This window comes from Bacillus sp. SD088 (assembly GCF_017355205.1).
GTDB lineage: Bacteria > Bacillota > Bacilli > Bacillales > Bacillaceae_C > Lederbergia.
In genome coordinates this window covers 1-92,103 of record NZ_JADIJK010000023.1, presented here as the reverse complement: position 1 = coordinate 92,103, position 92,103 = coordinate 1, and the positions used below count along the sequence as shown (strand labels likewise).

Annotated in this window: 81 protein-coding genes, 8 pseudogenes and 1 riboswitch; of the genes and pseudogenes, 73 read left to right on the top strand and 16 right to left on the bottom strand. The window is 36.8% G+C overall.

The features are described 5' to 3' along the window. Positions 1 to 239: 239 nt before the first annotated feature. The 31 genes and pseudogenes from IPU53_RS18590 to IPU53_RS18440 all read left to right on the top strand — a co-directional run bounded on the left by IPU53_RS18590 (position 240) and on the right by IPU53_RS18440 (position 30,777). Positions 240 to 830: an HAD hydrolase-like protein gene (locus IPU53_RS18590; RefSeq protein ID WP_207452489.1), complete on the top strand. Its 591-nt coding sequence runs from the start codon at positions 240 to 242 to the stop codon at positions 828 to 830. Next, on the top strand, positions 827 to 1,387 hold the full coding sequence (locus IPU53_RS18585) for a cysteine hydrolase family protein (protein WP_207452488.1): 561 nt from the start codon (positions 827 to 829) through the stop codon (positions 1,385 to 1,387). Before IPU53_RS18590 ends, IPU53_RS18585 begins: the two co-directional genes overlap by 4 nt. Positions 1,388 to 1,598: 211 nt before the next feature. Next, the gene (locus IPU53_RS18580) at positions 1,599 to 3,080 is read left to right on the top strand and encodes a nicotinate phosphoribosyltransferase (RefSeq protein WP_207452487.1); all 1,482 of its coding nucleotides are present in this window, start codon (positions 1,599 to 1,601) and stop codon (positions 3,078 to 3,080) included. Positions 3,081 to 3,098: 18 nt separating this feature from the next. Beyond that, on the top strand, positions 3,099 to 3,926 hold the full coding sequence (gene nadE, locus IPU53_RS18575; RefSeq protein WP_207452486.1) for an ammonia-dependent NAD(+) synthetase: 828 nt from the start codon (positions 3,099 to 3,101) through the stop codon (positions 3,924 to 3,926). Positions 3,927 to 4,607: 681 nt separating this feature from the next. Next, a complete protein-coding gene (locus IPU53_RS18570; RefSeq protein ID WP_207452485.1) occupies positions 4,608 to 5,561 on the top strand; it encodes an AAA family ATPase in 954 nt (317 codons plus the stop codon). A 2-nt stretch (positions 5,562 to 5,563) separates the two neighbouring features. Continuing rightward, positions 5,564 to 6,778, top strand: a complete 1,215-nt coding sequence (locus IPU53_RS18565) for a DUF58 domain-containing protein (RefSeq protein ID WP_207452484.1) — start codon at positions 5,564 to 5,566, stop codon at positions 6,776 to 6,778. Then, on the top strand, positions 6,775 to 8,970 hold the full coding sequence (locus IPU53_RS18560) for a transglutaminase-like domain-containing protein (RefSeq protein WP_207452483.1): 2,196 nt from the start codon (positions 6,775 to 6,777) through the stop codon (positions 8,968 to 8,970). Before IPU53_RS18565 ends, IPU53_RS18560 begins: the two co-directional genes overlap by 4 nt. 289 nt (positions 8,971 to 9,259) lie before the next feature. Next, on the top strand, positions 9,260 to 10,813 hold the full coding sequence (gene guaA, locus IPU53_RS18555) for a glutamine-hydrolyzing GMP synthase (protein ID WP_207452482.1): 1,554 nt from the start codon (positions 9,260 to 9,262) through the stop codon (positions 10,811 to 10,813). A gap of 440 nt (positions 10,814 to 11,253) precedes the next feature. Then, positions 11,254 to 11,444 (top strand): annotated as a pseudogene (locus tag IPU53_RS18550) (helix-turn-helix transcriptional regulator). Then, complete coding sequence (gene def, locus IPU53_RS18545) at positions 11,437 to 12,012, top strand: peptide deformylase (RefSeq protein WP_095260126.1); 576 nt, start codon at positions 11,437 to 11,439, stop codon at positions 12,010 to 12,012. Before IPU53_RS18550 ends, def begins: the two are co-directional and overlap by 8 nt. A 107-nt stretch (positions 12,013 to 12,119) precedes the next feature. After that, positions 12,120 to 12,923 carry a sulfite exporter TauE/SafE family protein gene (locus IPU53_RS18540; RefSeq protein WP_176463763.1) on the top strand — a complete coding sequence of 268 codons (804 nt, stop codon included), beginning with the start codon at positions 12,120 to 12,122 and terminating at the stop codon, positions 12,921 to 12,923. Between the two features lie 246 nt (positions 12,924 to 13,169). Further along, positions 13,170 to 13,655: a DNA cytosine methyltransferase gene (locus IPU53_RS18535; protein WP_242698413.1), complete on the top strand. Its 486-nt coding sequence runs from the start codon at positions 13,170 to 13,172 to the stop codon at positions 13,653 to 13,655. Between the two features lie 69 nt (positions 13,656 to 13,724). After that, entirely contained in the window at positions 13,725 to 13,904 is a 180-nt protein-coding gene (locus IPU53_RS18530; RefSeq protein ID WP_176463762.1) for a hypothetical protein, read from the top strand. Positions 13,905 to 14,276: 372 nt separating this feature from the next. After that, a complete protein-coding gene (locus IPU53_RS18525; RefSeq protein ID WP_207452481.1) occupies positions 14,277 to 15,182 on the top strand; it encodes a LysR family transcriptional regulator in 906 nt (301 codons plus the stop codon). A 142-nt stretch (positions 15,183 to 15,324) separates the two neighbouring features. Then, entirely contained in the window at positions 15,325 to 15,912 is a 588-nt protein-coding gene (locus IPU53_RS18520; RefSeq protein ID WP_207452480.1) for a LysE family transporter, read from the top strand. 34 nt (positions 15,913 to 15,946) lie between these two features. Further along, positions 15,947 to 16,021: pseudogene (locus tag IPU53_RS18515) on the top strand (MarR family transcriptional regulator); the annotation flags it as partial. Positions 16,022 to 16,047: 26 nt separating this feature from the next. Then, entirely contained in the window at positions 16,048 to 16,563 is a 516-nt protein-coding gene (locus tag IPU53_RS18510) for a GNAT family N-acetyltransferase (protein WP_207452479.1), read from the top strand. Between the two features lie 25 nt (positions 16,564 to 16,588). Further along, positions 16,589 to 17,200, top strand: coding sequence for an FMN-binding negative transcriptional regulator (locus IPU53_RS18505; protein WP_207452478.1), 612 nt, complete (start codon positions 16,589 to 16,591; stop codon positions 17,198 to 17,200). Positions 17,201 to 17,342: 142 nt separating this feature from the next. After that, positions 17,343 to 18,167: a dihydrodipicolinate synthase family protein gene (locus tag IPU53_RS18500; RefSeq protein WP_207452477.1), complete on the top strand. Its 825-nt coding sequence runs from the start codon at positions 17,343 to 17,345 to the stop codon at positions 18,165 to 18,167. A gap of 284 nt (positions 18,168 to 18,451) precedes the next feature. Further along, complete coding sequence (locus IPU53_RS18495) at positions 18,452 to 18,964, top strand: GNAT family N-acetyltransferase (RefSeq protein WP_207452476.1); 513 nt, start codon at positions 18,452 to 18,454, stop codon at positions 18,962 to 18,964. 407 nt (positions 18,965 to 19,371) lie between these two features. Continuing rightward, entirely contained in the window at positions 19,372 to 19,686 is a 315-nt protein-coding gene (locus IPU53_RS18490; protein ID WP_095260124.1) for a YdcP family protein, read from the top strand. 12 nt (positions 19,687 to 19,698) lie between these two features. Next, on the top strand, positions 19,699 to 20,079 hold the full coding sequence (locus tag IPU53_RS18485) for a YdcP family protein (RefSeq protein ID WP_095260123.1): 381 nt from the start codon (positions 19,699 to 19,701) through the stop codon (positions 20,077 to 20,079). Further along, positions 20,079 to 21,419 (top strand): FtsK/SpoIIIE domain-containing protein, encoded by a 1,341-nt coding sequence (locus IPU53_RS18480; protein ID WP_095260122.1) that lies wholly within the window; start codon positions 20,079 to 20,081, stop codon positions 21,417 to 21,419. Before IPU53_RS18485 ends, IPU53_RS18480 begins: the two co-directional genes overlap by 1 nt. A 226-nt stretch (positions 21,420 to 21,645) precedes the next feature. After that, positions 21,646 to 22,848 (top strand): MobT family relaxase, encoded by a 1,203-nt coding sequence (mobT, locus tag IPU53_RS18475; RefSeq protein WP_188733402.1) that lies wholly within the window; start codon positions 21,646 to 21,648, stop codon positions 22,846 to 22,848. Between the two features lie 25 nt (positions 22,849 to 22,873). Further along, positions 22,874 to 23,095 carry a hypothetical protein gene (locus tag IPU53_RS18470; RefSeq protein ID WP_077702580.1) on the top strand — a complete coding sequence of 74 codons (222 nt, stop codon included), beginning with the start codon at positions 22,874 to 22,876 and terminating at the stop codon, positions 23,093 to 23,095. A gap of 165 nt (positions 23,096 to 23,260) precedes the next feature. After that, positions 23,261 to 23,761, top strand: a complete 501-nt coding sequence (locus IPU53_RS18465; RefSeq protein WP_077702581.1) for an antirestriction protein ArdA — start codon at positions 23,261 to 23,263, stop codon at positions 23,759 to 23,761. A gap of 61 nt (positions 23,762 to 23,822) precedes the next feature. Next, positions 23,823 to 24,215: a conjugal transfer protein gene (locus tag IPU53_RS18460; RefSeq protein ID WP_207452475.1), complete on the top strand. Its 393-nt coding sequence runs from the start codon at positions 23,823 to 23,825 to the stop codon at positions 24,213 to 24,215. After that, the gene (locus IPU53_RS18455; protein ID WP_207452474.1) at positions 24,199 to 26,655 is read left to right on the top strand and encodes an ATP-binding protein; all 2,457 of its coding nucleotides are present in this window, start codon (positions 24,199 to 24,201) and stop codon (positions 26,653 to 26,655) included. The genes IPU53_RS18460 and IPU53_RS18455 overlap by 17 nt, the downstream gene beginning before the upstream one ends. Then, positions 26,606 to 28,831, top strand: coding sequence for an MFS transporter (locus tag IPU53_RS18450; RefSeq protein WP_242698411.1), 2,226 nt, complete (start codon positions 26,606 to 26,608; stop codon positions 28,829 to 28,831). Before IPU53_RS18455 ends, IPU53_RS18450 begins: the two co-directional genes overlap by 50 nt. 8 nt (positions 28,832 to 28,839) lie before the next feature. After that, positions 28,840 to 29,850, top strand: coding sequence for a bifunctional lytic transglycosylase/C40 family peptidase (locus IPU53_RS18445; protein WP_077706829.1), 1,011 nt, complete (start codon positions 28,840 to 28,842; stop codon positions 29,848 to 29,850). Positions 29,851 to 29,865: 15 nt separating this feature from the next. Then, the gene (locus tag IPU53_RS18440) at positions 29,866 to 30,777 is read left to right on the top strand and encodes a conjugal transfer protein (protein WP_207452472.1); all 912 of its coding nucleotides are present in this window, start codon (positions 29,866 to 29,868) and stop codon (positions 30,775 to 30,777) included. Between the two features lie 54 nt (positions 30,778 to 30,831). Here the strand turns inward: IPU53_RS18440 and IPU53_RS18435 are convergent, their stop codons facing one another. The 4 genes from IPU53_RS18435 to IPU53_RS18420 all read right to left on the bottom strand — a co-directional run bounded on the left by IPU53_RS18435 (position 30,832) and on the right by IPU53_RS18420 (position 34,633). Continuing rightward, positions 30,832 to 31,902 (bottom strand): ISL3 family transposase, encoded by a 1,071-nt coding sequence (locus IPU53_RS18435; RefSeq protein ID WP_242698410.1) that lies wholly within the window; start codon positions 31,900 to 31,902, stop codon positions 30,832 to 30,834. Between the two features lie 85 nt (positions 31,903 to 31,987). Continuing rightward, positions 31,988 to 33,409, bottom strand: a complete 1,422-nt coding sequence (locus IPU53_RS18430) for an MDR family MFS transporter (protein WP_207452471.1) — start codon at positions 33,407 to 33,409, stop codon at positions 31,988 to 31,990. Between the two features lie 36 nt (positions 33,410 to 33,445). Then, a complete protein-coding gene (locus IPU53_RS18425) occupies positions 33,446 to 33,997 on the bottom strand; it encodes a GNAT family N-acetyltransferase (RefSeq protein ID WP_207452470.1) in 552 nt (183 codons plus the stop codon). Between the two features lie 12 nt (positions 33,998 to 34,009). After that, positions 34,010 to 34,633, bottom strand: coding sequence for a TetR family transcriptional regulator (locus IPU53_RS18420; RefSeq protein WP_207452469.1), 624 nt, complete (start codon positions 34,631 to 34,633; stop codon positions 34,010 to 34,012). A gap of 1,057 nt (positions 34,634 to 35,690) precedes the next feature. Here IPU53_RS18420 and IPU53_RS18415 point away from each other — a divergent pair. From IPU53_RS18415 to IPU53_RS18335, 17 genes and pseudogenes are all read left to right on the top strand, one after another. Beyond that, positions 35,691 to 36,440: an alpha/beta fold hydrolase gene (locus IPU53_RS18415; RefSeq protein ID WP_207452468.1), complete on the top strand. Its 750-nt coding sequence runs from the start codon at positions 35,691 to 35,693 to the stop codon at positions 36,438 to 36,440. Between the two features lie 7 nt (positions 36,441 to 36,447). After that, on the top strand, positions 36,448 to 37,044 hold the full coding sequence (locus tag IPU53_RS18410; RefSeq protein WP_207452467.1) for a TetR/AcrR family transcriptional regulator: 597 nt from the start codon (positions 36,448 to 36,450) through the stop codon (positions 37,042 to 37,044). Positions 37,045 to 37,234: 190 nt separating this feature from the next. Beyond that, positions 37,235 to 37,570, top strand: a complete 336-nt coding sequence (locus tag IPU53_RS25325) for an ATP-binding cassette domain-containing protein (protein WP_207452466.1) — start codon at positions 37,235 to 37,237, stop codon at positions 37,568 to 37,570. Continuing rightward, positions 37,558 to 37,683 (top strand): annotated as a pseudogene (locus IPU53_RS18400) (VOC family protein); the annotation flags it as partial. The gene IPU53_RS25325 and the pseudogene IPU53_RS18400, both read left to right, overlap by 13 nt. A gap of 79 nt (positions 37,684 to 37,762) precedes the next feature. Further along, positions 37,763 to 38,647: an ABC transporter ATP-binding protein gene (locus tag IPU53_RS18395; protein WP_207452465.1), complete on the top strand. Its 885-nt coding sequence runs from the start codon at positions 37,763 to 37,765 to the stop codon at positions 38,645 to 38,647. A gap of 1 nt (position 38,648) precedes the next feature. Then, a complete protein-coding gene (locus IPU53_RS18390; protein ID WP_207452464.1) occupies positions 38,649 to 39,860 on the top strand; it encodes an ABC transporter permease in 1,212 nt (403 codons plus the stop codon). Between the two features lie 4 nt (positions 39,861 to 39,864). Then, positions 39,865 to 40,128: pseudogene (locus IPU53_RS18385) on the top strand (transposase); the annotation flags it as partial. A 434-nt stretch (positions 40,129 to 40,562) separates the two neighbouring features. Beyond that, positions 40,563 to 41,066, top strand: coding sequence for a GNAT family N-acetyltransferase (locus IPU53_RS18380; protein WP_207452462.1), 504 nt, complete (start codon positions 40,563 to 40,565; stop codon positions 41,064 to 41,066). A gap of 128 nt (positions 41,067 to 41,194) precedes the next feature. Next, complete coding sequence (locus IPU53_RS18375; protein WP_242698409.1) at positions 41,195 to 42,418, top strand: MFS transporter; 1,224 nt, start codon at positions 41,195 to 41,197, stop codon at positions 42,416 to 42,418. Positions 42,419 to 42,661: 243 nt separating this feature from the next. Next, entirely contained in the window at positions 42,662 to 43,129 is a 468-nt protein-coding gene (locus tag IPU53_RS18370) for an AAA family ATPase (RefSeq protein ID WP_207452493.1), read from the top strand. A gap of 72 nt (positions 43,130 to 43,201) precedes the next feature. Beyond that, on the top strand, positions 43,202 to 43,744 hold the full coding sequence (locus IPU53_RS18365) for a helix-turn-helix domain-containing protein (RefSeq protein ID WP_207452461.1): 543 nt from the start codon (positions 43,202 to 43,204) through the stop codon (positions 43,742 to 43,744). Positions 43,745 to 43,756: 12 nt separating this feature from the next. Further along, positions 43,757 to 44,029, top strand: a complete 273-nt coding sequence (locus IPU53_RS25480; RefSeq protein WP_313886522.1) for a PLD nuclease N-terminal domain-containing protein — start codon at positions 43,757 to 43,759, stop codon at positions 44,027 to 44,029. Continuing rightward, complete coding sequence (locus IPU53_RS18355; RefSeq protein ID WP_207452460.1) at positions 43,980 to 44,885, top strand: ABC transporter ATP-binding protein; 906 nt, start codon at positions 43,980 to 43,982, stop codon at positions 44,883 to 44,885. Before IPU53_RS25480 ends, IPU53_RS18355 begins: the two co-directional genes overlap by 50 nt. Further along, positions 44,882 to 45,667 carry an ABC transporter permease gene (locus tag IPU53_RS18350; RefSeq protein ID WP_207452459.1) on the top strand — a complete coding sequence of 262 codons (786 nt, stop codon included), beginning with the start codon at positions 44,882 to 44,884 and terminating at the stop codon, positions 45,665 to 45,667. The genes IPU53_RS18355 and IPU53_RS18350 overlap by 4 nt, the downstream gene beginning before the upstream one ends. A 69-nt stretch (positions 45,668 to 45,736) precedes the next feature. Next, positions 45,737 to 46,129: a hypothetical protein gene (locus tag IPU53_RS18345; RefSeq protein WP_207452458.1), complete on the top strand. Its 393-nt coding sequence runs from the start codon at positions 45,737 to 45,739 to the stop codon at positions 46,127 to 46,129. Beyond that, positions 46,126 to 46,611, top strand: coding sequence for an anthrone oxygenase family protein (locus IPU53_RS18340; RefSeq protein ID WP_207452457.1), 486 nt, complete (start codon positions 46,126 to 46,128; stop codon positions 46,609 to 46,611). The genes IPU53_RS18345 and IPU53_RS18340 overlap by 4 nt, the downstream gene beginning before the upstream one ends. A 138-nt stretch (positions 46,612 to 46,749) precedes the next feature. Further along, entirely contained in the window at positions 46,750 to 47,376 is a 627-nt protein-coding gene (locus IPU53_RS18335) for a LysE family translocator (protein WP_077604222.1), read from the top strand. 541 nt (positions 47,377 to 47,917) lie between these two features. Here IPU53_RS18335 and IPU53_RS18330 read toward each other — a convergent pair. Further along, the gene (locus IPU53_RS18330) at positions 47,918 to 49,726 is read right to left on the bottom strand and encodes a hybrid sensor histidine kinase/response regulator transcription factor (protein ID WP_207452456.1); all 1,809 of its coding nucleotides are present in this window, start codon (positions 49,724 to 49,726) and stop codon (positions 47,918 to 47,920) included. A 189-nt stretch (positions 49,727 to 49,915) separates the two neighbouring features. Here IPU53_RS18330 and IPU53_RS18325 point away from each other — a divergent pair, with 189 nt between their 5' ends. From IPU53_RS18325 to IPU53_RS18305, 5 genes are all read left to right on the top strand, one after another. Continuing rightward, positions 49,916 to 50,491: a sensor domain-containing protein gene (locus IPU53_RS18325; RefSeq protein ID WP_077604219.1), complete on the top strand. Its 576-nt coding sequence runs from the start codon at positions 49,916 to 49,918 to the stop codon at positions 50,489 to 50,491. A 387-nt stretch (positions 50,492 to 50,878) separates the two neighbouring features. Next, a complete protein-coding gene (locus IPU53_RS18320; RefSeq protein WP_077604218.1) occupies positions 50,879 to 51,316 on the top strand; it encodes an RNA polymerase sigma factor in 438 nt (145 codons plus the stop codon). Continuing rightward, the gene (locus tag IPU53_RS18315) at positions 51,300 to 51,554 is read left to right on the top strand and encodes a helix-turn-helix domain-containing protein (RefSeq protein ID WP_077604217.1); all 255 of its coding nucleotides are present in this window, start codon (positions 51,300 to 51,302) and stop codon (positions 51,552 to 51,554) included. The genes IPU53_RS18320 and IPU53_RS18315 overlap by 17 nt, the downstream gene beginning before the upstream one ends. Positions 51,555 to 51,964: 410 nt before the next feature. After that, positions 51,965 to 52,171: a DUF3173 domain-containing protein gene (locus IPU53_RS18310; RefSeq protein ID WP_077604216.1), complete on the top strand. Its 207-nt coding sequence runs from the start codon at positions 51,965 to 51,967 to the stop codon at positions 52,169 to 52,171. Beyond that, entirely contained in the window at positions 52,164 to 53,372 is a 1,209-nt protein-coding gene (locus tag IPU53_RS18305) for a tyrosine-type recombinase/integrase (protein WP_095260033.1), read from the top strand. The genes IPU53_RS18310 and IPU53_RS18305 overlap by 8 nt, the downstream gene beginning before the upstream one ends. Positions 53,373 to 53,523: 151 nt before the next feature. Here IPU53_RS18305 and IPU53_RS18300 read toward each other — a convergent pair. The 5 genes and pseudogenes from IPU53_RS18300 to gpmA all read right to left on the bottom strand — a co-directional run bounded on the left by IPU53_RS18300 (position 53,524) and on the right by gpmA (position 57,332). Next, a pseudogene (locus IPU53_RS18300) lies at positions 53,524 to 54,736 on the bottom strand (tyrosine-type recombinase/integrase). Between the two features lie 38 nt (positions 54,737 to 54,774). Further along, positions 54,775 to 54,960 carry a DUF3173 domain-containing protein gene (locus IPU53_RS18295; protein ID WP_207452455.1) on the bottom strand — a complete coding sequence of 62 codons (186 nt, stop codon included), beginning with the start codon at positions 54,958 to 54,960 and terminating at the stop codon, positions 54,775 to 54,777. 512 nt (positions 54,961 to 55,472) lie between these two features. Next, on the bottom strand, positions 55,473 to 55,727 hold the full coding sequence (locus IPU53_RS18290) for a helix-turn-helix domain-containing protein (protein WP_207452454.1): 255 nt from the start codon (positions 55,725 to 55,727) through the stop codon (positions 55,473 to 55,475). Between the two features lie 24 nt (positions 55,728 to 55,751). Then, entirely contained in the window at positions 55,752 to 55,919 is a 168-nt protein-coding gene (locus IPU53_RS25735) for an RNA polymerase sigma factor (RefSeq protein WP_441297449.1), read from the bottom strand. Positions 55,920 to 56,624: 705 nt separating this feature from the next. Then, entirely contained in the window at positions 56,625 to 57,332 is a 708-nt protein-coding gene (gene gpmA, locus IPU53_RS18280; protein WP_207452453.1) for a 2,3-diphosphoglycerate-dependent phosphoglycerate mutase, read from the bottom strand. Positions 57,333 to 57,706: 374 nt separating this feature from the next. On the opposite strand from gpmA, the gene IPU53_RS18275 reads away from it, so the two are divergent. After that, positions 57,707 to 58,015, top strand: a complete 309-nt coding sequence (locus IPU53_RS18275; protein ID WP_207452452.1) for an ArsR/SmtB family transcription factor — start codon at positions 57,707 to 57,709, stop codon at positions 58,013 to 58,015. 63 nt (positions 58,016 to 58,078) lie between these two features. On the opposite strand, the pseudogene IPU53_RS18270 reads toward IPU53_RS18275, so the two are convergent. Then, positions 58,079 to 60,345, bottom strand: a pseudogene (locus IPU53_RS18270) (heavy metal translocating P-type ATPase). A gap of 300 nt (positions 60,346 to 60,645) precedes the next feature. Here IPU53_RS18270 and IPU53_RS18260 point away from each other — a divergent pair. Then, positions 60,646 to 61,599 (top strand): helix-turn-helix domain-containing protein, encoded by a 954-nt coding sequence (locus IPU53_RS18260; RefSeq protein ID WP_207452449.1) that lies wholly within the window; start codon positions 60,646 to 60,648, stop codon positions 61,597 to 61,599. 625 nt (positions 61,600 to 62,224) lie between these two features. Here the strand turns inward: IPU53_RS18260 and IPU53_RS18255 are convergent. Continuing rightward, on the bottom strand, positions 62,225 to 62,725 hold the full coding sequence (locus IPU53_RS18255; protein ID WP_207452448.1) for a MarR family transcriptional regulator: 501 nt from the start codon (positions 62,723 to 62,725) through the stop codon (positions 62,225 to 62,227). Positions 62,726 to 63,371: 646 nt separating this feature from the next. On the opposite strand from IPU53_RS18255, the gene IPU53_RS18250 reads away from it, so the two are divergent. The 4 genes and pseudogenes from IPU53_RS18250 to mgtE all read left to right on the top strand — a co-directional run. Continuing rightward, entirely contained in the window at positions 63,372 to 64,739 is a 1,368-nt protein-coding gene (locus tag IPU53_RS18250; RefSeq protein WP_207452447.1) for an MFS transporter, read from the top strand. A gap of 244 nt (positions 64,740 to 64,983) precedes the next feature. Next, positions 64,984 to 66,051, top strand: coding sequence for a nitroreductase family protein (locus IPU53_RS18245; protein ID WP_242698408.1), 1,068 nt, complete (start codon positions 64,984 to 64,986; stop codon positions 66,049 to 66,051). 241 nt (positions 66,052 to 66,292) lie between these two features. Continuing rightward, complete coding sequence (locus IPU53_RS18240; RefSeq protein WP_207452446.1) at positions 66,293 to 66,658, top strand: DUF1516 family protein; 366 nt, start codon at positions 66,293 to 66,295, stop codon at positions 66,656 to 66,658. A gap of 111 nt (positions 66,659 to 66,769) precedes the next feature. Continuing rightward, positions 66,770 to 66,935: riboswitch (M-box (ykoK) riboswitch) on the top strand. A gap of 249 nt (positions 66,936 to 67,184) precedes the next feature. Then, a pseudogene (mgtE, locus tag IPU53_RS18235) lies at positions 67,185 to 68,153 on the top strand (magnesium transporter); the annotation flags it as partial. 1,216 nt (positions 68,154 to 69,369) lie between these two features. On the opposite strand, the gene IPU53_RS18230 reads toward mgtE, so the two are convergent. Further along, entirely contained in the window at positions 69,370 to 70,254 is an 885-nt protein-coding gene (locus tag IPU53_RS18230; RefSeq protein WP_207452444.1) for a LysR family transcriptional regulator, read from the bottom strand. Between the two features lie 464 nt (positions 70,255 to 70,718). Here IPU53_RS18230 and IPU53_RS18225 point away from each other — a divergent pair, with 464 nt between their 5' ends. The 3 genes from IPU53_RS18225 (at position 70,719) to IPU53_RS18220 (ending at position 74,886) form a co-directional block, all read left to right on the top strand. Further along, positions 70,719 to 71,906: an MFS transporter gene (locus IPU53_RS18225; RefSeq protein ID WP_207452443.1), complete on the top strand. Its 1,188-nt coding sequence runs from the start codon at positions 70,719 to 70,721 to the stop codon at positions 71,904 to 71,906. Between the two features lie 332 nt (positions 71,907 to 72,238). Continuing rightward, positions 72,239 to 72,370 carry a hypothetical protein gene (locus IPU53_RS25320; protein WP_278253310.1) on the top strand — a complete coding sequence of 44 codons (132 nt, stop codon included), beginning with the start codon at positions 72,239 to 72,241 and terminating at the stop codon, positions 72,368 to 72,370. A 1,322-nt stretch (positions 72,371 to 73,692) separates the two neighbouring features. Beyond that, complete coding sequence (locus tag IPU53_RS18220) at positions 73,693 to 74,886, top strand: MFS transporter (protein ID WP_207452442.1); 1,194 nt, start codon at positions 73,693 to 73,695, stop codon at positions 74,884 to 74,886. 605 nt (positions 74,887 to 75,491) lie between these two features. Here the strand turns inward: IPU53_RS18220 and IPU53_RS18215 are convergent. Then, the gene (locus IPU53_RS18215; protein ID WP_207452441.1) at positions 75,492 to 75,875 is read right to left on the bottom strand and encodes a MerR family transcriptional regulator; all 384 of its coding nucleotides are present in this window, start codon (positions 75,873 to 75,875) and stop codon (positions 75,492 to 75,494) included. Positions 75,876 to 76,106: 231 nt separating this feature from the next. Here IPU53_RS18215 and IPU53_RS18210 point away from each other — a divergent pair, with 231 nt between their 5' ends. The 3 genes from IPU53_RS18210 to IPU53_RS18200 all read left to right on the top strand — a co-directional run bounded on the left by IPU53_RS18210 (position 76,107) and on the right by IPU53_RS18200 (position 78,647). Then, positions 76,107 to 76,862 carry an SDR family NAD(P)-dependent oxidoreductase gene (locus IPU53_RS18210; RefSeq protein ID WP_207452440.1) on the top strand — a complete coding sequence of 252 codons (756 nt, stop codon included), beginning with the start codon at positions 76,107 to 76,109 and terminating at the stop codon, positions 76,860 to 76,862. Positions 76,863 to 77,258: 396 nt separating this feature from the next. Then, positions 77,259 to 77,669: a GNAT family N-acetyltransferase gene (locus IPU53_RS18205; protein WP_207452439.1), complete on the top strand. Its 411-nt coding sequence runs from the start codon at positions 77,259 to 77,261 to the stop codon at positions 77,667 to 77,669. 414 nt (positions 77,670 to 78,083) lie between these two features. After that, positions 78,084 to 78,647 carry a hypothetical protein gene (locus tag IPU53_RS18200; RefSeq protein WP_207452438.1) on the top strand — a complete coding sequence of 188 codons (564 nt, stop codon included), beginning with the start codon at positions 78,084 to 78,086 and terminating at the stop codon, positions 78,645 to 78,647. A 190-nt stretch (positions 78,648 to 78,837) separates the two neighbouring features. Here the strand turns inward: IPU53_RS18200 and IPU53_RS18195 are convergent. Next, a protein-coding gene (locus IPU53_RS18195; RefSeq protein WP_396019961.1) for an IS3 family transposase occupies positions 78,838 to 79,991 on the bottom strand; the annotation gives its coding sequence in 2 pieces (ribosomal slippage) (positions 78,838 to 79,739 and positions 79,739 to 79,991; 1,155 coding nt in all). A gap of 358 nt (positions 79,992 to 80,349) precedes the next feature. Here IPU53_RS18195 and IPU53_RS18190 point away from each other — a divergent pair. From IPU53_RS18190 to IPU53_RS18155, 8 genes are all read left to right on the top strand, one after another. Continuing rightward, complete coding sequence (locus tag IPU53_RS18190; RefSeq protein WP_207452436.1) at positions 80,350 to 81,321, top strand: LacI family DNA-binding transcriptional regulator; 972 nt, start codon at positions 80,350 to 80,352, stop codon at positions 81,319 to 81,321. A 415-nt stretch (positions 81,322 to 81,736) separates the two neighbouring features. Then, positions 81,737 to 82,660, top strand: a complete 924-nt coding sequence (locus IPU53_RS18185) for an ABC transporter permease (RefSeq protein WP_313886525.1) — start codon at positions 81,737 to 81,739, stop codon at positions 82,658 to 82,660. A gap of 12 nt (positions 82,661 to 82,672) precedes the next feature. Continuing rightward, complete coding sequence (locus IPU53_RS18180) at positions 82,673 to 83,587, top strand: carbohydrate ABC transporter permease (RefSeq protein ID WP_207452435.1); 915 nt, start codon at positions 82,673 to 82,675, stop codon at positions 83,585 to 83,587. Between the two features lie 27 nt (positions 83,588 to 83,614). Next, positions 83,615 to 85,249: an extracellular solute-binding protein gene (locus tag IPU53_RS18175; RefSeq protein ID WP_207452434.1), complete on the top strand. Its 1,635-nt coding sequence runs from the start codon at positions 83,615 to 83,617 to the stop codon at positions 85,247 to 85,249. Between the two features lie 141 nt (positions 85,250 to 85,390). Then, positions 85,391 to 86,818 (top strand): glycoside hydrolase family 32 protein, encoded by a 1,428-nt coding sequence (locus IPU53_RS18170; protein WP_207452433.1) that lies wholly within the window; start codon positions 85,391 to 85,393, stop codon positions 86,816 to 86,818. Positions 86,819 to 86,923: 105 nt separating this feature from the next. Next, positions 86,924 to 88,387, top strand: coding sequence for a glycoside hydrolase family 32 protein (locus tag IPU53_RS18165; protein ID WP_207452432.1), 1,464 nt, complete (start codon positions 86,924 to 86,926; stop codon positions 88,385 to 88,387). 273 nt (positions 88,388 to 88,660) lie between these two features. Then, positions 88,661 to 90,295, top strand: coding sequence for a glycoside hydrolase family 172 protein (locus IPU53_RS18160; RefSeq protein ID WP_207452431.1), 1,635 nt, complete (start codon positions 88,661 to 88,663; stop codon positions 90,293 to 90,295). A gap of 77 nt (positions 90,296 to 90,372) precedes the next feature. Beyond that, entirely contained in the window at positions 90,373 to 91,248 is an 876-nt protein-coding gene (locus IPU53_RS18155) for an ROK family protein (protein WP_207452430.1), read from the top strand. Positions 91,249 to 91,489: 241 nt separating this feature from the next. Here IPU53_RS18155 and IPU53_RS18150 read toward each other — a convergent pair. After that, positions 91,490 to 91,737, bottom strand: a pseudogene (locus IPU53_RS18150) (IS3 family transposase); the annotation flags it as partial. Positions 91,738 to 92,103 lie beyond the last annotated feature (366 nt).

The window sequence follows — 92,103 nt, the reverse complement described above, 5'->3', positions numbered from 1 at the left end:
TTCGTATATTTCCTACGCTAATGTATTGCAATGTTCGTCTTTGGAATTTAGCATTTTTTTGTCCCAGCTTTCTTTTGAAAATGAAAAAACATTAATCCCGAATGAATCGGCTGTATGCCTCCAGCAAAAGAAATTTCACTTTACTTTTCTCATATTTTTAGTAAAATGCCAACATTAAAATATATTTTTGGCTGAAATATGGTAATCTAAGATTACAGAATGGAAATAGGTGGGGTAAGATGAGGTTACTGTGGGATTTAGATGGAACAATTTTTAATACATATCCGGCGATTCTCGAGAGTTTTTGTACGGTGCATGAAGAGTATCATGGGAAGGTAGCGGATGAAGCGGAGGCCCTTCGATGGCTGAAACGAACGTCAAAGGAAGCTTTTGCTCATTTCGGTATTCCCGAACAATACCGCGATCGCTTTAAGGAGTTGGATCACGCACGTTCGGAGACAGGCAGTGAGCCTTTTGCTGGCGTGGAGAAAGTTTTATCAGCTGCAGAGATCAATGTGATTGTGACACATCGAACGCGCGAGTCGACAAAAGAGCTGTTGGAGAAATGGGGACTTGCACAGTACTTTGATGAGATTGTTAGCCCAGATGATGATGGATTCCCTCGTAAACCTGAAGTGGATGCTTATCGATACATACATAATAAATATCAATTAGATTGGGCAATTGGGGATCGGGCGCTTGATTTAATTCCCGCGAAGCAGGTAGGCTTAAGAACATGCGCCTTTCAAAATTCTGATATTGAAGCAGATCTTAAAATTGAAGAATATACGGATGAAGTTGTCGATCTTCTAAGGAGGCCGTTGGTATGAAAAAACGTGCTTTACTAAATGTAGATTATACGTATGATTTTGTTGCACCAGACGGAAAACTAACTTGTGGGAAGCCGGGACAAGATATTGAAGCGGCGATTGTTCAGGTGACGGAAAATTTTTTCGATGCAAATGAATATATAGTCTTAGCGATTGATAAACATGAGCAAGGAGATTCTCATCACCCAGAAACAAAACTTTTCCCCAAGCATAATGTGAGCGGAACAGCGGGAAGAGAGCTCTATGGTTCTCTACAAGACTGGTATAAGAAGAATAAACAAGCCACAAATGTTTACTATATGGATAAAACGAGATATAGTGCATTTGCAGGGACGAATTTAGAAATAAAGCTGCGGGAACGTGGAATTGAAGAAGTACATATTGTCGGTGTCTGCACAGATATTTGTGTGCTACACACGGCGATTGATGCTTATAATAATGGTTTCGATATCGTTCTTTACTCTGACGCTGTGGCAAGCTTTAACGAAGCAGGACATAAGTGGGCTCTTACTCATTTTACGAATACACTTGGAGCCAAAGTAACAACGGTTACTTAGAAAAGCGGAAGACGGTTGGTAAGGGACGACAAGCAAATGTTCCTGAACCTAAGAAGGGCGTTTTTTCCTTCAGAGATTCAGGGTTATTTGACCTCGAGCCCCTACTGCTTGGAGCTGGACACGAAAGAGTGAGTCGATGTTAACCTTATGTAAGCAGGTACTAAAAGTTTGCTAGTTGGGTGCTAGACCTAAATAAAGGGAGCTAATGAATATGAATAATCATTACGATGATGACAGTTTGACATTACATACAGATCTATACCAGATTAATATGGCGGAAACGTACTTCCGGGATGGAATCCATAACCGCAAAGCCGTATTTGATCTGTATTTTCGAAAATTACCCTTTGCGAATGGCTATGCGATTTTTGCCGGCTTGGAGAAAATCGTTCAATATATTGAGAATTTCAGATTTAGTGATACCGATATTGCCTATTTACGAAATGAATTACAATATAAAGAAGATTTTATCCAATTTTTACAAGGATTAAGATTCACAGGCACCATTCGTTCCATGAAAGAAGGGGAAGTGGTCTTTCAGAATGAACCGATACTACAAGTAGAAGCTCCGTTGGTGCAGGCTCAATTAGTGGAGACAGCGTTACTTAACATTGTGAATTACCAAACATTGATCGCCACGAAAGCCTCAAGGATCCGTCAAGTAGTTAATGATGAGTTGGCTTTGGAATTCGGAACAAGAAGAGCTCAGGAGACAGAGGCTGCCATATGGGGAACGAGAGCGGCGTTTATTGGCGGCTTTAATGGCACAAGTAATGTAAGGGCAGGAAAAATCTTTGGATTGCCTGTTTCCGGTACACATGCTCATGCGATGGTGCAGGCCTATCATGATGATTATACGGCGTTTAAAAAATATGCTGAGACCCATCAAGAATGTATTTTTCTCGTTGATACGTATGATACTTTACGGTCAGGAGTACCTGCAGCGATTAAAGTAGCAAAAGAATTCGGCGATAAAATTAATTTCAAGGGGATCCGTTTAGATAGTGGTGATATGGCCTTTCTATCAAAAGAAGCAAGAAGAATGTTAGATGAGGCAGGCCTGAAAGATGCGAAAATCTTTGCATCCAGTGATCTCGATGAATACACGATTTTGCATTTGAAGGCCCAAGGAGCCAAAATTGACTCTTGGGGAGTAGGGACAAAGCTGATTACCGCATATGACCAGCCTGCGCTGGGTGCTGTGTACAAATTAGTCGCCATCGAAAATGATCAGGGAGAAATGGAAGATACGATAAAAATTTCCAGCAATGCTGACAAAGTGTCCACACCAGGGAGAAAAAAGGTTTATCGGATTATAAATCGGTTAAATCATAAATCGGAGGGGGATTATATTACACTTTGGGATGAACAGCCTGCTGAGGAAGAGCGATTAAAAATGTTTCATCCAATTCATACGTATATTAGCAAGTATGTAACTGATTTCGAGGCCGTTCATTTACATCATGTTATTTTTGAAAACGGGGAACGGGTTTATCAACTGCCGGAACTTATGGAGATTCAAGCATATGCGAAGCAGGCTTTGCAGGTCTTATGGGATGAATATAAAAGGTCTTTAAACCCTGAAGAATATCCAGTTGATCTTAGTCAAAAATGTTGGGATAACAAAATGGATAATATTAAGAAAGTAAAAGAGGAAGTAAGGCGATTTAAACATTCTGCAGATAGTCAGTGAAGATAGGGAGGTTTTTTCATGGACACACTCCAGAAAAAAATTATTGAAGAATTAAAAGTGAGCCCAAACATTGATCCAAATGAAGAAATTCGCAAGAGCATTGATTTTATGAAAGCCTATTTGAATAAATATGGATTCTTTAATGGCTTTGTATTAGGTATTTCTGGCGGGCAAGACTCTACGCTTGTTGGTAAGCTTGCGCAAATGGCAGTGGATGAATTGAATCAGGAGCGTCAGGATAATAAATATCAATTTATTGCTTTAAAATTACCTTATGGGGCACAAGCGGATATGCAGGATGTAGAGGATGCCCTGACATTTATTCAACCGAGTCAAGTGTATGAGATAAATATTCAGGCTGCTGTGAATGCGAGTGTAAAAGCGATTCAGGATGCAGGAATTTCCATAAGTGATTTTACGAAAGGGAATGAGAAAGCCCGTGAGCGAATGAAAGCACAGTATAGTGTAGCTGCTCATTTTAATGCGATTGTGTTGGGAACAGATCATTCCGCTGAAGCCCTAACAGGCTTCTACACGAAATTCGGCGATGGAGGATCTGATTTAGTGCCCATTTATCGTTTGAATAAACGCCAAGGCCGTAAAATTCTTATGGAACTTGGATGCCCAGAGCATTTGTATCTGAAAATCCCTACCGCAGATCTTGAAGATGACCGCCCTTTAATTCCAGACGAGGTTGCACTAGGTGTTTCATATGAAGAAATCGATGATTACCTCGAAGGAAAGAAGGTACCAGAAACGGCCAAAAATACAATCGAAGCACTCTATCGCAAATCGGCTCATAAGCGCCACCTACCGATTAACATATTTGATGACTTTTGGCATTAATCGTTAACAAATTATACACAAAACCATAAAGGCAGAGTAAAAAGTGAGGAAAATTCAAAACTTTTTACCTGCCTTTTTTGTTATAATAAAGAAAAGCGAAAGCGCCTGTTCAACGGCGTACAAATTTAAAGACTTCTGACGAGATAAAGGAAACACGGCGAAGGATGAGCCGATGTTGACTTATCGTAGGAAGAAGGCGTAAATTTGCTAGTCGTTAGGCGCTGAAGCTAGCCAAAGAAAAGCGAAAGCGCCTGTTCATAAAGGAGGAACGGCTAAAGTCGCGCCGTCCTGGCGCAACGCCGTTCTGACCCACATCTTGTGGGCCTAAATTTAAAGACTTCTGACGAGATAAAGGAAACGTGAAATGCGAAAGACGGCTGATTAGGAGCGACAGGCAATTGTTCCGGAATCAAAGAAGGGTGAATTTTCCCTTCGGCGGTTCAGGGTTATTTTGCGGAACATCGGTTAAAGGCTCGACGTCCTGTCGAAACACCGATGGACTCGCATCCTGCGAGTCTCTCGCTCCTGCCGTCTGTAGCTAGACAACACGGCGAAGTGCGCAATCAGAAGTTGTAAGTTTGCTAGGAGCCAGAGCTAGCCATAGAAAGGTGTAAGCTTGCTATAAGTAGATGAGAAAATGGCCAGTGATTTAATATAATAGAGAGATGGTGTATGCTGCCGATGAATAGTGAGATGATGCAAAAACAAGTTCAGAAAATTATTGGAAATATTGAAGAGGTTATGATCGGGAAAACCGATATTACCCGTTTGAGTCTTGTAGCTTTATTAGCAGAAGGGCATGTTTTATTAGAGGATGTACCAGGGGTTGGAAAGACGATGATGGTCCGCGCCTTGGCTAAATCCGTAAATGCCACATTCAAACGTATCCAATTTACCCCCGATTTATTGCCATCAGATGTTCTAGGGGTATCCGTCTATAATCAGAAAGATATGGAATTTATTTTCAGGCCAGGCCCGATTATGGGGAATATTATTTTGGCTGATGAGATTAATCGTACTTCACCGAAAACACAATCCGCTCTTTTAGAAGGAATGGAGGAAAAGAGTGTCACAGTAGATGGGACGACTCTGCAATTGAAAAGTCCTTTTTTTGTGATGGCCACACAAAATCCGATTGAATATGAAGGAACCTATCCACTTCCCGAAGCTCAGCTTGATCGTTTCTTATTAAAAATGAGAATGGGGTATCCAGACCATTCGGAGGAAGTGGAAGTGTTGACGAGAGCACAAAGACATACTCCAATTGAAACATTAGACCCCGTTGTATCTCTTGAGACCTTAATCGAAATGCAGAAATATGTGAAAGACGTCTATGTAGAAGAAGGATTAAAATACTATATAGTAGAATTGGCCAGACAGACGAGAGAACATGAGGATGTTTATTTAGGGGCAAGCCCACGTGCTTCTATTGCTTTAATGAAAGCTGCACAAGCACATGCCTTCATTGCCGGGAGAGATTACGTGATACCGGATGATATTCAATATCTAACGCCGTATGTTTTTTCCCATCGTGTAATCTTAAGGCCAGAAGCTAAATACCAAGGAACAGATTCAGAAGATGTATTAGACCAGATTATTAGGAATACTGATGTTCCTATAAAAAGGACTGTTTGACGATGCTCAAAGCTAGATTGAAGCGTCTGCGACGATTTGAGTCCTTCTTCAGACTGGTGTTATTGCTTATTTTGCTAGGAAGCTCCTATGCTTTTGCGATGTTTCAAGGTGGGTTTGTCAGTTGGTTTATCTTTTATAGCTTTCTACCGTTTGCGCTATACTCCTTCCTGCTTTTATGTTATCCCTTGCATGGCTTTAAAATGGAAAGAAGGATGCCAAAGCGCCATTTAAAAGCGGGTGAAACGATTATAATTGAAATCACAGTTAAAAGAAAAATTCCTTTCCCGATTTTGTTTCTAGTGGTCGAGGATATTCTACCCGCCAGCATCCAATCCAAGCAGCATAAGCAATTGATTTTTCCTGGGTTCAAAACGAGGATCCACCTAAAATATCCATTAAAAGTCTCTAGAGGAGAATATAAGTGGGAAGGAATTCGCCTCATCACAGGAGATGTGCTAGGCATATTCAAAAAAGAAAGATGGTTTGATTATCAGCAAAGGGTCTTAGTTTATCCTCGATATGAGGAATTAATCTATAAACCATTGGAAAGTCGCTTTGAACATGGGGGTACCGTGAACCCAATGCAATTTCAAAGGGATACTTCTCTCGTTTCCAGTGTGAGGCAATATCAACCAGGTGACAGAGTCTCTTGGATTGACTGGAAGGCAACGGCGCGTACAAATACAATGATGTCAAAAGAATTCGAGGTAAGGCAAACGAATGACCTGATGATCGTCTTCGATCGGGTGAATACGGAGCACTTTGAGGCGGCGGTTGAATTTGCTGCATCACTAGTGAAAACAATTATTCAACATGGTGGGAAGCTTGGCTTTTTTTCGGTTGGAGAAAAAGTGACCTATATCCCCATTCGTGGAGAAGCTATGCAAGAGAGTGTAATCTTTGATCATCTTGCTCGAGTCCTGCCAAATTGCACGACCCCACTCGTTCAAGTAATGAAGAAAGAATTAGCTCCTTATCAGCCAACTGCTACGCTCGCGATCATTACTTCAACAGTTAATAAAAAGTTAATTGATGGATTAAGTGGGGAGTTAAGAAGAAGTGGTGGTACGATTGTTTATAATATTAAAAAGCGGGATACGCCAGCCAATCAAAATGAAGGAAAATATATTTCGCTTGCCAATCAGAGAGGGATTGTCGTAAAAACCCTCTATGAAGGCCAGTTTCGTGCGGCCTTTCTGGAGGCGTTGCAAGCATGAATCTTAAGCAAAAAAGCGATCTATTTCTCCTATATGGCTTAGGTTTTTTCTTATTATGGGAATGGCTACGGCCAATGGAATATATTACCAACACGGGACATGTTCATTATTTTGTTTATTTTCTTTTGCTTACCCTTTGTTTGTACTTTTTCCAAGTTCGCCCATGGGTTGGCTTTCTATTGAAACTCCTCATTATCTATTGTTTGCTCTTTCTTGTTTTTGGAAAAGGGAGCAGTGGTTTCGGTGGATGGAGTTATATCTTTCTTCAAGATAGTATAGATAACATCAAACTCCTGTTAACAAGACAATTTGATGGTTTATCGGATTTATTCCGTACAGGCCTTCTGTATATTCTTATCTGGATTGTTGCCTATCTGTTTCAATATTGGGTAGAAGTAAAAAGGAATATCTTTGTTTTCTTTATGATGACAATTTTTTATATAAGTGTACTGGATACCTTTACGAAATATGATGCAAAGTGGGCAATTATCCGCATTGTTTCAATCGGTTTTTTCTTGCTTGGGCTCCTCTTTTTCAAAAGGTTGCTTGAAAAGGAAAAGATCCAGATGCCATTCAAAGCAAAATGGAAGTGGACGTTTCCGCTTGTGATACTGGTTGGCATTAGTGTATTTATTGGTTATATGTCACCAAAAGCGGGACCGATTTGGCCTGATCCCGTGCCGTTTATTCAATCACAGGCAGATAATGTTTTGCCAAGAAATAATGAGCTGTCACGGATTGGATATGGGGAAGATGATTCAAGTTTAGGCGGCCCTTTTCTTCCGGATGATCGAGTAGTATTTGAGGCAGAAGCGCCAACACAGCAATATTGGCGGGTGGAAACAAAGGACATCTATACGGGAAAAGGCTGGGAAACATCGAAGGGTCAAAGCTCTCATGAAAATATTCAGCCAGGTGAGTATATCCCTATTGATCCACTTATGAATAATGAGCATAAAGAAATACAAGAAGCCCATATTACGATGAAAATCCCTTATCCGCATATCCTTATTCCATATGGATTTACGACAGTAAAAGGAAATGAAAATGGTTTTTTTCAATATGATGCCAGGTTAAATAAGCTGCGATCTTTTAATGAGCAAAATAAAGCTGTTGAACTGGAGCAATATACAGTCGAATATCAGGACACGGATGTTAGTATGGAACAAATGCGTGAGGTCAGTCATGATACTATTGATTCACAGATGGAAGAATGGATGGAATCCTATATACAATTACCTGATTCACTCCCTGAGCGTGTGAAAGAGCTTGCCCATGAGATTATGGGTGATGAGGATAATTGGTTTGATAAAGCGAAGGCAGTCGAACGGTATTTTAAAAATGGCGAGTTTACGTACAATCAATCAGAGGTTCCTGTCCCAGAAAGGGACCAGGATTATGTTGATCAGTTTCTCTTTGAGACAAAGCTGGGCTATTGTGATAACTTTTCTACGTCCATGGTGACAATGTTACGAGCGGAAGGAATTCCCGCGCGGTGGGCGAAAGGATATTCACATGGGCAATACAAGCCAGAAAACGGAAAATATGAAGTTACAAATAATAATGCACACTCTTGGGTAGAAGTCTTTTTCCCAACAGAAGGCTGGGTTCCATTTGAACCAACCATTGGTTTTCAAAACACCGTGAGCTATGCATATGATGAACAGGATAATGTTACATCACCAGATTCTTCAGATCCACAATCTTCAGAGCCTGAGGAACAAGCAAACGAAGAACCTAAAGAAGATGAGAATGAAGAAGTACAACAAAAGAAACAGGAGAATCCGGGTTCTGCAAAAAAAGAAACCATTTCTTTAAAGGAATATCAAAAGTATTTTATCTATCTACTGATTGCTATGATGATCATCGGGTTCTTATTATATATGACAAGAAGAAAATGGATCCCTTATTATTGGTTATATGTATATAAGCAGAACTTTGATCAAGAGCGATTGATAGAGGCTTATGAAAAACTGTTGAAACAGCTAGCAAGGGTGGGAGTAAAACGAGAAAAGGGCCAAACCCTTCGTGATTTTGCCGCATATGTGGATGCCTATTATGAAACGAAAGATATGGGGATCTTAACAATGAACTATGAAAAGTTAGTTTACCAATCTCCTTCTAGCGAGCAAATCGACCTGAATGCGACCAAGGAATTATGGGAAAATTTAATAAAAAAAGCAACAGGTTGACCATGGGCCGTTTTCAAGTATAAAATGAGATAACACAGATCACGCATCTACTAGTCTGGGCGATGAGCTGAAATGCTCCTTCGAAAATCGAGGGAGCATTTCAATCGTCTTACATATTTCAGAATGGAAGGTCAAAAGATAAAGTGGAACTTCAAATCAGGAGGGTTTCCTTCATCCCTCCATGGAAAAATATGATCAATAGCTTAAGATGCTTTTTCCAGTAATGCTAGTAGCAAGCTCGTAAAACATATAAAAGAATAGGAAAAGGAAAGAATTGGAGGGATTTAACATGGCAGGAAAATCTGAATTACATAATCAGGAAATGATCGTCGTTCTTGATTTTGGCAGTCAATACAATCAATTAATCACAAGACGAATCCGGGAATTTGGGGTGTATAGTGAATTGCATCCCCACACGATTACAGCGGAAGAAATTTCAGCAATGAATCCGAAGGGCATTATCTTATCGGGTGGACCGAATAGTGTGTATGGTGAAAATGCTTTTGGATGTGATGAGCGCTTATTTGAACTCGGGATTCCGATTTTTGGGATCTGTTATGGAATGCAGTTAATGACTGTACAATTTGGCGGCTCTGTAGAAAGAGCAAAGGGAAGAGAGTATGGAAAAGCTACCCTAGAAATAAAAGAAGAAAGTCCTCTATTTAAAGGTTTACCAACAGAGCAGACTGTTTGGATGAGCCATGGAGATCTAGTAAAGGATGTACCGAATGGCTTTTCAATTGTTGGAACAAATCCATCTTGCCCGATCGCGGCGATCAGCCATGAAGGCAAGCAATTCTACGGTGTACAGTTCCATCCAGAAGTTCGTCATTCCGTACATGGCAATGAAATCTTAAAGAACTTTGTATTTGAAATTTGTGGGTGTAAAGGCGACTGGTCCATGGAAAACTTCATCGACGTTGAAATGGAGAAAATTCGCCAAACCGTCGGCGATAAAAAAGTGCTCTGTGCACTAAGTGGTGGTGTTGATTCTTCTGTTGTCGCAGTTTTAATCCATAAAGCGATTGGAGATCAATTAACATGTATCTTTGTCGATCATGGACTTTTACGCAAGGAAGAAGCGGAAAGTGTCATGAAAACATTTAGCGAAGGCTTTCATATGAACGTCATTAAGGTCGATGCAAAAGATCGTTTTCTTGGCAAGCTCGAAGGAGTCACAGACCCTGAGAAAAAGCGGAAAATCATTGGGAATGAATTTATTTATGTCTTTGATGATGAAGCAACAAAACTTGAAGGCATCGAATACCTAGCGCAAGGAACACTTTACACAGATATCATTGAAAGTGGTACAGCAACAGCTCAAACCATTAAATCCCATCATAATGTAGGTGGCTTACCAGAAGATATGCAATTTCAGCTTATCGAGCCATTAAATACGCTCTTTAAGGATGAAGTAAGAAAACTAGGAACAGAATTAGGAATCCCCGACGAAATCGTCTGGAGACAACCATTCCCAGGACCTGGATTGGGCATACGCGTTCTAGGAGAAGTCACAGACGAAAAACTAGAAATTGTCCGAGAATCCGACTATATTTTACGCGAAGAAATCAGCAAGGCCGGATTGGAACAAGAGATTTGGCAATATTTCACCGTCCTTCCGGATATTCGCAGCGTCGGCGTAATGGGCGATGCCAGAACCTATGACCACACCATCGGTATTCGGGCCGTCACTTCTATTGATGGAATGACCTCTGACTGGGCAAGAATCCCTTGGGACGTCCTAGAAGTCATCTCCACCAGAATTGTCAACGAAGTAGACCATGTCAATCGGGTTGTCTATGATATTACGAGTAAGCCACCTGCTACGATTGAGTGGGAATAATTCACTAGAGGCATTTGAAGTGAAAACGTTGATTTGACTGCATTTCAATGGTACGTAAAATGGATGAAATGATTAAAAATGAATAGGTTCTCCGCCAAGATTCCGCCAGAGGAAACGGATAAAGATGAGGGATATTGTGTAAAAGCAGTATCTCTTTTTTATTTTTTATTTTTTTTGAAGTCGCTGTATATTAGGGTTTTTTGGGTATTCGTTTTTTTAGAGAGTGAGATTAATATTTATAATATTAGCAGTACTCCAATACTTTCTTTGAAGGTTATTCTCCGCCAAAAGTTATTTTTAGTTGTGAAACAAACTTAAGGAGTTGAATAAAAACTACTATTTGAATTAGAACAATTAAGTGAATTATTTAAAGGCTATTGACACACTAGGAAAAATTGTTAAAATAGTAATGTCCAATTATTTTGACATAGGTGATACCATTGAAAAATAAAATTAAAGAAATACGAAAAAACTGGGGATAACGCAAGAACAACTTGCCAAGGAGTGTGGAGTTGTTAGGCAAGCAATAAATTGTATAGAAAATGATAAATATGATCCTACACTGGAGTTGGCTTTTAAATTATCAAAAACATTAAAAGTAAAGGTAGATGAATTGTTTATTTATGAGTAAATTTCATTTGAATTATATGCTGACCATGAAAGATATTGTGAGGGAGGGTAATGAAATTCTACATCAACCAACACAAGATGTGATGATCCCTCCTTCAGAAGAAGATAAGGAAATATTAATTTGTATGATGAATTTCTTGAAAAATAGTCAAGACCACGATTTGTCTGAAAAATATAAATTGCGTGCAGGAGTTGGCTTATCAGCAAATCAGATTGGTTTGAATAAGCGGATGTTCGTTGCTTTTTTAACAGATGAAAAAGGTATCCAACATGAATATATGCTTATTAATCCTAAAATAATCAGTCATTCAATTTCTATGATTTACCTACCACCGAGTGAAGGTTGCCTTTCAGTTGATAGGGATATAAAAGGATTTGTCCCTAGATATGAGAGAATTAAAGTGAAAGGATTTAATATAAAGGGAGAAGAGATAGTGTTGAAACTTAAAGGCTATTCTTCTATTGTAATTCAGCATGAAATAGATCATTTAAACGGAATTATGTTTTATGATCGTTTTAATAAGGAAAATCCTTTTAAACTACCAGAAAACTGTAGAAATTTGTATTGAAAATTCCAAATTATTGGTGTAATTAATATAAAATATTGTAAAATTGGAAATATACGACGGAGAATAGACGCCCTAATTCAATTTGTTCAAGAGAGAGAGGATTTTTAGTGGAATTTTCATTTATAATGTATTCGTTAATTGGAATAGTTATCGGTATTCTATCGAGCATGTTTGGTTTTGGAGGTGGATTTGTAGTAGTTCCTATCTTATATGCATTTTTACCGGATTCTATTCCTAGCGATTACTTAATGCATACTGCCATTGGAACCTCATTAGCAGTTATGATTATAAATTCATTTAATTCAACTTATAATCATGCAAAAAAAGGTAATGTAATCTGGTCAGTCTTTAAATTGTTAGTAGGATATATTGCTATAGGATCCTTATTAGGGGGATTGCTAGCAGTCTACATTGAAAGTGATTACCTTAGGATTGCATTTATTGGTTTATTAATTTATGTTTTGCTTTCGAACTTATTTAAAAAATCATTCACAACAGAAATTGAAAAACAAACATTTATTCTCCCTAAACAAAGATCTGCTTCCTTTATCGGAATAGGCATTGGATTTATCTCCACTTTGTTAGGTATTGGTGGAAGTACCATGACAATTCCTTACCTCAGAAACAAAGGAATGCGTATGATTAATGCTGTAGCACTAGCTACTCCATTAGGTCTGCCAATTGCTATTGTGGGGGCTATTACTTATTTAATTATGGGGATGCAGATAGAAGAAATGTCTTCGTCAAATCTAGGGTTTATATACTTACCTGCACTTATTGGATTTACCATCGGAGGATTTATTGGTGTACCTATTGGAAGGTCATGGGCGCAAAAAATACCCGATATAATCTTTTCGAAGATATATCTAATTCTTTTGTTTATTGTGGTTATTATCATGATTATAAGTTAATTATTTATAAACGGATTACAGATAAAAAATCTAGAAAATAAAGAACAATTATTTATTAAAGATTACATGGCTATTTATTTATCTAATAAGGATATATTAGAATGAATTACATCTAATAAATTATTGTATTAAATTCAATTAACGTCATTTGAACGGTTATAAGCCGATAGATGGCGTTTTTTCTGTTTTTTTATAGAAGTAATATTTAACTATGAAACTAACCTTAGGAAGTTTATTTGAAGATATTTGAGTATTGAAATACGTGCCAGAGAAATATTATTTAAAACCCGCAAACTGCAATCATTTTATGTGTCTTGCAGAGAAAGCGGGCCATCCTCTACCGAAGACAGTCTAGGATCTTTTGAAAAAGCAAGGAGGAAAATACCCGTCATCCGTCCCTTTCAAGAAAGACGTATGCGAAGTACCGCAAAAGATAAAAACAAATCAGGATTCATTGGAAGTTTCGGACGGACAAATGACCCTTTCCCAACTTTACTAGCTGGTTCAGTCAATATCTTTTCATTTTGGTATGAGGGGAAAGAACAAGATGGTTATATCCGACAACTTACTCCATTGGAATGTGAACGTTTGATGGGATTACCAGAGGGCTGGACAGCTTTTGGAAATAAGGATGAAGCGATAAGTGATTATGCGAGATACAAAGCGATTGGAAATGCGATTGCTGTACCATGTGCCGAATATATTATGGCTGGTATTGCAGAAGTTTTATAAATATAACCAAACTAACGTGTGACAAATTCTATCTGTCATGCTTTTTAATTGTCTAAAACAAGTAGGAGCGTGATTTCTTTGGAAGAAAATGAAGCAAAAGTAATGGATTGGATTGACAATCACTTTAATTTGAATGAGATAGAGATTGAAGACTTTCTGTTTTTTCCTCATGGTAAATTGGTACATGATAAAAATAGGGAAAACATGGTTGTCTTTTGGTGTGTGAATGATTGTTTACAAGAAGTATAAGTTGTGTAAAATACAATAAATCTTTCCGTTTTGACTTTATTAATATATATAAACTATATGTTAAAAACAACTTAGTACTAATTAACGCTGAATTTCTCAGTAATATTTGCTATACATTTTATTTTATGAAGTATTATTTTTATGTTAAATTATATATGAGTATGATATTCGGTAAACGGGCCATTTAACGGAATAAGACTTCCTGACATTCCTGTAGATTTGAAACAAAGTTTTATTGTTACGAACCTAAACGATAAATAAGATTCTGTTGGAAAGAAAAAAGTGGTGAAACGCTAAAAATATGTAATTAGGGATTCGATTTTTTCTATTGTTAGAGTAATTATTTGGGGCTTTGAAAAGGTGGCGTTCAGTTTGAATTTACAACAATTAAAGTATGCATTAGAAGTAGCAAGTAAGGGATCTATGAATGAAGCAGCAAAAAGTTTATTCATCTCCCAGCCAAGTTTGTCGAATGCGATTAAGGAACTAGAGAAGGAAATTAAAATTACTCTATTCATTAGAACAAATAGAGGGGTTACTATTACTAATGAAGGAGCTGGGTTTCTAGGTTATGCTAGACAGGTATTACAGCAGTTTAACATGCTTGAAGAAAAATACATAAGCGAAAACCCAGCTAAGCAACATTTTTGTATTTCAACCCAGCACTATACTTTTGCAGCCAATGCTTTTGTGGAACTTGTAAAAGAATTTGGGAAGTCTGAATATGAGTTTACCCTTCGTGAAACGAAAACTTATGAAATCATTGAAGATGTAAAGAATTTACGGAGCGAGTTAGGGATTATCTATTTAAGTAATTATAATGAATCCATATTATTAAAACTGTTAAAAGAAAGAAATATAACATTTTCGGAACTATTTACTACAAAACCTTATGTATTTATTCGTAAAAAACATCCATTAGCCAACAATGAATCTATTAATTTGGATGAATTAGATGACTATCCATGCCTTTCTTTTGAGCAAGGTGAATATAATTCTTTTTACTTTTCTGAAGAAGTTTTAAGCACAAGAAGTGTAAAAAAAAGTATTAAAGTAAGTGACAGAGCAGCTATTGTTAATTTCATGATTGGTCTCAATGGTTATACCATTTCTTCAGGGGTTTTCCCTAAATATCTTCATGGAGATGAAATTATTGCAGTTCCTCTTAATGTAGATGAAGTCATACGTGTTGGAACAATTAAGCATAGTGATCTCACATTAACGAGACTTGGTGAAATATATTTAGATGCATTGAAAAGATTTGCGCAAGAATTATAACTAAAAATCTACAAAATAATGATCCTGATATAGTTATTGGCTATATCAGGCTACATCATTTTGGTATTATACTATATCAAAAAGAACCACTATAATTATGAATGATTATAATCATTGATATAAGAGTGGAGTGAATTTTGATATGGGCGTTCAAATAGTATTTTCATTTGTTATATACGTAATAATAAATGCCTTTACACCGGGACCAGGTAATATCCTAGCATTAAATACAATGACGAATTATGGATGGAAAAGAGGAAAACCTTTATTTTTAGGGATCTTTGCAGGTTATTTTTTTGTGCAAGCATTATGTGCCCTGTTTCTTTTTGGATTAGAAAACTTAATAAATCCAATAATTACTGTCCTTACATACGCAGGAGTGATATATATATTGTGGCTCGCATATCAGATTGCCATTAGCAAGCCTGACAATAAAACATCTGAGAAACAGCCTTCTTTTTGGATTGGTTTTGTTCTACAAATTGTTAATGTAAAGATATTTTTATTTGGGGTTACCTCTCTAACAGGATATGTTATGCCTTATTATTCATCGTTGGGTTTGTTTTTGTTTTTTGAAATGATCATTGCTGCAATAGGTTCGCTTGCTACCTTGACTTGGATATTTTTTGGCGGATTATTCCAAAAGACATATTTCAAACATTTTCGAGTAATAAATATTATATTGGCGTTATTACTTATGCAATGTGCAGTTGTACTTTTGTTACAGTAAAAAACTGGAAATTGAAGATGCATTGCTACCTACTCTTCTTGAAAGAGTAAGAAGAAATATAGAAAAAGACTGGGAATTCGTAAAAAAAGGAAACAAGAGAAGTTACTGATTGTAGAGAGGAGCGAAAGGTTTTTTATGAATATAAATATGACAAGATGTACATTGGGAGATTCACGAAAACTTCAAGAAATTGGTTATGAAACATTTAAGGAGACGTTTGAGGATCAGAATTCTCCGGAAAATATGAAGGCTTACTTGGAAGAGGCTTTTAACATAAACCAAGTAGAAAATGAGCTATCCAATCCTTCATCCCATTTCTTTTTGGTTTCTTTTAATGATAAGATCGCTGGATATTTAAAGGTTAATACCGGGGATGCCCAGACTGAAGAAATGGATGATGACGCCCTTGAGATTGAGCGTATTTATATTATTAATAAATTTCAAAAGCTTGGCCTTGGTAAATACCTGTTCAATAAAGCTATGGATATTGCTATGGAACAGAATAAAAAGAAGATCTGGCTGGGCGTATGGGAAAAAAATAAAAATGCCATTTCTTTTTACAAGAGACTGGGTTTTACTCAAACGGGAGCGCACTCTTTTTATATGGGGGATGAAGAACAAACGGACTTAATAATGGTTAAAAAGCTCTAATAATTAAGTGGAGAGGTGAATGAGGATGTATATCCCAAAGCATTTTAGAGTCACAGACTTTGTTGAAATCAAAGACTTTATTCAGAGGAACTCTTTCGGCACGATCGTAACGACAGAAGAAGGAAAACCTATAGCGACTCACTTACCTTTGGAGTTGCATAAACAAGGGGATGACTACTATCTCACTGGACATTTCGCTTATGCGAATCCACAGTGGAAAACTTTCGGGGATGATCCTCTTCTTGTTATGTATCAAGGGCCCCATGCTTATATTTCATCCTCGTGGTACAAGTCTGAAAATGTCCCCACATGGAATTATCAAGCTGTCCATGTATATGGAACGGCTAGTCTGATGAGTGAACAAGAATTGCTGGAAGACCTAAAGTCTCTATTGCAAAAGTATGAACAACACCGTGAAAATGCAGCGTTATGGGAGAACTTCTCTCCAAAAACCAAAAACCAAACTAAAGGTATTGTTGGATTTAAAGTAAAAGTGCAAGAAGTTCAAGCAGCCTTTAAATTGAGTCAAAATCGAAATGAAGAGGACTATATCAATATTATTGATAAACTAAATAAAGAAAAAGATTCAAACTCTCGACAATTAGCCGAAGTGATGAAAGCTAGGAAAACGAAGTGATCAATTCTATCTTATAGTTTAGATGTTTATATCGTGAATTCGATTTTTAAACAATTGCGGGAAAGCAGCCCAGTGGATATCGATTATTCTGCTAACAGGCACTTTAGTACAAGTATATAAAAAGGAAAAGAGGGATAATAAAATGCTAACCGAAAAAGTTCATATTGCCGTACCAACAGCTTTTTTTGAAGATGAGTCTATAAATGTTCAAGGAACAATAAGCCATATAAAAGGCCTGTATAAACAAGGAGTAAAATCTGTTCTTGTCTCGGGAACTACTGGAGAACAGCATAGTCTAAACCTCCAAGAGAAAATTGAAATAATAAACGGATTAGAACTGGAAGAAGAACTTATTAGTAATATGGAAATTATATTTGGTGTAGCTTCAATTAGACAGAAAGAAGCAGAGGAATTAGCCGAAAAGATTTGTCATTCAAAAATCTCAGGTATCATGCTTGGGTATCCCCCTTATGTTATACCGACTCAACAAGAAGCATTTGTTTATACAGAGAGGATTATCCACCTTAGTAATAAACCTACAATTTTATATAACAATCCAAAAAGAACTGGATTTGATCTATCGGAAAAAAATATTATTCAATTAAGTAAGAATAACTTAGTGGTTGGAATAAAAGATGCTGGCAATAAAGAAAAAATTGAACGAATAAAAAAAGGTATGCATAACGTTTTGTCCTTTTATGCTGGTGGAGAAATGGATTTAGAAGAAAAAGTATTACATGGATATGATCGTCTTTCTTCCATTGCTGGGAATGTTTTTCCGACGGAAATTAGTCAATGGTTCAAAAAAATGCTTATGAAGCAAATAGTAAGTAAACAAGAAAGCGAAAAAATAGAAAAAATTATGGAACAAGTTTATCAAGGTAACGCTATTGTGAATCTGAAAAAGCACATTAATCATAAGGGGATTCCAATGGGGGGATGCAGAAGTCCAATAGGAAACATTTAATTATACAGTATATTTTAGACCGATTGCTAAAATGTTTACCTCTACTAGTAATACGGATATTTTACATTATTGATCTATTCCAATATATCTCAAAATCAAGTCTTACATAAACGGAGGCTTTAGTCGAAGAACATACGCAAATTATCTTGGATTCAAGTCTCCGGTAATCGGGCTCTATTCCTTAATAGAGAGCAGCGCCCATCTTGCATATAAGGCCATTATGTTGAGGAAAATCATTAGTTTAGTAAGATTAATTTAGATTGGTATGAAGGGGTAGAGAAGCTTTGATTAATTTTAAAAAATGTAGATTAGAAGATATTGAAATACTTAAGGAAATTTCTATAAAAACGTTTGTGGATACGTATGGGGAAGATAATACAGAGAAAGATATGTCTTTGTATATTCAGAACACATTGACGCATAAAGCATTAACGGAACAAGTGACCAATCCTGATTCGCTTTTCTATCTTATGTTTGATAATGAAAATTTAGTTGGTTATCTTAAATTAAACAAGGAAAAGGAACAAAGTAAGATTTACGATGAGGACAGTGTAGAAATTGAGAGAATTTATGTGTTAGATGAATTCCAACATCGAGGATTCGGACAACAAATGCTTAATAAAGCTATTGAAATAGCAAAACAATTAGATAAAGGATCACTTTGGCTTGCGGTGTGGGAAGAAAATAATGGTGCAATTTCTTTTTATCATAAAAATCATTTTAAACGAGTGGAAACAATCACTTTTGTTTTAGGGGAGACACCGTTTACTGGGTTGGTTATGAAAAAAGTTTTTTAAATATAGGATATCGTGGAGTAATGTAATGTCAAGCAACTGGTGTTTTACTTTAATAAGGTTTTCGAAGCGGTCTTTCCGCAAACGGGCGCGATTGTTGAATAATTATATATTGATTTGATTACACTCAGAAGTTAAACATTCTGAGTGTTTTTTTATGGGAAATGATATTTAAACTACAAATGTCATGATGTATTTGTATCTTTCAAAAGGATCTGTTAAATAAAATCAATATCTTTTATTGATTTTATTTTTTTTCACGTCGCAGTTCATTGAGAATAATTTTATTTGATAATCACTAAGGAGGGTTATTTTGCATGAAACAATTTACAATTCGTTCTCCAACTGCTAGAAGGTAAATAGTAAAGATTTTAATCAAATAAAATAATGTACAGAAAGGAAAATGAATAATGGAACTAAAATATGTTATTCCAAATATGGAAAAAACGTTTGGAAATTTAGAATATGCAGGTGAAGGTAAGGTGGAACAGCGCCGTATAAATGGGCGTATGACAACATTGTCACGTAGTTATAATTTGTATTCTGATATTCAACGTGCAGATGATATTGAGGTGAACTTGCCACAAGAAGCTGGAGAGAAATTCTTTGAACATGAAGAAAAAGTGAAGTTGGTTAATGCTAAAATCACTGCTGAAGGTTATAAAATTGGTGATCGTGGTTTCACAAAATACATTTTACATGCTGACGACATGATTAAAGCATAAGGAGGAAAAAACATGAGATTAGCTGAAGGAATTGTGATTGATAAAGAAAAGACATTTGGATTATTAAAGTTTTCGTCACTACGTCGGGAAGTGTTTTTACAAAATGAAGATGGTACAGTATCATCTGAAGTAAAAGAACGCACCTATGATTTAAAATCTCGTGAACAAGGTCGCATGATTCAAGTGAGTATCCCTGCTTCTGTTCCATTAAAAGATTTTGATTATAATGCGGAAGTGGAACTAATTAATCCTGTCGCAGATACAGTCGCAAATGCAACTTTTCGTGGTGCAGATGTTGATTGGTATATCAAGGCAGATGACTTGATTTTAAAGGGGAAAACAGCGACACCAAGCACTAACAATCAAAAATCTACACCTAACAAAGATAAATAATGAAACTTTATCAAAAAAGAGGGAAGCGAATCCGACCAAGTGACGCATCTCTCTTTTTTCAATTTATCTTCTTTGGATTGTTTGGTGTATGGCTTGTTTACTTTATCCCTTTTCATGTAAAATTTTTACTTTCGACAACGTGGGAACTTGATCCATTTCAAACTCAATTTGTAAGTATATATGGATTAACTTCATTAATCATTAGTTTGATCATAGTGGCAATATGTGCTTTTGTTTATTATCGGTATTGTTATAACCATCTAAAACAATTGATGCATCGACAAAAGCTCGCAAAGATGATTTTAGACAATCAGTGGTATGAAACAAAACAAGTGATGAATGAAGGATTTTTCAAAGATATCCCATCTAGTAAGGCGAAAGAAAAAATTAGTCGTTTTCCAAAGATGTATTATCGGTATGAAAAAGGCATGATTCATATTCAAGTGGAAATAACGCTTGGTAAATATCAAGAACCACTTTTAAATTTAGAAAAGAAGTTGGAAAGTGGCTTGTATTGTGAATTAGTGTCAAAGGAATTACATGATTCCTATGTAGAGTACGTTCTTTTTTATGATATGATTGCGAACCGTATTTCAATTGATGACGTCATTGCGGAAAACGGTAGTTTAAAGCTCATGAAATCGATGGATTGGGAATATGATCAGCTGCCACATATGTTGATTGCTGGCGGAACAGGTGGTGGAAAAACGTATTTTATTCTTACGTTGATTGAAGCACTGTTAAAAACCAATGCGAAGTTATATATTTTAGATCCGAAAAATGCAGATTTAGCCGATCTAAATACGGTCATGCCTGATGTATATTATAAAAAGGAAGACATGATGGCATGTATTGACCATTTTTATGAAGCGATGATGGCTCGAAGTGAAGAAATGAAACAAATGCAAGGATATAAAACAGGAGAAAATTATGCCTATTTGGGCTTAGCTCCCCACTTTTTAGTCTTTGACGAATACGTTGCGTTTATGGAAATGCTTGCTTCTAAAGAAAGTACGGCTGTATTAACGAAACTAAAACAGATTGTCATGTTAGGACGTCAAGCCGGCTTCTTTCTTATTCTCGCCTGTCAGCGACCAGATGCAAAATATTTAGGGGATGGGATTCGTGATCAATTTAATTTTCGGGTTGCTTTAGGAAGAATGTCCGAACTAGGGTATGGCATGATGTTTGGATCGGATGTCCAAAAGCAATTTTTCCTAAAACAAATTAAAGGACGCGGGTATGTCGATAAAGGAGATAATGTGATTACCGAATTTTACACACCACTTGTGCCAAAGAATCATGACTTTTTAAAAGAGATAGAGAAACTAGCTCAATGAAGGCTGCCCAGTGCGGCGGCGTGCGAAGCGTAAGCCGCTGTGCTGGGCAAAGCCTGCGTGGCGACAGCCACGCTTTACCCCCCGTTTCTAACAGGGGGGTAGAAAAACAATAAGAAACTGTTCCAAAAGCCAATAACACCTGATGGCGCAACGGTTTGGAGCATATGGAGAAGATGTCAGCTTTTAACTTTTAGTTGACATCTTTTTTTTGTTTGGAGGAATGCACATGAATCAAGTACCTTGGTATCAACAATTAAAGGAAAAACGACTGGAATACGGTGTATCGCAAAATAAACTGGCTGTTCATATTGGAATTTCAAGACAATATATTAGTGAAATCGAAACTGGAAAAGTAACTCCTTCCGATTCACTGCAAGTTGCCTTGTTCGATATTTTAGAGCAATTTAATCCAGATGCTCCTTTGGAAATCTTATTTGACTATGTACGGATTCGATTTTTAATGACAAATCCGAAGCCTGTCATTGAAGATATTTTAAAACTCAAAATGGAATACATGTTACACGAGGACTATGCGTTTTACTCCTATATGGAACAATACGTTTTTGGTGATATTGTCGTCATGGTTTCTCCTGATGAAGACAAAGGGTGTTTACTCGAACTTAAAGGGAAAGGATGTCGTCAATTTGAAAACTTTTTATTAGCCCAGCAACGAACATGGTTCGATTTTTTTATGGAAGTGTTTCGTGTTGGTGGCGTATTTAAACGAATTGATCTTGCGATAAACGATAAGACAAGCGTATTGGATATTCCGTTTTTAACGAATAAATGCCGTAATGAAGAATGTATCTCTGTTTTTCGTAGTTTTAAAAGTTACCGTTCTGGTGAACTTGTGCAGAGTGAAGACAAGCCTGACATGGGAAATACGTTATATATCGGCTCTTTAAAAAGTGACGTGTACTTTTGTGCGTATGAAAAGGATTATGAACAATACGTGAAGCATGGCACATCTCTCGAAGATACAGATGTGAAAAATCGCTTTGAAATTCGATTAAAGAATGATCGTGCATACCATGCAGTTGTGGATTTAATGATGTATGAAGATGCTGGGCGAACCGCCTTTTCTATTATTAATCGATATATTCGTTTTGTCGATAAAGACGAGGAAAAACGTCGCAGTAGTTGGAAAATGAATAAAGAATGGCAACGATTTTTGGATTTAGGCGTGAATAGAAAAATTTCTTTAACGACAAAACCTGAACCATATACGTTTGATAAGACACTCAGATGGCTAGCTCATCAAGTCGCCCCCACTTGGAAACTAGCGACAAAGATAGATGAACTCAATCAAACGAGTGTAATTAAGGATATGTTGGAACAGACAGAGTTATCCAAGCGCCATCAAAAAATACTCATGCAACAAACCATTCCTTTAGGGAAAGTGATTCAACCACAGTCAGATAACGAATGATTAACTTATGAAGGGAGAAAATCAAATGAACTTTGGCCAGAATTTATACAATTGGTTTTTAAGTAATGCACAATCTTTAGTATTAATGGCGATTGTCGTAATTGGAATTTATTTAGGCTTTAAACGGGAGTTTTCCAAACTAATTGGCTTTTTAATTATTGCTTTGGTTGCAGTAGGATTAGTCTTTAATGCGGCTGGTGTGAAAGACGTGTTGTTAAACCTATTTAATCGAATCATAGGGTCTTAAATTGTACCGTTTTTTTGTGGAAGATAAGTGGTCTTCTTATGTTCTACAAAAAAATGGTGGACCAAACGGTAGTGCGGTAGGATTAACAAGCCTCATTTGTGTATCAGCAGATAATAAGCTACTGCTTTTTTATGGCTATTTTTAATGAAAAGGATGTGAATTTTTATGGAAATGCAAGTTTTTATAACGAATCTTGGTAAATATAATGAAGGGGAAGTTAATGGTGCTTGGTTCTCACCACCTATTGATTTTGAGGAAGTGAAAGAACGTATCGGTTTGAATGGAGAGTATGAAGAATATGCAATCTTCGATTACGAACTTCCCTTTGAAATTGGCGAATATACACCTATTTCAGAAGTGAACCGATTATGTGCAATGGTCGCAGAAATTGAGGGTACGCCTCTTTATGATTCTCTTTCCGAAGTTCAAAGCTATTGGTTTAATAGTATAGAAGAATTGCTGGAGCACCAAGATGATATTATGTATTATCCTGATTGTGAGAATATGGCGGATGTCGCAAGGTATTTCGTAGAGGAAACAGGAGCACTTGGAGAAGTTCCTGCCAATCTACAAAACTATATTGATTATGAAGCTTTTGGACGTGACTTAGAAATCAGCGGTAATTTTCTTGTTACGTCTCATGGTGTGTTTGAATATATCCAATAGATGGAGAAGCAGCTTGTTATCGCACAGGCTGCTTTTTCTATTGATGAAAGGATGATTTCATGTGAAAAAACTAAAAAGTTATACCCGTATTTGGTCAGTCGAAAAAGTGATTTATGCCATTAATGATTTTCGATTACCTTTCCCAGTGACCTTTAACCAAATGTCATGGTTTGTGCTTTCTCTTTTATCTGTCATGCTACTTGGAAACCTCCCTCCCCTCTCCTTGATTGATGGGGCGTTATTAAAATATGTTGGAATTCCAGTTGGTTTGACTTGGTTTATGAGTCAAAAAACATTCGATGGTAAAAAACCGTATAGCTTTTTCAAGTCTGCATTGACATATTGGTTTCGACCTAAAGTTACGTATGCAGGAAAACCTATCAAACTACAACGTGTGAAAGTAAATGAAAATATCACCGCTGTTAGGAGTGAAGTCCATGCGTTATCCGATTAAATACCTTGAAAATAATCTTGTTTTCAATCATGACGGCGAATGTTTCGCGTATTATGAGCTGTTGCCATATAATTATTCTTTTTTATCGGAGGATGAGAAAATACAGGTGCATGACCATTTCCGTCAATTGATTGCCCAAAATCAAGACGGTAAAATTCATGCTTTGCAGATCAGTACCGCAAGCAGTATCCGCTCGGTACAGGAACAAAGCAAGGAGCTAGTGACAGGGCGATTACAAGAAGTTGCTTATGAACGTATTGACGACCAAACGGAAGCCCTTGTCTCCATGATTGGCGAACATCAAGTCGACTACCGCTTCTTTATTGGTTTTAAGTTGTTGTTGAATGAAGAAGAAGTCAGTATGAAATCAATGGGGAAAAACATCAAAAATTCACTTTCTTCATTTGTCCTTGATGTAAACCATCACCTGATGGGAGATTTTGTCTCGATGCCTCATGAAGAAATTAGACGTTTCTCTAAAATGGAATCTTTATTGCAAAACAAAATTTCGAGACGTTTTAAGGTACGCCCTCTAGATAAAAATGACTTTGGCTATCTGATTGAACATCTTCACGGCCAAACTGGAATAGCTTATGACGAGTACGATTATGCCCTACCTCTTAAGAAGTTAAAAAAGGAAACTTTAGTGAAGCGTTATGATCTGATTAAACCGACTCGTTGTTTAATTGAGGAAAATCAACGTTATTTAAAAATTGAACAGGAAGAACAAACCACGTATGTGGCCTACTTTACGATAAATTCCATTGTCGGTGACCTTGAATTTCCGTCAGATGAAATCTTTTATTATCAACAACAACAATTTGATTTTCCAATTGATACTTCCATGAACGTAGAAATTGTAACGAATAAAAAAGCATTATCTACCGTTCGGAACAAGAAAAAGGAACTTAAAGACTTGGATAATCATGCCTGGGAATCCGATAATGAAACTGGCAGCAATGTCATCGACGCGCTGGAACAGGTAAATGAATTAGAAGATGTGCTCGACCAAAGTAAAGAATCGATGTATAAGTTAAGCTACGTGATTCGCGTGTCTGCTCCTAACTTGGACGAACTTAAACAGCGTTGTAATGAGGTAAAAGATTTTTATGATGATTTGAATGTAAAACTTGTTCGTCCATTTGGAGATATAATCGGTTTACACAGTGAATTTATCCCTGCTAGTAAGCGGTATATGAATGATTATATCCAGTACGTGACCTCTGGCTTTTTGGCAGGCCTTGGGTTTGGTGCAACACAAATGCTAGGAGAAACAGAAGGAATATATTTTGGCTACAACTTAGATACGGGAAGAAATGTCTATCTCAACCCTAGCCTTGCTAGTCAAGGCGTCAAAGGTTCGGTCACGAATGCCTTAGCTTCTGCTTTCTTAGGCTCACTTGGTGGAGGTAAATCTTTTTCCAATAATCTACTTGTCTATTATGCGGTTCTCTTTGGTGGTCAAGCCCTCATTGTTGATCCAAAGGCGGAACGAGGGAAATGGAAAGAAACGTTACCTGAAATTGCTCACGAAATAAATATTGTTAATTTAACAAGTGACGATACCAACAAAGGATTACTTGATCCTTTTGTCATTATGAAAAAGAAAAAGGACTCGGAAAGTCTTGCGATTGATATTCTTACTTTCCTCACAGGTATATCCAGTCGGGATGGAGATAAATTCCCTGTATTACGACGAGCGATTCGAGCTGTTGGTCAACAGGAAGAACGTGGTTTGCTTCTTGTGATTCATGAACTTAGAAGTGATCCTAATCCATTAGCTGGTCCAATTGCTGACCATATCGAAAGTTTTACCGACTATGACTTTGCCCACCTTCTCTTTTCGGATGGTACTGTGGAAAATTCGATTAGTTTAGAAAAACAGTTGAATATCATTCAAGTGGCAGATTTAGTGTTACCAGACGCAGAAACAAGTTTTGAGGAATATACGACGATGGAATTATTAAGTGTCGCCATGCTGATTGTCATTTCTACTTTTGCATTAGACTTTATACATTCCGATCGTAGCATTTTTAAAATTGTTGATTTGGACGAAGCTTGGAGCTTTCTACAAGTTGCACAAGGAAAAACACTTTCAAATAAATTAGTTCGTGCAGGGCGTGCAATGAATGCTGGTGTCTACTTTGTTACCCAGAATGCCGACGATTTAACCGATGAAAAATTAAAAAATAACATCGGCGTCAAGTTTGCTTTCCGTTCCAGGGATATGACAGAAATAAAGAAAACCCTTCAATTCTTTGGTGTGGATGCGGAAGATGAATCGAATCAAAGGCGATTACGGGAACTGGAAAACGGCCAATGTTTAATTCAAGACTTATATGGGCGTGTGGGAATTATTCAAGTCCATCCTGTCTTTGAAGAATTATTCCATGCTTTTGACACGCGTCCACCGACACAGGAGAAGAAAGGTGGCGATTAATTTGAATAAACAAAAACTGAAAAAGATTGTCTTGACGGTGGTACTTATTGGTACTGCCGTTTTTCTATGTCTTCTTTTACTTGGAACATTAGCTCAAGCAGCTGGCTTAGTTGATGATACGGTGTCAGAAGATAATCTATATTCTAAATATCCGCTTGATCATTACCAACTCGATTTTTATGTAGACACAGGTTGGGATTGGCTGCCATGGAATTGGAATGATGGTATCGGAAAACAAGTGATGTATGGCCTATACACAATCACGAATTTTATCTGGATTATAAGCTTGTATCTATCTAATGCGACAGGCTATTTAATCCAACAGGCTTATTCACTTGATTTCATTTCACAAACGGCAGATGCCATCGGAAAAAACATGCAAACATTAGCCGGGATTACGGCAAGTGGTTTCAGCAGTTCGGGATTTTATGTGGGTTTCTTGCTTCTTTTCATTTTAGTGATTGGAATTTACGTGTCTTATACAGGTTTGATAAAACGAGAAACGACCAAAGCGATTCGTACGATCCTAAATTTTTTAGTGGTGTTTATTTTGTCTGCTTCCTTTATCGCCTATGCGCCAACGTATATCGCTAAAATTAATGACTTTTCAGCGGACATTAGTGAAGCAAGTCTGGATTTGGGAACCAAAATTATGATGCCAAGCTCAGACAGTCGTGGAAAAGATAGTGTCGATATGATTCGGAATAACCTGTTTTCAATTCAAGTCGAACAGCCATGGATGTTGTTGCAATTTAATGATTCGGATAAAGAAGTGATTGGGGAAGAACGTGTAAATGATTTAATCTCTATCAGCCCTGATACGAATAATGGAAAAGACCGTGAGGATGCCGTCAAAAAAGAAATCGAAGAACACGACAATAAAAACTTAACGATTACGAAGACCACGCCACGCTTAGGAATGGTCTTCTTTTTGTTTCTGTTTAATATCGGAATCTCTATTTTTGTCTTTCTTCTATCAGGGATTATGATCTTCTCGCAAATTCTATTTATCATTTTTGCGATGTTTTTACCGATTAGTTTTTTACTATCGATGATACCAACGTTTGAAAGCATGGGAAAACAAGCGATTATAAAGCTATTTAATGTGATTATGCTTCGAGCTGGTATCACGCTCATTATTACAGTTGCTTTTAGTATTTCATCCATGCTTTACAGTTTAACAACAAGTTTTCCATTTTTCTTGATTGCCTTTTTGCAGATCGTGACGTTTGCAGGGATTTACATGAAACTCGGTGACATTATGAGCATGTTTAAACTGCAAAGTAATGATTCGCAACAAGTCGGACGTCAAGTCATGCGTCGTCCTTATCGAATGTTCAATCGAGGTAGTCGTCGATTACAGCGAACAATCGGACGCACCCTTGCAGGGGCAACTGCTGGAGCAACGGTCGGGGCAATGGTTGGAAAGTCAAAGCAAACAAAAGGTTCGTTCTCTCCCCTACGCCCATTACAACGGTTAACATCGACTACCAAAAATAACAAAGAACAGCCAACTGACCGTACGAAATCATCATCTTTAAGTCAGAAAGTAGGTCAAGTCACAGGAAAAGTGCTTGGTGCGAAAAGTCGATTCCGTGCAAATATAGATCATCGTAAAGAACAACTACATGATTTACCTACTACTGCTCAATATGCGGTGATGCAAGGAAAAGAACAGCTTACAAAACCAGCCCGTGATTTTAAAGAAGGCATGAAGCAAGCAAAGGAAAAGAGACAAAAAACACATGCAGACCGTCAAGCAAAACATCGTCAAACGATTGCAGATAGGCGACAAGCATTGGATAAAAAACGTACCCCTTTTCGAAAGACTGCTAGTTATGAACGACCAGTCACGCATGATATCAATGAATCTGCACATCAAAATAGATTAAAGAACCCAACTGTTCAACAAAAAGAAAAGACAAGACCTGTCGCAAAAAGCGAGCATATGAAGCAATTCAAATTACAACGACAGTTATCGAGTCCAGACAGAAAAGAGCATTTTACTGATAATCCCAAACAACCTGTTAAAAAAGAAAACCGATCTCCCAATGAAGAACTTTCCCGACCAAAAAATAGTCGGACAATCATCAAGCGTCCCTCTAAACCGTTGAAACGTACAAACCAGAAACAAATCACTAAGCGTCCAATCCATGCAACTAGGAGGAAACGCTGATGAAAGTCATGAAATTAAAGGTCATGTTAATTGCTGGGGGATTAGGTTTTCTTGCTTTTTTAGGGCTATTAGCATTTGTAGCTATTTTTATATCAAATGAAGAACATTCATCTGATAGCGGGGATTTCATCCATGATATAGATGATGTATCGGTCTCCAAAGATGTGTTAAAACATCAGCCAATGGTAGAAAAATATGCACAAGAATATGGAATTAGTGAGTATGTCTCTACCTTACTAGCCATTATCCAAGTAGAGAGTGGTGGAAAATTAAAAGATGTGATGCAGAGTAGTGAATCGTTGGGACTTCCACCCAATACTTTAGATACCGAAGCTTCAATTCAACAAGGAACTAAATACTTTTCAGATTTATTACATTCTGCAGAAAGAAGTGATGTTGATGGCAATACAGCTATTCAAGCCTACAACTATGGCGGTGCTTTTATTGATTATGTCGCGAAAAGAGGTTCCCAGTACAACTTTGAACTTGCAGAAAACTTTGCGAAGGAACGTTCAGGTGGCAGCAAAGTCACTTACTCGAATCCGATAGCTGTAAAGAAAAACGGTGGTTGGCGTTACCGTTATGGCAATATGTTTTATGTCGATTTAGTTAGTCAATATTTTATCTCACCGCAATTTGATGATGAATTAGTTCAGATCGTAATGAATGAAGCTTTAAAGTATGAAGGGTTCCCTTATGTCTTTGGTGGTGATAATCCAAAGACTTCATTCGATTGTAGTGGATTGACACAATGGAGTTATCAAAAAGCAGGGATTAACTTGCCTCGAACAGCACAGCAACAGTATGACGCAACCGAGTCGATACCTTTATCGGAAGCAAAGCCTGGGGATTTAGTGTTTTTTCATTCCACATATAATGCAGGAACCTATGTCACCCATGTAGGAATCTACCTTGGAAATAATCAGATGTATAATGCTGGAGATCCGATTGGTTATGCAGATTTAACTTCTTCTTACTGGCAAAAGCACCTGATTGGATCTGGACGTATTAAACAATAGAAAGGATGGGATAGCATGTACCTCCCTTTTAGTAAAAAAGAAAAACAGGAAAAGCCAAAGAAATCGAAAAAGGTAAAAGTGAAAACGGTTGGAAAGCGTAAAAAGTCCGTTCTTTTTTTATGGATTCTATTAATCAGTAGTCTAGCGTTTGGAATCTATAAAAACTTTACCTCCATTGATCAACATACCATTCATGAAAGAGAAATTGTGCAGAACCATATGGTAGATACAACTGCGATTGAAAGCTTTACAAGAAACTTTGTGAAAGACTATTACACGTGGGAAAATGAAGCCGAATCATTGGAAGAACGAACAGAAAAACTTACTGATTATCTGACAGAAGAACTGCAAGCTTTAAATGTAGATACCGTAAGGAACGATATTCCTACCAGTTCTAGTGTAGGTAATATAAACATTTGGTCAGTATCGCAGGAAAACGAGGATACCTATGCTGTTGTTTATTCGGTAGAACAAAAAATTTCAGAGGATAAAAGTAGCCAATGGGTACGCTCTACCTATCGTATTCTACTTCATCAAGATAAGTTAGGAAACTTGGTAATTACTCAAAACCCTACCTTGTGGAGCTTACCGAAAAAATCTGATTATGAACCAAAACAGCCCGAAAGTAATGGGACAGTTGATTCCGATACTGTAAATGAAGTAACAGAGTTTTTGGAAACATTCTTTACGTTTTATCCGACCGCCACTGATAAAGAACTTGCTTATTATGTGAAAGATAATGCCTTACCACCGATTAGGAAAAACTATATATTTTCAGAACTAATCAATCCAGTATTCCAAAAATCAGGACACCAGATACAAGTCTGGGTATCTGTGAAGTATCTGGATGAAACGACGAAGGGAGAGCAAATTTCACAATATGTACTCACTTTAGAGAAAGATATGAACTGGATGATCGTTCAATAAATCAAAAGAAATAAGAAAATATGATATTTATGACTTGAGAAATCATTATAAAATTTATAGTATATAACTCAAGTTTCGGAGTAAAGAAACACGCATAACTCCTTTCCGCACTTGGCTTTGGGTTGAAAAAGTTATCAAGAAAAAATCCCGTTCAAAATCTGATGCAGCAAATTTTTGGTACAGTTTATAGGCTTCATCAATTGATTCAGCTTCATAGATGTCAAAGAAATGCTCTTTAAGTTCGTATGCTTGACCAAGTAATGGGAACTTATCAGTCCATACTTGCAACTTTATTTGATCATCGAAGTCGTTATGGTCTTTTCGTCTTGTAGGAAGCACATAACGATCTCTCATAAGTTGTCTGCGTTCTTTGGCTGAGACATTTTGACGGTTAGCTTTTCGGATTTTCTCTAAGGCTTCATTAGCTAATTTTACAACATGAAACTTGTTAATTACGATTTTGGCATGTGGTATCACTGTATAAACAGCACTTTTATAAGGGTTCCACATATCCATTGCAACAAGTTCGATTTTATCAATGTTTTGAAGTTTTAACAGGTAACTGATAACGATATATTTATTACGTTTTCGTAAAATGCCAATTACTGACTTGTTTTCTACATCTGTGATGACACAACGATAGTTCTTTAGCAGATGGACTTCATCAATACCAAGCGAGTTAGGAGTTCTGAAATCTGTTTGTGCTTCAAGTTCTGCAACGTAGTCATTAAAGATGTTTCGTACAGTCTTTTCATCAATGCCTATATCGTCTGCAATACTGGTGAATTTCTTTTCAAGACTGGCTTCTTGAATCCAATCTATAAGTCTATTAGTAACAGAACGATTGACATCCATATCAGACAAAGTTTCAAAAAACGTTTCATTGCACTCTCGACATTTATAACGCTGTCGTTTTATATAAATTCCAACACGTTTAGCGTGCATTGGTAGGTCGAAAAATAACTGCTTCTTTTTACCGTGCTTATATAAGTTTGCAACAGTACCACATTTTGGGCAGTAGGAGGGAGGCGGTAAAATAGTCTCAACTAAGAATCTATAATCAAATTCACTCTCATCCATATCAATAATTTTAAAATTTGGTAGGTTAAGCATATTAGATGTCATTATTTCATTTTCCTTTTGCAACATATTTTAAGACAATAAACAAAAACAGCATTACTTCTTGATTAGAGTAATGCTGTTTTTGTGTTCAGTCCTCAACTTTTACACGTTTGATAAAGAATGCTAAAACTAATCCAATAATCGACACCACCATTGCAAAAATAAAAGCATTTTGTACTCCTGATGTGAGAGAAACCACTATATTTTCAGGTGTTGTCGGGTCGGTGATGCCAGATAAATAATTTTGTTGTCCCATTGTCATCATTGTTGCAGCTGTAGCCGTTCCAATGGCACCTGCCACTTGCTGCATTGTATTTATTATTGCAGAACCATGTGGATATAGCTCTGTATCCAATTGATTTAATCCATTAGTTTGCACTGGCATCATAACCATTGAGGTTCCAAGCATCAAACACATATACTGTGTGATTATTACTTCAATAGATGTGCTCGATTCAACATTGGAGAAAATCCAAAGTACAACAAAGGCTATGAAAAAACCAGAAATCACTAACCATCTTGGACCAAATCGATCAAATAATCGACCAGTGATAGGTGACATAATCCCATTCAAGATTCCACCAGGAAGTAAAATTAGCCCTGCCACCAAAGCGGTGTAGCCCATACCGTCTTGAAGATAAATAGGTAGAAGAAGATTAGCTGTTAAAATAATAATCATATTAATTACCACAGTCAGAGTACCTAATGCAAACATTGGCTGTTTGAAAGCCTTCAAATTGACAATAGGGGATTTAATAGAGAACTGTCTAATAGAGAATAGTAATAATGATAAAATACCAATGATTATAGTCACTATGGCAATTGATGTACCTTCTGTTTGCCCTACACCACTAAAACCATATACTATTCCCCCAAACCCAACTGTAGATAGAAGAATAGACAATAAATCGATTTTTGGCTTGGTTATTGTAGAAACATTTTGCATATAGAACACACTACACAACAGGGCAATTACATAGAAGGGAATTGCTAACCAAAATAACCAATGATAACTTAGGGTTTCAACCACCAGCCCAGAAATTGCAGGACCAAGTGCAAGGGATGTCATCATTACTAATCCTATTAACCCCATAGCCGTCCCCCTCTTTTTGGGAGGAATAATTACTAAAACAACATTATACATTAATGGAAGGAGTATTCCTGTACCAATAGCTTGAAGCATTCTCCCTATTAATAACAAACTAAAATTTGGAGCAATTGCAGCACTTATTGAACCTAAAATAGAAAATACTACTGAAGTTATAAATAGCTTTCTTGTTGAAAACCATTGGATTAGAAGTGCCGAAATAGGTACTAAAACGCCAATGGTTAAAAGGTAGCCCGTTGTTAACCACTGAACGGTAGATGCATTTATTTGAAACACCTGCATTAAATCACTAAAAGCCATATTTAAGGCTGTTTCGAAAAATAAACCTATAAATCCCGCCAGCAACAAAGATATCATAATAGGAATCACACTAAATTGCTTGTCATTTCTTTGTACTTCCATATAACCCCACCTTACAAAGGATAAAAATAATCATATTTATATATTTCTTACTTGCTTTTCAAGGTATTCATTTTGCAAAAGCCCCATATGAATGATGTCATGCCATTCACCATTTCTAAATAGACTTTGTCTACTATTTCCTTCCTCCTGAAAACCGATTTTAGTGTACAAGCGAATAGCTCTATCATTAAATGAAAATACTTTAAGGGAAACTCGATGGAGGTTCATTTCGTAAAAAACATAATCCAACAGTAATTTCAAACCCTCTGAACCATAGCCTTTTCCCCAATATTCCTTTTCCCCGATATCAATAATACATTCAGCATTTCTATTTTTATAATCAATGTTGATTAATGATACAATGCCAATTGGAATTTCATTTCCTTTTTCAATCATAATGTAGCTTTTGGCTGTATGAGACCCCAAAATAACATTATCTACAAATTCTTCAGTTGCTTCCATCGGATAAACATCTAAAGATGGGTTGGTGGAATGCATAACTTCCATATCATTTCTCCACTTGTGATAAAGTTCTGTATCTTCCTTTGTCATCTTTCTTAATCTCACTCTTGATGATTCAAACAACATAACGATCACTCCTTATTTTGCGGATTTTGGATTAATTAATTTTTCTAAAGAGAAAAGTAAGACGGATAATTGACTCTTTACTTTTGTTTGTTCATGTCCCAATTGATACGTGTCCAACATTAAACCGTTTATAAATGATATGAGATACCTCGCAATAGAACGAATAGGTTGTTGAGGTCTAAATTCTCCTTTACGCATACCTTCGTTTAATACTTCTTCTATAGCTTTAGTAGTTCGATTGTAGCGTTCAGAAACGTAAGGGAAATTATCTTTATTGTTTGCGTAATTAGATGATAAAAAGAATTCCGCCTTTGCATAGAGCAGTGTTTGCTCAATTGCCTCAATATAAAATTGCTGTTCTTTAACCCATTTTTTTAATTGTGGCCATAGTGGACCTTCATCAAATAGTACAAAATATTGAATGTCTTTTTGGTCATCATATTTTAAGACTTCGATAAAAACGTGATCAATATTATCGAAGTAACTATAAAATGCACCTCTGGATATTCTAGCTTTGTCCATAATATCTTGCATAGATGTGCGAACAAATCCTTTCTCGATAAACACCTTCTTGGCTGCTTCTATCAATTCTCTTTTTCTCTCTTTTTTATATTCTTCGCTAACTTTTGGTGCCATAAAGCCACCTCCATAATGATTGACAAAGGGTATACAATAAACTATACACTTATGTCGTTTTATATTATAGATTATACCGACACCAGTGTATAGTTTCAACCCTTTATATTAATATTTTTGTTTTTTAGTTATGTAAATTATCTTGTAAATATGGGACGACCAGTCATAAAAAATCCACATTCTAATGAGAAAGAATGTGGTTAAGTTAGCAATTCATTAGGGTTAATGTAATAATTTCACCAGAAAACCCCGCAAATAATTTCTACTCCCAAAATTATTATGTTTCAGTAAATATATTTTTCTACATGATAATCCGAATTAGTGCTTTATGATCATTAATTAAATAAAAATAACACTACTAGTTCCTTTTATCAATCTTTTCATCCAAAAAAAAGACCACGATTTCCGTCTGTTCCCTGGAAGAAAAACCCCCGGAATAATGGCACACGTGGTACATCCGATTGTTCACCAGAAAGTATAATTGAACACATTGGCCCGTGATGCGACATCGAGCATCGGTCCATGAATTAATTGACTCTGTAAGTTGGCGGCACGCACTGCAGTTCCAAATGCTCCACCTACTTGTTGAGCAATCGCGTGATACTGATGCCATGAGAAACCTGTTTTTCCGGCATATCTTTATAAGTGGCATCTACAACAGGGATAAGCACTGCTCCAAATTCTACTCCTAACCTATGGCTCGCATGAGAAAATAGACGTTTAAATCTGTTTCTTTCCATAAGGTGGATTCGGGACACCAGTACCTGATTTTTTCAATTGAAGTTGATGATCTTGAAAACGCACTAGCTCGCATAAAAGAAACAGGATTTCCAATTGATTATGGATCAGCTCAGGAACCATAGGGTGTTCGGCGATTATGTAAGGGATTCAATCTGAAAGCTCGTCAATATTCTTATCCATTTGTAAATTAATGAAGGGTAATTTGAAATCTTCTAATTCCTAAGTATAGATAGCAAAGTAAATGGTTATTTTTTATTGACTAAATGTTCATTCAAAGATAAAATGTTGATAAACTTAAATTTTATGGGGGATTTTAATGGATTTGTACTATGAGATTAATGGTACTGGACATCCAGTTGTTATGATCCATGGCGGAGGTACTGATTTGCGGGAATGGAATTACTTGGCACCTCTACTGGCTAAGTATTATCAAGTAATTTCTGTTGATGGTCGAGGTGTTGGTCAATCACCAACTCCGAAAGACCAAGTTAACTATGTGGAAGATATGCGGTTTTTTATAGATGAGCTTGAGCTTGATAAGCCAACTATCATCGGTCATTCCATTGGTGGGCAAATTGCAACTGAATTCGCTTTAACTTATCCGGAAAAAGTCACAAACCTTGTTTTAATTGCTCCTGCTTTATCAGGATTTCAAGGTTACACAGAATATGAGCAAATAATGCAAAAGGTGATGGGTGCTGCCCCGGATGTGGAGAAGATGGTAGATTTGATGCTGCATTCTCCAATGTATCAAGTCGTTATCCATAGTCCGCAAAGAAATCTTGCCACGCAAATGCTTCAAGATCAGTTTCAACGAGTGTTGGGTGGACCTGCTTTTGAAATGATATGGCCCAATCCTCCTGCCATCGACCGATTAGAAGAGTTGACTGCCAAAACATTATTTATTATTGGCGAAAAGGATTTACCTGAAAATTTTCTTGCTCTTGAACACTTTAGAAAAATTCCAAATATCAATTTTATTGAAATACCAAATGCTGATCATATCTTGACCCTGACACATTCTGAAGTGTTAAATCAGGCAATCACTGCTTTTATGGAGGAATGAAGTTAAAATGCCACGTACACCAGAAGAGAATAATCGTATTCGCCAAGCATCCAAAGAAAAAATTAGAGCTGCGGCTATGGAGTTATTTATGAAGCAGGGATATTACGCTACTTCTATAAGCGATATAGCTAAACAAGGGGGGATTTCGAAAGGTTTGCTCTATAACTATTACAAAGGAAAAGAAGAGCTGCTTGCTGAAATGGTAGAGACAAGAATCAGAGAAGTGGTTGAAGTCATGGAAGAAGCAACCACTTTAGAGACTGCTAGTGAACAGCTTGAATATATAGTCAATGGCGCCATTGATAACATTTATCAAAATCCGGAAGTTCATCGGTTCTATCTTCATTTGCAAACTCAGCCAGAAGCTGATGAAGAGTTGATAAAATACAGTTATCTCATTATTGAAGAAAATGCCAGGCAATTTGAGTTTCAATGTGAAATATTTGAAAGAATGGGAGTAAATGAGCCGAGGAAACGGTCACTATATTTTTCGTCCGTGCTTCAAGGCAGCATGCTGATGATATCTACCTATCCGCAGAAGTTTCCCATTAAAGAGATAAAAGCACAAATTATTCATGAATTTTGCAGATCATCTAATGTATAAAATAGATAAGGAACCTTAACAGTTCGATTAATGGTCCAATTGATGTTCCTGAGTCAAATGAAATGTGTACACACCATTTCGGTGAATGTCAGTCTGTTTCAATGTGAAAACTGTGGAGGAGAAATGAATCCAACGTACTATAAAGGAATTCATCGGCAGGAAACTTTCAGATGTAAATGGAGGAACAATCATGATAAAAGTCAATAAGGTTCATTACAGTTATGATTCAACCAAAATATTAAATGGCTTGAATTTGTTGGAGAGTGATCCAATCATCCTTGGACTTTGGGGGCGAAAGGGCACGGGGGAAACAACCTTAATGAAGCTGTTAGCTGGACATTTAAAACCTGATCAAGGGGAAATAACTCTATTTGGATTTAATCCATATAATCGTAATCAAACATCTGATCATTTATGTTATATGCAAGAGGAACATCCATTCAGTGTGATTTGGAAGGTAAAAGATGCGTTACGCTTTGGTGATTATTACAATCCAAATTTCGATATGAATTTTACGAACGATTAGTGAAACTTGGAGTGAAGTTTACCATGGAACCGACAGAAATGGGGGAAGTCACAATAGCTGTCTTCGACGATACATGCGGCAATCTTATTCAGATCGCTCAGCAGAACTCATGACGAAAATGTGATGCATGAGAAGTTGGGAAAGCAGCTTTTTATTATCAGAAAAAATATTAATAGAATAGAGGTGCAATGTATGGGGTTAGAAATTTATCAATTAAGTAAGTCATTTGGGGAAACGAAAGCTGTTAAAAATCTTAGCTTCTCTTTGAAAAAGGGGGAGGTACTCGGACTTCTTGGAAGAAACGGAGCGGGCAAGACAACTACAATTAAAATGTTGCTATGCTTATTATCACCGGATCGAGGGGAAATAACGTGGGAAGGAAAAAGGCTTGATCAGGCAAATGTCTCAATCGGCTATCTTCCTGAAGAAAGGGGACTTTATCCGAAAACGAAGATTGTCACACAACTTCGTTATTTTGGTGAGCTTGAAGGTATGAGCCGCAAACAGGTTGATGAGGCAATTGATCATTGGCTTGAAAAACTTGAAATAACCGAATATAAAACAAAAAAAGCAAATGAATTATCAAAAGGAAACCAGCAAAAAATTCAATTAATCGCAACATTGTTACACGATCCGGAATTGATTATTTTAGACGAACCATTCAGTGGCTTAGACCCAGTAAATGCCAATCTGTTATCCTTGATCATTGAAGAGCAAATAAAAGCAGGAAAAACCGTCATTCTGTCGAGTCATCGAATGGAGCAAATTGAAAGCTTTTGCGAGCATATTTGTTTAATGAAAAAAGGAGAAGCGATCGTTAAAGGGAGATTGGATCAAATTAAACAAGATTACGGCTTCCGTAATTTAACGATTTCGAACAGTGAAGCTGTTGAAGCTGCACTTCATGATTGGAACATACCTTTTGAAAAAGGACAAGCGGACATCGTCGTGAAAGTGACGAATGATAAAGAAGCGATTCAACTTCTCAACCGATTCGAGAAACGCTCGATCCCCATTCGCAATTTCAGGATGTTAGAGCCGACATTAAATGAAATCTTTATTGAAAAGGTGGGATAATATGGGGAAATTTATGACCGTTTTTAAGTTTCATTTGAAAGACGGATTGACTTCGAAGTCATTTATCTTCGGTAATCTAATTACAATTGTAATTGTACTTGGGATTTTTGGCTTTAGTCATTTTTCGTCGAACGGGCCAAAGGATGAAGTCGCATTCATTAATCCAACGTCCTACAAAACAAATATCGATCAGCTAAATAAAGGCCTGAATTCGGTAAAACTGTTTTTACAAGAAGAAGGCGATCTGGCGCAATTAAAGAAACAAGTTAGAGACGGGGAGCTCGATGGCATTATCGAAATGAAAGAAAAGAACGGTTTACCCGCATTGACGTACACGTATAAATCTTTTGCTGATCAAGAGCTAGTGGCCATCCTAACTCAAAAAATCCAACAAGTAGGCATCAATAAAACAATTGCGGATTCGAACGTTAACCCGGAGGTTGCGGCTAAACTGGTAACACCCGTTCCAGTAGAAAACAAAGCATTAAAAGATACGACTGGAACAGTGGGGATCGTTTATATTTTCGTTATCCTAATGTATTTGTTAATCCTCGGTCAAGGTCAAATGATTGCAAATACCATTACTGCCGAAAAGGCATCGCGTGTTATGGAAATCATGATACCGAAAGTAAAGCCGATCTATATGATGTATGGAAAAATTCTTGTACAGTTAGTCACGGGACTAGTGCAAATTGTTATCATGCTTCTAGGCTTTCTTGCAAGTTACTCCTTAGGTTGGATTGATGGGAAACAATTTTCATTTTTCGGCTTTGATATTGATCTAAGCAATTTAACCGGAATCGTGGTTGCTTCCTTTATCATTTATTTTATTCTCGGCTATCTATTATATGCGATTGGATATGCAGCAGTCGGTGCTGTCGTAAGCCGAACGGAAGACTTAGGTTCAGTTTCTTTCCCGATTATTATGTGCATCATGGTGGCTTTTTTTATCGGAATAAGCTCCATCTTTAACCCTGCATCAACACTTGTTGTTGTTAGCTCCTATATCCCAATTACATCACCGATTGTGACATTTTCAAGAATCGTATCCGGCGAAGCGGGATATGCGGAGATGGGCATTACCATCGTCATTCTTCTAGCTAGCATTGCAATCATTAACCACTTGGCAAGTAGAATTTACGTGAACGGCGTCATGAATTACAGCGGAAAAGTGAAATTTAAAGATGTTATTCAAATGGCACAAAAACATTAAAATAAGCCATTTTACTAGTCTAAAATATATTAATCTGTTAAATGAAAAGAATATTCAAATCAGCATGGATGAAAAGGGTCGTGCACTGGATAATATCATTATCGAACGTTTTTGGCGAAACATAAAGTACGAGGAGGTGTACTTAAAAGAATACGAGACTCCAAGGGAAACAAGGAAAAATATAAGGGACTATATAGATTTTTACAATCACGAACGTCCCCATCAGTCATTAAACTATAAAACACCAGCATCTATTTATTTCGGGTAGGTGGATCGCCGGTTGTCCACCACCATTGACCTTGCTTTTGTCCGTGTTCATTGAGCCCACGCAGGATACCCAAAAAATAGCCTGAAGGGGCTGATTCTGCTTTAAATTGTAACACGGACAAATCGATTCTAAGCATTCGCTGGTGGGGCCCCGCCCCCCCCTTCCATCGCCTGCTAAGAATCGAGCGCGGCGGTCAATGGCAAGCAGCTGTCACTGAGGCTGGCTCTAACATCGAAAAAGTGGTTCCCATTTTCAGTGAGGCAAGTACTCGCTTTAATCGTGAAAGGGCAAAGACACAATCTATTAACCTACCTTATTTTTTAAAAAAGTATTGTCTTTACATTGGGGTCCACTTTAGTATTTGAAATAGCATCTATGCCAGTTTAAGAAGTAATATGATTATTAAGTGGAGAAAAAGAAATGAGGAGAAGCTAATGACTATTCGAATTTTAAATGAGTCTGATGCTCAGTTATATCAAGAATTACGTTTAAGTGCATTTAAAATCAACCCTGAAGCATTTGGCTCAACTTATGAGAGAGAGGCTAAATTCACTCTTGAAACTGTAGCAGAACGATTAAAACCAAACGATAACAAATTTGTCTTGGGTGCTTTTGAGGATAGAAATTTATTAGTGGGAATTGTGACTTTTATGCGTGAAAGTAGTCTTAAAATTGCTCACAAAGGGAATGTTTTCGGAATGTTTGTGAAGCCAGAAATGCGAGGACAAGGGTTAGGGAAATTGCTCCTGCTTGAACTGATAAAAAAGGCAAAAGATTGCATCGGTTTGGAACAAATTAATTTAACAGTGGTATCCAATAATGAGCCTGCAAAGAATCTATATAGATCCTTTGGATTCAAAATTTATGGAGTAGAAAAGAACGCTTTAAAAGATAACGGGAAGTATTTTGACGAAGATTTAATGGTTTTAAAAATTTAATTTTAATCTAGCGGAGGGTGTTATTTTACAAGAATAATGGGAGCACATATTATGAAGGTTTTCTTTGAATTTTACGCTTTATTAACATTAAAGTTTAATAAAATCTAAAAAAAGAGGTGAATGATGATTTGATATCTAAACCGAGGAAAGTAAAAACTCTTTTTCTTTTAATGGTTTGTGTATTTATCGCAACGGTTGCATTTGGGTTAATTATCCCGATATTGCCCGACTTTATGGATAAATTTAAAACAAACGGACAAATGATGGGGTTACTAGTAGCCACATACGGTATTATTCAGCTTTTTTTATCTCCAATTGCTGGACGTTTTGCTGATCGCTATGGTCGAAAAAGAATTATAGAGATTGGTTTAATTTGTCTCACTTTATCTCAATTAGTCTTTGCTTTTTCAGTTCATTTTTGGTTGCTATTTTTAGGGAGGTTTTTAACAGGTATCGCAGTATCACTTTTAATTCCCAGTGCTATGGCATGTATTATTGATATAACGACAGAAGAAGAACGTGCTAAGGGGTTAAGTTTCCTTAATGCCTCTATATCATTTGGTTTTGTCATAGGACCTGGAATTGGGGGTTTTCTAACAACGTATGGTTTATATGTACCTTTTTATTTTGCGTCTGCTATATCCTTTGTTTCCTTTTTACTGTCATTTTTTTTACTACCTGAGACCTTAGGGAAAAAGACACAGTTGACGGCAGAAGACAGCGTTTCCCCCCAACCAATGGTACAGCAATTATTACGTTCCATTCGAGCACCTTATGTTGTTCCATTGCTTTTGGTATTTCTCTATAGTGTAGCCTTATATATTTTTGAAGCCATTTTTGGGCTGTTTGTTGACAAACAATTTGGCTATACGGCAAAGGATATTGCGCTGGTAATCACAATTTCTGCATTTGTAAGTGTTATAATTCAACTGTCATTAACGAATAAATTTGTTTCCCTTTTTGGTGAATCGAGGGTTATGAATGGAACAATGATAGCGGGTGGCATTAGTTTTTTATTTCTCTTGTTCACCACACGCTTTTGGAGTATCTTATTGCTGACTTGTTTCCTTTATACCGCTACTTCCATCCTGCGTCCAGTTATCAATACAGTGTTATCCAAATTGGCAGTAAATGAGCAAGGATTTATTGCGGGTATGAATAATGCATATGTAAGCCTAGGGAGTGTGGTTGGTCCTATATTAGGGGGGATTTTATTTGATATTAACACTTATTTCCCTTATATAGTAGGAGTATTAGCCTTTTTGTCTGGTACAGTGCTTTTAACATGGAAGCATAATCCCTTATATCAACATGATCTAAAGCGTGAGAACAAACTATTTAATAATAACTAATGGGAGGATTTCAGTAATGTTCATGATAAAGAAGATAAAAAAGAAACAACCTTTTATAGATTAAAAGATGACGGACTTGTGAAAGCATATAGTCATCCGAATATTGATTTTGATCCTTTAGAGGAACAAGAACCCGATTATATAGAAGAAAAGGTGAAATTATTAGGAGTGATAGTATTGTCGAATTTTGAAGAAAATATAAAGGACATATTAAGACAAATAACTTCAAAGCCATTAATTATTATGATGTGTGGTGTAGCGGGTTCAGGGAAGACGACATTCGCACAACGCTTGGAAACAGAAGGGTTTGTACGTCTTTCGATTGATGAAGAGATTTGGAAGGTTAATGGACGTTATGGAATAGACTATCCTGCTGAGAAATATGGCGATTATCAAGTTGAAGCTGAAAGAAGGCTTCAAAATCAATTGATACGTCTGATTCAGGATAAACGAAAGGTTGTGATTGATTTTAGTTTTTGGCAAAAAGCCAAACGAGATGGATACAAACAGCTAATTGAAAAAGCTGGTGGTGAGTGGAGACTTATTTATTTGAAAGTTAGTCCTGAAATTATTCGCAAACGGTTGGATATACGGAGTAAAAGATTTGATGCAAATGCAGCTTTTCCTATCACGGAAGATACTTTAACTTCTTACTTAAACGGATTTGAAGTGCCTTCTTGCGAAGGGGAAGTAGTTATAGAGTCAATATGAAAAGTAGTTGACAATCTTGTTTTGATTCCTTATTATCATTTTATAAAATGATAATAATCCGGAGGTAATCCAATGAAAGGAAATGCCGATTTACTTCTTCATCCTGTGCGAATGCGAATTGTACAGCAATTGTTGCTAAATAAACCACTGACGATAGCTCAACTTGTGGAGATACTTGGAGATGTTCCTCAAGCTACGTTATATCGTCATATCAATCTTTTACTCAAAGCAAACCTTATTGAAGTCATTGAAACGAAAAAGGTGAAAGGAACAGAGGAACGTAAATTCGCAGTCAAAATGGATAACTTGCAAATTCCTGAAAGCGAAATTGAATCGATCTCACAGGAAGATCATATCCGTCATTTTTCCGTATTTCACGGTAATTTACTTCAATTAGCGACATCTTATTTGGCGAATACGTCCTCCGAACAGTATGAGCAAGAAGGGTTTAGCTATGCGTATGTACCTTTGCATCTGTCAGATGAAGAATTTCAGGAGCTTATCCAGTCCATTAATCAGGCGATTGGAAAAGTGATCAACAACGAGTTAACACCTGAACGAAACTCTAGAATTTTTGCAAGTATGTTTATCCCACAAAAACCACCAAAAGAGTAAGGGGGAATACATGTGCATTATGGTTATCATATTGGAATTGACGAAATTGGAGCATGGTTACCAGTAATTTTACCCATCTTAATCTTACATCTGATCTTATTTTCTGTGGCATTATGGGATTTATTAAAAAAAGATCAAAGTACAGATTATAAATGGTTGTGGGGTGCGATTATTATTTTGGTTAACATAATCGGCCCAATTTTGTACTTTGTCTTAGGAAGGAGGCAACGTACAGATGCACCTACTTCAAGTAAGTCAACTTCAAAAAATTTACGGAGATCATGAAGTCGTTAAAAGTATCAATTTTCATATTAATCAAGGAGAATGTGTGGCTCTTCTAGGTCCTAACGGAGCAGGTAAAACAACGATTATTAAAATGATTTTAGATATAAACAAACTAACAAGTGGGCAAATCTTGCTTAACGGAAAACGCCATGATCAAATGCGTAAACTTATTGGGTATTTACCGCAACACCCTACTTTTTATCCATGGATGACGGGAAGAGAATTACTTACATTTATGGGTGGCCTTTCAAATATAGAGAGGGAAATTTTGGAACAAAGAATCAACGAATTGCTGGAGCTGGTTGGACTGGGTAAGGTAGAAAATCAGCTTATTGGCACCTATTCGGGAGGAATGAAACAAAGGTTAGGGATTGCACAAGCACTTATCCATCAACCAAAATTACTGATTATGGATGAACCGGTTTCGGCATTGGATCCACTAGGACGCAGGGATATATTAGAATTGCTTAAAGTGATCAAACAGAAATCGACCATTCTTTTTTCAACACATATTTTGCATGATGCCGAAGAACTTTGCGATAAGATGCTGATCATAAATAAAGGGCAATTACTTGTTAACGGATCCATTCAACAAATTATGGAACAGACTCAAAAGCCAATCTTTAATATTCAGGCGCCTCAGTTAAGCGATTGGGTACACCAGCTTGTGAACGAAGACATAGTTGAATCCATTGAGCTAACAGGAAATGCAGCCAAAATTCGAGTGAAAAACATCGAGCAAGGGAGAAACTGGCTGTTAAGCAATATTTTAAATTTACATCTACCCATTCAAAAGTTTGAATTGGTACAGGAAAGCTTGGAAGAAATCTTTTTAAGGATGGTGAAGTCATTTTGAATCGCTTCACAGTTCTTTTGCAAAAAGAGTGGCTAGATGCAAAAAGAAGTTACAAACTATTATGGTTGCCCGTTGTTTTTATGTTTTTGGGCATCTTGCAACCGTTATCGTCTTTTTATTTACCAGAAATTTTAAAAATGGCTGGTGGGCTGCCTGATGGTATGACGATAACATTACCTGAGCTAACTGCTGGTGAAGTATTAGCTAGTGCCTTAACGGATCAATTTGACCAATTGGGCTTAATCGTGATTGTGATGGCGACGATGGGGATCATCGCAGCAGATAAAAATAATGGCATGTTAGCGTTTATTCTGACGCGCAATACGACACTTGTTGAATATTTGCTAAGTAAGTTATTGGGGCATGCAGTTATGATAGCAGGTTCCATATTCATCGGATTTCTGTCAGCCGTATTTTATACTTTTTATTTATATCAAGCTGTTTCCGTGGTTAGGATTGCAGCAGGGTTGGGAGTTTATTACATTTGGTGTTTATTTATATTGGCCTTTGTAATCACTATAGGAGCTTTATTGTCTAGAACACCGGCTATTGCATTGCTGTCTATTTTTGTTCTAATCTTTTTGAAGACTGTTACTATGCTGGGGGGAGGATTCCAAGTCTTAAATCCAGCGCATTTATCCAATCAAGCTGTTAGCATTATAACGTCAGGGAATGTGTTACCTCATTTTTTCACCACAATGACTGTATCCATATTCCTTATTGTATTCTGCTTATTATTTGCAACATCGTATTTATCCCGAAAGGAATTGCCTTCTATGTGACTTCTTTCATCGAGTCACTGGTTAAATAATCCATGGGTAATTGGTTATATAAATTGGAGGAGATATAAGATGAGTTTTCAAGTTGTGGCGGGGGATCGTGAGTTATTACTGAATATTTCAGGATGGACAGCGGCTTTGACTTTGAGGAAGGAGATTAAAATATCGTACACCTCCATTGAAGAAATTCAGTTGGGCAAATTTCATTTTCCATGGACAGCAGCTATTAAGAAAACAGGCATTACGACATTTGGCTATAAAGCTGGAATATTCATGATTGAAGATAAAAAATACTTTTTAGCCTATCATAACCAAAATGAAGTCGTCATACTTCAATTGAAGTGTTGTGAGTTTGATCATGTTGTATTTGAAAGTGAAAACCCTAGACAATTGGTTCACGAAATGATGAGGAATTGCCCTTCAATCAATCTTAGAGAAAACGCACAAAGGGAAGATGAAATATGATCGAAAACCTCTTTCCTATTCTAATTTTTACTGCATCATTAGGATCTGGGCTGATTGCAGGATTATTCTTTGCATTTTCGGCATTTGTCATGAAGGCTCTCTATCGGCTCCCTCCAGAGCAGGGAATTTCGGCTATGCAGTCCATAAATAGCGTTGTGCTAAATCGGCTATTCTTTACAGTATTTATGGGGACATCTCTTGTTTGTTTCCTACTTGTGATTATTTCATTATTAAATTGGCAAGAACCGATTGCCATTTATATATTTGTTGGTAGTTTGTTTTATCTTCTGGGAAGCTTGCTGGTTACGGCGGTATATAATGTTCCACTAAATGATGCATTAACCAATGTAATAGCTACAGATGCAGAAAGTTTGGAGCTATGGAAAGAGTATTATTTAAAATGGACATCATGGAACCATGTTCGGACTATTTCAAGTTTAGCCTCATCAGCACTCTTCGTCTTCGTTCTTTGGCGAATTTAGACCAAAATGGAATGGGGGATGAGGTTTCATATGAGTTATCGTCAATTCTGATGATTGTTTCCCACTAACTCTATACAGGGAAAATATTAGCGATATAACTAAAGTGATGAGTATTCTAGTAAAAGGAGCGATATTTAAATGATAGAGTTTTCAACATTAGGAACATTTTTTGTGGTGGTTTTAGGTTTATTTTTGGTACCCGGTCCTGCGGTGCTTTTAACTTTGTCCAGCACCATACGAGGAGGCAGAAAAACAGGGATTCTAACAGGGCTAGGCATTGCAACAGGTGATTTCATACATACAATGTTTGCTGTTTTGGGGCTGTCTGCTATTTTGATGACTTCAGCTGCTGCATTTAACCTTGTCAAATATGCTGGGGCAGTTTATTTGATTTATATGGGGCTTAAAGCTATTGCAGAAAAGCCCAATAAACAAGACCTTCCTTCCGTCTCAAAGTCATCAAACCTTCAATCATACAGACAAGCCGTTTTGGCAGAGGTATTGAATCCAAAAACGGCTATTTTCTTTTTAGCTTTTTTGCCTCAATTTGTCCATCCTGAAAAGGGCACTGCGATAGTTCAATTCTTATTGCTAGGTTTGATATTTGTGATTATGAGTTGTCTTTACACTACCTTGATTGCTATCAGTGTTCGACTCATTGGCCGTTTGATGAAGAGAACTGCCAAACTTGGACAATGGAGTGGAAAATTTGCAGGTTTGATTTATATTTGGCTTGGTGTAAAAGTAGCTTTTCAACAGCGATAAAAAATCCGTATGTGATAATGCAAACTGCATTTCGCATACGGATTTTTAAATGTTATAATAATTTTTTCACTTTTTCTAGAAATCAATCTGCAGAAGTATGAATTATCAAAAGCACTACTTTAATCATAAAGGAACTTGCTTGACTTCATGTGATTCAAATGTGGCATGATTGGGAGGTACTCAAACCACTGATCGATAACCGACGAATAGTTCGTTATTTTCAAGCGATCGAAGTCTTGACGCCACGGTGTTCTAAAGTACGACTCACTTTGTACGTAGCTTTGCTCATCTATCTTAGAGTAAGGAAGCTTGTAGTCTGCACATACAGCCTATCAACTGACTTGCCGGTTGTTCTGGCTAGTGCTTGCGTCCGTCCATTTTCCATTACGTGTTCCGTTTCTCACTGGTGCATATACTGTGAATCGAGTATCTTCTTTCATTATGTTTAGCGCTAATGCTTTTCGGGGAAATTTACTACCGTATTGATCATTAACATAACTCCCATATTCCTCCCGGCCTGAACCCAAATTCCTGAAAGAGATCAATGAGATATCAATCCATTTTCTATACACTTTTCTACAGCTTGGTCACGATTGTTTACACCAAGTTTGGCGTACATTTCGGAAGCATAATTCCTAACTGTACCTTCAGATAGAAAAAGTCTAGCGGCAATGGTCTTGTAACGCATACCTTTGGCTAAATAGTGAATAATTTCAATTTCTCGAGATGTCAGTCCATAATCATTTTTGTCATGTTTACCAGCTGAAATATTTTGCTCCTTCAATTTTTCAAACACCTGATTAGCAATTTCATGGTAGATAATGGTATCTCCACGGTGAATGAAACGAAGGGTATCAATGAGCTCTTTTGCTTGAATAGACTTAAGTAAATAGCCATTTGCTCCTTTTTGCAGAGCCTCTACCGCTTGATCGATATTCTCAAAAGATGAAAGAATCACAATCTTGATCATGGGATTCTTCTCCTTTATCGCTTCCATGGCTTCTATTCCATTCATATTTGGCATATTTACATCCATAAGCACGATATCGGGCTGGTTTAGGCTACTTAATGATAAGGCATCTTCTCCAGATTCAGCAATACCGACAATTTGCAGTTGATTGTGACTCTCCAAAGTTGTCTTCAACCCATCCAAAATGCCAGGTTGATCATCTACTAAGATTACCTTGAGCGTCTCGGTATTAGCTTCGCTGTTTCTTGGAATAGTACAGATAATCACCGTTTCTTCCATATTGTCTGTATGTATGGATAAATTTCCTTGCAAAGCCTGCAATCTTTCTTTCATCGCACGTAAGCCAAAGCCGAGTTCAATTTTTTTCGCTTGTTCCAATACACCATTGTCTTCAACTTGCAAGCGTAGCTCCAAGCTGTCGAAGTATAAAGATACTTTAATTTCACTTGCTTGCCCATGTCTAACAGCGTTCGTTAATGTTTCCTGAATGCAACGAATAATCGTTAATTTAACTTCCTTTGATAAGTTGTATTCATCTCCAAAATATCGAAATTTAACAGACGTATCCGTACTTTCCATAAATTTGTCAATTAACTGTTTTACATATTGAACAAGTGATAAATTCATTGCGGATGGTTCCAACTGATGTACAAGCTTTCGCATGTCTTGTAAACCGTCACGTGCCGTGTTCAGTAAAACGTTCAGTTTATGTCCAACCTTTTCATCCGCCAACGAAGAATGGATTGTCTCCATACCCATGATCATCGTGGTAAACGTATGACCGACCGTATCATGCAACTCCCGCGATAAACGATTACGCTCCTCCTGCAGAGTAAGTTGTTCCACCTCGTATACATATTGTTCAAGCACACTGTTTTGCTTATGGATGATCAAGCTTTGCTTATGGTTGGTCACAAGTAATTGAAAAGCATAACCAAGTCCAAATGCTACACCATAATTCGATATTAAACGAAGAAAAGTGTCGGTCAAAGATTGATCGGTTACCATTCCGATGATAAAAGGAATGACCACAATAGTTAAAGGTCCGGACCAAATATAGACTCTTAGGATACTGTAAAACCCTATCACAAAAGCAATCGGGATAAACTGCCATAATGCATCATGAAGAAGGAATGTCAAAAAAATGCAATAGCTTCCAGAAATGATGATCTCCGTAAGTATGAAGTATTTTCTAAAAAATTGCTGAATTAAAAATGGAATTGAAAAGACAATGAAGGGCAATCCAAACAGAATCCAAAACGGAAATGATAAAATATTATGAAATTCCCACAAGCCGATTAGGACAGAGAGTAACCAAATGGAGCGAACAGCAAATACCATCCAGTCATACCAGTACCACTTTTTGATGATGTCATACATAAGAGAACCCCGCTTATTTAATGATGTGACTATCACTATTTTACTACAAGTCATTATGAATATCAGTCATGAAAACAAATGACAAAATGTCACTATGCCTTATGACGTGAAGTATGGATAATGAAATAAGTATTGGACAGTGAGGAATCTAATGCTACTTCATTATTAAAAGAAAAGGTGGTTTTCTGTATGAAAATGCTTATCTTTAATTTTAAAAACTTTCTGTATTTGTTCCTTTGGTTTTTCATCGGCTTCTTATATTTCGCTTTTTATTTAATAAGCGTAACATTTTCCGTTGGAGTAAGTTTTACAGTTGTTGGTATTCCGATTTTAGCAGGAGTTTTTCGGACGATTCCTTTTTTTCTGGATTTGGATCGAAAAATAGCAGAAAAATATGCGCATATAAATATCCCTAGCTTAAAATGGGATCCACAAGATAAATTGACAAAGGAAATTTCAGACAAAAGAAATTGGTTTACTGTGGGGATCATGATTTTTCCAAGATTTATTCTAGGTTTCTTCACTTTTATTGCTGCTTTTGTCTGTTATTTACTGCCAATCGCTATGATTTTATCTCCTTATTTGTATAGATTATTTGATATGACCGTGATGATGATTGCGATTAATACATTACCACGTGCTATAGTAGCTTGCATAGCAGGAATCATTTTATTGTTATTGTTACCCCGTTTGGCGGAAAGAATCGTAAAGTGGGCAGGGAGTTATACAGAGAATATATTGGAAACGATTCGAAGCTGGCGATAAGCGTTTGATGATCGTATGTAATATAGGAGGACAAGGCTTTACTATATGTAGTGAATTTATCAAATGGAGATTAAAAAAATCTAAACCTCCGTTTCTCCCTTTAAAAAAGGATTTCATAAGGGGACATTAATTTTGCTTTTTTTAAGCTACGATATATCAAAAACATCTTGGATAATTATGAAACCATTATAGCAGTAATGTCACAACAAACAGCATCTAGTACAAATATCAATTTTTATGCCCAACTGGTTGATTATCAGTTGGGCCTTATATTTTTTAAAAAAATAAGATCACTGATATTTTTGGCATTTTATAAAAAATCTTGTTGAAGGTTATGAAAGGGGAAATCATCACCCACCTTTGCGGTTGCGAAGGGAGAGGATATGCATGATAGAACCAGATCGTACCGAATGGCAAGTTCGCTGTGCATTTAATGCTTTTTGTAAACGTGTGTTGAAGAATGAAGCAATCAATATTTTTAATGAAAGAAAACAACGACAAGCAAAGGAGATGACATTTTCTGATCTCACCCCACAAGAAGAAAATCAACTCTATACCTTAGATAAGCAATATGAAGGAGAAGAAGGACAAAGTTTTCAAGTGGCTGGAAAGAAAATCACTCCGAAATTACTTGCTGAAGCCATGCGTACCTTGCCAAAGGAAAAGCGTATCACTGTCCTACTATACTATTTTTTTCAACTGTCTGATGTGGAAATTGGTCAACTACTCGACATTCCACGTAGTACAGTTCAGTATAGGCGGACAAGCTCTTTTGAACGGTTAAAGCGATTTTTGGAGGAACATGCAGATGAATGGGATGATTAATTCTAATATTGAAAACAACGAGCGTGGTTTATTGCCGTACCCAATTATTTTAGCTGCAAATAAGGGTGAGCCAGAAGCAATGAAAGTAGTTGTTTTGCATTATGGAAGCTACATGACAAGCTTATCTATGCGTAAGCTCCGTGATGAACAAGGAAATACTTATTGGGGCATCGATGAAGATACACGCGAACACTTACGAGCGAAGCTTATGCAATCTGTTTTAGCTTTCAAGATTTGATGAAATAATGGTTAGGTTTTCCCTTTCATTAATCATAATTTGATCTTTGACAAAGAAAGCATGGAAGATAACGCCATGCAGTATAAATAAAAAATCAGATACGTTTTACTGATGATGAGCCACTTGATTCATACGCCACGACTTTCGTTAGAAACGAGCGATAATCTATGAATCTAATGCAATCGTGGTGGATTGCTGGCGATAACTCATTAGTTAGGATAATGATACTCCCCTACCGTCATGGTTCGAGCGTTCAAAGCGTCGCAAACTATGAGTAGGGCTGGAAGAAATACTTGCAGGGGTGAAATTCCCGTGGAGCTGCACCAACAGCCGTCTGATTTTTAAGTAGATTAGTGAATCGTTGTTTCTAGTATGTATTTCTCTGTTGATGAAAAAGGAGGTATATATTAGTGAAGGAACTGATTACAAAAGATGATTTAATTCAGCTTGGGTATCCTAAATATACTTCAATACGAATTATTAGACAAGCCAAACAAATCATGGTACAAAAAGGGTATCCATTTTATAATAATAAACGCTTAGGGCGTGTACCAAAAATGACAGTCGAATCGATTCTAGGGTGTGAACTAGAATTGGAGGAAGACAGTCATGGCTAAAACCAAATATGCAGGGGTCTATATTGATAACAATGGACAATACTTTTATGAAACGGAGTTAGGAACGGATCGCATTACTGGCAAGCGACTTCGTAAAAAGGGACGTACAAATCAACAAGGAAAAAAGTTTACTTCTGCTTTACAAGCTTATAAAGAATTGGTACGGGTGAAAAATGAATACCATCAAGCAAATGGTTATGGAAATTATCACATGACATATGGTCAATTCATGGACACTGTGTACATTCCAGCTTATGAAACCGAGGTGGAAGAAAGTACTTTTTACGTTCGCAAACGAACTTTAGAAAGTATGAGAGATCGTTTTTCAAACATTGAGCTTCGTTCTTTAGCAGTAGAAGATGTCCAACGTTATCGAACCTGGTTACTTTCTGATAAAGGAGCTGGATATTCCCAAGCATATGCAAGTTTGGTATTTGGTATGTTTCGTAAAAGTCTGGATATGGCAGTTGATATGCAATATCTAGAAGTGAACGTGTCTAAAAAGGTGAAGGCTATCCCTAAAGGAAAAGCGGTTGTCCCATATTGGACAAAGAAAGAATTTGAAAAAGTTATCTCGGTTATTTGTCTGGATGACTTTTATGAACATTTATGTTTTGTGATGTTGTGGACGTATTTCATGACGGGGATACGGGTTAGTGAAGGAACGGCCTTGTGGTGGGATGATATAGATTTTAAAAACAAACGGCTTCGCGTTCATCACTCACTGTATTTAATAAATAAAAGCAATTGGAAACGAAAAGATTATACAAAAACAGAGGATGGTAAACGGATCATCTCTTTGGATGAGGATACGATACAAGTGTTGCAAGAATGGAAACAACGACAATCAAAAATAGGGATTGACGATTTTGTTTTTAGTTATGATGGAGCGCCAATGATTAAATCGACGCTTGCTAGAATTATTCAACGTTATGCAAAACTTGCAGATGTTCATCGTATTCAAGCTAAAGGACTCCGACATTCGCATGCGTCTTATCTCATTAATGAATTTAACGTTTCTGTTTTGATTTTATCAAAGCGTATGGGACATTCGAGTCCAGAAATTACGTTAAAGCATTATTCACATATGTGGTCAGGTGTAGATGAACTAATTGCGGAAGAGATGACAGGTAACATTAATATACGAACAGCGGAAAAATCAAGTATATCATTTAATGGGAATCAAGCAGTAAAAAAATAAGTTCCGCCAGAATCCCCGCCAAAACAATTTGAAGGTGCGATAAACGTTGTTATAGCAGTGTTTTGGCGTCACCCGCAAACTTGGAGTGGGAGTAGTAGAAGGAGAGCTGAAACCCCTTTATTCATAAGGGTTTCGGCTCTTTACTCTATTTTCATTGCATTGTTATTGCATTATTTGTTTTTAATCCTTTACGTAGGTAACGAGCAGTGAATTGATTTTTAGGTGAAGTATCTTCATTTTGTGTTGCTGTTTGGTAAGACATAATACCTTCTAATTTATGGGCTACTTCAAAGTTGCTGTTAGGATATAAATGTCCGTAGGTGCCGAGTGTCGTTTCAATATCTTCATGTCCTAAGCGGTCTTTAATGATTAATGGGTTTTCGCCCATACTAATAAGCAATGAAGCATGAGAGTGTCTTAAAGCATGTAATCTAATTCGATGAACCCCAGCTTTTTTTGAAAAACGTGTAATGGCATTCGCTAACGTATGCTTTTGTGTGGGGATACCATTATAGCTCATCACAAAATTGGTTTGAACGACAGATTGCTGCACGTCCTTCCATTCGTGGAGTAACGTTAATGTATCTCCATCTAATGCAATATGACGAACACTAGCCTTTGTTTTTGGTTCTACAAAAGAATAGTTATCCAAATTCTTATAGTAAAGTGTTTTATCGATAGATAACACACCAGCATCAAAATCAATATCTTCCCATTGAATTGCAGTGGCTTCTCCAATCCGCATACCTGTCATAAATAAAAACCATAACGAGATAAATAAAAAATGTTGATAGTAGTCTTCCTTATAAAAAAGAGAGATGACTTTTTCGAATTCTTCTTTTGTCCAAAAATCTATTTTTGTCTTTGTCTTTTTCACATTTCCAACAATTTTCGATGGATTACTTTCAGCTAATCCTAAAACAACAGCTCGATCCATTTGCCATGGAAAACAATCCCTGTACATTCCTAATATAAGAAGAAGCATACTTGTTTTTAGATAACGTTAATTGCCAGTTTTGCACATGGAGTGGGGCAATCTCAGTCACCAAGAAGTCATAAAAATAAGGAAAATGTTTTCTGACAGTTGGTAATCGATTATCGTATGTTCTTCCTTTTACTTGGGTTTTATACCATGGTAGAAAAATATCCTCAACATACTGCTGAAATGGAATGGCGTTTTTCTTTTCTTCTAGATCTTCGGATTTTGATAATAGTAATTTGGAATATTCTTCCCTTGCTTCTTTTTTGGTCTTAAAACCACTACGGTACTTCTGGATTTGCTTACCAGTGATGGGGTGATAGCCTAAATTTGCCCTAAAATAATAAGTTCCGTTCTTTGTCTTTTTGATGATATCTTTAGTCATGATTTCACTCCTTACGCAATTAGTGCAAGAAGTACAAATCACACGTCTAAAGTTATCCCTAATACTTCCTCTACAGCTTCTTTAGGAACACGATCCAACTTTTTAGATTGATAATACGTGTGGCCCTTTGAAATCATTAGTTTTTTGCATTTTCTAATGATATCAGCTGAATAAGAAGGACCATAACCTAGTGCTATCAAGTCTTTTTTAGTGACTGTGATCATATAAACTCCTTTCCATAGACTAGGATATGCTATTTGATATCTGTCTATTATTATATCGCGTCTATAAAACTAATTCTAATACGTTGCGTAAATTTGGCTCTTGCACTAAAAGAAAAAGTCCTACTGCCATAACTTGTTAGTTTTCTAATCAAACAAAACTAAAATATAAAAATCAGACGGCTGTTGGTACAGCTCCACGGGAATTTCACCCCTGCAAGTATTTCTTCCAGCCCTACTCATGGTTTGCGACGCTTCAAACGCTCGAACCATGACGATAGGGGAGTATCATTATCCTAACTGATGGGTTATCGCCAGCAATCCACCACGATTGCATTAGACTCATAGATTATCGCTCGTTTCTAAGGAAAGTCATGGCGTATGAATTAAGTGGCTCATCATCAGCAGAACGTATCTGATTTTTTATCGTATACTGCACGGCGTTATCTTCCGTGATTTCTTTGTCAAAGAATAAACTTATGATTATTGAAAGGTAAAACCTAACCATTCTGTATTCAAATTTTGAAAGCTAAAACAGATTGCATAAGCTTCGCTCGTAAGCGTTTGCGCGTATCTTCATCGATGCCCCAATAAGTGTTTCCTTGTTCATCACGGAGCTTACGCATAGATAGGCTTGTCATATAGCTTCCATAATGTAGAACAACTACTTTCATTGCTTCTGGCTCACCCTTATTTGCAGCTAAAATAATTGGATACGGCAATAAGCCACGCTCATTGTTTTCAGTATTTAAATTAATCATCCCAGTCATTTGCATGTTCCTCCAAAAACCGTTTTAACCGTTCAAAAGAGCTTGTCTGCTGCGTGGAATATCGAGTAGTTCAGCTATTTCTGCATCTGATTTGTCAAAAAAGTAGTATAATAGGACGCTCTTACGCTTTTCTTTTGGCAAAGTACGCATCGCTTCTGCAAGTAATTTAGGAGTAATTTTCTTTCCAGCCACTTGAAAACTCTGTATTTCTTCTCCATCATAGGTACTTATCTAAGGTGTAAAGCTGATTTTTTTCTTGTGGCGTTAAATCCGAAAACGTCATCTCCTTAGATTGTTGTTGCCGTCTATCGTTGTAGCTATTGATTGCCTCATTCTTTATTACTCGTTTACAAAAAGCATTAAATGCGCAACGAACTTGCCACTCAGTACGATCTGGTTCTATCATGCATTTCCTCTCCCTTAGCAACTGCAAAGGTGGGTGATGATTTCCCCTTTCATAACCTTCAACAAGATTTTTTAGGAAATGCCAAAAATATTTATTGGATACAAAAAACCCAACTGAACATAAGCCAGTTGGGCAAAAAGTATATATTTGTTATTAATTATAATCCCATAGAACCCCAAATCTTTTTCATCTAATGCCAAATACCAATTGCTGTTCACAGCGTCTGGTGTGCCCTCATGGAAGATTTGAACGATATAACACAAAGTGGCAAGGATAATAGCTTTAAGTCCAAGTAGTTAGTAAGCGCTCTGCGAAGTGTTTCCATGTAACGGTATTTACTTAAACTGTTTTAGATGATTATCCTTCGTAACACTGACCATCTTACTACGAATACCTCAGCCATCCAAAAAGCGGTTTGAAAATTCGGGCACTGTCGTGTAGTCCAACTTAATTTTATCACTTTGCCTAGCTTTGACAACTTGTGCTGTACCTTACTCTATAAGTTTTGTGCTTCCAAGGTTATAACTCTCTACGGGACGTAATTGTTTATCTAACGAATATACTAGCGGAATACCTGTTGGTACATTCAAATCAACAACCTCCGTCGAACTGAGGTTGTCCAGAATTTTGATTAATGCCCGCAAGCTATTGCCGTGTGCAACAATAATTACACTTTTTCCTGCTTTGATCTGTGGTGCAATTTCCTTATCCCAATAATCTTTGACCCGAAAAGCTGTTTCCTTGAGACTTTCAGTTAATGGAATATGTTCGTCATCAATGTCACGATATCTAACATCATATCTTGGATAACGTTCATCGTCCTTTGTCAAGGCGGGAGGCAATACCTCATAACTTCTACGCCATAATTTAACCTGTTCTTCGCCATAATGTATAGCAGTAGTTACTTTATTTAAACCCTGAAGCGCACCATAATGACGTTCATTAAGCTGCCAGGATTTGTATACAGGTATCCACAGCAAATTCATTTCCTCGAGCACATAATCTAGTGTTTTTATAGCTCGCTTCAAGTATGAGGTGTAGGCTACATCAAATATGAATTGTTTTTCCTTAAGTAGTCTGCCGGCATAATGAGATTCCTGAACTCCTTTATCCGATAAGTCTACGTCCATCCAACCTGTAAATAAATTCTTTTTGTTCCAATTACTTTCTCCATGTCTAATCAAAACCAACTTATACATGTATTACTCTTCTCCTTTCCGATGAATTTCTTCTACTAGTTATCTGGCTAAGCCACTTTATCAAACATTTATAAACTATTATTTCGTTTTAGAGATTACGAAGTCTTAGAAAACTGCATAAGAGTTATTGTGAGCATATATGAAGTTCGTATATCATCGTTAGAAGGCCAGATACATGATTTTAAGCGGAAAATGCTTAGGTAAAGAAATTTAAATGTCCAAAAGTATGCCCTTGACAAGAGCCTAGGTAATGCATAGACTTTAGTATAATGATTGTTTAATCAAATGAATGTTATATCAAAGGAGTGGCGACGATAAAAAACAAGGAAAAGCTTCACGATCATGATCAAAATTTAAGCTATGTTTTAAAGCGAATGCCTGATGTCCAATTTTTTTTGGATGGAGCTGCTATTTTCCAACAGCTATCTGACGGCTCGCGTCTTCAAATCCTTTGGTTACTTTGTCATTGCGAAGAGTGTGGACACAATATTTCAGCTGCTCTGGATATGAGCCCTGCATCCGTTTCTCATCACTTGAAATCGTTAAAGTTACATGGATTAATCAAAAGCAAACGAGTTGGGAAAGAAGTTTACTATTCACTTGCTGACAGCGAAAAAGCTCGTCTGGTTCATCAAATGGTAGATGATTTTTTTAAAATGAGTTGTCCCTTGAAAGGACTTTAGATTAATCGATAAAGGGGGGCGGGAATATTACTTACTGAGCTTCCCGGTAACACTCCCATTTTACTATGCCATTGCCCCTTGCCGATTTCCTTCCTCTTGTTTTTGAGATACTTGTATCGGCGTGTTAAATTTTTTAACGTTGAGTGCCCTTATTGCGTTAAGAATTGCTATGACGGATACTCCAACATCAGCGAATACAGCTCCCCACATCGTTGCCATCCCCATTGCTCCTAAAATCAGGACAAATCCTTTGATCCCTAAAGCAAAAACAATGTTTTGTTTGGCGATACGGAGTGTTTTTTTGCTTATCTTCATCACTGTGGCGATTTTGGATGGCTCATCGGTCATAATTACGACATCCGCAGCTTCAATTGCTGCATCTGAACCCAGGCCACCCATAGCGATACCGATATCTGCGCGTGCAAGAACGGGGGCGTCATTGATACCATCACCGACAAAGGCCAGTTTGCCTTTTGCCTTTTTCTGCTTCATTAACTCTTCCACATGTTCAACCTTATCCGCAGGCAATAGCTCTGTATATGCTTTATCTAGTCTAAGCGTAGTAGCAACCTTTTTCCCCACTTCATTGGCATCGCCAGTTAGCATGACGGTCTGCTTGATTCCTGCCGATTTGAGAGCTGTAATAGCGTGGGGAGCGTCCTGTTTAATTTCGTCCTCAACAAGGATATATCCCATGTACTCATTGTCAACGGCTAGATGGACTACAGTCCCAACAAGTTTCTTATCATTGTAGAATATATGTTCACGTTTCATGAGTTTGGCGTTTCCCGCCAACACGACGTTTCCATCAATTACAGATTTCACACCATGACCGGCGATTTCTTCGATATCCTTAATACGGGAGGAATCAATCGCTCTTCCAAATGCCTTCTTGATACTCTGCGCGATGGGATGGTTGGAATAATCCTCTACATATGCTGCCAATTCCAACAACTCCTGACTGGTCATTTTGTCGGAATATATTTCACTGACAGCGAAGTTCCCCTTTGTTAGCGTACCGGTTTTATCAAACACGACCATCTCTGTGTTGGCTAAAGCCTCGAGATAGTTGCTTCCCTTCACTAAAACGCCAGATTTGGATGCTCCGCCGATTCCGCCAAAAAAGCTGAGCGGCACGGATATAACCAAAGCACAGGGACAAGAAATGACAAGAAAGATTAGGGCTCTTTCAATCCACATATCGAATGGCTGACCTGTGACAAGTGGTGGAATGATAGCCAAAATAACTGCCGCTAAAACAATGAATGGGGTATAGTATCGGGCAAATTTCGTAATGAAATTTTCACTTTTGCTCTTTTTGTCGGAAGAAGTTTCAACTAATTCAAGTATTTTGGCTACTGTAGACTGGCCGTATTCTTTGTTTACTTGAATGGTCAATCTACCGGTTTGGTTGATACAACCGCTAATCACATCTTCTCCTGTCTGTACTTCCCGTGGAACGGACTCTCCTGTTAGAGCTGAGGTGTCTATTGCGGAGAAACCCTCCGTTACAACCCCATCCAGAGGGACTCGCTCTCCAGGTTTCACTACAATGATCTCATTCATTTGCACCTCTTCCGGGTCAACCCGTATCAATTCCCCATTTCTTAGCACATTGGCATAGTCAGGGCGAATATCCATCAGTTCGGATATTGACTTACGGGATTTTGAAACGGCATAGGATTGGAACAGCTCGCCCACTTGAAAAAACAACATAACAGCAATACCTTCAGGATATTCGCCAAGGCAGAAGGCACCAATCGTGGCTACTGACATGAGGAAGTTCTCGTCGAAAACCTGTCCTCGAGTAATATTCCTCGCTGCTTTCCAGAGGATGTCTCCTCCAACGATAAGATATGGGACAAGATACATCAGGAATTCAGCAATGCCATCTAACTTTAAAAACAGTGCTGCTACAAAACCAACAGATGCAATAAGGATACGCAGCAACCGTTTTTTTTCTTTCTTTGACATGTTCGTATCCTCCTCATATTTGAGTCAGCAACGGCTGTAACATTAAAACCGCTACTGACTCAAATAGTGTAATTTGAATATGGATAATTTCTCCTATTCGTTATGAACCGAATCGACGTTGAAATGTGTAAATCAGCTTAAGCCTCTATCGACACATCCGAATCAATTTTCTTTATAACCTTCTTAGCTTGTTTAAGAACGGCATCGAATTTATCATCCGGAGCCTCAAGAATCATTCTTTGACCCATAAAATTTACCTTCACATCGGTAACATCATCCAGCTTGCGAATGCCATGTTCGATCTTTGCCGCACAACTGCCACAATCTACATCTTGCAGTTTATAGGTTTTTTTCATAAAACAATTGCTCCTTTCAATTATTTTTTATACAATCAAATTATAAGACAATCAAATGATTGTTTGATTGTATTTGAATACAAGTATAATGACTCTATTTTTCATTTTCAACAAAATTCGGAAGGTGAGACCGATTGGACTAAAATTTTGGCCGATTGGAATAAATTTTATTAATACAGACAGGGACCGTTGATTTATTCGATTAGTACTAAAAGTCTATGTGTTTGTTTTTTTGAAGTAGTGTATATTTACATTATCATTTAGCGGAAAAATATTAGTTCCGAGGAAGGAATGAATAATATGGAGGGATCTTTTTTTTCACATATCAATACAGACATGAATTTAGTACAAAATAATCACCATGTTGTTTATCAGCTGAATCCAGATAAGGGGCAAGGTACTGCATCTGTCTATTCTGTAATACCCGGTGTTGAGGTAATCATCTTTAACTTTCAGGCAAGCCACTATATGCCAACAATTCACCCAAACCTAAACATTTTGGAATTAAATCACTGTCATGAAGGACGGGCTGAATGTAAAATGAAGGATGGATGTCTGCAATATATAGGAGAAGGTGATTTGTTCATGAATACAATGAACAACCACAGTAATTGTATTGAATTTCCATTAGAGTACTATAAAGGTATAAACATTACGATTGACTTGGATAAGTTTACAGGTCAACTATCGGAATATCTACCTGATATTCCAATTGATGTTCCAGATCTTGTTAACCGCTTTTTTTTAAACGATGAATGCTTTTTTATACAGGCGAAAGAGGACATTCAAAATATCTTTAGTGGTATGTATTCAATCCCTCTTGAGGCTAGAAATACTTATTACCGGCTGAAGGTTCTGGAAATTTTAATTTACCTTTATTATTTTGATACTGCTAAAGAGCAGCAGAATAAATTTTATGTCCGGCAAGAAGTTGACATTATCAAACAGATTAAAAAAATGATGACGGAACAATTTGAACAGAGATTTACGATTGATGAACTAGCAAGACAATATTGCATCAGCCCTACTGCATTAAAGGCTACTTTTAAAGGCGTATACGGCGTTTCTATCGGGGTGTATATGAAAGAGTATCGTATCAGGAAAGCGGCTTGTATGTTACTTAAGACTCAAGAAAGTATTGGAGATATCGCTTCGGCAGTGGGATATAAAAGTCAGAGTAAATTCGGAGCAGCTTTTAAAGAGATGTATAAAATTAGTCCTCTCGAATACCGAAGTAAATATGACATAAAATAAAATACCGAATTTTCTGAACATAAAAATTCATGCAAGAATCCCATAGGCGTTAGCCTGCTTGTCGGTTTACAGGTGGTAGTCTCAATCCTTGTGAATACTGAATACTTGAACTAAAAAGTCGCGGTTATCATTTAACCTATGCATACCATCGGACTATCGCCCTTCTAGAATTAAATATCGCTCTAAAACTATTATCGGTTAAAACTGGTGTGTTTTCACATAAATGTTAGTGACTAAAATCACTGTTCAGGTTAAAGACCTGTTCAAAGACCTTAATCTAATGCTTATTCTAATTGCGGCAAAGCATATTTTTAAACCCAGAGTCTTTTGTTCTCAATTGCATTGAATACGTTGGCAATATAGATGTTTTTATTTCTACATTGCCAGGCTAATCTTGGCATAAAAATTTCCCCTTGCCCGCAAAGCTGACCTGATTTCTTTTCCTTCACGGCTCGACATTCATCTTAGTACAATCTTAATGACCTTCTAACTAGGTAGATATCGTTTTACTTTAAGGACATATCCGGCGAAGTTGACACCAAAAAAGAATGTGATTCTCCCTACATTTCCCTATGGGATATGCCCGGACGGTCCGTTTTTGACTAGATGTAAAGTTGTAAATCCATTATCTTTCGTCCCCTTTCAGAATGTTGTCTTTTTGATCAATCATTGTTTGAAAAAATTTTAGCAAAGCCTGTAGCTCTGAATCGGAAAATGAGTCAAATGCACGAATAAATCTACGCTCTAGCATTTCATGCATCATCGCATGCACCTCAAACATCTGTCTGCCTTCTGACGAAAGGGAAAAATATACTTCTTTTTTGTTATCGTTCATTTGGCTTCGTTTAATGTAGCCTTCCTTAATTAGGTAGGTGGTGATTTTTGAAATACTCGCCTTGGACAAATTCATTTTCTCAGCAATAGATGTGTTGTTTATTGGCTCATTGTTGCCGATGCAATTAATGACGTGAATACTTGTTATATTATTCGGCCATGAGGTAATTCCTTGCAACCGTGCGAGATGTACGAACTCATCAATCTCGTTAGCGAAAATTTGTTCAAATAAATGCGTAAAATGGAGAAAGCGCTCGTATAGCAATCGCTTAAGCCCCTCAGATGGATCCATTATACTTATCATCCCCTTCTTTATAATACTATCTTCTACTATAACCAACTTAAAATCAAAGTTGAATGCAATTTGGAGAAGGACGGTGAGTAGAACAGGACATTTTAAATAATAGGTTCTGTCTTACTCCGAGCCAACCTTATCTTGAACAATTGTTCTAGTTTTTCTCCTTAGACGTAATCCCTCCGTAAATTTTGTTTACCAGTAAACTAACATACCATATTCATTATAGACAATCAATTCCGGAATATTACAGTGGGATTCCCATTTGCTCAGTTGTTTTTCTGGCTATGCTCACACTTTAATATGATCCCAGGAAATTGACAAACCCCACTTATCTATTATATTGTTTACATGTTAATAAAAAATAAAGGGAGGTAAGGAGAATTTGTTTGATTTACAATAAAATATTTAGTTTACTTGTTAACAATATTAAGTAATCCAAGGGACATGGCTAAATCTCAAGACTTTAAATTGACCTGAAAAACGAACGGAGGGTTTACATTGAACAAAATAGGGGAGATATAATGATTCATAAAAAGTATATACTTTTAATTCCTTCGTGGTTGTTTCTGCCCCCTTGAAGTTTGTATTTCAGGAACAGAGGCTTATTTTTAAAAGAATAATTTAAATACGAGGGATTAAAATGACAAGAAAACAAAAGTTATTACTTTATTCCATGTGCTATATGGTGTTGTTTAATGCAATGAATGTAACAATGATGAATGTCGCAATTCCGGAATTTAGAAAAGTATTTGTTTTAACACCTTCTGAAGTAAGTTGGATTACAGTCATTTTTAGCTTGTTCAACGGCATTGCAGCTGTGGCAATTGGAAAATTATCTGATAAGTATCCGATTCGTCGATTGTTTGTTATTGGAATGGCTATTTTTATGGCAGGCTCCTTGATTGGATTCATAAGTCCAAACTATTCATTCATTATCGTTGCCCGAATCCTTCAAGGAATTGGAGGAGGAACTCTTCCGACGTTAAGCTTAGTAGCTGCTGCACGGTATTTTCCAGAAAATCAACGGGGTTATGCGCTTGGCATGGTGTTCGCCATGGTGTCACTTGGTAGTGCAATTGGTCCGATAATGGGTGGGCTTTTAACGGATTCTTTCGGATGGAGCAGTTTATTTTTAATATCGTTTTTCAGTTTAATTACTCTTCCTTTCTATCTTAAATATGCACCGAAGGAGGAAGTGAAGACTGGCAGTCGTTTTGATAAGGTGGGAGCCATTTTATTTATGCTGGCCATCACATCCCTATTGATGGGAATTAATGTAACAGCTTGGCTACTTATCCTTACAGTCGTTTCTTTTGTTCTTTTTGTATGGCAAGCTCAACGTGCAAACGAACCGTTTATTAAAATTGACATATTAAAAAATGTCTCGTTTAGTCTAGTTCTTTTCATGGGTTTATTAAACGCCATTGCTTACATGGCAACGATTTTCATTCTTCCTTTAATGCTTTCAAAAGTGAATGAATTGTCAACGAGTTTGATTGGTCTTGTTTTATTTCCAGGAGGGATGATGACGATCATTTTAGGATCGCAAATTGGAGCAATCATTGCCAAACGAGGAAATCGGTTTATGAATCAATTTAGTTTTACCATTATGACCATTGCTTTTCTGGCTCTTTCTACGATCGTCGGAGCCTCTCCCATTTGGATTTCTGTGTTGCTGGTTGTTGTTTGCATAGCCTTTACTGCGAACCAATCAGCCCTTACCAATCGCATATCGGAAATTTTGCCGCCTAATGAGACCGGTACTGGCACAGGATTATTTACCTTTATGATTTTTTTAGGCGCTGCAATTGGTTCTGCATTGTTTAGTCGTTTTCTTGAACTTAACAGTGGACAATGGAATATATTAAATGGACATGCTGATTCTTCCTATAGCAATGCTTTTATTCTTGCGGCCATGACGGTTGTATTAGCGTTGGTTGTGCTTGCTTTGGAGAAGTCACTGACCAAAAGGCAGAAAATACGAGTAGATGATGAATATCTTAAATAAGTTTGGAACTTAATTATGAACTATTCTTTACTTTGTTCCAATGGCGTTAGAGGAAGGGGCGTATCATGTCAGTTGTGCCTACTCATACAACGTATGTTTTTGACATGAATCACCCAGCGCGGTCATTTACCTATTTTAGGTCACATTTTAGCGCCTACTCCAAACTTAAGTCGTTAAATATACAGGGATGCCCTTGGTGCTAAAGGTCGAGATATTTCCCTGTTTTGACAAGGACATTATTTTGATGGGCATGCAAAACGAATTTACAAGGCAACATTTATTGGGGGAATTGTATTTGATTATTTCTAAGACGATAAGAGAACGTAGATCGATTCGGAAATTCAATGGAACTCCGGTAGAAAAAGACCTAGTCATTTCTTTGCTGCATAAGGCTGCTAGCTTGTACGTAGCTGAGGAAACGCCAAAGTGGCGTTGTATTTACTACGGCACGTATGAGTCACGTCAAAAGCTGGCCGAGAGCATGACAGTTAAATTAAAGGAAGGCAAACTTGGCAAACTTGGTCTCAACAAAATGGTGGATTTTTTAACGAAAAAGGTAGCAGATACCCCTGCTCACTTGATCTTTATTGCAGAATCTGCCGTTACTCAGCGACAGAGTGATGAGAATTATGCTGCGGTTTGTAGCATCATGCAAAATTTCCAACTGTTAGGCTGGGAACATGGTTTAGGGATGCTGTGGTACACGGAGCAAATTATTCAAAGCAAATCATTTTTTAAGGAAATTGGTTTGAGAGAAGGGGAAAGGTTTGCCGGAATTTTAAACATAGGATACTTTGAAAAAACACCAAGAACCCGAAAAAGAAGAACACCTGCGGAACAGAAATGGACCGTCATAGGTGGAGAAGATAGGTTGTATTCAGATAATTATCGAGTCACTTCACAAAGCGTTCTTGAATTGCTGAATGATGCCGTCTGGGCACCGAACGATGGATTACGAGAACCGTGGCGTTTTATTTATGTAACAGGCAATGAGGCGTCTGGCATACTTCGAACTTCATCTAGAGATACTACGTTCCTATTAATTGTAGCTAAAGAAGAAGCCGATCTCCACAAGCAAGAAGAGGATTACGCAGCGATATGTTGTTTGGTCCAGAACTTTCTATTATTGGTCAATTCCAAACCATGGCACGCGCGCCGCATGATTCCGGAATGGATTTATAATCAGGAACAGAGAAAGCTATTTGGGGTTCGACCGCAGGAACGTATTGTCGCGGTGCTGGAGCTCGGAGAAGACGATCAACACTGGAATTCTGTATCCACTCCCTCCATGGTAAACATTACACATCTTTGATCAAGCAATTGAATGTTTGCATTTCGTTTAGAACCAGAAAATCTAGTATAAGGAATTATATCGGCATTCATTGCACTTTCGTTACCAGGTGGGCGTTTTGAAAAGTGTGGGGGTTCTCGCATCTCTTTATTGAGAATGATTATCATTATTGAATCTTTTGGTTTATGACATGATGGCAATGGCAGAAGGGTGTATACACTGCAAAAATGAATAGCAGATAATTATATAAGGAGATGATAAAATGTTTGACCTATTATTTCAATCACATGCAGGTTTGTGGCGCATTACCATTTTGCTTTTTTTCCTAGCATTTATTTTATTAAAAATAGGAAAACCTAAGGGCAAAAAAATAACGCAAATGATATTGCGCTTATTATATGTGATTATGATCGTTTCCGGGCTGGGAATGTTAATCGTACTCAAATTCCCATCGTTATACGTTGTCAAAGGTATTTTAGCACTGTGGCTCATCTGGACAATGGAATTGATTCTCTCCAAATCGGTGGTAAGGAAGGAGAGTGGTCCTTCTACAAAAGGTTACTGGATTCAGTTTCTTATCGTTTTAATACTCGTTATATTAATTGCAGCCAAAATCATTCGTTTTTAGTTTATGATTTTTTTGGTGAATTCCAAAACGTTGGATTATGCGTGATTATGATTTATTCCCTTGATCATCTTGGATAAAAGATACGACTACACCAGTAATGATAATCTTATATGGATTCCTCGCTAGGTGAGGCTCCTATGTGGAGACATGCTACTGCCCAGAAATGTCGAAAGACTCCAATGGGTCAACAGGAACCATCGACTTAAGGTGGTTTTTAATGTAGCTGGATGCATATCCTATGCCACATAGTGCTAAAGCTCTGCGAAGGGGGTTTATTCACTATATTTTCAAATGCTGAACATCCTTCTTTGTAGAGGGGTGTTTTTTATGTATTTGGAGACTGTTGTGCTAAGTATATTTTGATTTGATAAGTCTTTAAGGATTTTCCCCCCTTAGGGTGTTTGAAAGGAGGTGATGGGGATGGCTAATCCCTCGGAAAGTAAATTGTGCATAAAAACGGAAAATAAGATCCCCTCACCTATGGGAGATCATCTTTAAGGAGGTACTTAACATGAGTCTTACGATTTATGAACATGAAACAACAGGAACGTTAATGGAACAAGGGTATGTTGCTTTGCAAGAATCTTTAACAGTTGAGCAAGCAATACGTTATTTGCGAGAGCAGGCACAAGACAAAGAAAATATCCACTACGTCTATATGATTGCTCAAAAGCAACAATTAACCGGTGTATTATCCGTACGGGAATTACTTGCGGCAGCTAATACAGAAATACTTGCAAAGATTATGAAAAGAAAGATTGTTTATTTTCCAACCGACTTAGACCAGGAGGATGCAGCAAAGGTATTTCGGGATAAGGATCTTGTTTCCATTCCTGTTGTCAATAAAAGTAAACAATTAATTGGGATTATCCAAGTAGAAGATATTATCGATGTTATTCATCAAGAGGCAGATGAAGATATCGGGAAGCTTACGGCATCTGGAAAGGAAATTAATTTTCATACAAAACCAATGGTGGCAGCTGGAAAAAGACTTCCTTGGCTTATTTTATTATTATTTATCGGGCTAATTTCTGGAGGAATTATGGAAAGCTTTGAAGAGACTTTAGAAACAGTTGTCGCTCTTGCCTTTTTCATGCCGATGATTGCTGGAATGACTGGAAATACAGGAACACAATCGCTTGCAGTCGTTGTTCGTGGTCTTGTATCAGAACAACTTGATCTGAAAAAGACTTCTAAGCTTTTATGGAGAGAATTATTAGTAGGGATTATTATTGGAATAACTTGTGCGATCATCATTACGGTAATTGCCTATGTATGGAGAGGAAGTTTGATGCTGGGGTTTATTGTCGGTTTCTCCCTTTTGTCAACTTTGATTATCGGAACCCTTGCTGGGACGATAATTCCGCTTATATTGTATAAGTGTAAAGCAGATCCTGCCGTTGCATCGGGACCACTGATTACAACGATTAATGATATCCTGTCCCTGCTTATTTACTTTGGCATTGCCACCATGTTTATTTCTAAAATCATGTAAAAATACAATATAATTAAATTAACAGCTTATGTTTTAATTGAAGGTTAGTTTCTTTAAACTTCTGAACTAAGACCGTAGGGTAGTTATCATATTGATAAGTTATCATCGGCAAATAAATATTTCAGTCCTTTTCCATATTTTAAAAATATAGTCCCTATTATATTAACAACCTTATGAAATAATAACACCATTTCATAAGGTTGTACATAAGTGAGTATATATTGGAAAGGGTGGCTATCCCTCCATGTGGATTAGACATTTCATTGGTACTGTGCCACCACTTTCACTGATATTAAGACAAGTTATACAGTAAATAATATCATTATTGCTTTCCTTGCCAACGCTTCACAGGGAGTAAGCCCTCCACGTTATCAGCTTACAATGTTGAATTATATCTATTATGGAATGAACTAAGGTGCTTCCTGTAAGCCTGTTAGCCTTCATACTCCTGTAACGTATCATGGATTTTTATATTAGTTATTCTTACTCACCCACAGCTAACCTCACAATTTGGTGATATACACATTTCTATGTATTGCAGGTATAGACCCGTACATTCAGAAGTTCATCAGCTTACCCTTTTTCTTTTAGGAGTTTTCGCATCCTCACCATATTCATTCAACTCAAGCATCATGAACTACACCACTCCATCGAGTAGGCTTTCGGCAGCCGAACTGCTGCGGTAATTTCTCACGCCTTTTCACCGAGCTTATAACACTATCATTCTTACTAAATCCAGTGCTATTCGGCTAAGAGAGAACCCTTCAGGGCGTTACCCCCTCATTTGATTCTTCGATATAATCCTTCAGTTCCGACAGGAACTGTCTAGCCTTTACTAGAGAAATGTGACCATCCTCAATTTAAGCTAGAAACCATTTCGCACAACTAACCTCCCCTTTTGTTTAAGTGGAAATTATCACAATTTCTTCACTCCATAACGATTTTCTTTAAATGTGTTACTCAAGAAAATGGCCCGATTGTGGAATATAATGACTCGCATTATTAACGCTCCCTTTAGTTGAATAAGTCACCCTAGTCTAGTTTAAAAAGAGATTTTAACAAGTTTATAAGGAGTTTTGAGTCATTCTGCAAGGTATTAAGGACTTTTGTGTCAATTTTTTGGACAATGTCTTAATTTTGGAGACATTCCTTTTTTTTAACAAGAAATATTTATTTCCTTCTTCAACAAAAGCCCCCCTTTGTTGAAGAATAACATTTATTCTGATTTACCAAAGTAGTCAAAAACAAATTGTTTAAATTGTCGTGTTGCAGGTGATAAATATCTTCCTTGAACTTCAGCAAGACCAATAGTCCTACGAGATTGGGGCGAATCGATACTTAATTGAGATATTTTACTTTGGTCTATCCCCTTCATATTCGGTAAAATAGATATTCCCAAACCTGCAGCAACAAGACCTACTACAGTATCTGCTTCGTCTCCTTCAAATGTGATTTTAGGGGAAATCCCCATATCTTCAAACAGTCTCTCAATAGTTGTACGAAGGGAATACCCCTTTTTTAAAAGAATAAATGGTTCATCTGCAATTTCTTCTAATGTAATGCTTTTAAAGTTTGCAAATTTGTGTTCTTTAGGAACAGTAACAAAGAGTCTTTCACTCCATAGTTCTTTCCATTGAATAGGAGATTTAATGTTCGCAGGAGCAACTAAACAGAGATCGTACCCTCCTAACTGTAATTGTTCAAGAAGAATCGGAGATGATCCTTGTCCGAGTTTAAAAGTAATTTTTGGATAGTGAGTACGAAAAGATGCAATTAGTTCGGGTATAACATTTGTACTCAAAGTATGTAAAAAACCAATCGATACTTGTCCCTGATCAGGCTCAAGTAAATCGTAAATTTCTTGTTTGCCTTCACTGAATTCTTTTAATATACGATCTACACGTTTAAGAAATATATGTCCATATTCATTTAATCTAATTGAACGTCCTTGCCGTTCGAATAATGGAACACCTATTTCATCTTCAAATCGAGCAATAGAACGGCTAAGAGCAGACTGGGTAATGGATAGTTCTTCCGCCGAACGCGTAACGTGTTGGATGCGTGCCAGGGTTTTAAAATAATGAAACTGTTGCCACTCCATTCATAATAACCCCTTTCTTAAGCTTGTTATTCATTACATATATTCATTAAAACCATCATTATAATGAATTATACATCACATATTATCGATGTTAATATAGATTGTGAGAATTATTAAAGTTTCAGTTATTTTATGGCCCCATTGCTGAGAAGTTCGAAATCTTACCAAAAAAAACACGGATATATAACGTAAATATGGTTTCAAGTGGTTTACTAAAAACAACTGACGCAATTGCTGTCACAACACAAGAGGTTTTGATATTTACTCCAATTCCACCCCAAAACTACTCCGGAAGGTAGTCGCGAAAGTGATTACTTTTTGGCGTCAGAAAGTGGAGATGCGATAAAAGGTTAAAAATTTCTGTTGATGACGGATTGACGATAAATTAGCCATTATTTCATAATGCCAATGCTCATTTTCTTAATTTTAAAAGACATGAATGTGTTAAATTTGGAGGTTCTTTTATGAAAAAAGCTGTAAACAAGAACTTATTTTTCTTACTTTCTGTTACTTGTGGTGCTGTCGTGGCAAATATTTATTATATCCAACCGATTGCCAATCACGCAGCAAAGACATTTAGCATTGGGATTAGCTCGGTCGGAGTGTTATCTATGCTTACTCAATTAGGTTATGCGCTTGGTTTATTATTCTTGGTACCACTTGGGGATTTGATAAACAGGAAGAAACTTATTATTAGAATGTCTTTACTTTCGACATTATCTTTGCTTATGGCTTTTCTTTCACCAAATTTTTTACTTTTTGCCATTTCATCATTTTTAATCGGACTACTTTCTATCGTCCCTCAAATAATCATTCCTTACGGAGCCAGTTTAGTTTATAAAGAAAATCGGGGAAGAGTAACTGGCCAACTATTAAGTGGATTGCTAACTGGTATTTTGTTATCACGATCAGTTTCAGGATTCGTAGCAAGTTATGCTAATTGGAAGATGATTTATTTATTAGGATTCATTGTTATATTAATTTTATCTATGATCTTGTATTTTAATTTACCAAAAGAAGATCATAATATTAGTTCGGGGCTATCATATTTTTCATCGTTAAAAAGTATTCCATTTTTAATTAAAAGTCAAAAAATATTGCAAGAATCAGTTATAAGTGGTTTCTTTATGTTTGGTACCTTTTCTATTTTTTGGTCTACATTGATTTTCTATATAAGTAGTTCGTCCTACAATTGGGGAAGTAAAGAAGCGGGGATCTTAGCCCTTATTGGACTGTCAGGGGCTATGTGTTCACCATTTGCAGGGAGGCTGGCTGATAAGATTTCTGAAAAAAATATAGTTTTTATTGGGTATGCAATGCAATCTGTCAGCTTCTTTATCTTAATGCTTTTAGGTTCTAATATTGTCGCATTAGTAATTTCCATCGTATTACTGGATGTCGGGAATCAGTTTGGCCAAGTATCCAATCAAACGCGAGTTCAAAAACTTAGAACTGAGTATGCAAGTAGAAACAATACTGTTTTTATGTTTTCTTACTTTATAGGAGGCGCACTGGGGTCTCTGTTAGGAACAACTTTATGGGGGCAGTTCGGTTGGATTGGTGTTACAATCCTCGGACTTGTTTTTCAGGCTTATGGACTTACTTTCCATTTCGTATACGGTAAAAAGAAAAAATGTATTAAGCTTGCTTAACAGGTGCTATGAAAAAATCAAAAATGATTATTTACAATTCGAAGCAGTCTGTGGATAATGACATTATCAATTTTAAAGGAGAGGTTGAGCATAATGTTAAGGATGGAACAATATGAGTGGTAATTAATATCACTTTTTATGCTCAGTTTCAAAACGGCCTTTTTAGGGGTACAGCCGAGATACGTATATTAACTATACTAAATAAAACCATAGACCTTATAGTTCTTTAACTCACATTTCGCACGTGGAAAGTCTTAATTTCTAATTTTTTGAAGGGTTACGCCACTTTGATATGGAACTTTATAGTAAATATCGAAGTGGAGGGACATTTTATGCCTGATCAGGTTCTAACCTTGGATGTGGGGTCGTCACGGTTTGACCACTTGGAAAACCAAAAGGCAAAAGGGCTGGCAGCGAAAGTCCAAAAACAACATGACGAATTTACCAAAGCGCTGTCGAAGTAGTTCAGCAACACCGTATTTCATTGCCAAGAAGATGCGTTGGAAGCAATGAAGGCTTTCGAGAAAAAACATAAGACAAGCCTGCATGAGTATCAACTCGAAGTGGAATCAAAGGAAGAACCCGTGAAACGGAAGCGCCGCGGCAGACAAGGAAGGATGAGGAGAATCTAACCGCCACAGTCTTCCGAGTCCGGCTGGTTTCTCTGATAGAAAACCGCGAAAAAATTGACCATACCTTAAGCTGGCGAGCACTTTTATCCTGATAACCAACAGAATGGACCGGAAGAAACTCCCGGATATCGATATACTCAAAATCTCAAGGGCCAGTCTGCTGCAGAAACCCGATTCCGTCTCCTGAAAGAGCCGCAGATGATTGATGCGGTTTTCATTAAAACGCCAGAGAGGATTGGGGCACTAGGCATTGTGTATGTAATGGCTCTGCTTATATACAGCATCCTTGAATACCGAATCCGATCGAAAATGAAGAATGAGAAGCATTCGTTGATCCTGGCGGGAAACCGAAAGCTATTTGAACCAACGGGCAAAGCGCTCCTCGAACAACTGCATGACATAAGGGTTATCGTCATAAGACAGGGTTCAGATACCATACGCTTTTTACCCGACAACATTGATGAACAAACATGTAGAATTGTTCGCCTGGCAGGCTATGACATGAATATTTCGTGTCAAACCAACCGGAAAAAATGAATGTATAATAGGATTTTCTGCAAGACCACCAAGAAGATGTCGAGTAAAGCCGACAATCTAAAAAAAATGGGAAAGATTGTCGACTGACAAACTCAGCTCATTTGTTTTTAAAAAAATATTAAAAAATTTGGTGAAATGTTCCTCTGACCTGCGAAATGTGAGTTATTACATAAAGTGTTGTGATAATTATTTGCGTTTTACGGAAACTCAAGATAATTAAGTCGGTTGACAAAATATTAAGTCATGGTATGATTATAAAAAATTCTTATATTGATAAAAGTAATGAAGAGAAATAAGTATGGGAGCTCTTATGCTCAGAGAGCAAAGTATTTGTTGCAATCTTTGCCTTAACCTCTCGTGCGAAGTCGTCTCGGAAATGTTGAACGAAACCGAATGAAATGGAGTGGTTCGGTGAGTAGTTTCAAACGGTCACACCCGTTGATGTGTTGAAAGTAAATTGGTTTTACTTTGTGAGGCTAGAATTGTGAGGTTCTAAGCAAATGAGGGTGGTACCGCGGAAGACATACCTTTCGTCCCTTGGATATAGCATAATACTGCTATATCCAAGGGACGAAAGGTTTTTTATTGTTATTTTTATATAGAAGGGAGTAGGGCCAGTGAGGCGTTTTCTGCAACAAGCACAACCTAGTCCAACACTTACCCTTTTAATGGCGGTTTCATGTGGACTAACGATTGCAAATCTATACTACAATCAACCTTTATTAGCTGAAATGGGACGAACGTTTGGCGTTGATGATCACCAATCAGGAGTTATTTCTACGTATACTCAGATTGGTTTTGCGATCGGAATGTTTACGTTTATCCCCCTTGGCGATATTTATGAAAAGAAAAAATTGATCCTTTCTCTTCTGTTTGCGGTTGGACTGGCTCTGATCTTTTTAGCGACTGCCCAAAATCTGTACAGTGTGTATATAGCCAGCTTTATGGTTGGCTTTACCACAGTGTCTCCACAAATTATTGTGCCGTTTGCGGCAGAACTTGCATCTCCTTATCAGCGAGGGAAAGTAATTGGAAGTGTGATGAGTGGTCTCTTAATTGGCATCTTGCTGGCAAGAGCAGTGGCTGGTTTTATCGGGGAGATATTTAGCTGGCGCGTTATGTTTGGTTTTGCATCTTTGCTGATGTTTATATTGACATATATTTTATACCGTTATTTGCCTTCTCTTAAGCCTAAGGTAAAATTATCCTATTTGGAATTACTACGTTCTATCAGAAAATTGATCGTACAAGAGCGTACACTTCGTGAAGCAGCCTTGATAAGTGCATTGATGTTTGGCTCGTTCAGTGCCTTTTGGACTTCGTTAACTTTCTTTTTAGAAGGCCCACATTATCAGTATGGTAGTTCCATGGTCGGGATATTTAGTTTGATCGGTGTGGTCGGAGTTGTGACAGCGTCTGTGGTCGGTAAATTAAGCGATCGATTCAGTCCCAAAATGATGGTCGGTTTGATGACCGTAATCGTATTGTTGTCGTATGTATTATTTGGATTGTTTGGAACCTGGCATTGGGGGCTAATTGTTGGAATTGTTCTGTTAGATTTGGGTTATCAGGGTGCCCATATCTCAAATCAGACTCGCATTTATAGTTTGTCTGCTGAGGCAAAAGGTAGATTGAACACTGTATATATGGTTAGTTCATTCATAGGGGGGGCTCTTGGCTCAGCAGGTGGTGTAGTAGCATGGGAACGTTGGGAATGGCTGGGCACATGCGTGGTCGGTGGAAGTATGGCTACAGCAGCATTCTTAGTATGGTTGTGGCATTATTTATTAAAACAAAAAAGAACCAGATAGTAACTAAACTATTCATCGATTAATCGCTGTATGAAGTCAAATATCTTTTGAGTTAGTATGTTTTACAACACTTTTTTGTTAAAGTTTACAAAAGGTTACTCAGTTCTTCTCAGATTCTAAGCAAGTTTGATATTTTGATTGGATGACAAGTTTGCGAAAATGCCTCTTTCAATTTTTCACATAAATAACTAGACCCACCATTACTATTTGAAACGATTTGAGCTTCTAAATGAATATCCCAAATTATTAGGTGAGCATTTTGAAATACAATGTTGAAATTCAATATTCATAACTAGTTCTTCTATATTTCTTTTTTAAGATCTCAACTTTCGCAGTAAAAAAACATTAATTAACCCTTGATATAAGTGGGTTTACCTAAAATAAAATTATCAGAAGTGCACAAGAAAGCATCCCTTTTTGGTAAAATGTAGTCACCATAACCAAACCAAAGAAAGGGATGCTTTATGACTAATATTTTACCAAATTCTCTTGTACACTCCTAATCAGGAATCGGTCTGTAATTGACGTTATAGGTATAGCTATTTAGAAATGTATGTTTAAGTCAAATACAAAGTCGCTAATTTAGGATTTTATATTTGGCAGAGTCAAAATTTGATGTTCGTTCGTTCAATCTGAGATTCTATTACATCATAAAGAGCAAGTTTATAGTTTATTTTATCCAAGTTAAAATATAGGTCTCTTATGCTTTTCTCAATTTCCTTTTTATGATGGAGCATCATCATTTTTCGTTCCGAAATCGTCGATTCCCCTTCTTTATACAAGTATACATACTTCTGAATTTGAGCAATCGGCATTCCTGTCGCTCTAAGAGCCGTAACAAATTGAATCCAGCTTAAATCACCTTCGTCATATAACCGCTTCCCATTTTCATTTCTCTTCACATGTGGAAGCAGTCCCTCCTTTTCGTAATATCGAAGTGTGGGAGCCGCTATTCCTGTCAATTCAGTAACTTCCCCTATGGTTAACATATGTAAAACTCATCTCCTCCTATTAAAGTGAACATTAACTAATTTTTTAGCATATCAAATAAAAAATCCTAATTTACGCTATAAAAAATGAGGAAGATATGATTAAATCAAATATTTCACTGTTTCATTATACACTTTCTGTTTCAGTAAAAAGAACCTTGACTTAAAGTGAACTTTATAATCTATGATAACAAGGTAATTAAAAACGAGTTTTGAAAGGATGAAGTTACAATGAAAAACATCTCAATCGTCACAGGTGGTAGCCGTGGACTTGGTCGCAATACTGCCATCAGTATTGCGCGTCATGGGGGTGATGTCATCTTGACCTATCGCAGCCAAGCAGAAGAAGCAAAGTCTGTTGTTGCTGAGATCGAATCTCTGGGTCGTCAAGCAGTAGCATTACAGCTTGATGTTGGAAACATTGCCAGCTTTACAGACTTTGTTGAGACAGTTCGTTCAACCCTTCGGTCTACCTGGGATAGCGACACTTTCAATCATCTGGTGAATAATGCCGGCCACGGAGAAATGGTAGACTATGCCGAAACTACAGAAGCTCAGTTCGACGACCTGTTTAATGTGCACGTCAAAGGCGTATTTTTCTTGACTCAAGCCCTTCTGCCGCTTTTTGCAGATGGCGGTCGTATTGTGAACTTCTCATCGGGTCTCACTCGCGTTTCTTTTCCTGGATTCTCTGCCTATTCTGCCGCAAAGGGCGCTGTAGAGATTCTAACCATCTATTTGGCCAAAGAACTTGGCTACCGAGGTATCACCGCTAATACCATTGCACCTGGAGCAATTGAAACCGATTTTCTAGGAGGTTCTGTACGCGACATTCCTGCTTACAATGACACGTTTGCCGCGATGACTGCCCTTGGTCGAGTCGGCGTACCCGATGACATTGGTCCCGCAGTCGCTAACCTTCTTGAATCGGACAACCGCTGGATTAATGGGCAGAGAATCGAAGTATCGGGTGGTCAGAACCTCTGATCGTAAATAATGGCAGTAAAGACAATCCGTGATGTTCGGCAGATATCAATCAAAAAGCTTTTTGTGGCTTTGAAATAAAGTTGAACTGTTTATAAAATGTCGCACCGTTTTGAAAGAAGTTTAAGCGTTTTGAAAAAAGATGAACCGGAATATCCTACATCAATAAAGAAGGGATTTCGGTTTTTCTTGTGGATTAGGAACCTGTTAAGTGATAATAGAGTTATTCCATTAAAGGGCCAGATTGCTGAAGATTAGTAAAGAATTTGGGATTGTCGATTAAAGTGCCTTTGCTATGTGTAGATGGGACAGAAGGTTAACAATACATATTTATGAATGGATGTAGGAGGTTTAACTAGATGAAGGTAAGTATCTTAAAAAAAATGTGATGTCGAGGAAATGAAAAAACTATTTCTAGATGTATTTTCAAATGAACCTTGGTTTGATAAATGGAATAATGAAAAACAGTTAAATGCATATATGAAAGATTTAACTGAAAATAATAACTCACTTTCATTAGCTCTCTATGATGAAAAAGATGAGCTCATTGGTTGCTCATTAGGTTATGTTTTTAACTGGTGGGAAGGGCGGGAATATTTTATTAAGGAATTTTTTGTTTCGAGAAAAAAGCAAAATCAAGGAGCAGGTAGTACCTTTCTTACATTAATAAATAATATATTGAAGGCTGAAGAGATTAAGCATATAACATTAGCTACTGAAAAGACTGTCCCAGCTTATCATTTTTATCAAAAAAATGGATTTTCAGTTTTGAAAGACTCAGTGTACCTGGTAAAAAAAGTCTCTGAATGATTACTGAAGTAAAGAGTGAAATGGTGTTTATCTGTAGAATCTTAGTTATTCCACTATAGGGCGCGATTGCTTTAAAAGCAATTGCGCCTAAATCACAATTGGAGCCTTTAGTGAAGTAAACTGGGGGTGTTTCGATGAAGAAGAAATTTCTTTTTTACTGGCGGATATTCGTACTCGTTGTTATGATTTTGCTTTTCTTAACGAAAGTAATAAGTTCAGACACTTTTTTAGTAATGATAGTCGGTATAATAGTCTTTGTCAATATACCTGAGACTATAGAGGCAATAAGGAATAAAGACAGAAAAGAAAATCCATAATCGGGCGCGATTCCAAAACAAGCGTGTGCCATATTAGGACCAAATTATAAAATAAAGTATGTAAAATTAAATTAATAGGGAGAAAAGAGGAGATTTGTTGGCTAAATATTTAAGTGATTATGGTGGTATGTTAGAAAATATGGTGGTGTGTTTATTTAAACACAATGAAAAAAAGTATCTTGAAGATTTGCGATCGGGAAATATTTATATGAATAACTTCAAGTATTTTATCGATCGGGAAAAGAAAGATAATAAAAAGGGAATTGGAGATAAATACGAAGCAGGACTACATATGAGGGATTTAGAAATTCAAATTTTCAAGCATGACACCGACAAGTTAGTAGCAAAAGCCGATGCTGATTCAATAACCGTTCACAAGACAATAGATGAATATCGTCCTGTTTTTTGTCAGTTTGCCTTGATGGCTAATGAATTTATAGTTGAAGAAGAAGAAAAGATTGATGATTATAATCTTCGTGTTAAGGCACGTTCATCGCTTTCAGAAGTAAGGAAAAGAAAATTAAAAGAAAATTTCCAAGGCGAGATATTATTGATAGCTAATCCAGAGGAGTTTGTGAACAGATTTGAAAAATATATAGCTAAGAATAATAAGGCGTATAAAGCGAAATTAGTAAAATATGGATTTGAGTCAATATTTTAGACACAAAAAAGTTAAGAGATCATGCGTTCTTTCGGTGATTTTAAGTTAGCCCGTGAAGGCTTGACAAGGAGCCTCTGCAGGCATAATTCTCCTGCCAGGAAGCCAGCTTTTCCTTTTGCTGGCATCGCCGAATGAGGCTATCATGCCTGCCACTCCATGTAAAGCCGTGACTTCGAAGCAAGTTTAGTGGTTACGCTATGCCCCTTATTTGATCTTCTAATTCTTGGGGCGTCTTGTAACTTATGCTTCCATGGATTCTTTTGTGGTTATACCAGCCTTCAATGTATTTAAATAAAGCAAGTCTAGCAGATTCATAGTCCAAATATTGTACTTGGTTTACTTCTTCTTTTTTTAGAACGGCATGGAATGACTCGATACAGGCATTATCATAAGGACATCCTTTTCGGCTAAAGGATTGTTGTATATTAAGAGATTGAACGTAGTTTTTAAATTTGTCGCTTGTATATTGCGAACCCAAATCTGTGTGGAAGATTAAATCTTTACCAGGTTTCTGAGTGTCATAAGCATTTTTTAAAGCTTTCATAACCAATTCGGTGGTCATTGATTTTCCGAAGGAATAACCGATAATTTTCTCCGTGTGTAAATCCATGACAGAAGCTAAATAGCACCAACCATTTCGAAGAGTATGGATATAGGTAATATCGCCAACCCATTTCTGATTGATCGTCGTTGTAGAGAAATCCTGTTTTAAAAGATTTGTCCCTTCAATGACTTTCCCTTTGTTGAACTGAGGCCGGAACTTTTTCTTGGTTATGGAACGGATCCCTTCTTTTTTCATCAAGCGCTGTACTCGCTTAAGGCTTACTGTATACCCTTCTTTTTTAAGGATTTGATGAATTTTAGGCGCTCCATAGCGCTCATGACTTTCCTTATGAATGGACTTTATTCTCTCCGTTAATTCCTTGTTTTCACGATCACGGTTGGACTCTGACTTATGACAAGACTGATAATAAGTACTCCTTGGAATCGCTAATACATCACACATGATTTGGACAGGGTAATCAGACTTTTGTTGTTCAATAAACTCGGTAATCTCAGAATCGTCTACTTTTTCGCGAATATGGCCATAGCCCTTTTTAGGATTTCTAGCTCCTGTTTAAGCTTAAGATTTTCCTTTTGAATTTCAGCAACTTCCTTTGGGGTGACAGGTTTACCCTCGGATCCCTCAACAGGGGTATAAGCTTTAATCCATTTGTAGATCGTTACTTCAGATACACCATATTCGCCGCTTAAGTCTTTTACTGAGTTTCCAGAATGATAGAGATCAACAACTGTCTTCTTAAAGTCTTCATTAAATTTTTTGCCTGTATTTTTGTTATCCATTTCACACATCTCCTAGTTATTATTTTATCACTTAACTAAGATGTGTCCATGGAACTATACTAACATCACAGGTAATGCAACATAGAAACTTTCGTAAATAAATAGTAAGAAAAATAGTTTGTCAGAAGTGTTATTTAAGTTATAAAAGGACACATAAAATTTATTAAAACTAATTACTCTTTTATAAAAATCAGTAACAGATGCACTAATAATGAAAATATGATAAAATATATGAAACCGGATGACAAATGAATGTATAATATTAGAGATATACAGAGGTTGTGTTCTTTCCGAAGTAATAAAATTACTTAATAGAATGTTATATTTAGATTAAATGAAAAGTATGAAGGAGCTCATTATGAAAGTAAAACTAGAGGATGTTGCGAAAAGAGCGGGGGTATCCCCAACAACAGTATCACGTGTATTAAATAATAGAGGATATATCAGCGATAAAACTAGACAAAAGGTCGAACAGGCAATTGAGGATTTGAATTACTATCCAAATGATATTGCAAGATCTTTATTTAAGAAAAGAACAAATTTTATTGGCTTAGTATTACCAACTATTAATAATCCCTTCTTTAGCGAGTTAGCTTTATATATTGAGAATATTTGCTCGGAAATGGGGTATAAAGTGATTCTTTGTAATAGTTTAATGCAAATGGAAAAGGAAAAGGCATACGCTCGCATGTTAATTGGTCACCAGGTAGATGGGATTATTGTATGTACCTATAACAGGGGTGTGGAAGCATACAAACAGCCCAAACTTCCAATTGTTGCAATCGATCATTATTTGTCTCCTACTATCCCCGTGGTTGGTTCTGATAATTATGCAGGTGGAAAAATGGCTGTGCAACACTTAATCGATCAAGGGTGTCGAAATATTATACATATAAATGGACCAGTTGAATTAGAGACACCTACACAAATGAGAAGAAAAGCATATGAGGACCTTGTTGGAAATCCGATTACATATGAACTAATTGATTTGTTTGAGGAAGAGTATACCGCAATGTCTATAAAACAAATTTTAAAAAAACATCCTGAAGCGGATGGGATTTTCGCCAGTGATGATCTCATTGCTGCTACATGTTTAAAGGTAGCAAATGAATTAGGTATCGATGTGCCTGACCAGTTAAAAATTGTTGGTTATGATGGTACAGAAACGGTTATGAGATTATTGCCCCAACTGACAACGATCAAACAACCTATCGAGGACATCGCGAAAACATCTGTTTCAAAATTGATGAATCTTATTGAAAATCCAAACACTAATGAAGTATTAGAAACCTTTCTACCAATTGAGTTAGTTATTAATGAGACAACATAGAAAGATAAAAAGATGTTGTCTTTTTTATTTATTTTAGATCAAGCGGTTGACATAATGAAAAATTATAGTATATTATCAATATAAAGATAATTCGCTTGGATGTCTATCAATCAATGTGAAAGCGGTTGACCTAATTTGGATCCCTAAATATCTTTGGGGAACTCCGAGGGGAATTAATATTAAGAACAAAAGAAACATTAAGGAGGATACGAATGTTCAAAACTAAAAGAGGAAATGCTTAATTGGAAAAAATCACTATTTGATTTCACGAAATTAATACCAATTACGCTGATAAAGTAAGTAACTTTACAATGCCTAGTGTTATTTAATTGCCCTTAGATTGTCTGCATTTAAAAATTTGTTAAAAGGGATTGAATTGAATGTGAAAACAAATGAGCAAAATATTGGGAACGGAATTGCAGGAACTATACCAAAAAAAAGTTGGTTTACGAGTTTCGGCAAATACTTCATAGCGAACTGGCAACTATACATAATATTTATGATGCCGGCTTTCACCCTCCTTATTATTTTTAAATATCTTCCTATTGGAGGTATATTACTTGCATTCGAGAATTACAGTGGACTTAAAGGACTTTTTGGTAGTGAATGGGTTGGATTAGATAACTTTAAGCGTTTTTTATCATCTACCGAGTTTTGGCGTTTGTTTGGTAATACGCTAAAGCTTAGCATCTATAGTCTTTTATGGGGATTCTTTCCGCCTATTATATTGGCGCTTTTACTATCTAGGGTTCGGCATGTTGGTCTTCGAAAAAGGATTCAATTATTTATTTACGCACCAAACTTTATTTCAGTAATTGTGCTCGCTGGTATGGTTTTCGTATTCCTTTCTCCAGTAGGTCCTGTAAATCAGTTTTTGGGTACAGAGATAAACTTCATGGCGGAAAGTTCAGCGTTTCGCACAATTTATATAGCAAGTGGAATATGGCAGGGAGCTGGATGGGCATCAATTATCTATACTGCGGTATTAGCCAATGTTAGCAAAGAATTAATTGAGGCTGCACGAATTGATGGTGCGAGTCTTTTACAGCAAATTTGGCACGTCGAATTACCTACATTAAGACCGATTATGGTAATTCAGTTTATTCTCTCAGTAGGTCATATAATGAGTATTGGTTTTGAGAAGGCACTTGCTCTACAGACAGACTTGAACCGTGCTACTAGTGAAATAATTCCTACTTATGTCTATAAGATTGGCATACAAGTGGGGGATTATGGATATTCCACTGCTGTTGAATTATTTAACTCTATCATTAATGTCATCCTGCTGTTGATGGTTAATTTCATTGTTTCAAAGCTCAATAATAATGAAGGTTTATAAAGGAGGATTGCAATGAAAGCAAAAACGAAAAATATCGATAACACTGATAGATTTCTTACTGTAAAAGATAAAGCAATCCTCTATTTTGGATTCTTTCTACTCTTTATTTTTGTATTACTTATTATTGGCCCACTTATATATGTGTTAATTGCGTCATTAAATGATCCTGTTACACTCGCTAGTCAAGGAATTTCTCTAAATATAACAAAATGGAATCTTGAGGGTTATACAAGGGTACTTGGGGATGACATGATTTGGCGTGGATTTATGAACTCGACTATATACTCAATCGGCTTTACTGCTGTATCTGTCACAGTTACAATGTTGGCGGCATATCCACTTTCACGTAAAGATTTTATGGGAAGAAGATTTTTCACCGTATTATTTATCATTACAATGTTTTTCACTGGTGGTTTAATGCCAACCTATCTACTTATTGAAAACTTAAATTTAATGAATACACCTTGGGCCGTTATTCTCCCGAATGCAATTAATGTTTGGAATATTATTTTGGCTCGTGTTTATTATCAAAGCGTTCCAGTAGAATTAAGAGAAGCTGCCCTAATGGACGGTGCGACTGAGCTTCAATATTTTTTGAAAATTATGATACCTGTGTGTAAACCGATCATTGCAGTCCTAATCTTATATCAATTTGTAGCACAATGGAATAGTTACTTCGATGCAATGATTTATCTTGATGACCAAAAGTTACATCCATTGCAACTAGTTATTAGGTCCATCCTAGTTCAAAATACGATGCAAGCGGGAATGTTAAATGATGCTGAAAGTGCTGCAGATGCAGCTAAACTGGCTGAATTACTTAAATATTCAACAATAGTAATATCGAGCTTACCATTGCTAATTATGTATCCTTTCTTTGCCAAATATTTTGATAAAGGAATAATGATCGGCTCCGTAAAAGGTTAAATACAATTTGAAATTGGGGAGGAAAAAATGAAAACACTTTTATTAAAGCTATTAGGCATTGTAACTGTAGGAATTATCACAATTGGTACTTTAGTGGCGTGTAACAACAATGAGAAGGAAAAATCTGAACCCATATCAGTAGATGCTTCTGATATATCTTTCCCTTTGGAAAAAACAGAAACTCTCAATATACTTACTCATGCAGGTTCAGACTCTCCACAGGATTTCAATGAAAAAATTCTTGTTCAACGTATTGAGGAAGAAACTAACGTCCATATAGATTGGACAGTTTATCCATCTGAACAATGGGGAGAAAAAATGAAATTGGCGTTATCAAAATCTGATTTACCAGATGTTGTAACAAATATGTATATTGGAAATTATGATGTTCTTAACTATGCGAAACAAGGAGTTTTTATTCCCTTAGAGGATTTAATTGACAAGTCAATGCCAAACCTTAAAAAAGTCTTGGAACAAAGACCAGAAGTAAAAGCAGCTATTACTGCATCAGACGGTCATATATACACTCTTCCATTTATTGAAGAGACAGCCCTTGACAAAGAAGCTCATAACGTTATCGGTGCTATTCCGTGGATCAATAAAAAATGGCTAGATGAATTAAATTTAGAGGTGCCTACAACAACTTTAGAATTGGAAACTGTCTTAAGAGCATTTAAAGAACAAAAACCTGAAGGGAGAGATGATGTTATTCCAATGTCGTTTCGAATTAATCAGGTCAATCAGGACCCAGGCATTTTGTTAGGTTCATTTGGAACTGGAGATAATATGGATCATTATATGGTTACTAACGAAAAGAAAGTGATTTATTCACTTGCCCAGGAGGATTTCAAAGAAGGGGTTAACTGGCTTCATACACTTTATGATAAAGGGCTGATAGATCCAGAGGCTTTTACACAATCGGGTGGAACCTATCTATCCAAAGCACAGAGTGGACGATTTGGCTTGTTTTTAGATTGGAATAAAGCATTTATGGTTAGTAATCCAGAAGATTATGTTGCCTTACCAGCTCTTGAAGGGCCAGATGGAACTATTAGTATTCCTAGACAAAATTATTATTCTTTTGATATGGGAGTTACTGCGATCACAAGTACGAATTCTAATCCAGCACTTACTGCAAAATGGTTAGATATGATGTTTGAACCACTTCAATCAATACAAAACATGGCTGGTACTTATGACGATCCGAATAACTTCAATATATTTGAATTAACAGATGAAAATACTTTAAGATACTCAGAAATTCCAGAAGGGGAATCATACTCATCATTAAGTTCTAAACAAAATATTCGCGGCTCATTCGCTGTATTAGCAGAGTATTATGGAAAATATGTTGATATGCAAAGTGATATGGCGAATCGCCTCGAAATCATTAGCAATTTATATGCCCCATATATTACAGATGATTACTATTATCCGTCTGTATTCTTAGATTCTGAATCTATAAATCGAGTTAATCAAATTGAAACAGATTTGAAGGCGTATGCAGAAGGAAAAAAAGCTGAATGGATAATGAAAGGTGGAGCAGATAAGGAATGGGATGATTACCTTGAAAAATTAGATGAAATGGGATTGGAGGAATTGATAGAGTTAAAACAAACAGGATTTGATGAGTTTCATAAGAAATTAAAAGAGTTGGAGTGAGGACAATTTCAACAACTAATTTTAGACGGGAATTATTTCACGCCTAAGTATAGAGAAATAAAATTAAGCCTCTCTAGGTATTACTTTGAATGAAATATACAGTAGAAATTCAATTATCAAAAAAATGGAGGTATACAATAAATGAGATTATTTTATACAGCAGATAATGCAAAAATAGGAGATGTTATCCCTTATTATAATGATGAAAAAAAACAATTTGACATGTTCTATTTGAAGAATTGGAACTCAGATTATCAAGGAAGTGATATTGTATATGGTTGGCATCGACTAACAACATCCGATTTACTTAATTTCAAAGAAAAACCAAGTGGTATTCACGGTGGTACTGGTTCTATAGTTAATGTAGATGGAGTTTACCATATGTTTTACTGTACATTTGAAGATAATCCACAAAGACAGTATGCACGGCATGCAATTAGTACCGATTTTGAAAATTGGACTGATATTCCTGAGCATAAGTTTACAGCTGATGGAGATATTTATTCTTCAACGGACTGGCGAGACCCGCATGTTTTTTGGAATGATGAAGAAAATAAATGGTGGATGATTCTTTCAGCTCGGGAAAATACTAAAACCGAACGTAATGGTTGTGTTGCTCTTTGTACTTCAGATGATCTTGTAAGTTGGGATTACCGCCAACCTTTTTATGCACCTAGAATTCATCAGTCCGCACATGAATGTCCTGATTTATTTAAAATGGGTGATTGGTATTATCTCGTATATTCTAGTTATACAGATGGATTTAATACCTATTATCGTATGAGTCGTTCACTCAATGGTCCATGGTTACGTCCGGACATTGATACATTTGATGGACGTGCATTTTATGCTGCTAAAACTGGATCAGATGGTAATGATCGTTATATTTTTGGATGGAATCCTACCCGACGTGAAAATAATTGGAAAATTGATCCGCCAACAGATTTAGGCTCCGATTATAAAACATGGGATTGGGGAGGCGCTATGGTGGTACATAAACTCGTCCAAAAATCCGATGGAACCCTAGGTGTAACTGTTCCGGATAATGTTGCCTCAGTTGTTCAAAGTCCAGAATCATTTGAATTAAAACCCTTAAGTGGTGATTGGAATACAACAGGGGATTCAGCCTCGGTTATTTCAGAAGGTGGTTATTCCAGTTTAATAGGAAGTGAGATTCCTAATCTATGTTGTATAGAAGCGACAATCAAATATAGTGGAAATCCTAAACGATTTGGTATTGCACTACAAGTAGATGAACAATTCTCCGATGGATACTATTTAAATTTTGAACCTTGGTTCAATAGGATTGAATTTCGCTCGGGGTTGAGGATGCATGAAGCAGGTGGAATGATGTTTCCATACGCTATTGAGATGGAGCGTCCAATATCTCTTTTACCAGACACACCATATAAATTAAAGATTTTTATAGAAGAATCAGTAATGGTTATGTATATAAATGATGAAATAGCTTTTGGTGCACGTTTATATAATCATAAAGGACGGAAATTTGGATTTTTTGTATCTGATGGTACAGCTGAATTTAATTCTATACGACTTCTTACCGAATAAAAGAGGTTTAAACTAATAACCTTCTGTGCTACACAGCAGAGAACTATCAGTAATATTACATTAGAATAGTATCGATATGATATACGGCTAGGAGGACATTAAGAATTGAAGATTGCTAAATTAGAAAGATTTAGACCAGTATTACACTTCTCTCCAAAACAAAATTGGATGAATGACCCAAATGGTTTAGTATTTTTCAAAGGTGAATATCATTTGTTTTTTCAACATAATCCCAATGATAGTATATGGGGGCCTATGCATTGGGGACATGCTGTTAGTAAAGATTTAATTAAATGGGAGGAGTTGGATATTGCCCTGTATCCTGACGAGCTTGGTACCATTTTTTCAGGTAGTGCAGTCATTGATTGGTATAATACTTCGGGTTTTTTTCCGGAGGAGCCAGGGATGGTGGCCATTTTTACACACCATTTAGATAATAATGATCGAACACCGCCTATCCAAACTCAAAGCCTGGCCTACAGTCATGACCAAGGCAGAACTTGGATTAAATATCAAGGGAATCCAGTACTTACACATCCTTCAAAAATAGATTTTAGAGACCCAAAGGTATTTTGGCTTGAGGAACAAGCAAAATGGATAATGGTCTTGGCTACAGGCCAAACCGTTTCACTGTATTCGTCTTCCAATTTAAAAGAATGGCATTTTGAAAGTGAGTTTGGAGAAGGAATAGGATGTCATGATGGTGTATGGGAATGCCCAGACTTATTTGAATTAACAGTTGAAAATAAAGATGAAAAAAAATGGGTGTTGATTGTTAGTATAGGAGATAATCTTAAGTATGATCACGGTTCAAGAACTCAGTATTTTCTAGGTTCTTTTGATGGATCCGCATTTAAAGCTGATGATTGGGACATTCGTTGGCTGGATTTTGGTAAAGATAATTATGCTGGTGTTAGTTTTTCAGATATTCCCGAAGAGGATGGAAGAAGGCTTTATCTTGGTTGGATGAGTAATTGGAGATATGCCAATGAGGTTCCAACGGAAGGTTGGAGAAGCCAGATGACATTGCCAAGATCTCTTTCTTTAAGGGATGAAAAAGCTGGATTAAAGTTAATTCAGACCCCCGTAAACACTTTAGAACGATATTTTAAGAGAACAAAGAATATTAGTGAAAGTGTTGTCCGAGGAGATGTAGAATATAAGCTAGAAGGCATTGAAACAAGTCTGCATATTCAGTTAAATATCGAAAACTTAAATGCAAAACAATATGGCGTTGTGATTTATCATACTTCCAATCAATTTACAACTATTACTATTAATGCAATAGATAATTATCTAAGGTTGGATAGAAACAATTCAGGTGAAGTTGGTTTTTCTAATAATTTTCTGATTTCCCAAGAATTAAACTTAGAGGAAACTAGTGATATAAATCTACTCATTATTGTTGATACCTCTTCTATTGAACTATTTATTAATGAAGGGGGCTATGCATTAACAAGTCTTATATATCCTGACAAAGTGTCTGAAAAAATTTCTGTTTTTTCTCGCGATGGTGAAATAAAGTTAACTGACAGTTACATTTCTACTCCTAATAATGAGGAAGTTTAAGGAATACTTACAGCAATGGAGGCTGTAGCTGTAGGTATCCAAACTTGTTTGTGTGATTGGAGATAAGGAACTAAATATCATCGAGTTAAATTAAATACCCACTACTTCCCCATTGGTGACAATGGGGAGGATTTTTCCTGCAATTTGATGTTGAGGCATTTGGAATAGCCTCATTTGGACCGGCTAATTAATTCAGAATTATGGTTGTACACACCCAAAGTACTATGGAGAAGACTTTAATATTTGTAAGCATATAGGAGGATGGAATAAAAAATGGGAACAACTAGTTTAAGTTACCGAGATCTTGTGAAGAAATTATATGATTTATCCGCCTTATCAGTGCCTCCGATGGTTGGTGAGAAGTCGGGCAGCTTTTCAAGTTACGACCGCAGTTCAAAATATAGTGAAGAAACAAATCTATATGAAAATTGGGGCGCAAATGATGATGGAAGTGGGTATATCAGAAAAGAAGGAGACAGTATTGTTGCATTAGAATTAGATGGACCCGGTGTGATATGGCGTGTTTGGTCTGCTCATCCTGGAGATGGTCATATTCGTATATTTATTGATGAGGAGAATACATCTGTTTTGGATAAACCATTTAAAGATTACTTTGACAGTTTTGGAGATGAATTATTAAATTTTCCTAGCTTGAATCCAACGCTTTCCCGAGGGAGAAATAGTTATATTCCTATCCCATTTCAAAAAAGTTGTAAGATTGTTTTAGATAAAGACTGGGGTAACTATTACCATTTCACATATACACAATTTCCAAAGGAGGTACGGGTTCCATCATTCAACGGGGAGTTTGATAAAGAAGCTGCAATTGCTCTTGCTGAGGCAGATAGAATTTTATATTTGAGGGGTAGAGCGTCGGTCAACAGATATGAAAATGAGAACCAACAACGGGTAAAGGTAACTGTTCCTCCAGGAGAAAAAGCAGTCATATTTAACAAACATATATCGGGCGCCATAACGATGATTCGTGCAAATATAGATATAGAAACAATGGGCGAAGTGGATAAAAAAAGAATCTTACGTGAATTAGTAATATCTATGGAATGGGATGGAGAACAGTCACCGTCAGTATGGGCTCCATTGGGAGATTTCTTTGGAAGTGCTCCAGGAGTAAATACATATAGCTCTCTACCGTTAGGAATGCATGAATCCAGCTTCTATAGTAATTGGTATATGCCATTTTCAGAAGGTGCAAATATTGAAATAGCAAACGATGGGACTGTTTCGCAAACAGTCAATTTTGAAATAAATTATATCGATTTACCAAAATCAAAAACAAAAAACTTATTGCGTTTTCATGCAAAATGGCACAGAGACGACTTTCAGTACTTAAACAAAGGGCGTTTTACGGAAGGTGGAGATCGTTGGCCAGATTGGCCTTTACTACTGGTAAAAGGAAAAGGCCGCTACTGTGGTGTTCATTTGCATGTATATAATACTTGGGAAGAACCAGAACAAAGCGCTGATACCTGGTGGTACGGGCGTTGGGATCGGAAAACGATTGATTGGTGGTGGGGAGAAGGTGATGAAAAGTTCTTTATTGATGGAGAAAAATTCCCATCTACCTTTGGTACTGGTAGTGAAGATTATATTGGATACGCATGGGCAGCAGAGCCTCCCTTTCCAATGTTCGACAGTGCTTTTGCTTGTCAGCCTTTTATAGAGATAGATGCAAATGGACATACATCGGTAAATAGATTTCATGTTTGTGATAATATCCCATTTAACGAATCTTTTGAAGGTTTTATTGAAAAGTATAAGGATAATAGGTGGGAAAATAATAATGTATGCATCTATGCTACAACGGTATACTGGTACCAATCAGCTGGAACAAGTGATATATATGAGCCAGTTTCAGTAAATGAGAGAGTAGGATACTCAGATTTTTAATGGTGTAGTCTTAATGGATTCATGATATCCTATTCATTCAAAAAATGGATAAATCTAAGTAAAGGGGGGGATATTAGGTGCTCGCAGCAATCGAAGCAGGAGGAACTAAATTTGTCTGTGCTATTGGGGACATAGATTATAATGTAATAGATATCATAGAAATACCAACAACTACTCCAACCGAGACGATGGGGGAAGTAAAGGCATTTTTTAATCAATATGAGATTAAATCAATGGCTATTGGTACGTTTGGTCCTGCAGATATTAATCGTAATTCTTCAAAATATGGGTGTATTACAACAACACCTAAACAATATTGGAGAAACTTTAATATGCTTGGTTATTTACAAGAATTCCTTTCCATTCCAATCGTTTTTAATACAGATGTGAATATTGCTGCAGTAGGGGAGGCGAAGTTTGGTGCTTCCCAAAATGTGAAGAATAGTATTTACGTGACGATTGGTACAGGAATTGGTGTGGGGGCAATTGTAGATGGGCAAATGCTTCAGGGACTAAGTCACTCAGAAATGGGACATGTCATAGTTAGACGACATCCACAAGATTCATATGCTGGGTGTTGTCCATTCCATAAAGATTGTTTAGAAGGAATGGCATCTGGCCCAGCAATTGAAAAGCGTTGGAATCAAAAGGCGGTTTTACTAGAAGAAAATGATGACGTTTGGGAAATAGAAGGTTATTACATAGCACAAGCGTTAATGACCTATATTCTAACTCTTTCACCTGAAAAGATTATTCTTGGTGGTGGAGTTATGAAGCAAAGGCAACTGCTACCGGTCATTTTAAAATATGTGCAACAATTCAATAATCATTATTTATCCTTTTCGCAACTTGAAGATAATATTGATGAATATATTGTTACTCCGGGAATAGAAGGTTATTCAGCGATTAAGGGAGCTTTTTATTTGGCGAAAAGAAAATTGATAGAGAAATGACAGTAATATTTTTTGAAACAAAATAAAATATGTGTAGGAGACTGAACTGAATCAATTCTCCACGTAGTGAGTTAAAGCTGCTTTTCTTGTATAAAGGTATAGACATACAAAAGAAAATCATACTAACATAATAGGTATAAATCACGGACCTTGGACTGTATTACAATGTTAGTGTGTTATCTATGTAATCTTTATGATTAAGGTCCAAAAAATGATAGGTTTATTAAACTTTTAACATTTATTATGCAGCTAACTGACTGGTATGAAGACGGTATTGAATCGAGCTCATGCCAGTCAACTTCTGTTTTATCCATTTGTTGTTGTAGAACTCGTTATAGCTTCAATAGTCCGTTTGAGCTCCTCATATGTGTGTGGTGATTCGCCATCATACATTTCCTGTTTCAATAAACCAAAGAAATTCTCCATAGGAGCGTTGTCCAGACAGTTTCCCTTCCGTGACATACTTTGAAATACTTTGTGTTCTTTCAAGGTCGCCCCCATTTACCGTGCTGATAATGTCAGCATTGATTTGAGTCGTTTCAAGAGTTTCTTCCGTGGGGCATCACAAGGTCTAAATAAATGGAAAAAAATAGTACTAAATGTTTAATGACAGAGTTGTATCGTAAACAACTATTAAATGAAGTTGAACTAGAGCTTATTAATTTATCTTTTAATAACTTTAATACAGAGGAGATAGCAATGAGAAAATATTGAATTTTTGGAACAAAGGATAAAAAAACTCGAAAAGAAACGATGCGAAATAATCGGGATGAGCTTCAAAATTCACTCGATTTTCCATCTGGAGAATGGGAATGGCTAAAGGAGTGTATAAAAAATGAGAAGAGAGCTTTTGGG

Coding starts and splice junctions, on each gene's coding strand:
- IPU53_RS18390 (WP_207452464.1), top strand. CDS start 38,649: ATGGGGAAATTTATGACCGTTTTTAAGTTTCATTTGAAAGACGGATTG.
- IPU53_RS18335 (WP_077604222.1), top strand. CDS start 46,750: ATGATAGAGTTTTCAACATTAGGAACATTTTTTGTGGTGGTTTTAGGT.
- IPU53_RS18260 (WP_207452449.1), top strand. CDS start 60,646: ATGGAGGGATCTTTTTTTTCACATATCAATACAGACATGAATTTAGTA.
- IPU53_RS18470 (WP_077702580.1), top strand. CDS start 22,874: ATGAACTTTGGCCAGAATTTATACAATTGGTTTTTAAGTAATGCACAA.
- IPU53_RS18275 (WP_207452452.1), top strand. CDS start 57,707: ATGCCTGATGTCCAATTTTTTTTGGATGGAGCTGCTATTTTCCAACAG.
- IPU53_RS18585 (WP_207452488.1), top strand. CDS start 827: ATGAAAAAACGTGCTTTACTAAATGTAGATTATACGTATGATTTTGTT.
- IPU53_RS18410 (WP_207452467.1), top strand. CDS start 36,448: ATGCCACGTACACCAGAAGAGAATAATCGTATTCGCCAAGCATCCAAA.
- IPU53_RS18355 (WP_207452460.1), top strand. CDS start 43,980: ATGCACCTACTTCAAGTAAGTCAACTTCAAAAAATTTACGGAGATCAT.
- IPU53_RS18570 (WP_207452485.1), top strand. CDS start 4,608: ATGAATAGTGAGATGATGCAAAAACAAGTTCAGAAAATTATTGGAAAT.
- IPU53_RS18320 (WP_077604218.1), top strand. CDS start 50,879: ATGATAGAACCAGATCGTACCGAATGGCAAGTTCGCTGTGCATTTAAT.
- IPU53_RS18215 (WP_207452441.1), bottom strand. CDS start 75,875: ATGTTAACCATAGGGGAAGTTACTGAATTGACAGGAATAGCGGCTCCC.
- IPU53_RS25325 (WP_207452466.1), top strand. CDS start 37,235: ATGATAAAAGTCAATAAGGTTCATTACAGTTATGATTCAACCAAAATA.
- IPU53_RS18370 (WP_207452493.1), top strand. CDS start 42,662: ATGATGTGTGGTGTAGCGGGTTCAGGGAAGACGACATTCGCACAACGC.
- IPU53_RS18240 (WP_207452446.1), top strand. CDS start 66,293: ATGTTTGACCTATTATTTCAATCACATGCAGGTTTGTGGCGCATTACC.
- IPU53_RS18415 (WP_207452468.1), top strand. CDS start 35,691: ATGGATTTGTACTATGAGATTAATGGTACTGGACATCCAGTTGTTATG.
- IPU53_RS18395 (WP_207452465.1), top strand. CDS start 37,763: ATGGGGTTAGAAATTTATCAATTAAGTAAGTCATTTGGGGAAACGAAA.
- IPU53_RS18435 (WP_242698410.1), bottom strand. CDS start 31,902: ATGACATCTAATATGCTTAACCTACCAAATTTTAAAATTATTGATATG.
- IPU53_RS18340 (WP_207452457.1), top strand. CDS start 46,126: ATGATCGAAAACCTCTTTCCTATTCTAATTTTTACTGCATCATTAGGA.
- gpmA (WP_207452453.1), bottom strand. CDS start 57,332: ATGTATAAGTTGGTTTTGATTAGACATGGAGAAAGTAATTGGAACAAA.
- IPU53_RS18520 (WP_207452480.1), top strand. CDS start 15,325: ATGGGCGTTCAAATAGTATTTTCATTTGTTATATACGTAATAATAAAT.
- IPU53_RS18160 (WP_207452431.1), top strand. CDS start 88,661: ATGGGAACAACTAGTTTAAGTTACCGAGATCTTGTGAAGAAATTATAT.
- IPU53_RS18225 (WP_207452443.1), top strand. CDS start 70,719: ATGAAAAAAGCTGTAAACAAGAACTTATTTTTCTTACTTTCTGTTACT.
- IPU53_RS18500 (WP_207452477.1), top strand. CDS start 17,343: ATGCTAACCGAAAAAGTTCATATTGCCGTACCAACAGCTTTTTTTGAA.
- IPU53_RS18295 (WP_207452455.1), bottom strand. CDS start 54,960: ATGATCACAGTCACTAAAAAAGACTTGATAGCACTAGGTTATGGTCCT.
- IPU53_RS18250 (WP_207452447.1), top strand. CDS start 63,372: ATGACAAGAAAACAAAAGTTATTACTTTATTCCATGTGCTATATGGTG.
- IPU53_RS18170 (WP_207452433.1), top strand. CDS start 85,391: ATGAGATTATTTTATACAGCAGATAATGCAAAAATAGGAGATGTTATC.
- IPU53_RS18510 (WP_207452479.1), top strand. CDS start 16,048: ATGAATATAAATATGACAAGATGTACATTGGGAGATTCACGAAAACTT.
- IPU53_RS18230 (WP_207452444.1), bottom strand. CDS start 70,254: ATGGAGTGGCAACAGTTTCATTATTTTAAAACCCTGGCACGCATCCAA.
- IPU53_RS18305 (WP_095260033.1), top strand. CDS start 52,164: ATGGCTAAAACCAAATATGCAGGGGTCTATATTGATAACAATGGACAA.
- IPU53_RS18505 (WP_207452478.1), top strand. CDS start 16,589: ATGTATATCCCAAAGCATTTTAGAGTCACAGACTTTGTTGAAATCAAA.
- IPU53_RS18485 (WP_095260123.1), top strand. CDS start 19,699: ATGAGATTAGCTGAAGGAATTGTGATTGATAAAGAAAAGACATTTGGA.
- IPU53_RS18175 (WP_207452434.1), top strand. CDS start 83,615: ATGAAAACACTTTTATTAAAGCTATTAGGCATTGTAACTGTAGGAATT.
- IPU53_RS18365 (WP_207452461.1), top strand. CDS start 43,202: ATGAAAGGAAATGCCGATTTACTTCTTCATCCTGTGCGAATGCGAATT.
- IPU53_RS18180 (WP_207452435.1), top strand. CDS start 82,673: ATGAAAGCAAAAACGAAAAATATCGATAACACTGATAGATTTCTTACT.
- IPU53_RS18465 (WP_077702581.1), top strand. CDS start 23,261: ATGGAAATGCAAGTTTTTATAACGAATCTTGGTAAATATAATGAAGGG.
- IPU53_RS18450 (WP_242698411.1), top strand. CDS start 26,606: ATGCTTTTGACACGCGTCCACCGACACAGGAGAAGAAAGGTGGCGATT.
- IPU53_RS18325 (WP_077604219.1), top strand. CDS start 49,916: ATGAAAATGCTTATCTTTAATTTTAAAAACTTTCTGTATTTGTTCCTT.
- IPU53_RS18580 (WP_207452487.1), top strand. CDS start 1,599: ATGAATAATCATTACGATGATGACAGTTTGACATTACATACAGATCTA.
- mobT (WP_188733402.1), top strand. CDS start 21,646: ATGAATCAAGTACCTTGGTATCAACAATTAAAGGAAAAACGACTGGAA.
- IPU53_RS18380 (WP_207452462.1), top strand. CDS start 40,563: ATGACTATTCGAATTTTAAATGAGTCTGATGCTCAGTTATATCAAGAA.
- IPU53_RS18565 (WP_207452484.1), top strand. CDS start 5,564: ATGCTCAAAGCTAGATTGAAGCGTCTGCGACGATTTGAGTCCTTCTTC.
- IPU53_RS25320 (WP_278253310.1), top strand. CDS start 72,239: ATGCCTGATCAGGTTCTAACCTTGGATGTGGGGTCGTCACGGTTTGAC.
- IPU53_RS18430 (WP_207452471.1), bottom strand. CDS start 33,409: ATGGAAGTACAAAGAAATGACAAGCAATTTAGTGTGATTCCTATTATG.
- IPU53_RS18590 (WP_207452489.1), top strand. CDS start 240: ATGAGGTTACTGTGGGATTTAGATGGAACAATTTTTAATACATATCCG.
- IPU53_RS18445 (WP_077706829.1), top strand. CDS start 28,840: ATGAAATTAAAGGTCATGTTAATTGCTGGGGGATTAGGTTTTCTTGCT.
- nadE (WP_207452486.1), top strand. CDS start 3,099: ATGGACACACTCCAGAAAAAAATTATTGAAGAATTAAAAGTGAGCCCA.
- IPU53_RS18330 (WP_207452456.1), bottom strand. CDS start 49,726: ATGTATGACATCATCAAAAAGTGGTACTGGTATGACTGGATGGTATTT.
- IPU53_RS18440 (WP_207452472.1), top strand. CDS start 29,866: ATGTACCTCCCTTTTAGTAAAAAAGAAAAACAGGAAAAGCCAAAGAAA.
- IPU53_RS18560 (WP_207452483.1), top strand. CDS start 6,775: ATGAATCTTAAGCAAAAAAGCGATCTATTTCTCCTATATGGCTTAGGT.
- IPU53_RS18345 (WP_207452458.1), top strand. CDS start 45,737: ATGAGTTTTCAAGTTGTGGCGGGGGATCGTGAGTTATTACTGAATATT.
- IPU53_RS18455 (WP_207452474.1), top strand. CDS start 24,199: ATGCGTTATCCGATTAAATACCTTGAAAATAATCTTGTTTTCAATCAT.
- IPU53_RS18480 (WP_095260122.1), top strand. CDS start 20,079: ATGAAACTTTATCAAAAAAGAGGGAAGCGAATCCGACCAAGTGACGCA.
- IPU53_RS18290 (WP_207452454.1), bottom strand. CDS start 55,727: ATGACTGGGATGATTAATTTAAATACTGAAAACAATGAGCGTGGCTTA.
- IPU53_RS18245 (WP_242698408.1), top strand. CDS start 64,984: ATGGGCATGCAAAACGAATTTACAAGGCAACATTTATTGGGGGAATTG.
- IPU53_RS18255 (WP_207452448.1), bottom strand. CDS start 62,725: ATGGATCCATCTGAGGGGCTTAAGCGATTGCTATACGAGCGCTTTCTC.
- IPU53_RS18490 (WP_095260124.1), top strand. CDS start 19,372: ATGGAACTAAAATATGTTATTCCAAATATGGAAAAAACGTTTGGAAAT.
- guaA (WP_207452482.1), top strand. CDS start 9,260: ATGGCAGGAAAATCTGAATTACATAATCAGGAAATGATCGTCGTTCTT.
- IPU53_RS18205 (WP_207452439.1), top strand. CDS start 77,259: ATGAAAAAACTATTTCTAGATGTATTTTCAAATGAACCTTGGTTTGAT.
- def (WP_095260126.1), top strand. CDS start 11,437: ATGAGTAAATTTCATTTGAATTATATGCTGACCATGAAAGATATTGTG.
- IPU53_RS18425 (WP_207452470.1), bottom strand. CDS start 33,997: ATGTTGTTTGAATCATCAAGAGTGAGATTAAGAAAGATGACAAAGGAA.
- IPU53_RS18210 (WP_207452440.1), top strand. CDS start 76,107: ATGAAAAACATCTCAATCGTCACAGGTGGTAGCCGTGGACTTGGTCGC.
- IPU53_RS18315 (WP_077604217.1), top strand. CDS start 51,300: ATGAATGGGATGATTAATTCTAATATTGAAAACAACGAGCGTGGTTTA.
- IPU53_RS18190 (WP_207452436.1), top strand. CDS start 80,350: ATGAAAGTAAAACTAGAGGATGTTGCGAAAAGAGCGGGGGTATCCCCA.
- IPU53_RS18420 (WP_207452469.1), bottom strand. CDS start 34,633: ATGGCACCAAAAGTTAGCGAAGAATATAAAAAAGAGAGAAAAAGAGAA.